At 69.3% G+C, this 114,165-nt stretch carries 104 protein-coding genes and 6 pseudogenes; 65 read left to right on the top strand and 45 right to left on the bottom strand.

The window, feature by feature from the left end; all coding sequences use genetic code 11:
* The first annotated feature begins 23 nt into the window (after positions 1–23).
* Both BN976_RS09110 and BN976_RS09105 read left to right on the top strand, forming a co-directional pair.
* On the top strand, positions 24–995 hold the full coding sequence (locus tag BN976_RS09110) for a pyridoxal phosphate-dependent aminotransferase (protein ID WP_235622032.1): 972 nt from the start codon (positions 24–26) through the stop codon (positions 993–995).
* An 8-nt stretch (positions 996–1,003) separates the two neighbouring features.
* The gene (locus BN976_RS09105; RefSeq protein ID WP_011778619.1) at positions 1,004–1,501 is read left to right on the top strand and encodes a MarR family transcriptional regulator; all 498 of its coding nucleotides are present in this window, start codon (positions 1,004–1,006) and stop codon (positions 1,499–1,501) included.
* Between the two features lie 2 nt (positions 1,502–1,503).
* Here BN976_RS09105 and BN976_RS09100 read toward each other — a convergent pair whose 3' ends face one another.
* Together BN976_RS09100 and BN976_RS09095 are read right to left on the bottom strand one after the other, a co-directional pair.
* Complete coding sequence (locus tag BN976_RS09100) at positions 1,504–2,715, bottom strand: GAF domain-containing sensor histidine kinase (protein WP_011778620.1); 1,212 nt, start codon at positions 2,713–2,715, stop codon at positions 1,504–1,506.
* On the bottom strand, positions 2,712–3,374 hold the full coding sequence (locus BN976_RS09095) for a response regulator (protein WP_011778621.1): 663 nt from the start codon (positions 3,372–3,374) through the stop codon (positions 2,712–2,714). Before BN976_RS09095 ends, BN976_RS09100 begins: the two co-directional genes overlap by 4 nt.
* Before the next feature lie 104 nt (positions 3,375–3,478).
* On the opposite strand from BN976_RS09095, the gene BN976_RS09090 reads away from it, so the two are divergent.
* Positions 3,479–4,246, top strand: a complete 768-nt coding sequence (locus tag BN976_RS09090; protein ID WP_011778622.1) for an HAD family hydrolase — start codon at positions 3,479–3,481, stop codon at positions 4,244–4,246.
* Positions 4,247–4,323: 77 nt separating this feature from the next.
* Here the strand turns inward: BN976_RS09090 and mmsB are convergent, their stop codons facing one another.
* From mmsB to BN976_RS09075, 3 genes are read right to left on the bottom strand one after another with little or no spacing between them, the layout of a single operon-like run.
* Complete coding sequence (gene mmsB / locus BN976_RS09085; RefSeq protein WP_036370058.1) at positions 4,324–5,196, bottom strand: 3-hydroxyisobutyrate dehydrogenase; 873 nt, start codon at positions 5,194–5,196, stop codon at positions 4,324–4,326.
* Positions 5,197–5,244: 48 nt separating this feature from the next.
* Positions 5,245–6,408 carry an acyl-CoA dehydrogenase family protein gene (locus BN976_RS09080; protein WP_011778624.1) on the bottom strand — a complete coding sequence of 388 codons (1,164 nt, stop codon included), beginning with the start codon at positions 6,406–6,408 and terminating at the stop codon, positions 5,245–5,247.
* 8 nt (positions 6,409–6,416) lie between these two features.
* Entirely contained in the window at positions 6,417–7,937 is a 1,521-nt protein-coding gene (locus BN976_RS09075) for a CoA-acylating methylmalonate-semialdehyde dehydrogenase (protein ID WP_036370055.1), read from the bottom strand.
* 375 nt (positions 7,938–8,312) lie between these two features.
* Between BN976_RS09075 and BN976_RS09070 the strand changes: the two genes are divergently transcribed.
* A complete protein-coding gene (locus BN976_RS09070) occupies positions 8,313–9,629 on the top strand; it encodes a hypothetical protein (protein WP_133167817.1) in 1,317 nt (438 codons plus the stop codon).
* A 17-nt stretch (positions 9,630–9,646) separates the two neighbouring features.
* On the opposite strand, the gene BN976_RS09065 is transcribed toward BN976_RS09070, so the two are convergent.
* Entirely contained in the window at positions 9,647–10,270 is a 624-nt protein-coding gene (locus BN976_RS09065; protein ID WP_011778627.1) for a dTDP-4-dehydrorhamnose 3,5-epimerase family protein, read from the bottom strand.
* Positions 10,267–11,274: a dTDP-glucose 4,6-dehydratase gene (gene rfbB / locus BN976_RS09060; protein ID WP_011778628.1), complete on the bottom strand. Its 1,008-nt coding sequence runs from the start codon at positions 11,272–11,274 to the stop codon at positions 10,267–10,269. The genes BN976_RS09065 and rfbB overlap by 4 nt, the downstream gene beginning before the upstream one ends.
* Positions 11,275–11,365: 91 nt before the next feature.
* On the opposite strand from rfbB, the gene BN976_RS09055 reads away from it, so the two are divergent.
* Complete coding sequence (locus BN976_RS09055) at positions 11,366–12,082, top strand: LpqN/LpqT family lipoprotein (protein WP_011778629.1); 717 nt, start codon at positions 11,366–11,368, stop codon at positions 12,080–12,082.
* Here BN976_RS09055 and BN976_RS09050 read toward each other — a convergent pair.
* From BN976_RS09050 to BN976_RS09030, 5 genes are read right to left on the bottom strand one after another with little or no spacing between them, the layout of a single operon-like run.
* On the bottom strand, positions 12,072–12,929 hold the full coding sequence (locus BN976_RS09050) for an LLM class F420-dependent oxidoreductase (protein WP_011778630.1): 858 nt from the start codon (positions 12,927–12,929) through the stop codon (positions 12,072–12,074). The genes BN976_RS09055 and BN976_RS09050 overlap by 11 nt on opposite strands.
* A gap of 3 nt (positions 12,930–12,932) precedes the next feature.
* Entirely contained in the window at positions 12,933–13,778 is an 846-nt protein-coding gene (locus BN976_RS09045; RefSeq protein WP_011778631.1) for an LLM class F420-dependent oxidoreductase, read from the bottom strand.
* A gap of 29 nt (positions 13,779–13,807) precedes the next feature.
* Positions 13,808–15,259: an ATP-binding protein gene (locus tag BN976_RS09040; protein ID WP_011778632.1), complete on the bottom strand. Its 1,452-nt coding sequence runs from the start codon at positions 15,257–15,259 to the stop codon at positions 13,808–13,810.
* A gap of 12 nt (positions 15,260–15,271) precedes the next feature.
* Positions 15,272–16,720: an ATP-binding protein gene (locus BN976_RS09035; protein WP_011778633.1), complete on the bottom strand. Its 1,449-nt coding sequence runs from the start codon at positions 16,718–16,720 to the stop codon at positions 15,272–15,274.
* An 8-nt stretch (positions 16,721–16,728) separates the two neighbouring features.
* Positions 16,729–18,393 carry an NAD(P)/FAD-dependent oxidoreductase gene (locus BN976_RS09030; protein ID WP_036370051.1) on the bottom strand — a complete coding sequence of 555 codons (1,665 nt, stop codon included), beginning with the start codon at positions 18,391–18,393 and terminating at the stop codon, positions 16,729–16,731.
* A 158-nt stretch (positions 18,394–18,551) separates the two neighbouring features.
* Here BN976_RS09030 and BN976_RS09025 point away from each other — a divergent pair, with 158 nt between their 5' ends.
* Positions 18,552–19,403, top strand: a complete 852-nt coding sequence (locus tag BN976_RS09025) for a universal stress protein (RefSeq protein ID WP_036370048.1) — start codon at positions 18,552–18,554, stop codon at positions 19,401–19,403.
* Here BN976_RS09025 and BN976_RS09020 read toward each other — a convergent pair.
* Positions 19,404–20,050, bottom strand: a pseudogene (locus BN976_RS09020) (hypothetical protein).
* A 106-nt stretch (positions 20,051–20,156) separates the two neighbouring features.
* Entirely contained in the window at positions 20,157–20,588 is a 432-nt protein-coding gene (locus BN976_RS09015; protein ID WP_011778637.1) for an Hsp20/alpha crystallin family protein, read from the bottom strand.
* A gap of 144 nt (positions 20,589–20,732) precedes the next feature.
* Between BN976_RS09015 and BN976_RS09010 the strand changes: the two genes are divergently transcribed.
* The 6 genes and pseudogenes from BN976_RS09010 to BN976_RS33180 form a co-directional block, all read left to right on the top strand.
* Entirely contained in the window at positions 20,733–23,333 is a 2,601-nt protein-coding gene (locus tag BN976_RS09010; RefSeq protein ID WP_036370046.1) for a cation-translocating P-type ATPase, read from the top strand.
* Between the two features lie 33 nt (positions 23,334–23,366).
* Positions 23,367–23,996, top strand: a complete 630-nt coding sequence (locus tag BN976_RS09005; protein ID WP_011778639.1) for an SRPBCC family protein — start codon at positions 23,367–23,369, stop codon at positions 23,994–23,996.
* Positions 23,997–24,075: 79 nt separating this feature from the next.
* Complete coding sequence (locus BN976_RS09000; protein ID WP_036370042.1) at positions 24,076–24,870, top strand: ribosome hibernation promotion factor; 795 nt, start codon at positions 24,076–24,078, stop codon at positions 24,868–24,870.
* A 17-nt stretch (positions 24,871–24,887) separates the two neighbouring features.
* Positions 24,888–25,781, top strand: coding sequence for a universal stress protein (locus BN976_RS08995; RefSeq protein ID WP_036370039.1), 894 nt, complete (start codon positions 24,888–24,890; stop codon positions 25,779–25,781).
* 18 nt (positions 25,782–25,799) lie between these two features.
* Positions 25,800–26,390, top strand: a complete 591-nt coding sequence (locus BN976_RS08990; RefSeq protein ID WP_036370037.1) for an Rv1733c family protein — start codon at positions 25,800–25,802, stop codon at positions 26,388–26,390.
* A gap of 22 nt (positions 26,391–26,412) precedes the next feature.
* A pseudogene (locus BN976_RS33180) lies at positions 26,413–26,553 on the top strand (alcohol dehydrogenase); the annotation flags it as partial.
* A gap of 11 nt (positions 26,554–26,564) precedes the next feature.
* Here BN976_RS33180 and BN976_RS08985 read toward each other — a convergent pair.
* Positions 26,565–27,930: pseudogene (locus tag BN976_RS08985) on the bottom strand (ISL3 family transposase).
* 78 nt (positions 27,931–28,008) lie between these two features.
* On the opposite strand from BN976_RS08985, the pseudogene BN976_RS08980 reads away from it, so the two are divergent.
* Together BN976_RS08980 and BN976_RS08975 are read left to right on the top strand one after the other, a co-directional pair.
* Positions 28,009–28,923, top strand: a pseudogene (locus BN976_RS08980) (zinc-binding dehydrogenase); the annotation flags it as partial.
* Positions 28,923–29,660: a universal stress protein gene (locus BN976_RS08975; protein ID WP_036370034.1), complete on the top strand. Its 738-nt coding sequence runs from the start codon at positions 28,923–28,925 to the stop codon at positions 29,658–29,660. The pseudogene BN976_RS08980 and the gene BN976_RS08975, both read left to right, overlap by 1 nt.
* Positions 29,661–29,671: 11 nt before the next feature.
* On the opposite strand, the gene BN976_RS08970 is transcribed toward BN976_RS08975, so the two are convergent.
* Positions 29,672–30,514 carry a universal stress protein gene (locus BN976_RS08970; RefSeq protein WP_036370031.1) on the bottom strand — a complete coding sequence of 281 codons (843 nt, stop codon included), beginning with the start codon at positions 30,512–30,514 and terminating at the stop codon, positions 29,672–29,674.
* A 4-nt stretch (positions 30,515–30,518) separates the two neighbouring features.
* Positions 30,519–31,502: an Acg family FMN-binding oxidoreductase gene (locus BN976_RS08965; protein WP_036370027.1), complete on the bottom strand. Its 984-nt coding sequence runs from the start codon at positions 31,500–31,502 to the stop codon at positions 30,519–30,521.
* Positions 31,503–31,629: 127 nt separating this feature from the next.
* On the opposite strand from BN976_RS08965, the gene BN976_RS08960 reads away from it, so the two are divergent.
* The gene (locus BN976_RS08960; RefSeq protein WP_036370024.1) at positions 31,630–33,102 is read left to right on the top strand and encodes a bifunctional aminoglycoside phosphotransferase/ATP-binding protein; all 1,473 of its coding nucleotides are present in this window, start codon (positions 31,630–31,632) and stop codon (positions 33,100–33,102) included.
* Here the strand turns inward: BN976_RS08960 and BN976_RS08955 are convergent.
* The 8 genes from BN976_RS08955 to arcD form a co-directional block, all read right to left on the bottom strand.
* A complete protein-coding gene (locus BN976_RS08955; protein WP_036370021.1) occupies positions 33,099–35,426 on the bottom strand; it encodes a heavy metal translocating P-type ATPase in 2,328 nt (775 codons plus the stop codon). The genes BN976_RS08960 and BN976_RS08955 overlap by 4 nt on opposite strands.
* Positions 35,426–36,307, bottom strand: coding sequence for a universal stress protein (locus BN976_RS08950; RefSeq protein WP_011778649.1), 882 nt, complete (start codon positions 36,305–36,307; stop codon positions 35,426–35,428). Before BN976_RS08950 ends, BN976_RS08955 begins: the two co-directional genes overlap by 1 nt.
* Positions 36,308–36,334: 27 nt before the next feature.
* On the bottom strand, positions 36,335–37,135 hold the full coding sequence (locus BN976_RS08945; protein ID WP_036370019.1) for a universal stress protein: 801 nt from the start codon (positions 37,133–37,135) through the stop codon (positions 36,335–36,337).
* Between the two features lie 74 nt (positions 37,136–37,209).
* A complete protein-coding gene (mgtA, locus tag BN976_RS08940) occupies positions 37,210–39,804 on the bottom strand; it encodes a magnesium-translocating P-type ATPase (protein WP_036370017.1) in 2,595 nt (864 codons plus the stop codon).
* Positions 39,805–39,877: 73 nt separating this feature from the next.
* Positions 39,878–40,822: a carbamate kinase gene (gene arcC, locus BN976_RS08935; RefSeq protein WP_036370014.1), complete on the bottom strand. Its 945-nt coding sequence runs from the start codon at positions 40,820–40,822 to the stop codon at positions 39,878–39,880.
* Between the two features lie 5 nt (positions 40,823–40,827).
* On the bottom strand, positions 40,828–41,832 hold the full coding sequence (locus tag BN976_RS08930) for an ornithine carbamoyltransferase (protein ID WP_011778653.1): 1,005 nt from the start codon (positions 41,830–41,832) through the stop codon (positions 40,828–40,830).
* Positions 41,833–41,846: 14 nt separating this feature from the next.
* Positions 41,847–43,100, bottom strand: a complete 1,254-nt coding sequence (locus BN976_RS08925) for an arginine deiminase (RefSeq protein ID WP_036370011.1) — start codon at positions 43,098–43,100, stop codon at positions 41,847–41,849.
* Positions 43,100–44,590, bottom strand: coding sequence for an arginine-ornithine antiporter (gene arcD / locus BN976_RS08920; RefSeq protein ID WP_199558919.1), 1,491 nt, complete (start codon positions 44,588–44,590; stop codon positions 43,100–43,102). The genes BN976_RS08925 and arcD overlap by 1 nt, the downstream gene beginning before the upstream one ends.
* Positions 44,591–44,944: 354 nt before the next feature.
* Here arcD and BN976_RS08915 point away from each other — a divergent pair, with 354 nt between their 5' ends.
* From BN976_RS08915 to BN976_RS08905, 3 genes are all read left to right on the top strand, one after another.
* On the top strand, positions 44,945–46,990 hold the full coding sequence (locus tag BN976_RS08915; protein WP_051558371.1) for an erythromycin esterase family protein: 2,046 nt from the start codon (positions 44,945–44,947) through the stop codon (positions 46,988–46,990).
* Positions 46,987–47,931, top strand: a complete 945-nt coding sequence (locus tag BN976_RS08910; RefSeq protein WP_105387717.1) for a 1-phosphofructokinase family hexose kinase — start codon at positions 46,987–46,989, stop codon at positions 47,929–47,931. Before BN976_RS08915 ends, BN976_RS08910 begins: the two co-directional genes overlap by 4 nt.
* 93 nt (positions 47,932–48,024) lie before the next feature.
* Complete coding sequence (locus BN976_RS08905) at positions 48,025–49,704, top strand: sensor histidine kinase (protein ID WP_084182272.1); 1,680 nt, start codon at positions 48,025–48,027, stop codon at positions 49,702–49,704.
* On the opposite strand, the gene BN976_RS08900 is transcribed toward BN976_RS08905, so the two are convergent.
* Positions 49,614–50,351, bottom strand: coding sequence for a TetR/AcrR family transcriptional regulator (locus BN976_RS08900; RefSeq protein WP_235622011.1), 738 nt, complete (start codon positions 50,349–50,351; stop codon positions 49,614–49,616). The two genes, BN976_RS08905 and BN976_RS08900, sit on opposite strands and share 91 nt — an antisense overlap.
* Before the next feature lie 136 nt (positions 50,352–50,487).
* The gene (locus BN976_RS08895) at positions 50,488–50,745 is read right to left on the bottom strand and encodes an Rv2628 protein family (protein WP_011778660.1); all 258 of its coding nucleotides are present in this window, start codon (positions 50,743–50,745) and stop codon (positions 50,488–50,490) included.
* A gap of 176 nt (positions 50,746–50,921) precedes the next feature.
* On the opposite strand from BN976_RS08895, the gene BN976_RS08890 reads away from it, so the two are divergent.
* Positions 50,922–53,027 carry an adenosylcobalamin-dependent ribonucleoside-diphosphate reductase gene (locus BN976_RS08890; protein ID WP_036370004.1) on the top strand — a complete coding sequence of 702 codons (2,106 nt, stop codon included), beginning with the start codon at positions 50,922–50,924 and terminating at the stop codon, positions 53,025–53,027.
* 9 nt (positions 53,028–53,036) lie between these two features.
* Here the strand turns inward: BN976_RS08890 and BN976_RS08885 are convergent.
* The 3 genes and pseudogenes from BN976_RS08885 to BN976_RS08875 form a co-directional block, all read right to left on the bottom strand.
* Positions 53,037–53,636: pseudogene (locus BN976_RS08885) on the bottom strand (dienelactone hydrolase family protein); the annotation flags it as partial.
* Positions 53,637–53,689: 53 nt separating this feature from the next.
* Positions 53,690–54,145 carry a DUF5709 domain-containing protein gene (locus tag BN976_RS08880; RefSeq protein ID WP_011778663.1) on the bottom strand — a complete coding sequence of 152 codons (456 nt, stop codon included), beginning with the start codon at positions 54,143–54,145 and terminating at the stop codon, positions 53,690–53,692.
* Positions 54,142–54,570 carry a CBS domain-containing protein gene (locus BN976_RS08875; RefSeq protein WP_036370003.1) on the bottom strand — a complete coding sequence of 143 codons (429 nt, stop codon included), beginning with the start codon at positions 54,568–54,570 and terminating at the stop codon, positions 54,142–54,144. Before BN976_RS08875 ends, BN976_RS08880 begins: the two co-directional genes overlap by 4 nt.
* Before the next feature lie 180 nt (positions 54,571–54,750).
* On the opposite strand from BN976_RS08875, the gene BN976_RS08870 reads away from it, so the two are divergent.
* A complete protein-coding gene (locus BN976_RS08870; RefSeq protein WP_036370002.1) occupies positions 54,751–55,578 on the top strand; it encodes a universal stress protein in 828 nt (275 codons plus the stop codon).
* Between the two features lie 103 nt (positions 55,579–55,681).
* Entirely contained in the window at positions 55,682–56,107 is a 426-nt protein-coding gene (locus tag BN976_RS08865) for a DUF2267 domain-containing protein (RefSeq protein WP_036370001.1), read from the top strand.
* Here the strand turns inward: BN976_RS08865 and BN976_RS08860 are convergent.
* Complete coding sequence (locus BN976_RS08860; protein WP_036369999.1) at positions 56,094–57,200, bottom strand: Rv2629 family ribosome hibernation factor; 1,107 nt, start codon at positions 57,198–57,200, stop codon at positions 56,094–56,096. The two genes, BN976_RS08865 and BN976_RS08860, sit on opposite strands and share 14 nt — an antisense overlap.
* A complete protein-coding gene (locus BN976_RS08855; RefSeq protein ID WP_036369997.1) occupies positions 57,190–57,621 on the bottom strand; it encodes a nitroreductase/quinone reductase family protein in 432 nt (143 codons plus the stop codon). Before BN976_RS08855 ends, BN976_RS08860 begins: the two co-directional genes overlap by 11 nt.
* 160 nt (positions 57,622–57,781) lie before the next feature.
* Here BN976_RS08855 and BN976_RS08850 point away from each other — a divergent pair, with 160 nt between their 5' ends.
* From BN976_RS08850 to BN976_RS08800, 12 genes are all read left to right on the top strand, one after another.
* Positions 57,782–58,054, top strand: coding sequence for a hypothetical protein (locus BN976_RS08850; RefSeq protein ID WP_036369994.1), 273 nt, complete (start codon positions 57,782–57,784; stop codon positions 58,052–58,054).
* Positions 58,051–59,847 (top strand): acetate--CoA ligase, encoded by a 1,797-nt coding sequence (gene acsA, locus BN976_RS08845; protein WP_036369992.1) that lies wholly within the window; start codon positions 58,051–58,053, stop codon positions 59,845–59,847. Before BN976_RS08850 ends, acsA begins: the two co-directional genes overlap by 4 nt.
* Positions 59,847–60,818 (top strand): pyruvate dehydrogenase (acetyl-transferring) E1 component subunit alpha, encoded by a 972-nt coding sequence (pdhA, locus tag BN976_RS08840; RefSeq protein ID WP_036369989.1) that lies wholly within the window; start codon positions 59,847–59,849, stop codon positions 60,816–60,818. Before acsA ends, pdhA begins: the two co-directional genes overlap by 1 nt.
* On the top strand, positions 60,815–61,792 hold the full coding sequence (locus tag BN976_RS08835) for an alpha-ketoacid dehydrogenase subunit beta (RefSeq protein ID WP_036369987.1): 978 nt from the start codon (positions 60,815–60,817) through the stop codon (positions 61,790–61,792). The genes pdhA and BN976_RS08835 overlap by 4 nt, the downstream gene beginning before the upstream one ends.
* Positions 61,789–63,084, top strand: coding sequence for a dihydrolipoamide acetyltransferase family protein (locus BN976_RS08830; RefSeq protein WP_036369984.1), 1,296 nt, complete (start codon positions 61,789–61,791; stop codon positions 63,082–63,084). Before BN976_RS08835 ends, BN976_RS08830 begins: the two co-directional genes overlap by 4 nt.
* Positions 63,085–63,089: 5 nt before the next feature.
* Positions 63,090–63,344 carry an acyl carrier protein gene (locus tag BN976_RS08825; protein ID WP_011778674.1) on the top strand — a complete coding sequence of 85 codons (255 nt, stop codon included), beginning with the start codon at positions 63,090–63,092 and terminating at the stop codon, positions 63,342–63,344.
* 14 nt (positions 63,345–63,358) lie between these two features.
* Positions 63,359–64,510 (top strand): site-2 protease family protein, encoded by a 1,152-nt coding sequence (locus BN976_RS08820; RefSeq protein WP_105388441.1) that lies wholly within the window; start codon positions 63,359–63,361, stop codon positions 64,508–64,510.
* A gap of 194 nt (positions 64,511–64,704) precedes the next feature.
* Positions 64,705–66,312, top strand: a complete 1,608-nt coding sequence (locus BN976_RS08815) for a GAF domain-containing sensor histidine kinase (RefSeq protein WP_235622031.1) — start codon at positions 64,705–64,707, stop codon at positions 66,310–66,312.
* A gap of 159 nt (positions 66,313–66,471) precedes the next feature.
* Entirely contained in the window at positions 66,472–66,651 is a 180-nt protein-coding gene (locus tag BN976_RS33555; protein ID WP_133167775.1) for a hypothetical protein, read from the top strand.
* Complete coding sequence (locus BN976_RS08810) at positions 66,632–66,910, top strand: DUF1876 domain-containing protein (RefSeq protein ID WP_011778677.1); 279 nt, start codon at positions 66,632–66,634, stop codon at positions 66,908–66,910. Before BN976_RS33555 ends, BN976_RS08810 begins: the two co-directional genes overlap by 20 nt.
* Before the next feature lie 204 nt (positions 66,911–67,114).
* Positions 67,115–68,002 carry a universal stress protein gene (locus BN976_RS08805; protein ID WP_036369982.1) on the top strand — a complete coding sequence of 296 codons (888 nt, stop codon included), beginning with the start codon at positions 67,115–67,117 and terminating at the stop codon, positions 68,000–68,002.
* Complete coding sequence (locus BN976_RS08800; protein ID WP_011778679.1) at positions 67,999–68,517, top strand: hypothetical protein; 519 nt, start codon at positions 67,999–68,001, stop codon at positions 68,515–68,517. The genes BN976_RS08805 and BN976_RS08800 overlap by 4 nt, the downstream gene beginning before the upstream one ends.
* Here the strand turns inward: BN976_RS08800 and BN976_RS08795 are convergent.
* Complete coding sequence (locus BN976_RS08795) at positions 68,492–69,457, bottom strand: alpha/beta hydrolase (protein ID WP_036369980.1); 966 nt, start codon at positions 69,455–69,457, stop codon at positions 68,492–68,494. The genes BN976_RS08800 and BN976_RS08795 overlap by 26 nt on opposite strands.
* A 95-nt stretch (positions 69,458–69,552) precedes the next feature.
* Between BN976_RS08795 and BN976_RS08790 the strand changes: the two genes are divergently transcribed.
* The 6 genes from BN976_RS08790 (at position 69,553) to BN976_RS08765 (ending at position 76,773) form a co-directional block, all read left to right on the top strand.
* The gene (locus BN976_RS08790; protein ID WP_036369978.1) at positions 69,553–70,752 is read left to right on the top strand and encodes an alpha/beta hydrolase family protein; all 1,200 of its coding nucleotides are present in this window, start codon (positions 69,553–69,555) and stop codon (positions 70,750–70,752) included.
* 8 nt (positions 70,753–70,760) lie between these two features.
* Positions 70,761–71,495 carry a ZIP family metal transporter gene (locus BN976_RS08785; RefSeq protein ID WP_235622010.1) on the top strand — a complete coding sequence of 245 codons (735 nt, stop codon included), beginning with the start codon at positions 70,761–70,763 and terminating at the stop codon, positions 71,493–71,495.
* A 52-nt stretch (positions 71,496–71,547) separates the two neighbouring features.
* Positions 71,548–72,270 carry a peroxiredoxin gene (locus tag BN976_RS08780; protein ID WP_011778683.1) on the top strand — a complete coding sequence of 241 codons (723 nt, stop codon included), beginning with the start codon at positions 71,548–71,550 and terminating at the stop codon, positions 72,268–72,270.
* 111 nt (positions 72,271–72,381) lie between these two features.
* Positions 72,382–73,836 (top strand): sensor histidine kinase, encoded by a 1,455-nt coding sequence (locus BN976_RS08775; protein WP_036370471.1) that lies wholly within the window; start codon positions 72,382–72,384, stop codon positions 73,834–73,836.
* A gap of 3 nt (positions 73,837–73,839) precedes the next feature.
* Positions 73,840–75,111, top strand: coding sequence for a hemolysin family protein (locus BN976_RS08770; protein WP_011778685.1), 1,272 nt, complete (start codon positions 73,840–73,842; stop codon positions 75,109–75,111).
* Between the two features lie 9 nt (positions 75,112–75,120).
* A complete protein-coding gene (locus BN976_RS08765; protein ID WP_036369975.1) occupies positions 75,121–76,773 on the top strand; it encodes an HAD hydrolase family protein in 1,653 nt (550 codons plus the stop codon).
* On the opposite strand, the gene BN976_RS08760 is transcribed toward BN976_RS08765, so the two are convergent.
* The 3 genes from BN976_RS08760 to BN976_RS08750 form a co-directional block, all read right to left on the bottom strand.
* Positions 76,752–78,452, bottom strand: coding sequence for a cation:proton antiporter (locus BN976_RS08760; RefSeq protein WP_011778687.1), 1,701 nt, complete (start codon positions 78,450–78,452; stop codon positions 76,752–76,754). The genes BN976_RS08765 and BN976_RS08760 overlap by 22 nt on opposite strands.
* A gap of 48 nt (positions 78,453–78,500) precedes the next feature.
* Positions 78,501–79,394 (bottom strand): universal stress protein, encoded by an 894-nt coding sequence (locus BN976_RS08755; protein WP_011778688.1) that lies wholly within the window; start codon positions 79,392–79,394, stop codon positions 78,501–78,503.
* Between the two features lie 161 nt (positions 79,395–79,555).
* Positions 79,556–80,557 carry a magnesium transporter gene (locus BN976_RS08750; RefSeq protein ID WP_011778689.1) on the bottom strand — a complete coding sequence of 334 codons (1,002 nt, stop codon included), beginning with the start codon at positions 80,555–80,557 and terminating at the stop codon, positions 79,556–79,558.
* A gap of 183 nt (positions 80,558–80,740) precedes the next feature.
* Between BN976_RS08750 and dosR the strand changes: the two genes are divergently transcribed.
* Positions 80,741–81,379 (top strand): hypoxia response regulator transcription factor DosR/DevR, encoded by a 639-nt coding sequence (gene dosR, locus BN976_RS08745; protein ID WP_011778690.1) that lies wholly within the window; start codon positions 80,741–80,743, stop codon positions 81,377–81,379.
* Here dosR and BN976_RS08740 read toward each other — a convergent pair.
* A complete protein-coding gene (locus BN976_RS08740; protein ID WP_011778691.1) occupies positions 81,376–82,809 on the bottom strand; it encodes a flotillin family protein in 1,434 nt (477 codons plus the stop codon). The two genes, dosR and BN976_RS08740, sit on opposite strands and share 4 nt — an antisense overlap.
* 4 nt (positions 82,810–82,813) lie before the next feature.
* The gene (locus tag BN976_RS08735) at positions 82,814–83,356 is read right to left on the bottom strand and encodes a hypothetical protein (protein WP_036369973.1); all 543 of its coding nucleotides are present in this window, start codon (positions 83,354–83,356) and stop codon (positions 82,814–82,816) included.
* A 74-nt stretch (positions 83,357–83,430) separates the two neighbouring features.
* Between BN976_RS08735 and BN976_RS08730 the strand changes: the two genes are divergently transcribed.
* The 10 genes from BN976_RS08730 (at position 83,431) to BN976_RS08685 (ending at position 91,590) form a co-directional block, all read left to right on the top strand.
* Entirely contained in the window at positions 83,431–85,131 is a 1,701-nt protein-coding gene (locus BN976_RS08730) for a SulP family inorganic anion transporter (protein ID WP_036369970.1), read from the top strand.
* Positions 85,132–85,341: 210 nt separating this feature from the next.
* Positions 85,342–85,563 (top strand): translation initiation factor IF-1, encoded by a 222-nt coding sequence (gene infA / locus BN976_RS08725; RefSeq protein ID WP_003418601.1) that lies wholly within the window; start codon positions 85,342–85,344, stop codon positions 85,561–85,563.
* Positions 85,564–85,609: 46 nt separating this feature from the next.
* Positions 85,610–85,723 carry a 50S ribosomal protein L36 gene (rpmJ, locus tag BN976_RS08720; RefSeq protein ID WP_003879483.1) on the top strand — a complete coding sequence of 38 codons (114 nt, stop codon included), beginning with the start codon at positions 85,610–85,612 and terminating at the stop codon, positions 85,721–85,723.
* Between the two features lie 182 nt (positions 85,724–85,905).
* Positions 85,906–86,280, top strand: coding sequence for a 30S ribosomal protein S13 (gene rpsM, locus BN976_RS08715; RefSeq protein ID WP_003929501.1), 375 nt, complete (start codon positions 85,906–85,908; stop codon positions 86,278–86,280).
* Between the two features lie 6 nt (positions 86,281–86,286).
* Positions 86,287–86,700, top strand: coding sequence for a 30S ribosomal protein S11 (gene rpsK, locus BN976_RS08710; RefSeq protein WP_011778694.1), 414 nt, complete (start codon positions 86,287–86,289; stop codon positions 86,698–86,700).
* 18 nt (positions 86,701–86,718) lie between these two features.
* Positions 86,719–87,324: a 30S ribosomal protein S4 gene (gene rpsD / locus BN976_RS08705; RefSeq protein WP_011778695.1), complete on the top strand. Its 606-nt coding sequence runs from the start codon at positions 86,719–86,721 to the stop codon at positions 87,322–87,324.
* Positions 87,325–87,407: 83 nt separating this feature from the next.
* Positions 87,408–88,460: a DNA-directed RNA polymerase subunit alpha gene (locus BN976_RS08700; protein WP_011778696.1), complete on the top strand. Its 1,053-nt coding sequence runs from the start codon at positions 87,408–87,410 to the stop codon at positions 88,458–88,460.
* A gap of 86 nt (positions 88,461–88,546) precedes the next feature.
* Positions 88,547–89,155: a 50S ribosomal protein L17 gene (rplQ, locus tag BN976_RS08695; protein WP_036369967.1), complete on the top strand. Its 609-nt coding sequence runs from the start codon at positions 88,547–88,549 to the stop codon at positions 89,153–89,155.
* A 7-nt stretch (positions 89,156–89,162) separates the two neighbouring features.
* Positions 89,163–90,062 (top strand): tRNA pseudouridine(38-40) synthase TruA, encoded by a 900-nt coding sequence (truA, locus tag BN976_RS08690; RefSeq protein WP_036369964.1) that lies wholly within the window; start codon positions 89,163–89,165, stop codon positions 90,060–90,062.
* Between the two features lie 121 nt (positions 90,063–90,183).
* On the top strand, positions 90,184–91,590 hold the full coding sequence (locus BN976_RS08685; RefSeq protein WP_036368218.1) for an IS1380 family transposase: 1,407 nt from the start codon (positions 90,184–90,186) through the stop codon (positions 91,588–91,590).
* Positions 91,591–91,762: 172 nt separating this feature from the next.
* Here BN976_RS08685 and BN976_RS08680 read toward each other — a convergent pair whose 3' ends face one another.
* The 4 genes from BN976_RS08680 to BN976_RS08665 are packed head-to-tail and all read right to left on the bottom strand — an operon-like array spanning position 91,763 to position 94,866.
* The gene (locus BN976_RS08680) at positions 91,763–92,425 is read right to left on the bottom strand and encodes a cutinase family protein (RefSeq protein WP_036369961.1); all 663 of its coding nucleotides are present in this window, start codon (positions 92,423–92,425) and stop codon (positions 91,763–91,765) included.
* Positions 92,426–92,453: 28 nt separating this feature from the next.
* Positions 92,454–93,122, bottom strand: coding sequence for a cutinase family protein (locus BN976_RS08675; protein WP_199558918.1), 669 nt, complete (start codon positions 93,120–93,122; stop codon positions 92,454–92,456).
* Between the two features lie 24 nt (positions 93,123–93,146).
* Complete coding sequence (locus BN976_RS08670) at positions 93,147–93,812, bottom strand: cutinase family protein (RefSeq protein WP_051558369.1); 666 nt, start codon at positions 93,810–93,812, stop codon at positions 93,147–93,149.
* A gap of 25 nt (positions 93,813–93,837) precedes the next feature.
* Complete coding sequence (locus BN976_RS08665; protein ID WP_036369959.1) at positions 93,838–94,866, bottom strand: EamA family transporter; 1,029 nt, start codon at positions 94,864–94,866, stop codon at positions 93,838–93,840.
* Positions 94,867–94,954: 88 nt separating this feature from the next.
* Here BN976_RS08665 and BN976_RS08660 point away from each other — a divergent pair, with 88 nt between their 5' ends.
* Both BN976_RS08660 and eccB read left to right on the top strand, forming a co-directional pair.
* Complete coding sequence (locus BN976_RS08660; protein WP_036369956.1) at positions 94,955–95,506, top strand: CGNR zinc finger domain-containing protein; 552 nt, start codon at positions 94,955–94,957, stop codon at positions 95,504–95,506.
* A gap of 45 nt (positions 95,507–95,551) precedes the next feature.
* Entirely contained in the window at positions 95,552–96,937 is a 1,386-nt protein-coding gene (gene eccB / locus BN976_RS08655) for a type VII secretion protein EccB (protein WP_036369953.1), read from the top strand.
* On the opposite strand, the gene mycP is transcribed toward eccB, so the two are convergent.
* Positions 96,905–98,239, bottom strand: a complete 1,335-nt coding sequence (gene mycP / locus BN976_RS08650; RefSeq protein ID WP_011778705.1) for a type VII secretion-associated serine protease mycosin — start codon at positions 98,237–98,239, stop codon at positions 96,905–96,907. The genes eccB and mycP overlap by 33 nt on opposite strands.
* Positions 98,236–99,510, bottom strand: coding sequence for a type VII secretion integral membrane protein EccD (gene eccD / locus BN976_RS08645; protein ID WP_036369950.1), 1,275 nt, complete (start codon positions 99,508–99,510; stop codon positions 98,236–98,238). The genes mycP and eccD overlap by 4 nt, the downstream gene beginning before the upstream one ends.
* A gap of 94 nt (positions 99,511–99,604) precedes the next feature.
* Between eccD and BN976_RS08640 the strand changes: the two genes are divergently transcribed.
* The 6 genes from BN976_RS08640 (at position 99,605) to BN976_RS08615 (ending at position 107,364) form a co-directional block, all read left to right on the top strand.
* Entirely contained in the window at positions 99,605–103,111 is a 3,507-nt protein-coding gene (locus BN976_RS08640) for a type VII secretion protein EccC (RefSeq protein ID WP_036369947.1), read from the top strand.
* Positions 103,108–104,217, top strand: coding sequence for a type VII secretion-associated protein (locus tag BN976_RS08635; protein ID WP_036370463.1), 1,110 nt, complete (start codon positions 103,108–103,110; stop codon positions 104,215–104,217). Before BN976_RS08640 ends, BN976_RS08635 begins: the two co-directional genes overlap by 4 nt.
* Before the next feature lie 80 nt (positions 104,218–104,297).
* Positions 104,298–104,630, top strand: a complete 333-nt coding sequence (locus BN976_RS08630; protein ID WP_036369945.1) for a WXG100 family type VII secretion target — start codon at positions 104,298–104,300, stop codon at positions 104,628–104,630.
* A 12-nt stretch (positions 104,631–104,642) separates the two neighbouring features.
* Positions 104,643–104,939 (top strand): WXG100 family type VII secretion target, encoded by a 297-nt coding sequence (locus tag BN976_RS08625; RefSeq protein ID WP_011778723.1) that lies wholly within the window; start codon positions 104,643–104,645, stop codon positions 104,937–104,939.
* Positions 104,940–105,039: 100 nt separating this feature from the next.
* On the top strand, positions 105,040–106,365 hold the full coding sequence (locus tag BN976_RS08620; protein WP_199558917.1) for a helix-turn-helix domain-containing protein: 1,326 nt from the start codon (positions 105,040–105,042) through the stop codon (positions 106,363–106,365).
* An 87-nt stretch (positions 106,366–106,452) separates the two neighbouring features.
* Entirely contained in the window at positions 106,453–107,364 is a 912-nt protein-coding gene (locus BN976_RS08615; RefSeq protein ID WP_036369942.1) for an alpha/beta hydrolase, read from the top strand.
* Here the strand turns inward: BN976_RS08615 and BN976_RS08610 are convergent.
* The gene (locus tag BN976_RS08610; RefSeq protein WP_084182253.1) at positions 107,330–107,884 is read right to left on the bottom strand and encodes a TetR/AcrR family transcriptional regulator; all 555 of its coding nucleotides are present in this window, start codon (positions 107,882–107,884) and stop codon (positions 107,330–107,332) included. The two genes, BN976_RS08615 and BN976_RS08610, sit on opposite strands and share 35 nt — an antisense overlap.
* Before the next feature lie 137 nt (positions 107,885–108,021).
* Here BN976_RS08610 and adh point away from each other — a divergent pair, with 137 nt between their 5' ends.
* From adh to BN976_RS08575, 7 genes and pseudogenes are all read left to right on the top strand, one after another.
* Entirely contained in the window at positions 108,022–109,545 is a 1,524-nt protein-coding gene (gene adh, locus BN976_RS08605) for an aldehyde dehydrogenase (protein WP_011778726.1), read from the top strand.
* Between the two features lie 313 nt (positions 109,546–109,858).
* On the top strand, positions 109,859–110,302 hold the full coding sequence (gene rplM, locus BN976_RS08600; protein ID WP_011778727.1) for a 50S ribosomal protein L13: 444 nt from the start codon (positions 109,859–109,861) through the stop codon (positions 110,300–110,302).
* The gene (rpsI, locus tag BN976_RS08595) at positions 110,299–110,808 is read left to right on the top strand and encodes a 30S ribosomal protein S9 (protein WP_051558367.1); all 510 of its coding nucleotides are present in this window, start codon (positions 110,299–110,301) and stop codon (positions 110,806–110,808) included. Before rplM ends, rpsI begins: the two co-directional genes overlap by 4 nt.
* Positions 110,809–111,086: 278 nt before the next feature.
* Positions 111,087–111,566 (top strand): hypothetical protein, encoded by a 480-nt coding sequence (locus BN976_RS08590; RefSeq protein ID WP_011778729.1) that lies wholly within the window; start codon positions 111,087–111,089, stop codon positions 111,564–111,566.
* 138 nt (positions 111,567–111,704) lie between these two features.
* A complete protein-coding gene (glmM, locus tag BN976_RS08585; RefSeq protein ID WP_036369935.1) occupies positions 111,705–113,042 on the top strand; it encodes a phosphoglucosamine mutase in 1,338 nt (445 codons plus the stop codon).
* 42 nt (positions 113,043–113,084) lie between these two features.
* The gene (locus tag BN976_RS08580; protein ID WP_011778731.1) at positions 113,085–113,390 is read left to right on the top strand and encodes a type VII secretion target; all 306 of its coding nucleotides are present in this window, start codon (positions 113,085–113,087) and stop codon (positions 113,388–113,390) included.
* A 58-nt stretch (positions 113,391–113,448) separates the two neighbouring features.
* Positions 113,449–114,165 (top strand): annotated as a pseudogene (locus tag BN976_RS08575) (hypothetical protein); the annotation flags it as partial.

Raw genomic sequence — 114,165 nt, 5'->3', positions numbered from 1 at the left:
CGCTGCCCCGGGCCGTCGACCCGATGGCGTTGTCCCTCAACGAATTCCCCTTCCCGCCGCTGCCCGCGGTCCGGACGGCGCTGGCGGCCTCGCTGGACTGTCTCAACCGCTATCCCGAGTTCCTGCCGCACCGGCTGCGGTCGCTGATCGCCGGCAGGCTCGGTGCGGACCCCGAACAGGTGGTGATCGGCGCCGGTGCCACCGGGGTGCTCATGCAGGTGCTCGGCGCGGTGACCAGCCCGGGGGACACCATCGTGATGTCGTCGCCCACCTTCGACGGCTATCCGATCCTCGCCGACATGGCGCGGCTGCGGCCGGTGGCGGTCCCGCTCGACGCCCACGGCCAGCACGACCTGGACGCGATGGCCGATGCGGCCGCACAGGCGCGGGTGGTGGTGGTGTGCCGGCCGCACAATCCGACCGGAACCGTGGAGAGCGTCGCCGACGTCGAACGCTTCCTGACCCGGGTGGGCCGCGACACGGTGGTGCTGCTCGACGAGGCGTACGTGGAGTTCCTGGCCCCCGAGTACCGGATCGACGCGAACGCGCTGGTGCGGCGGTTCGGCAACGTGGTGGTGGTGCGGACGTTCTCCAAGGCCTACGGGCTGGCCGGACTCCGGGTGGGTTACGGCTTCTGCGCCCCTGCGCTGGGCCGCACGCTGTGGACCATGCAGCTGCCGTTCGGGACCTCGCTGGCCGCGCTGGTCGCCGTCGCCGCTTCGTTCGACGCCGACAGCCAGCTGCGGCAGCGCGTGCGATCCATCAGCGCCGAACGGCGGCGCCTGCAGATGCGGTTGCGGGCCCTCGGCGCCTACACCACCGATGCGCACGCCAACTTCGTCTATCTCCCGAGCGGTGTGACGTCGTGGCCGGAGGTGTTCGACGGCACCGGACTGCAGGTGCGCCACTACGCCGGTGGCGGCGTCCGGATCACCGTCGGATCGCGGGCATCCACGCGTGCGGTGGTCCACGCGGTGGCAGCGGCGATGGGGTAAGAAGAGGCGTGTCATCCGAACGGCGCGACCCGATCGCCACCGCCCGCGCGAACTGGGAACGCTCCGGATGGGGTGACGTCGCCGACGGCATGGTCGCGGTGACCTCGGTGATGCGGGCCCACCAGATCCTGCTTGCCCGCGTCGAGACCGCGTTGCGTCCCTACGACCTGAGCTTCTCGCGCTACGAACTGCTGCGGCTGCTGGCGTTCAGCCGCAGCGGTGCGCTGCCGATCACGAAAGCCTCCGACCGGCTGCAGGTGCACGTCACCAGCGTCACGCACGCGATCCGGCGGCTGGAGGCCGACGGGCTGGTGGAACGTATTCCGCACCCCACCGACGGGCGCACCACGCTGGTGCGGATCACCGACCTGGGCCGGTCGACGGTCGAGGACGCGACGGTCACGCTGAACAACGACGTGTTCGCCGACATCGGCATCTCGGCCGGACAGTCGCGCGCGCTGGCGGAGGCCATCCAGACGTTGCGCCGCAGCGCAGGCGATTTCTGACGTCACTCCCGGTTGGCCGGCAGCGGGATCGTCGCGGTGACGGTGGTGCCGGCACCGGGCCGGGACCGGATGTTGAGCCGGCCGCCGACGATCTCGGCGCGCTCGGCCATGGACAGCAGGCCGTAGCCGCCCATCTCGTCGCCGCCCAGCGGATGCTCCAGCGTGTCGAAACCGATTCCGTCGTCGGCGATTTCGAGTCGGGCGAGGTCGCCGTGGTCACCGCGGTCCAGTGCGAACGTCAGCCGGGCCCTGGACGCCCTGGCGTGCTTGACGACGTTCTGCAGGCATTCCTGCGCGATCCGGTACAGCGCCAGCTCGATGTGGTCGGGCAGCCGGGTGTCGACCAGATCGACGTCGATGGTGACCTGGGGGATGGTGCGCGCCAGGCTGGCCAGCCCGCCGGACAGCCCGAGGTCGTCGAGCACCGGCGGCCGCAGCCCGCTGATCGCTGCGCGCGCCTCCTGCAGCGTCAGTTCGGCCAGTTCGCGGGCCCGGTCGAGTTGTTCATGGAGGGCGTCGGGGTCGCCGGGGGATGTCGCGGCCTGCGCCGCGGCGTCGAGCCGGTAGGACAGCGTGACCAGGCGCTGCGAGATGCCGTCGTGGATGTCGCCTGCCAGCCTGCGGCGCTCCAGTTCCTGGGCCTCGATGACCTGCTCGACGAAGTGCTCGTGGGCGCGCTCGCGGGCCACCAGCTGCCGGTGCAGGCGGGCCTGGTGCATGGCGCCCGCGATCAGCCGGCCGATCACCAGCAGCAGCCCGACGTCGCGGTCGCCGAAGTCGCGCTCGGCCACGGTGTGCACGTTGAGCACCCCGACCAGGCCGCCCGGGTCGGTCTCCATCGGCACCGACACCATCGAGGTGAAATCCCGTCCGCGCAGCGACCGGAACGGCAGGTAGCGCGGGTCGGACTCCTTGTCCCTTCTGATCACCACAGGCTCCCGGTTGCTGGCCACCCAGCCGGAAATCCCCTGGCCCAGAGGGAGTCTGATCTTCCCGACCTCGGAGTCGAACGGCGGGGTGGCGCCGGCCAGCGTCAGCGAGCGCTCGGTGTCGTCGAGGACGTGCACGAAACAGACGTCGGAGTCGGTGGCCGCGGTGATCATCCGGGCCGCGGCGGCGGCAAGGGGTTCGACGCCGGGCCCGCTGGACGCGGCCTGGATCAGCTCGCGCAGCAGCGCCAGCTCACGGTCTGCGGTCAGCAGCGGCCGGCTCACTGGTAGATGCCTTCCCGCAGCGCGGTGGCCGCCGCGGCGGTACGGTCACTGACCCCGAGCTTGCGGTAGATCGAGCTGAGGTGGGTCTTGACGGTCTCGTCGCCGATGATCAGCTTGGCGGCGATCGCGCGGTTGGACAGCCCGTTGACCACCAGCGCCAGGATCTCGCTCTCCCGTTGGGTGAGGCCGCGGCGGGCGCCCGGCCAGAACTCGTCGCGCTGCATCCTGGCCGCGGTGTCGGCGGCCCTGGCCGCCATGCTCGGGTCGATCGCCGTCTGGCCGCCGTGCACCGACTCCAGCTGCTTGACCAGCTCCTCGCTGCTGATGCTCTTGAGCAGGTAACCCGACGCGCCGACCCGCAGCGCCTGGAACAGATACTGCTCGTCGTCGTAGACCGACAGCATCACGACCTTGCGGTCGGGGTCGCGTTCGCGCAACTGTTGGCACACGTCCAGCCCGCTGGAGCCCTGCATCCGCACATCGCACAGCACGATGTCGGGATCCAGCTCGGTGACCACGCCCAGCACGCGGTCGGCGCCCACCGCCTGGCCCACGACGGTGACCCGGCTGCCGAACGCGGCGAGCATGGCCTTGAGCCCCTCGATGACCATCTCGTGGTCGTCGACCAGCACGATTCGCACCGGCGAGGCTGTCTCCATGGCACCACCCTATGGCCGCGGCGCCTGGCCCCTGATCAACTTGGCTCCACGAATCCCCCGCATGGGGGAAGCGGACCGGGTGTGACGTAGGACACCATTTCACTGTGCAGCCCACACAGCAGAAAGCATGGCGTGCCGGTCGGTTCTGGTGGGACTGGCCGGCCCAGACGTCTGAGTCCAGCGAGGCCGAGGTGCGTCGCCTGACGCCCCTGAGCGCGGTGATCTTCGATCTCGACGCGCTCGCCGACATCGACAGCGCAGGTCACCGGCTTGCCTTCAATGCCGCGTTCGCCGAGCTCGGACTGGACATCGAGTGGTCGGCGGCGCGCTACCGCCAGCTGCAGGCGCTCACCGACGAACGCCGCCGCGTCGCCGCCGAGCTGCGCAAGCGCGGTGTCTGCACCGAATGCGACGTCCTCGCCGAACTGCTGGTCGACGAGATCTGCGCGACGAAGGCGATGATCCTCGGTGAGACGATCCTCGACGCCGACATCACCGCGCGACCCGGGATGGTGGAGCTCGTCGCCGAGGCCTACGGTGCGGGGATCGGGGTGGGGCTGGTCAGCACCGGGAACCACTCGTGGGTCGAGCCGTTGGTGCGTCAGCTGGTCGGCGAGGGCATGGTGCGCACGATCGTCACCGCCGACGAGGTCCCCCTCGGGGAGCTGTACCGGACCGCGCTGGCCGAGCTCGGCGCCCCGGCTTACGACTCACTTGCGTTCGCGGGGTCGCAGGCGAGCCGGCGGGCGGCCGTCGCCAGCGGAGTGGCGACGGTATACGTCGAGGGCGATGGCGCCCCGCTGCGGGTGGCCGACTGTCAGCGGATGCACGATTCCTGGCACGAGACGCACCACAGGCCGACGGCGGCCTAGGGCTTCGTCCACCGAAACTGAACTTCTGGTCGACTCTGCGACGAGATCTCGCCATCAAGTTCAGGTTCGAACGGCCGTCAGCCGCGCAGGGCCTCGATGATCGCGCTGAAATCCTTGTCGGCGTGCTCCTTGTTGAACTCGGCGTAGATCTCGGCCGCATGGGTGCCCAGCGGTGCCGACGACCCGGTCGAGCTCACCGCCGCCATCGCCAGCCCGAGATCCTTGTTCATCAGCGCGGTCGCGAAGCCGGGCTTGAAATCGTTGTTCGCCGGTGACGTCGGAACCGGTCCGGGCACCGGACAATTGGTGTGCACGGCCCAGCAGTTGCCGGTCGCGCCGGTGATCACGTCGAACAACGACTGGGCGGGCAGGCCGAGCTTCTCGGCGAGCACGAAGGCCTCGCCGATCGCGATCTGCTGCACCGCCAGCACCATGTTGTTGCACAGCTTGGCGGCCTGCCCGGCACCCGAGGCGCCGCAGTGGATGATCTTGCCCGCCATGGGCTCCAGCACCGGCTTGGCGCGTTCGAACGCTTCGTCCTCGCCGCCGACCATGAACGCCAGCGTGCCGGCGGTCGCGCCCTTGATGCCACCGGACACCGGCGCGTCGATCTGGGCCAGCCCCTTCTCGGTCGCCTGGGCGTGGATGGCGCGGGCGTCGTCGACGGAGATCGTGGAGGTGTCGATCAGCAGCGCACCCGCCTTGGCGGCGGGCACCACCTCGTCGTAGACGGCTTTGACGATGTTGCCGTTGGGCAGCGAGGTGATCACCACGTCGGCGTCGGCGACGGCGGCGGCACCGCTGTCGAACACCTTCGCGCCCTTGGCCTTCGCCGCCTCTTTCAGCTCGGTCACCAGGTCGAAGGCATGCACCGTCTGGCCGGCCGCAACCAGGTTCGCGGCCATCGGGCCGCCCATGTTGCCCAACCCCAGGAACGCGATCGTCGTCATTTGTCTTCTTCCCGTCGCTTCGCTCGCCCCATCGACTGATCTCTCTTGTCAGGATGCGCGGGCCCGGGCTGCGGCCGCGCGCCCGATGACCACCCGCATGATTTCGTTGCTGCCTTCCAGGATCCGATGCACCCGCAGATCGCGGACGATCTTCTCCAGCCCGTACTCGCGCAGGTAGCCGTATCCGCCGTGCAACTGCAGGGCCTGATCGGCGACCTCGAAGCAGGCGTCGGTCACATAACGCTTGGCCATCGCGCACAGCTCGACGCGGTCCGGGTGGTCGTTGTCCAAAGCCGTTGCCGCACGCCACAACAGCACCCGCGACGTCTCCAGCGCGGTGGCCATGTCGGCCAGCGTGAAGCGGATGGTCGGCTCGTCGAGCAGCGCCCCGCCGAACGCCTGCCGGTCGGCCAGGTAGGCCGCCGACTTGTCGTAGGCGGTCTGCGCGCCGCCCAGCGAGCAGGCCGCGATGTTGATGCGGCCGCCGTTGAGGCCCTTCATCGCGATGCCGAACCCGGTACCCTCGCCGTCCGGTCCGCCGAGCAGCGCATCGGCGGGCACCCGGGCACCCTCGAAGATGACCTGCTTGGTGGGCTGGGCGTTCCACCCCATCTTCTGTTCGTCGGTGCCGAAACTCAGCCCCGGGGTGTCCTTCGGGACGACGAATGCCGAGATGCCCTTGGGTCCGTCGCTACCGGTCCTGGCCATCACGACGTAGACGTCGGACGAGCCCGCGCCGGAGATGAACTGCTTCACCCCGTCCAGCACGTAGTCGTCACCGGATCGAACGGCCTTGGTGCGCAATGCACTGGCGTCCGATCCTGCTCCCGGTTCGGTCAGGCAGTAGCTGGCGATCGCGTCCATGGACGCCAGCCGTGGCACCCACTCCTTGCGCTGCTCCTCGGTACCGAAGCTGTCGACCATCCACGCGCACATGTTGTGGATCGACAGGAACGCGGCCACGGTCGGATCGGCGGTGGCGAGCTTCTCGAAGATCCGCACCGCGTCGATGCGACGTAGGCCGCTGCCGCCGACGTCGTCACGGCAGTAGATCGCCGCCATCCCGAGCTCGGCCGCCTCCCGCAGCACATCGGCGGGAAAGTGGTGCGTCTCGTCCCACTCCAGCGCGTAGGGGGCCAACCGCTTCTCGGCGAACGCGGCGGCCGTCTCGGCGATGACGCGTTCGTCCTCGTCCAGGCCGAAATAGTCCATCTGCGAGGCTATTTCATCGTGGGGATGACGAACTCCGCGCCATCCTTGATGCCCGAGGGCCACCGCTCGGTGACGGTCTTGACCTTCGTGTAGAACTGGATCGACGCCGGGCCGTGCTGATTGAGATCGCCGAAACCGGAGCGCTTCCAGCCGCCGAAGGTGTGGTAGGCCACCGGAACCGGGATCGGCACGTTGACGCCGACCATGCCGACCTGCACCTTGGAGACGAAGTCGCGCGCGGCGTCGCCGTCGCGGGTGAAGATCGCGACGCCGTTGCCGTACTCGTGCTTGCTGGGCAGGCTCAGGGCTTCGTCGTAATCCTTTGCCCTGACGATGCACAGCACCGGCCCGAAGATCTCGTCGGTGTAGATCGACATGTCGGTGGTGACGTGATCGAACAGGGTGGGCCCGATGAAGAAGCCCTTCGACAGATCCTGGTCGTCGAAACTCAGTTCGTCGGTGGTGCGTTCGCGGCCGTCGACGACCAGCTCGGCGCCGGCGTCGACGCCCTGGCCGATGTAGTCGCGCACCCGCTCCAGCGCGGCGCCGGTGACCAGCGGGCCGTAATCGGCCTTCGGGTCGAGGCTGTGGCCGACGCGGAGCTGATTGACGCGCTCCACCAGGCGGTTTCGGAGGCGGTTCGCGGTTTCCTCGCCCACCGGCACCGCGACGCTGATCGCCATGCAGCGCTCGCCGGCGCTGCCGTAGCCCGCGCCGATCAGTGCGTCGACGGCCTGGTCGAGGTCGGCGTCGGGCATGATGATCATGTGGTTCTTCGCGCCGCCGAAGCACTGTGAGCGCTTGCCGTTGGCGGCGGCGGTCGAGTAGATGTACTGCGCGATGTCGGAGCTGCCGACGAATCCGACGGCCTGGATGTCGGGGTGGGTCAGGATCGCGTCGACGGCTTCCTTGTCGCCATGGACGACCTGGAAGACACCCGCGGGCAGTCCCGCCTCCAGGAAGAGCTCGGCAAGCCGCACCGGCACCGACGGGTCCCGCTCGGAAGGCTTGAGAATGAACGCGTTTCCGCATGCCAGCGCGGGCCCGGCCTTCCACAGCGGGATCATCGCGGGGAAGTTGAACGGGGTGATGCCTGCGACGACGCCCAGCGGTTGGCGGATCGAGTAGACGTCGATCCCGGAGCCGGCGCCCTCGGTGAACTCACCCTTGAGCAGATGCGGGATGCCGATGGCGAACTCGATGACCTCGATGCCGCGCTGGATGTCGCCCTTGGCATCGGGGACGGTCTTGCCGTGTTCGATGGACAGCAGTTCGGCCAGCTCGTCGATGTTGGCGTTGACCAGCTCGATGAACTTCATCATCACCCGGGCGCGACGCTGCGGGTTCCAGGCGGCCCACTCTTTCTGGGCCTCGACCGCGGAGGCGACCGCGGTGTCGACGTCGGCGGCGCTGGCGAGCAGGACCTCGGCCTGCACCGCGCCGGTGCTCGGGTTCAGAACGTCGGCCGTGCGGGTGGACGAGAGGTCGCTGCGCTTGCCGTCGATGAAGTGCGGAATGCGTGTGGTCATGAGTGAGCCTTCCAGGGGTGGATACTTGGATATCCTAGTAATGCGTACCCGGCCTTGGCAAGGGGCCCGTGTGGTGTGCGTCATGAGGCCCGCCGACTGTGCGGTCAGTGACAAAGAGTGGTGCCCGCCGAGGGCGGCGGCTTACGCTCTGCCCATTCGATTCGCATGTTTTGTCGAATGGCAGATTTTGCTGCGCGAATAGAACTGGTTCTTCTGCGTTTTTGCTATCGGCTCAACTTCTGCCCATCTGAAGTGCAGCTATTTACCGATGCTAGTTGTGAGTTCCTAATCACACCACGCTGATATGCCAAATAATTGACGTTGCCATAACCTCGCCTCATCGTTTTCTTTGTCTGTTGTCGAGGGGCAGTAATCATGGCAATTCGAGCATCCTTGTCGGCCGGCGTCGCTGCGGTCACCGCGAGTGCTGTGGTGGCAGTCCCGGCGATCGCACCCACCATGTCCACCCGGGACGTGGCCGTCGTGTCTGCGACGGCGATCCGGCTCAGCGCGGCACAGGTCGACAATTCGCCGTGGTCGGTGTCGGGACCGCTCGACACCGGCGCGCTGACGGAGGGTCTGCGGCTGATCAGTGCGGTCTCCGACGGGTCCGGCGCAGCCGATCAGGCCGCGTCCGTCGATGCGCAGACCTTCGCCCGAATCGAACAGAGTCTTGCTGCCGACGACGGAACCGAGTTCCTCGACGGACTGGTGGCGGTGTTCCTCGAATCGGGGCCGGTCGGGGCGCTGGGCTATCTGGCCGTGGCGGCGAGCGACTCGGCGTTCGGCGAAGGCTCCGTGCCGTCCGGTCTGGTCGAAGCCATCTTCGCCGACGGCCCGCTGGGTGCGGTGGCGTATGCCTCGCTGCTCGTCAGCGACGCGGTGTTCGGCGCGGATTCCGTCCCGTCGCAACTGATCGACGCGTACTTCGCCGACGGCCCGCTCGGTGCGGTGGCGTACGCGTCGCTGCTTGTCAGCGACGGGGTTTTCGGCGCGGACTCCTTCCCGTCGGAGGTGATCGGAGAGTTCTTCGACGGTGGACCCGTTGCGGTGGTCGCGATCGCCTCACTGGCGCTCAGCGATGCGGTGTTCGGCGAGAACTCGTTCCCCTCGGGTGCGATCGAGTCGTTCTTCGACGGCTATCCCGCCGGCGGCACCACCGGCATCTTCGGCGTCACCCGGTACGTGTTCGACGTCATCACCGGAACGGTCGTCCCGGGCGGCGAGCAGGACGCCGAGGAGGACGCGGAGGAGGACGCCGAGGTCCTGGCGGTGCGGGCGGCGGCGGTGCCGGGCGGCACGGAGGAAGCGACGGAGCCCGAGGTGGAGGTTGCGGCCGACACGTCCGTCCCCGAGGGGGACGCCGAGATCGAGCAGGACGCGGCTTCCCCGGACTCCGCCGCCGAGGGGTTCGCGGAGCCGGAGGAGACCACGGAGTCGGAGTCGAACGAGGCCACGGAACCGGAGGAGGCTTCGGAGCCGGAGCCGGAGCCGGCCGAGACGACGGAGGCGGAGGAGGCTTCCGCGACGGCAGACGAGGCCGAGACCACGGAGGCGGAGGCGGCTTCGGAGTCGGAGTCGGACGAGGCCGAAACCTCAGACACAGCGGAGAAGTCAGACACAGCGGAGAAGTCAGACACGGCGGAGAAGTCGGACAATGCCGGCACCTCGGACAAGGCCGCAGCGGAGTAGGGGAGCGCAGGCCGGCCCTAACGGCCCGTCCGTAGCCCGTCGACGAACTTCTTGGTCTGCTCCCACGTCGGGAGCAGGCCGGAGGTGCGCGCCTGCTCGAGCGAAGGAGCAGCGCGGTCGCGGTCGGACAGGATCAGCTCGCCGTCAGCCGCCCGCGACGGCCAGGCGTTCCAGTCGATTTCGAGCGCAGGGTCGAGCGGATCGATGGTGTGCTCGCGAGCCGGGTCGTAGCCGGCCGAGCACAGATACGTCACCACGGAATCATCGTGCAGGGCCAGAAACGCGTGCCCGAGTCCCTCGGACAGATACACCGACCGATGCGTCTCGTCGTCGAGGACGACAGCGTCCCAGCGGCCGAAGGTGGGTGAGCCCACCCGGATGTCGACCACGACATCGACCACGGCGCCGCGGACGCACGACACGTACTTGGCCTGACTCGGCGGCAGTTGGGCGAAGTGCACGCCGCGGAGAACCCCGGCGCGCGACACCGAGCAGTTGGCCTGCCGCAGATCCAGCCGATGGCCGGTGATCGCGGTGAAACCGGCGTCGGTGAACCACTCGAAGAACGCGCCGCGCGCATCGGTGTGCACCACGGGCGTGATCTCCCACGCGCCGGGGATGGTGAGCTCGCGCACGTTCACCGGCGCCGCCGCTGGTATGTCGCCTCTACTGCGTCTTTCAGTGGGCCCCACCATGATTCGTTGTCCCGGTACCAGTCGATGGTGTCGCGCAGCCCGCTCTCGAAGTCGGTGTGCTCGGGCCGCCAGCCGAGCTCGTCGCGAAGCGGGGTGGGGTCGATGGCGTAGCGCAGGTCGTGGCCGACCCGGTCGGTGACGTGGTCGAAGTCCTCGGGGGAGCGGCCCATCAGGCGCAGGATCGTCCGCATCACCGACAGGTTGTCGCGTTCACCGTCGGCGCCGATGAGGTAGGTGCGACCGACCGTGCCGTCGTGCAGGATTCGCCACACGGCGCTGTTGTGGTCGTCGACGTGGATCCAGTCGCGCACGTTGGCGCCGGTGCCGTACAGCTCGGGTCGCCTGCCGGTCAGCACGTTGGTGATCTGGCGCGGGATGAACTTCTCCACATGCTGGTAGGGCCCGTAGTTGTTGGAGCAGTTCGAGATGGTCGCGGCCACCCGATAGGAGCGCACCCACGCCCGCACCAGCATGTCGGCGGCCGCCTTGGTCGACGAATAGGGGCTCGAAGGGTTGTAGGGCGTTGCGTCGGTGAACCGCGCCGGATCGTCGAGCTCCAGATCGCCGTACACTTCATCGGTCGAGATATGGTGCAGCCGTACGGGTTTCGTGACAGAGGCGTGTCGGACCGCCTCCAGCACGGTGAAGGTGCCCAGCACGTTGGAGTGGACGAACGGCTCGGGGTCGGCCAGGGCGTTGTCGACGTGCGTCTCGGCGGCGAAATGCACGACCGCGTCGGAGTCGGCCACCAGCTTGCCGACGAGCTCGGCGTCGGTGATGTCGCCTTCGACGAGCCGGATCTGCGAATCGACGCCGCGCAGCGACTCCCGGCTACCGGCATAGGTCAGCGAATCGAGCACCGTCACCTGCACGTCGGGGCGCTGCTGCACGGTGGTGCGCACGAAGTTGGCCCCGATGAAACCCGCTCCGCCGGTCACCAGCAATCGCATGACCACGCAGCCTATCTATCCGCGGATGACCTTGGATCCGGCCTCCCCCTGTGTTCTGCTAGGACCGAACCGGCAACGAAGGGGAGGTCACATGCGATCATCGGCGACGATCAGCGCGCTGGCGGCGGCGGCGGCGGCCGTCGGCATCGCCGTCACGGGCTGCGGGTCCGGCGCAGACAGCGGGGACACCTCTGCACAGACGTCTGCGGAGAGCACGGCGGCCACCTCCGAGGCGGGCACCGAGACCGGCACCGAGACCAGCGCCGCCGCCCCCGCCGACGGCCAGACCGTCGGCGAGTACCTGACCGCCAACGGCGTCACGCAGACCATCGTGAAAGCCGGCGAGCAAGGGGTGCCGACGGTGGATCTGCCGATGCCCGACGGCTGGGAACCGATCACCGAAGCCGCCGACGTGCCGCCGGACGTATACGGGGCGATCTATCTGTCCGCCGCGAAGGGAACCCCGAATCCGCCCGCGATCCTGGTCCGGATGGCGCGGCTGGAGGGCGGCACCTTCGACGTGGCCAAGATCATGGAGCTGGCGCCCAACGCGGTCACCAAGCTTCCCGGCTGGGACGGCCCCACGACGGGCACTCCGAGCGAGCTCGGCGGCTTCCAGGCGTCACAGATCGCCGGGCAGGCCGACGTCGAGGGCACTCCGAACTTCATCGCCCGCAAGACGGTGGTGATTCCGGCGCCGGAACACACCTATCTGCTCGCCCTCGACGCCCAGGGGCCGCTCGATCAGCGGCAGGCGCTGATCGCCGCGATGAACGTCATCGACGAGGGCACCACGATCACGCCGTGAGGCCCAGCGGGCCGGCCAGCTCCTCCAATGTCGACAACAGCTCGTCGCTGCCGCCGAGGACCTGGATCGCGACGTGGTCCGCGCCGGCGGCCAGGTGTTCGGTCAGCCGGGCCGCGATCTCGTCCGGCGAGCCGTGTGCGACCACCGCGTCGATGAAGCGGTCGCTGCCGGGTCGGGTCAGATCCTCGTCGGTGAAGCCCAGCCGCTTCCAGTTGTTCAGGTAGTTGGACAGCCCGAGGTAGAAGTCCACGGTGCCGCGGCCGATCTCGCGGGCCTTGTCCGCGTCGTTGGTGAGCACCACCTTGTGCTCGGGCGCGATCAGCACCGTTGGGCCGAGTAGTTCGCGGGCCTGGCCGGTGTGCACTGGGGTGGTCAGATACGGGTGCGCGCCTGCGCTGCGTTGCGCGGCCAGTTGCAGCACCTTCGGACCCAGCGCCGCCACCACCCGCCGGCTGGTCGGCACCTTCGCCGCGTCCAGCTTGTCGAGGTAGTCGACGAGCGCCTGGTACGGCTTGACGTACTCCTGGGTGTGTTCGGGATGGCCGACGCCGATCCCGAGCAGGAACCGGCCGGGGAACGCCTTCTCGATGCGGTGGTAGGACTCGGACACCTCTGCGGCGTCCGCGGTCCAGATGTTCACGATGCCCGTCGCCACCTGCAGCGACCGGGTCTTTTCCAGGATCGGCTCGACGAACGCCAGATCCGCGGCGGGGGAGGCGCCGACCCACACCGTGCCGTACCCCAGCTTCTCGATCTCGACGGCCTGGTCGGGTGAGACCGGCGCACCGGTCCAGACCCCGAAGCGGCCGAGGGCGGGCTTCAGCGACGGGCCCTCACTCGCGGTCATGAACTACCCCTTTCGTTGCAGTCCCAGCGGACCGGCCAACTCGGCCAGCGCAGGCACCAACTTCTCGGACCCGGTCAGAACCTGCACCGGCACATGGTCGGCGCCGGCGTCCAGGTGCTCGGTGAGCCGGGCCGCGATGGCGTCGACGGTGCCGTAGGCCACGACGGCGTCCACCAGACGGTCACTACCCGGTTTCGCCACGTCTTGATCACCGAATCCGAGACGTTTCCAGTTGTTGAGGTAGTTGGCCAGGTTCAGGTAGATGTCCAGGGCCTTGCGGCCCACCTCGCGGGCCTGCTTCGCGTCCGTGGTGAGCACCACCTTGTGCTCCGGGGCCAGCAGCGCCTCCGGCCCGATCAGCTCCCGCGCGCGGGCGGTGTGCTCCGGGGTGGTCAGGTACGGGTGCGCCCCGGCGGCCCGCGTCGCCGACAGTTGCAGCACCTTCGGGCCCAGTGCGGCCACCACGCGTCGCCCTCGCGGCACGCCGTACTCATCGAGCTTGTCGAGGTAGTCGGTGAGCGCGTCGAGCGGTTTGACGTACTCCTGATGCGCCTCGGGATGGCCGACGCCGATACCGAGCAGGAACCGTCCGGGATGGGCGGCCTCGATCCGGTGGAACGACTCGGCGACCGGGCCCGCCGCCGCGGTCCAGATGTTCACGATGCCGGTGGCCACCTGAAGCGTCGTGGTGGCGTCCAGAAGGGGCTCGACCCAGTCGAGCTCGGCGGGCGGAGAACCGCCCACCCACACGGCGCCGTAACCGAGCGCCTCGATGTCTTTGGCCTGTTGCGGGGTCACGCCACGGCCGAACGATCCGAACCTGCCCAGATCGGGCTTCGTGTCAGTCACCTCGGCTGCAACCCGTCGAGCGGCGGCCGCTATTCCGGGGCAGGCGCCTGCCACGGCAGCGACACGATGAACCGGGTGTTGCCGGGGACGGACTCCACCGTCAGGTGGCCGTGGTGCTTCTCGACGACGATGCGCCACGCGAGGTCGAGGCCGAGACCGGTGCCTTCGCCGAACGGCTTGGTGGTGAAGAACGGGGTGAAGATCCGGTCGATGACGTCCTCGGGGATACCCGGCCCGTCGTCGCAGATCTCGACGACGACGCCGGCGTCGCCGCTCTGGCGGCGGGTGCGGATGGTCAGCGTGCCGTGGCCGTCCATCGCCTGAATGGCGTTGTCGATGATGTTGGTCCACACCTGGTTGAGATCGCCTGGGTAGCACTGCAATTCGGGTAGTGACGGGTCCTTCTCCCACACCAGCTTGATCGGGTTGTCCTTGCCCACCTTGTCCCCGAAGATCGTCTTGATCGTGCTGTAGATCAACTCGTGCACGTTCGCGCTCTGATACTCGGCGCGGTCCATCTGCGAGTACTGTTTGGCGCCTGCCAGCAGCGCCGAGATCCGCTTGCTCGCCTCGGCGATCTGATTCATCAGCAGCTCGTTGTCGATCGTGTACTTCAGCCAGCCGATCGCACCGGGCAGCGTCGCCGAGCAGTCCACGTCCGCGACCGACGCCTCCACCCGTTCCAGCCAGTCCACGTCGAGACCCGCCTCCACGAACGTCGGCGCGTAATCCCACGCCGCGGAGATGCCGTGGTCTTCGAGCCAGTCGCCGATCTGGTCCTCGCGGTCGGAGATCTCCAGCGCCGACAGCTCCTGCGACTTCGACTTCGCGACCTGCTCGGCCACCTCGTCCTGGATGCTGACCAGAACCTTCAGCGCCGCGGGGGTGAACTCGCCGTCGGCGAGCATCGCGAGCTTGTGCCGCATCTTGCCGACACCCTCGCGCAGGTCGGCCACCGCGCGCGCGGTCGCGCCCGCGGGGTTGTTGAGCTGATGGGTCAGGCCGGCCGACAGCTGCCCGAGCGCCAGCAGCTTCTCCCGCTGGCCGAGGATCTGGCGCTGCCGCAGCCCGCCGACCATGTGACCCTCCAGCAGATGGACCGCCATCGGGAATTCCTTCTGCATGAACTCCGCGAACGCCGTGGCGTCGAGCACGAAGAACCGCGACGGGCGCGTCACCCGCACCGTCGCCTGGTAGACGTGCTCCTCACCGGGAATGTAGGCCGACCAGGCGCCGCAGTAGACGCCGCGCTGCGAGGTCCTGTTGGTCTCGATGTCGACGCCGCCCGAGCGCTTCGACATCACCAACTCCCCGTCGATCAGCACGTAGAAGCAGGTCGCCGGGTCGCCCTCGACGTGGATCGGCCCCGGCTCGAACGTCGCGATGTGGCCGTTCTCGCACAGGGTCGCCAGTTGTTCGTCGGTCAGCGCCTCGAACAGGAACAGGGTGCGCAGTTCGTCGGGCAGACACTTCTCACCCATACGTGGTCCTTCCTATGGCCTTGCGGGCTCGACCGTTAAGGGCAGTGACGTAATGAAACGCGTATCGCCCGGTGTTGATTCCGCCCACAGGCTGCCCCGGTGCCGGTCGACGATGCGGGCGGCGATGTCGAGGCCGAGTCCGGTGCCCTCGCCGAACGGTTTGGTGGTGAAGAACGGGTCGAACACCCTGGTCAGCAGGTCGTCGGGGATGCCGCCGCCGGTGTCGCACACCTCGACGCGCGCCATGTGCTGCTCGTGGCGGGTGCGGATCGTCAGCACTCCGGCGGGCTGGCCGGCCAGCGCGTCGAGGGCGTTGGCGATCAGATGCGTCCACACCTGGTTCAGCTCGGCGGCATAACACGGCAGGTCGGGCAGCCCGAGGTCGTAGTCGCGGACCACGGTCACGGCGTCGCCGAGTCGGTGGGAGAACATGGTCAAAGTCGAGTCGAGGAGTTCGTGAACATCGGCGACGTCGAACGGTGCGCGGTCGAGCTGGGAGTACCGCTTGGCCTGGTCGACGAGCGTCGAGATGCGCTTGGTGGCATCGGTGATCTCGGTCAGCAGCAGCTCGGTCTCGGCGGTGCCGGCCAGCCAGCGGATCACCGCGCTCAGCGACGTCGGGCCGTCGCAGCACCGCGACGCCGAGATCCGTTCCATCCAGTCGATGTCGAGGCCCGCTTCGGCGAACGTCGCGGCGTGCTCCCAGGCGTCGTCGACTCCGCGGGCTTCCAGCCACCGACCGAGCGCCTCTTCCAGGTCGGACTTCTCCACCGACGTCAGGTCCTTCGGCTTGCCCGCCGCCTCGGCGACCCGGTCCTGCAGCTCCACCAGCGAGCTCATCGCCTCCGGCGGCAGCGCGTTCTCGGGCAACTCGGCGCGGCGGTGCCGCATGGCGGCGATCTGGGTCCGCAGACCGTGGGCGGCGCGGACGGCGGCGGCGGCCGGGTTGTTCAGCTCATGGGTCAGTCCCGCCGTGAGCTGCCCCAGCGCGACCAGCCGATCGTGGGGGCCCAGGATCCGGTGCGCGTGGAACCGGCCGTGCGAATGGCCGACCAGCAGATGCGAAGCCATCGGGAACTCGGTCACCAGGAAGTCGCCCAGCGTCATCGCGTCGAGCACCAGCAGTCGCGACGGCCGGGTCACGGTCGCGCTGTTCTCGTAAGTCAGGTCCGGATCGCGCAGGAATGCCGACCACGCACCGCAGTACACGCCCGGCTCGGCCGCCCGCCAGATGTCGACGTCGCGGTCGCCGGACCGTTTCGACAGCGCGATCTCGCCGTCGAGGAGCACGTAGAAGTACCTCGCGGGGTCACCTTCGCGGCACAGTTGACCCGCCGGAAACGTCTGCACCCAGCCGTCGGCGCACAGCGCCGTCAGTTGCGCATCGGTGAGACCGTCGAAGAGGAACAGCCCGCGCAGCTCATCGATGACGCACGCGGACCGTTCGCCCTGCTCCGTCACGGCGCGGCCTACGTCTCGGCCAGATAGCGGTGCACCAGCATCACCGCCATCGACCCTTCCCCGACGGCCGCGGCGACCCGCTTGGCGGATTCGGCGCGGACGTCGCCGGCGACGAACACCCCCGGAACGCTGGACTCCAGGTGGTGTGGGGGACGATCCAGCGTCCAGCCGCTGACGTCGCGCAGGTCCGGGCCGGCCAGGATGAAGCCGTGGTCGTCACGGACGACGACGCCGTCGAGCCACTCGGTGCGCGGCTCGGCGCCGATGAAGATGAACATCCGTCCGCACCGGAACTCCTCGCGCTCGCCGGTTCGGGTGTTCTCCAGGCAGACGCCTTCGAGGTGACCGTCACCCTTGACCGCGTGCACGACGGTGTTGGGCATCTCGGTGATGTTGTCCTGCGCCCGGATCTGCTGGATGAGGTAATGCGACATCGAGTCCTCGAGCGTGCGCCGACTGACGATGGTCACCGATTTCGCGGTGCGGGACAAGAACATCGCGGCCTGCCCGGCCGAGTTCGCGCCGCCGATGACGTACACCTCGTCGTCGTCACAGTCGGCGGCCACCGACGCCGTCGCGCCGTAGTAGACGCCCGCGCCGGTCAGATCGGCGCAGCCCTCGGCGGGCAGCTGACGGTACTCGACGCCCATCGCGAGGATCACCGCGCGGGTGCCGATCGTCCGCCCGTCGGAAAGGTGCACGGTGCGGGCGTTGCCGTCGACCTCGAGCCGGACCACCTCGGCGGCGGTGATCAGCTCGGCCTCGAACTTCTCGGCCTGCCTGCGGGCCCGCTCGGCCAGCTGCGCACCCGACAGCCCGTCGGGAAAGCCCAGGTAATTCTCGATGCGTGAACTCTGCCCGGCCTGTCCGCCGGTCGCGGTGCGCTCGATGAGGACGGTCTTGAGTCCCTCGGAGGCGCCGTACACGGCGGCGGCCAGGCCCGCGGGGCCACCGCCGATGACGACGAGGTCGTAGAAGTCGTCGGACGGCGTGGTGGTCAGCCCCAGCGTGGCGGCCAGCTCGCTGTCGGTGGGGTCGACGAGCGTCTCACCCTGCTCGGTGATCACCACCGGCAGCGTCATCCCGTCCTCGCCCGCCGCCTCCAGCAGCTGCGCGCCCCGTGGCTCGTCGGACCGGAACCAGGTGTAGTACAAGCGATTCCGGGCCAGGAACTCCCGCACTTCCGAGGATCGTGCGCTCCACGGATGCCCGATGATCTTGGTGTGCGGGATGGCGCGGTCGCCGGTGGAGCGCCACGCGTCGAGCAGCGCGTCGATCACCGGGTACAGCTTCTCCTCCGGCGGATCCCAGGGCTTGAGCAGGTAGTGGTCGAGGTCGACGACGTTGATCGCGTCGATCGCCGCGTGGGTGTCGGCGTACGCGGTCAGCAGCACCCGGCGGGCCATCGGGAAGATGTCCATCGCCGCTTCCAGGAACTCGATGCCGCTCATCTGAGGCATCCGGTAGTCGGCGACGAACACCGCCACCGTCTCGCCGCGCAGTTTCAGTTCGTTGAGGGTCTCGAGCGCGTCGGGACCCGACTCGGCCCGCACGATGCGGAACTTCTCGCCGTAGTGCCTGCGAAGGTCGCGGGCCACGGCGCGCGACACCGCGGGGTCGTCGTCGACGGTCAAGATCACGGGTTTTCGGGGCTGGTGCTCGGGTCCAGTCATCGCATTCAGTATGCCTCCGCTGTCCAGCGGAAATCCGGTCCGGGCGGCCGGATGGACGTAGGACCCTACTGGCGGATCGGGCACTGACCTACTGTCGACGGCAGGGCGCCGACGGCCGCCCGGTACGACGCAACTGGACCCGAATGGATAGAGGACGGATGCCGACGAATCTGATAGTCGGGTACGACGGTTCGCCTGCGGCGAACGCCGCCATCAACGCCGGCGCGCAGCTGTTCCCGAGCGCGCACGCCTGGATCGCCCATATCTGGACGCCGCCGTTCACCAGCAAGCGACTGCGCAGGCGACTGCGCGCGGCCGCAGAGTCGGCCGACGATCTGGCGGAGCTGATCGAGCGGGAAGGGGCGCGCGAGGCGGACAACATCGTCGGCGCGGGGGTCGCGCTGGCCAAGGCCGCGGAGTGGGACGCCGAACCGGTGGTGAAGCGCACGGTCGGTTCCGACGGACTGCGGCTGGCGCAGCTGGCGGAGCGGCTGCACACCGACGTCGTCGTGGTCGGCGATCGTGGGCTCGGCCGCACCGAGGCCGTCATCGGCAGCGTGTCCGACATGGTGGTGCACTACTCCACCGTGCCGGTGCTGGTGGTGCCGAACCCGCTGCTGACCGAGGAGTACGCCGCGCTGGCCCACGGGCCCGTCGTGGTCGGCTATGACGGCTCGGCCGCGGCCGAGGCGGCCACCGACACGGCGCGACGGCTGTTCCCGGACCGCAAGGTGATCCTGGCGGCCGTGCGCGATGACGACCGGGACGTGGTGGCGGGGCCCGCGACCGAGGGCCTGGAGATGCTGACGGTCGACGAGACGAACTGGTTCGGCAGGGCCCGGGACCGCGCGATCGCCGACGAACTCATCGCGGTCGGCGACCGCAGCGACGCCGCCGTGCTGGTGGTCGGGTCGCGTGGCCGGTCACCGGCGCGGGAGGTGCTGCTGGGCAGCGTCGCGGTGGCGACGGTGCACCGGTCGCACCGGCCGGTGCTCGTCGTGCACAGCTGATCAGGTGACCTGGGCGGTCTTCGCGGGGTGACCGGCCCGCAGGGTCGCCGGGTGCCGGGCGATGCTCGCGGCGATCTCCTGCGTGCGGGTTTTCTGCGCGCGCGCCGCGATGCCGCGCAACATCTTCTGTTCCATCACGAAGTGCGGGATGTCGAACCAGAACCGACCGGCCGCCCCGCCGCAGCCCCGCGCCAGCAGCCGCGTCCGGCCCACCTCCCGGCGGAGTATGAACGACCAACTGCCGGAGGCCTTTTCACCGCGTCTCAGTCGCTCGTAGTCGGCCGGGGAGACCAGCACCAGATGTGATCTCGGCTTCACCGCCGCCACGATCTGCCGCGCCTGGGGACCGTACCTGTGGGCCAGCCACACCGTGTCTCCGACCTGCAGCTGCTGCCACTCCGGGTGGATGACGTCGGCGTTGTGCACGTCGGCGCCCACCCCGCGTTCCAGCAGGGAGTAGCTGTAAAAGCCCGCCCGGTCGTCCGAGTCCCCCCGGGTTCGGTCAACTCGTCGCCCGGAAGCGTCGCGGCGACCTCGTCCGGGCGGGCGCCCCAGGTGTATATCCAGGGGCGCACATGGGCCCGGTAGAGCGCCGCGACACCGACCGCGGCGACCAGGTCCGCCAGCGCTGGTCGGTACTTTCCCATGATCAGACGGTAGGCCGCGCGGGCCCGGTGCCGTTAGAGCCGAAAGTCATGCCGCAAGAGGACCGTTGGCCCGGGAGACCCCTCGCCACCCCGGGACCGCCGGCCCTCAGTTCGCGGCCTCGACCGCGATGTGCTTCTCGGGCGCCTCGGATTCCTTGAGCGGCACCGAGACGCTGAGGATGCCCTTGTCGTAGCTGGCCTTGATGCCGTCCTCGTCCGCTCCGGCGGGCAACGTCACAGCCCGGGTGAACGAGCCGTAGGAGAATTCGGAGCGGCCGTTGGACTCCTTCTTCTCGCTACGCTCGGCCTTGATGGTCAGCACGCCGTCGCGGACGGTGATGTCGACGTCCTTTTCCGGATCCACACCCGGAATCTCGGCCTGCAGTTCGTACTTGCCGTCCTTGATGTCGTCTTCGACCTTGATCAGGTGCCCACCGAACATCGGTCGCAGGTTGGCCCACGACGGGAACCCCGCGAAGAAGTCGGCGACCTCCGGCCAGGCCGACCGGCGAGGCTGCTGTACGGCAACGTTGTTCATGATTACTCCTCGGCGATAATGGGTGGTGTTGCTCCCATCACAATCCGACCACTGGGCGCGTGCGGTCACTAGGGACTGAAGTCCTCCCGATGGGGGTCGTTCGTCCGCCCGGACCCGCCCCGATGGTGGCTTACGCTGTTCGGCGTGGTAGGCGCCGATGTACTCGGGTTGACCTCGGCGCAAGCCGCCCGCCTGCTGGCGGAGAACGGACCCAACCGGCTTCCGGTGCAGCGGTCCAGGCCGTGGTGGCGGGTGCTGGCCGCCGAGATGGTCCATTTCTTCGCGGTGTTGTTCTGGGCGGCAGGAGTTTTGGCCTTCGTCGCCGGGATGCCGCAGCTGGGTGTGGCGATCTTCGTGGTGGTCGTGCTCAACGGCGTCTTCGCGTTCGCGCAGGAGGAGCGGGCGCAGCACGCCGCCGAGAGGCTACGGCAGATGCTGCCCCGGCGGGTGACGGTGCTCCGGGACGGCAGGCGCACCGAGATCTCCGCCGACGACCTGGTGGTCGGCGACGTGATGCTGCTTGCCGAAGGCGACCGGATCTCCGCCGACGGTCAGGTCCTGCGGGCCGCCGGGTTGGCGGTGGACACGTCGTCGATGACCGGGGAGAGCGTTCCAGAGCGCCCGGCGGTCGCGGACGTGGTCAATGCCGGGTGTTTCGTCGTCGAAGGCGAGGCGCAGGTCACGGTCACCGCCACCGGCGCCCGGACCAGGCTCGCCGGAATCGCCGGGCTCACGGCCGGGCAGGGGGAGATGCCCACACCGCTGCGCCGCGAACTGACCCGGGCGTCCCGCGCCATCGCCGGCGTGGCCATGGCGGTCGGGGCGGTGTTCTTCACCGCCGCCGTCCTCATCGGTATGCCCCCCACGGAAGGGTTCCTGTTCGCGGTCGGGGTCACGGTGGCCGTCGTGCCGGAGGGTCTTCTGCCCACCGTGACACTGTCGCTGGCCATGGGCGCGCAGCGGATGGCGCGGCGGCACGCGCTGGTCCGCCACCTGGAGGCGGTCCAGACCCTGGGCTCGACGACGTATATCTGCACGGACAAGACCGGCACGCTGACCCAGAACCAGATGTCGGTGGTGCAGGCGTGGACGCCACCCGGCACGGCCACCGTGACCGGCATCGGGTACGAGCCGACTGCCGAGGTCACCGTGACGCCGGAGGCTGCGACCGCGGTGCGGCTGCTCGCATCGGTGGCACGCCGCTGTTCGTCGGGGCGCATCGAAGCCTCCGAAAATGGCTGGCAGCCACGGGGAGATCCGATGGAAGCGGCGCTGGACGCCTTCGCGCGGCGGGTGGGGGCCGGCGACCCGGACTCCGACCGCGGCACCGAGCTGGCCAGGTTTCCGTTCGACACCCGTCGGCGCCGGATGGCGGTGGTCGTCGACGGACGGGTTCTCGTCAAGGGGGCACCCGATGCGGTGCTGCCGCTGTGTTCGTCCGCCCCGGGCGCCGCCGAGGCGCTGCACGCCATGGCCACCCGCGGGCTGCGGGTATTGGCCGTCGCCGCAGGCGATCTCGCCTCCGACGCAGAAATCCCGGCGTCCGCGCAGGAGGCTGAACGGGACCTGCACCTTCTCGGTCTGGTGGCGCTGGAGGATCCGCCCCGGCCGTCGGTGGCCGCGGTGCTGCGGACGTGCAGGCACGCGGGCATCCGGGTGGCGATGGTGACCGGTGACCACCCCGAGACCGCGGTGGCCGTGGCGCGCGAGATCGGACTGGCCCGCACCGGCGACGACGGGCAGGTCCTTCTCGGCGGGGATCTGCCCGAAGACCTCGAGGAGCTCGGTGAGCTTCTCGACCGCGACGGCATGGTGATCGCCCGCGTCGGCCCGGAGACCAAGCTGCGGATCGCACGGGCACTGCAGCGGCGCGGGCATGTGGTGGCGATGACCGGCGACGGCGTCAACGACGCCCCGGCCCTGCAGGAGGCCGCGATCGGAGTGGCGATGGGCCGCGGCGGGACGGATGTCGCACGCGAGGCAGCCGACGTGGTGCTGCTCGACGACAATTTCGCGACCATCGTGACCGCCATCGAAGAAGGCCGCTCGACGTTCTTCAACATCCGCCGCTTCCTCACCTACCACCTGTCCGACAACGTGGCCGAACTCGCGCCGTTCATCGTCTGGGCCCTCAGTGCGGGCCACTTTCCGCTGGCCATCGGTGTGCTGCAGGTCCTGGCCCTCGACATCGGCACGGACGTGTTCCCGGCGTTGGCGCTGGGAGCCGAACCACCGGACCGGCGCACACTCGACGGGCCGCCCGTGCGGGGTCACCTCCTCGACCGTGCGGTGATGTTCCGGGCCTTCGCGGTCCTCGGCCTCGCCGAAGCCGCCGTCGCGCTGTCGGCCTTCACGGCATCGTTTCTGGCGGCAGGCTGGCGGCCCGGAGAACCCTTCCCGGGTGGCGCGGTGATGTGGTCGGCGTCGGGCGCCGCGTTCACCGCAATCGTGCTCGGTCAGGCGGCCAACGCGTTCGCCTGCCGCAGCGCCGACATGCCCGTGTGGCGGGTGTCCGTGCGCACGAACTGGCTGCTGGTCGTCGCGGTGGTCATCGAGCTCGCGCTGCTGCTGATGCTGCTCTACGTGCCGCCCGTCGCGGCGTTGCTGACCCACGCCGCACCGTCGCCGGCGGGGTTCCTCGTCGCCACGCTGTCGATTCCGGCCGTCGTGCTGGTCGACGCGGCCTACAAGTGGTTCCGTCGCCGTCACCGTCGACACCACGGCGGTGAGGACCACCGGCCCTAGCGCGTACGTCAGCGTCCGGGTCAAGGTGACACCATGGCGAATCGAACCGTGAAGATCCTCGCATCGGCCGGGTTGATGTATGCGGCCAGGCGCTACTTCCGCGACTGGGGCACCACCAAGGACGAGTCGGGCGGCACCCTCCCCGGTGACGAGCTGCTCTCGCCGCCGGTGTTGCAGGCCACCGAGGGGGTGACGATCGATGCGCCCGCCGAACTAGTGTGGCCGTGGTTGGTCCAGATGGGACAGGACCGGGGCGGCCTGTACAGCTTCGAATTCATGGAGAACGCACTGGGATTGCGCTACCGCAATGCCGACCGCATCCACCCCGAGTGGCAGCATCTCGATGTCGGCGACACGGTCAGACTGGTGCCCCCGGGCTGGCTGGGGCTGCCCCGGGGCGTCGTGATGACCGTCTCGGAGATCGCCGCCCCGAGCTTGATCGTGTTGCGCGCGGCCCCGCCCGGGTTGCCCTGGGAGATGGTGTGGTCGTTCCACCTGCTGCCGCACTGGGAGGACCGCTGCCGGCTGTTGATCCGGTCGCGCCTGGGGCTGCGGCATCCCGGGGAGTTCGTGCTGGCTGAAATCGTGGGCCCCGCCCGGGCTTTCGTCACCCGCGGCATGCTGCTCGGCATCAAGCGACGCGCGCAGGGTCCGACGACCTGATCCGATGAACCGATCCGATGACCGAGCCGATGACCTTAGGCCCTAACGATTCCGACCGTGCAGGGCGTACCAAGAACCCATGAGCAATGGAGCGGAAGCATCGCCCGTCGTCGACGTTGAGGTCACCACCCACGGGGACTTCCCGGGTATCGCCGAGTACGCGCGCACGAAGATCGGGGGACTGGCCCGGATCGTGCACCGTCCGATATTGCGCGCCAGGGTCAGGCTGACGCGCAGCCACGATCCGGCCGTCGAGCGCCCGGTGGTCGCGCAGGGCAACCTCGACGTGCAGGGCAGGCCGGTGCGCGCCCAGGTGGAGGCTGACACCGCCCAGGAGGCGATCGACAAGCTGGAATCGCGGTTACGGCGCCGACTGGAGCATCTGGCCGAACGATGGGAGGCGCCAAGGGGTCCCGAGGCCGCGCCGCCGTGGCGAAACGGGGAGGAACCCGCCCGTGCGCCGCGGTCGGTGACACGTTCCACCGGTGAGCCGCGCATCATCCGCCGCAAATCCTTCGCCATGGCGCCGTGCACCATCGACGACGCGGTGGCCGAAATGGAGTTGCTCGACTACGACTTCCACCTGTTCACCGAGAGTGGTTCGCAGACTGCAGGAGTCGTGTACCGGGGTGGCCCCACCGGATATCGGGTAGCGCTGGTGGCGCCCGCCGTCGCCGACGAGGTGGCGCCGTATCAGGACTCCGTCACCATCAGCCCGCAGCCGGCGCCGTGCCTGCGGGAGCAGGACGCTCTCGAGCGGATGGCGCTTCTGGGCCTGCCGTTCCTGTTCTTCATCGACGCCGCGCAGGGTCGGGCCAGCCTGCTGTACCGGCGCTATGACGGCGCCTACGGGTTGATCACGCCGGCCGGATAGCCTGAACGGAGCACAGAATGACGTCACTACCATCACCCAAGCCACACGGAATCGTGGCCGCAGTCGACGGCTCGGCGACTTCACAGCTGGCGGCGGTGTGGGCCGCCAGGGAGGCATCGCTGCGCGATGTCCCGGTCACCGTGGTTCACGTGCAGCCGACGGACGAGTTCAGCCCGTGGCTGGACGTGCCGATCACCGCGGAGTCGACGGTCGCCCGCGATCGTCGGGCCGCCGAGATCGTCGCCGAAGCGGTGCATGCCGTGACCGGTGCGCTTCAGGGCAGGCGTGAGGTTCCCGTCCGGGAACTGCTCCTGGCCGACCCGTTGATGCCGGCGTTGATCGACGTGTCGAAGGACGCCGACATGATCGTCGTCGGGTGCCGCGGGCTGGGCGCGGTGGGGCGCCTGCTGCTGGGGTCCACCACCTCGGCGCTGGTGCACCACGCGCGCTGCCCGGTCGTGGTGATCCACGACGAGGATCGGGTTGTCAGCCGGGAAGCTTCGGCGCCTGTGGTCGTCGGTGTCGACGCCTCACCGGCCTCGGAACTGGCGGTCGCCATCGCGTTCGACGAGGCGTCGCGGCGGGGGGTCGAGCTCGTCGCGGTCCACACCTGGACGAACAGCGCCGACTTCTATGTCGACGTGGCGGTCGAGGCCCTGGCGGAGCAGGCCGACGAGGAGCTCGCCCAGCGCCTCGCGGGCTTCGGCGAGCAGTACCCGGATGTCGTGGTCCGCCGGGTCGTCGGTCAGGACAACCCCGCGCACCGGCTGGTCGAGGAATCGCATCGGGCGCAGCTGTTGGTGGTCGGCAGTCACGGCCGCGGAGGCTTCGCAGGCCTGCTGCTCGGATCGGTCGGCTGGGCTGTGGCCCAGGCGGCGCGGGTGCCGGTCATCGTGGCCCGCCAGTCCTGAGGTCGACAGGGGTCCGACATGCAGACCAACACGTTCGGCCTCGGCGTCTGGGCGCGGCGCCTGGTGGCGCGCAGCCCGATCGTGCGCGGCACGGACCGCGTCGAGGCGGCGGCCCTTCTGTTGGTCGCCGCGCTGAGCATCCTCACCGTCCCGATCGCCGGCGCGGTGGGAACCGCGGAATACGACCGTCTGGTGCACACCTTCGCCGAGCAACGGCTGGTCAAGCACGAGGTGGACGCGACCGCGGTGCGCGACAGTCGGGGAGCGGCCCAGCCCTACGAGAAGCCGTACCTCACCGAGGTTTCGTGGGATCACGCGGGCACCACCCACACCGCCGAGATCCGGACCAGGCAGATGAGCGCCGGTGACCGGGTGCGGATATGGGTCGATGACGCCGGGAACCGCACGGTGATGGTCCCGTCGGACCAGGACGCGGCCGCCGAGGCGGTCATCGCTGCGCTCGCCCTGTGGTCGGTGGCGTCGGGCACGGGCCTGGCCGGATGGTTGCTGTTGCGAATGAGGTTGAACCGGATGCGGTTTCAGGCTTGGGACCGTGAACTCGACGATCTCGCGGACAACGGGGGGCGTACCAACAACAACACGCCGTAGCACACCGGGGAGAGGGGCCGACATGTTGGCAATGGTGTACGACGGGCCTGGACGACGGTCGTGGCGGTCGGTGCCGGAGCCGGTGATCCAGCAGGGCACCGACGCCATCGTCCGCGTCGACGCGGTGACCATCTGCGGAACCGACCTGCACATCCTCAAAGGGGCTCTTCGCAGTTAGCAGTGGCATTGGTGCCGGCTGGGTGTGACTCGCCGCGATCGGCGGGTGCAGGCCCACCGTACGCGGCGGCGTTGGTTGTCGGGGTTGCGGAATCCGAAGGCGATGCGCCCGACGTGCTTGACGATGCGGTTGTAGCCCTCGCTGCGAGCGTTGGTCAGCCCGGTTTGCAGGGCGGCGATGATCGGGGCCTGCCAGGTCTCGATGGTGCGGGCGAATCGGATGACCTCGGGCACCTTGCAGGCCGCGCAGAAGCGGTAGAACCGGTCTAGCGCGGCGGCGATGTCGTAGCGCAGCCCTCCTCGGTCGGCACAGGAAAGCAGTTCGCGCAGCAGTTCTTTGGCGATCCACGCCGCAGCGATGTCCTCGTTCGGATCAGCGCTCAGCAGCTTGGCGAACAGGTTGCTGCGCTGGTCTGCGGTGAGCCGCTCAGCACCGCGCAGCAGCCGGCGGCGGTTGATCCACTCGACGTCGGCCTTGCGACCGCGTCGGCCCCGCTGGGCCCAGGTGACCCGGCGGCGCACCGCGTCGAGCATGTCGTTGGCCTTCTTGACCAAATGGAACCGGTCGGCGATCACGATCGCCTGCGGCAACGCCTCGCGGGCGACCCGGGCGTAGGCGGGTGAGAGATCGATGGCCACGTGGGTGATCTGCGCCTTCCAGGTGGGGTCCTGGGTCGCCAGCCAGTCGATCACCGCCCCGGAGTTTCTGCCGTTGACCTGGGTCAGCAGGCCCTGATCGCCGGTGACGTCGACCAGGCCGGTGTCCCAGCGATCCACCCACACCCTCCGGCCGAGCGCCGGGTCGTGCTCCCATTTGGCTTTGCCGCGGCGGGTCTCGTCGATGCCGAGCACCGCAACCGGCTCCAGCTCGACCTCCAAGGCCTCCTCGGCGACGGTGATGACGTGGTCATGCACGGTGTGCCAGCCGCAGCCGTACTGCCCGGCTACCGCAGCCACGGAGCGGTCCTCGTCGAGCACCGCGCTGGCCATCGACGCCTTGGCCCGCGGGGTAACCCGCGCTCGCGCCGGAACGCCAGGCACCGACTCGGTGAACACCTTGCGCTCGCAGACCATGCTGGGGCACAACCACTTTCGCTTACGCCAGCGCAGCACCGGACGATCCGGGCCGACCTGCACATCACGCGGGCCGGTGTACACCCAGCCCTTCGACCTGCTGGAGCGCTCCCCACACGCGGGGCAGATCCCAACCCACTCCGGGGCGGTCAGTACATGCACCAACCGGGTACCGTCCTCGAGGCGCTGCACCGACTCGACGACCACACCGTCGAGATCGAGCAGCAATGAACTACCGTCAACCATGCCCGCGTTCCTTGTCCTGGATGCCTGAGAACACCCAGCTCACAGGGGCGCGGGCCCCTAATCAATCACCGACACGACACGATGTCGGACAACACCAGACCCCTATCAAGTGCGAAGAGCCCTCAAAGGTGATGTGCCGGAAGTGGAACCGGGTCGGGTGTTGGGTCACGAGGCGGTCGGCACCGTCACCGAGGTGGGGCCGGCCGTGCAGACCTTGTCGGTGGGTGACCGGGTGTTGGTCTCCTGCATCAGTGCGTGCGGTGCCTGCCGGTACTGCAGGCAGGGTCAGTACGGGCAGTGCCTGGGCGGTGGCGGATGGATCCTGGGCCATCTCATCGACGGAACCCAGGCCGAGTACGTCCGGGTGCCGTTCGCGGACAACTCCACCCACAAGGTGCCGGAGGGTGTCAGCGATGAGCAGATGATCGTGTTGGCCGACATCCTCCCGACCTCGTACGAAGTCGGGGTCCTCGCCGGTGCCGTCTCTCCGGGTGACGTGGTGGCGATCGTCGGTGCCGGACCGATCGGGCTGGCCGCCGTACTCACCGCGAAGCTCTACAGCCCCAGCCATATCGTGGTGATCGACGTCGCCGATGCCCGACTGGACGCCGCGCGCAGGTTCGGCGCCGACACCGTCGTCAACTCCAGCACCCGCAGCGCGCGGGACGTCATCGACGAGCTGACCGGTGGCCTCGGCGCCGACGTGGCCATGGAGGCGGTCGGTCTTCCCGAGACCTTCGAGGAGTCGGTCGCACTGGTGCGTCCCGGCGGACACGTCGCGAACATCGGCGTGCACGGTGCCCCCGCGACATTGCACCTCGAGCAGATCTGGATCAAGAACCTGACCATCACCACCGGCCTGGTCGACACCCACTCCACACCCACGTTGATCAGGTTGGTCGCCAACCATCAGCTGGACACCGCCGCGATGATCACCCACCGGTTCCCGATGGACGAATTCGACACGGCCTATGACGTTTTCGGTGATGCCGCCCATTCCGGTGCGCTGAAGGTCCTGCTGACGGCGAGCCCGTGATGACGCCGCCGTGGCTTGGCGACGGGCCGATCGTGGTGGGGGTCGACGGCTCGCAGGCGGCGCTCAACGCGGTACGGTGGGCCGCCGCCGAGGCGCTCGCCCTGGACGCGTCGCTGCGCCTCGTGCACGCGGTGGCCGCCGCCGTCCCGACCGGATCCGACGTGGTTCTCGACCATGCGGAGAAGGCGGCCAAGGCGATCCGCACCTCGCTTCGCGTCGAGGCGGCCGCGACAGTGGGGGCGCCCGGCGCGGTCCTGCTTCGCGAGTCTGCGCGCGCGGCGATGGTGTGCATCGGGTCCCGGCCGGCTCAGGGGCCGCCGATCGGGTGCATCGCGAAAGTCCTTGCCGAGGGTGCGGGTTGCCCGGTGGCGATCATCCGGACCCGGGCGGACGGCGCTCCGCAGACCGACGGTGTGGTGTCGGTGGTGCTGTCCGACGACGACGACACCGACGCCGTGCTGCATCTGGCGATGCATGAGGGCCGGCTCCGGCACGCCACCGTCCGGCAGATCGACCAACGCACCGACAGCTGGGTGCGGCGCTATCCCGACGTTCACGTCGAACTCGTCGCGGCCGGAACCGGACGGCAGTACCACCGCAATGACGCGCGGGACACCGGAGTCGGTCTGGCCGTGGTGGGACGCCGGGACGCCGCGGACCTTGTGGCGCTCACGGTGCCCGGCTGCCATCCCATCCTCGGCTATCCGGACTGCTCGGTGCTGCTCGTGCGGTCCTGACCGGCCCGTGTTCAGGGGGCGTTGTCCGGCTCGCAGATCAACACGTCGAAGCAGCCGTCGCGCAACGGGTCGCGACCGCGCGGCGCGAGCAGCTCGGCGACACCCGCCGCACGTTCGTGCGGGACGATCGCCAGGCCGATCGGATCACGATGCCGGGCAAGGTAATTGAGGATGCTCCCGGGCGTGGCGACGGCGTGCACCTCCAGCTCCGGGTGGCGCAGGCGCCACGGGGCGAGCCGGCGCTCCCACTGCGCCTTGACCGAGCGGTTCTTGTTGGCCACGGCACCGTCGTCGTGGATGTCGGGGTACCGGGAGGGCCAGGTGGCCACCACGCGCAGCGCCGCGCCGCGCAGCAGTGCCTCCTCGACCCCTGTCCGCAGCACGAGTTCGCCGGCCGGCGAGTCGTTCACCTCGACCACCACCCAGCCGGGTTTCGAGTTCGTGCCTGCTGAATGGATGATCGCCACCGGACAACTCGCCGTCAACGCCACCGCCGCAGCGGTGCGGTCCACCGGGCCGCTCCCGCCGTGGGTGAGCCCTGACGAACCCACGCACAGCATGGACGCGTCGCGCGACTGCGACCGCAACACGTGCGCGGCCCTGCCTGGCGTGATCTGGGTTTCGACTTTGACGGGCTTGCCGTTCGCCTCGACCGCGGCCACCGCCGACTGCACCACGCGTCCGGCGCGGGCCAGGTCGTCGGCGTCGAGGTGAGCGCCGTCCGTCGGTGTCACGGCGTGGACGAGCCGCAACGGGATGTCGCGGCTGGCTGCCTCGTCGATCGCCCAGATGGCGGCGGCAGTCGCGAAGCGGGACCCGTCGATCCCCACCACCACCGCCGGCGACGTCTGCACGGGCTCAGCCTCTGATCTCCAGCACGTCCGCGACGGGACGGCGCGGAGTCGGCGATCCGATGGCGTCGCCTGAAGGCGCCGACCCCACCCTCACCACCACCTGGGGTACGGCCTGCGACCCCGTCAGCGACTCGACGATCCTGCGGCTCTCGGGCACCTCCGTGAGGTGCGACAGAACGCACGTCGCAAGGCCGGCCATGGTGGCGTCGAGCAACAGCGACGACAGCATCTCGCCGCACCGCACGAAGCCGTCGCGGGTCTCGTCCACGGTCGACAGCACCACCACCTTGGCGTGGTCCTGCGCGATCTCGCCGCGGCGGTCGCGGTGGCCGGCCGCGGGGAAGTCCCGGCCGATGTCCACGCGGTCGCTCTCCGCCTCGGAGAGCAGGGTGCCTGTCGGTATCCCTTCGCCGACCGCGACATCCGCTGTCCAGCCGATGAGTTCGGCGTGATACTTCGAGTCGTAGCGGCGAGCGGATCTTGTCAGCTCCGAAGCCTTGACGAGCTCGGGCCGTGAGCCGTCGGCGATGGTGTGCAGTGACACCGAGCCCTGAGCGGTCCCGCTGGAAAGCTGCGCGATGAAGGACTCCCAGTCCGGCGGTGCCGCGAACGGCAGCCGGTCCGTGCGCCGCCGCGCGATGGCCTCCGCGCGCTGGCGATGGGCGTCGGTGACGAAATCCATGGCGCTGAAGTCGATTGACGCCAGGTGGTCCCGGTTGTTGGGGTTGGGGAACCGGTCGACGTTGCACTTCCAGCCGGCCGCCGCCATCGCCACCCGGAAATGGTCGAGCACAATCCCGCAACTGATCACGAGTTCCCGGCCGGTGGTGTCGGTGTACCGGGGCGCCCGGGCGTCGTCGAGGAACAGGGAGACGACCGCGCCCTCGCTGACCCACCGCCAGGGCTGGCTGTTGAACAGGGACGGCGCGCGGCAGGCCAGCGCCAGGGCTTCGGTGATGACCTCGATGTCCACGGCCACGTCACGCATATCTCACACCTCGATTCGGTGTCTCCACGATGCCGTGACCGTGCACGGCAGGCCAGGGCCAATGGTCCTCAACGAAAAATCCGGGAGACCCTGTCGGCCGGCGACGCGGTGGACGAGAGTCGCGGGTATGAGTGGCGGATCCTGGCTGACCACGGGCAACCTCGGTGCCGAGGTTCACGAAACACACACCGGGCTGGTGGCACTGGTCGGCGACCGGGCGTTCAAGATCAAGAAACCGGTGGTCACGGACTTCCTCGACTTCAGCACCGCGCAGAAGCGCGAAACCGCGTGCCGTCGGGAGATCGAGCTCAACAGGCGGTTGGCGTCCTCGAGCTATCTCGGGGTGGGCCACTTTCAGCCACCCTCCGGGGACGCGGAACCGGTCATCGTGATGCGCAGGTATCCCGACACCGAGCGGCTCGCCGAGCTGGTCCGCAGCGGCGCCCCGGTCGAGACCTGGCTCACGGCGATCGCCGACCTGCTGGCCCGGTTCCACAGCCGCGCCGAGCGCGGGGACGCCATCGACCGGGAAGCGACGGCCCGGGTGCTGTCGGACCGGTGGCAACAGAATCTGACCGAACTGCGGCGCCATGCAGGCACGGTGGTCGACGACGGGCAGATCGCCGAGGTCGAGCGGCTGGCGAGCGCCTATCTCGCCGGCCGGGAACCGTTGTACCAGGCGCGGATCGCCGCCCATCGTGTTGTCGATGGCCACGGCGACCTGCTCAGCCAGGACATCTTCTGTACCGCGGAGGGGCCGATGCTGCTGGACTGCCTGGAGTTCGACGACAGGCTCCGGTATGTCGACGGCATCGACGACGCCGGCTTCCTGGCCATGGATCTGGAGTTCCTCGGCCGCCGCGACCTCGCCGATTTCTTCCTCGACGAGTACTGCCGCCGGGCCGACGACCCTGCGGCGCACTCGTTGCGGCACTTCTGCATCGCTTACCGCGCCGTCGTGCGCGCCAAGGTCGACTGTGTGCGGGTGGACCAGGGGCACGCCGAGGCCATACCCGATGCGCAGCGTCATCTCGCGATCGCGTTGGCACACCTGAGGTCCGGCCGCGTGCAACTGGTCGTCGTCGGCGGCGGGCCGGGCACCGGCAAGACCACCCTTGCCCGCGCGCTGGCGCAATGTGTTGACGCACAGTTGATCTCCACGGACGAGGTGCGACGCGAGCTGGTCGGCAGCGGGGTGGTGCACGGCCGTGCGGGGGAACTGAACACCGGCCTGTACACGCCGGAGAACGTGTCGGCGGTCTACGACGAGGTGCTCAGCCGCGCCCGCGCCTGGCTCGGGGCCGGGCATTCGGTGATCGTGGATGGGACGTGGCGCGACGCAGGGCACCGGCAACGCGCACACGCGGTGGCCGCCCAGACCTACTCGTCGATCGTCGAATTGCGTTGCACGCTACCGGTTGCCGAGGCGGAACGGCGGATCGCCGGCAGAGGTGCGACGGCGTCGGACGCGACACCCGCGATGGCGGCAGAGTTGAGCAGATGGGAGTCGGACTGGCCGGATGCGCACCCGATCGACACCGCGGGCCCGCTGGCGGACTCGGTGGCGGCGGCGCGTCAGGTGTGCCTGGACACGGTCTAATCGTCCTGCGCCAGCGTGAAGTAGTTCTCCTCCTCCTGCACGAAGTGCAGACGCAGCAACGCGTACAGGCCGTACAGACACGCCAGCAGATCGTCGACCTGGTACGGCTGGATGCTCCCGGCCGACTCGGCCAACTGCACATGGGTGCCGATGCGGTCGGAGAGCCGCTGAATCTCGGCGTGGGTGCGGCTCATGGTGGCGGTGGCCTCGCTGCTCTGCAGCGGTGCGGCCAGCGCCGGATACAGCTGGGCCTCCTCGGCGCGCTCGTGGGGCAGTATCCGGTCGGTGAGCAGCGCGTAGGACTGTTGTACGGAGCGCAGCGCGGTGGCGTCGGCGTTCTCGACCAACCTGTCCGCGCTGTCGCGGATCTGCCCGAGGGCGTCGCGCAACTCGTCGTGCTCGGCCGAGAACTCGAGCAGCATCGTCTCGGTCCCTGCCGCCAGGTCCACCTCGGTCTGCGGATTGCCGTGCAGGGCGCGCAGCGCGTTGAGGATGACCGCCACGTCGATGGCCTCCTGCAACAGCGCTCCCGCCGCGGGAGGCAGCCAGCCCAGCGCGGCGGCGGCCATCGCCAGCAGTGACAGGCCCATGCCGACCCCGGCGCTCTGCACGGCGATGCGCCGCGACCAGCGCGCGATGTCCATGGCGTCGGCGAGCCGGTCGAGCCGGTCGGTGGTCAACACGATGTCGGCGGCCTCCGACGATGCGGTGGCGCCCCGAGCCCCCATCGCGACACCCACCGTGGCGGCCGCCAGCGCGGGTGCGTCGTTGATGCCGTCGCCGACCATCACCGTGACGGCGCGTTCCTGCTCGGTGCGTACCGCCGCGACCTTGTCGGCCGGCGTCTGCTGTGCGTACACCTCGTCCAGACCGAGCACCGTGGCGACCTCGCGCGCGGGCTCGGCCCGGTCGCCGGTGAGCATCACCAGGCGGTCGAAACCGGCCTTGCGCAACCGCCGCATCGTGCGGGGAGCCTGCCGGCGCAGCGGATCCCGAAGCAGCACCGCGCCGACCGGAGCCGAGTCGATGCACACCCAGGCCAGTGCCGCGCTGTCCAGCCGGGCCCTGTTCACCGCGGTCTGCGTCCAGGCCGACGTCGCCATGTCGTCGCTGAGCTTGCCGACCGTCACGCGCCGCCCGTCCAGGCTCGCGGTGACGCCTCGGCCGGCTTCCTCGACGGCGTCGGCCGGCAGCGAAAGACGCAGACCGCGAGCCAGCGCCTCGGTGACGATCGCCTCGCCCAGCACGTGCTGCGACAGCTGATCCACCGACGCCGCCAGCCGCAGCACCTCGCCGGCGTCGATGCCCGGGGCGGCGACGACGTCGACGACCTTGGGCTGTCCCATGGTCAGCGTGCCGGTCTTGTCCATCACCAAAGTCGTTGCGTGGCCCAGGTTTTCCAGAGCGCCACCGCTGCGGATGACCACGCCGGCCCGAGAGGCCCGGGACAGTCCGGACACGATGGCCACCGGTGCGGCCAGCAGCAGCGGGCACGGGGTGGCGACCACGAGCACCGCCACCGCCCGCACGGCCGACCCGCTGGCCAGCCACGCCGAACCCGCCATCAACAGCGCCAGCGGCAGGAAGTAGGCCGCATAACGGTCGGCGAGCCGCACCACGGGCGCGCTCTCGGCGCCGGCCTGCCGCGCGAGCCGCACGATGCCGGCATAGGTGCTGTCCTCTGCCGTCGCGGTGGCGCGGATCTCGAAGACGCCGCCCGCGTTGACCACCCCGCTGCGGACCGTGTCCCCGGCGCAACGTTCCACCTGGAGGGACTCGCCCGTCAGCGCCGACTCGTCGAGCACCGCCGTCGCCCCGGCGACGCGACCGTCCACCGGCACGATGTCACCGGGAGCGACGACGAGCACGTCTTCCACCCCGACGTCGGAGAGGGCGACCATGGTGACCTCGCTGCCCACCCGGCGGCGCGCGAAGCGCGGTGCCCGCTCGAGCAGCGCCTTGAGGTCGCGGGAGGCGCGGCGGGTGGCCGCGGCGTCCAGCGCGCGTCCGCCCGAGAGCATCACCGCGATGAGTGCGCCCGCGAGATACTCACCGACGAGCAGGGTTCCGACCAGCGAGAGCACCGCGATCAGGTCCACCCCGAGCCGTCCGCTGCGCAGCGCGACCAGGACCCACAGCACCGCCGGCACGACCGCGACCACGGTGCCTGCCACCCAGCAGAGGTCGGCGACACGCGACGCGCCGAGCAACCAGGCGACACCGCCGGCGCCGAGCGCGCCGAAAGTGAGCACCACCAGGGCGGGTTCCAGGTAGGGCCGCCACCGCGCGAAACCGCGGCCGCGCCCGGACCCGCTGCCCGACACTAGCCGCGGACGACCGCGACCGGTGCGAGCGCCGATTCGGCGACCGCGGTGCTCACGGAACCGAGCAGCATGCTGGAGATCCCGCCGCGTCCGCGGCTGCCGACCACCACCAGCTGGGCCTGCCTCGATTCGTCGATCAGCCAGCGCGCCGGCTTGTCGCAGACGATCCGGCGACGGATCGCGACGTCCGGGTAGCGCTCCTGCCATCCGGCCAGACGCTCGCCGAGTACCTCGTGTCCCTGTTGTTCGTACTGATGCCAGTCCATTCCGAGAATCGGGAACACGGCGACATCGCTCCAGGCGTGCAGCACGACCAGTTCGACCCCGCGGCGCGACGCCTCGTCGAAGGCGAACGCCGTCGCGTTCTCCGACGCCGGCGAGCCGTCGATGCCCAGCAGCACGGGCAGCGTGTCGTGAGGCTTACCGACCACGCCCTCCCTGGTGACCACCACCGGACACTTCGCGTGGTGCAGCAGGGCCCGGCTGACCGATCCCAGCACCGCCCCGCCGACCGGGCCCAGTCCGCGACTGCCGACCACCATCAGGTCGGCGTGCGCGGATGCGTCGGCGAACTCGGTCACGGCGCCGCCGTGGCGCACCTCGACACGCACCTCCGGTGGTGGCGCGCCCGCCGTGGCGGCGGCCACGGTCTCCTGGGACTGCTCGATCACGCTCTTGGCGTTGTCTTCCTGCCACTCGTAGAAGCTCGTCACCACCGCCTCGATCGGCCAGGTGACCACGACCGGCGCCACGACGTGCATCAGGGTGATCGGACGGTGCCGCAGCGCGGCCTCCTGAACCGCCCACCGCACCGCGGAGTGTGCCTCCGGTGATCCGTCGACGCCGACGAGAATCCCGAACTCGCTTGACGATTCGGACATGGGTGTCTCCTTGTCTTGGGGGACGAGCTAGGACCGCACCACGAGCGCCGAGGAGGTGCCGCGTCGGAGCAGGGAGTGACCGTGCCCGATGATCTTCGCGACTTCACCGGCCTCGTCGCTGCCGATCACCGTCAGCATCACCGGTTCGTCGTGCTTCTTGAGGAAGTGGGTGACGTCTGCACTGCCGGCGATGGGATAGATGTGCACGTCGGGGTAACGCTCGCGCCATGACCGGAGGCGGCGCTCGAGTGCATCGGCCGAATCCTCGGTGCGACCGTCGCCGAGTGCCAGCACGGGAACGTGCCGGAGTGCGGCTTCCCGCAACGCATGCTCGACGACTTCAGCGTTCTGCGGTTGTTCGGTGACCGCGACGACGATCCAGTGGAATCCGTGCTCGCCTGCGTGCGGGTGAGGACGGATCACCGCGACGGGGCAGTGGGCCCGCTCGGCCACCTCGGCCGCCGTGGAGCCGAGGATCGACCTGGCGTAGCGGCCGATACCGACGGAGCCGACGCACACCATCTGAGCCTGCTCCGAGAGCGAGATCAGTGCCTGCGCGGCCGGTCCGTCCACCACCGTGGTCTCGACCGTCACCGGCTTGCCGGTGGCTTCGACGGCGCTGCGCGCCTCGTGCAGACACTCGTGGCCGCGGCGCACGTCCTCGGCGTACTCGGCGGCGTGGCGATCGGTCGGCTTGGTCGTGTAGACCAGGTGGACCGGGGCGCCCCGGCCGGCCGCCTCGTCGACCGCCCACAGTGCGGCGGCGAGCGCCGTGGCCGACCCGTCGATTCCGGCGATCACGGGCGAGGAGGTGCCTGCCGTTGCCATCGTGTGCTCTCCGTTCAGAATCGGTGCTGTTCAAACGGTATTGAGCGGCGCCGCTCCGGGCCTAGGGCCATTGGTCATCGCCCGGGGTGGCTGAACCGGGCGGCCCGCCGGTGCACCCGGTGGGCATGGCCGCGGGTGCGTTGAGGCGGGCCGGCCGGGTGCATCGGCTCGGCGTAGAACATCGTCTTGGTCACGTCGACCAGTACCAGGTAGCCGATCGTCAACGCCACCAGCGCCGCGAAGAACTGCCAGGGCAGCGGGGTGAAACCGAGGTGGCCGGCGACGGGGGAGACCGTGAGCACGATGCCGGTCACGATCACGGCCCCGGTGGCCAGCACCAGTGCCGCCGCCGGCCTGCTGCGCAGGAACGGCACCTTCCTGGTCCGGATGGCGAAGATGATCAACGTCTGGGTGGCCAGGGATTCGATGAACCAGCCGGTGCGGAACTCGGCAGGGCCGGCGTGCAGGACACCGAGCATCAGGCCGAACGTCAGGAAGTCGAACAGTGAACTGACCGGACCGAACGTCAGCATGAACCGCCGGATGAACGCGATGTTCCAGTGCGCGGGCGCGTGCATCTGCTCGTCGTCCACCCGGTCGGCCGGAATCGCCAACTGGGAGGTGTCGTAGAGCAGGTTGTTCAACAGGATCTGCCCGGGCAGCATCGGCAGGAACGGCAGCACCGCCGACGCAGCCGCCGCACTGAACATGTTGCCGAAGTTGCTCGACGTCCCCATCAGCACGTACTTGACCGTGTTGGCGAAGATCCGCCTGCCCTCGGCGACGCCGGTGGCGAGCACACCGAGATCCTTCTCCAGCAGCACCACATCCGCGGCGTCCTTGGCGACATCGGTTGCGGTGTCGACGGATATCCCGACGTCGGCGGCATGCAGCGCCAGCGCGTCGTTGACGCCGTCACCGAGGAAGCCCACCGCGCGGCCGGTGCGCCGCAGCGAGGACACGATCCGCTCCTTCTGCGTCGGTGAGATGCGGGCGAAGATCGTGTGGTCCCGGGTGGCCTGCTCCAGCGCGCTGTCGTCGATCTGGTCCAGCTCGGCCCCGGTCAACGTGCCCTTCGACGCCAATCCCAGTTCGGTGCAGACTCTTTCGGCGACCCGCGGATTGTCGCCGGTGGCGACCTTGACCTCGATCCCGAGGGCGGCCAGTCGCGTCAGCGAGTCACGCGCGGCCGCCTTCGGGTTGTCGGCGAACACGAGGAACCCCTGCAGGGTCAGATCGACCTCGTCGGCGACGGTCACGGTTGCCATGCCGTCGGCCGGTCTGGTCGCCACCGCCACGACCCGCCTGCCGCCGGCGAACAGGGCCGCCAGGGTGCGGTGCGCCTCGGCGCCGGCCCCGGTGGACCGCGCGATCACCTGTTCCGGCGCACCCTTGACCACCAGGATCCGGTGTTCGCCGTCGTCGACGAGCGCCGAGCTGGCCCGCCGGGTGTGGTCGAACGGCAGGTACGCCGCCCGGTTCACGCCCGCCGTGGGCGCGCGCCCCCTCCACAGCGCCGCGTCCAGGTCGTTGGCGCTGACGCCGCCGACGGCGGGGTCGAGGTCGGTGGCCATCAGCCCGAAACGCAGCACCTCGTCCGATGTCTGACCCGACGGGGCGACGGCGTCGACGAAGTCCACCCGCCCGTCGGTCAGGGTTCCGGTCTTGTCGGTGACCAGGATGTCGATGTCGCCGAGATCCTCGATGCAGACCAGCCGTTTGACCAGCACCTTGGCCCGCGCCAGCCTGCGCGATCCGGTCGCCAGGCTGGTGCTGACGATCGCGGGAAGCAGCTGGGGGGTGATCCCGACGGCGATGGCCAGTCCGAACAGGGCCGACTCGATGAGCGGACGTCCCAACAGCAGGTTGGTCACCACGATCACCACGGTCAGCGTCAGTGCCACCCTCAGCAGCAGATACGAGAAGCGGCGCAGCCCGGTCTGGAACATGGTTTCGGGCTGGCGTTCCCCCAGACCGACGGCGATCCTGCCGAATTCGGCGTCGGCTCCGGTGGCGAACACCACCGCGGTCGCGTCGCCGGCACTGACCACCGTCCCCATGAAACCCAGGTTGGCGTTGTCGGCGAGCGAGCTGCCGGCCGGGATGGCCGCGCAGCACTTCTCCGACACCGTCGACTCGCCGGTCAGGATGCTCTCGTCGCATTCCAGCCCGTTGACCTCGATCAGGCGGACATCGGCGGGGATCAACTCGCCGATCTCGAGTCGGATCACGTCACCGGGAACCAGACCGCTGACGTCGACGCGCTCGAACCGTCCGTCCCGGCGCACCACCGCGCTGTGGCGTACCGCCGAATGCAGTGCCGCCGAGGCTCTTTCGGCACGGTATTCGTTGACGAAGCCGAGCCCGACGCTGACGGCGAGAATGGCCCCGATGATCACCGCCTGGGTGTCGTCGCCGAGGAAGAACGACAGCGCCGCGGTTACGGCCAGCAGCCCCAGCACCGCGTTGGAGAGCTGTCGGCGAAGCACCGCGAGCGCGCTGACCTTGTGGGTGCGCACCACGTTGGGGCCCGTGCGCGCCGTCCGGGCGCGGGCTTCGGCGCTCGAGAGCCCCTCGGCGGAGGTGCCGAGCAGGCGCAGGGCCTCCTCGGGCTCCACCACGGCAATACGGCCGCGGTCGACGACGGGCCGCGACCCTACGGCCGTCATCGGGCGGCTTCGAGCAGCGCTCGCCGCGAGGACGTGACGCCGAACTTGTCGGCAGTCCCGATGATCCGTCGGGTCACGTGCAGCAGCGCTCCTCTGGGGGTGACCCCTCGGAGGACTGTGCCACACGCGTGCCCGCCTGGCCGGCGGCGATGCGCGCGATGTCGCCGAGCGCGCCGATGGACGCCGGCCTGCCGGTGTTGCGGACGAAACGGCAGGCGGCCTCCACCTTGGGGCCCATCGAGCCCGCGGCGAAGTGCATCGTCTCGAGTTCGTCGGGGGTGATCCGGGACAGCCGTCTCTGGTCCGGGGTTCCCCAGCCGGTGTACACCCCGTCGACGTCGGTGGCGATCACCAGCATGTCGGCGTGCAGCTGCTCGGCAAGCAGAGCCGACGCCAGGTCCTTGTCGATCACCGCCTCGACACCCTGCAGTCTGCCCTGCCCGTCGTACACCGTCGGGATTCCGCCGCCCCCGGCGCAGATGACCATGGTGCCGTGCTCGACCAGGGTGCGGATCGGGCCGATCTCGAAGATGCGCTTGGGTTTCGGGCTGGCGATCACCCGCCGGAAGTGCTCGCCGTCGGGGGCGAAGGTCCATCCGCTGGCCGCGTGCATCGCGTCGGCGGTCTGCCGGTCGTAGACCGGGCCGATCGGCTTTGTCGGGTTGGCGAACGCCGGATCGGCGGGGTCGACCTCGATCATCGTCAGAACGGTCGCCAGCGGCTGCTCCGGCGGCAGCACGTTGCCCAGTTCCTGCTCGATGACGTAGCCGATCATCGCCTCGGTCTGGGCGCCGAGCACATCGAGCGGGTACGGAGCGACGTCGTGGTAGGACGCCGCCTGCAGCGCCAGCAGACCGACCTGCGGTCCGTTGCCGTGCGCGATGACCAGCTGGTTGCCCTCGGCGACGGTGGCGATGGATTGTGCGGCCGAGCGGATGTTCTCCCGCTGGTTGTCGGCGGTCATGGGCTGGCCGCGGCGCAGAATCGCGTTGCCCCCCAGGGCGATGACGATCCGCATCGCCGTCAGGACAGCGCCGACACGAGGACGGCCTTGATGGTGTGCATCCGGTTCTCGGCCTGTTCGAAGGCGATGTTTGCCGGGCTCTCGAACACCGCGTCGGTGACCTCGATCCCGCCCGCCAGATGCGGGTATTGTGCTGCGATCTGCGCCCCGACCTTGGTCTCGCAGTTGTGGAACGCCGGAAGGCAGTGCATGAACTTGACCCGGGGATTGCCCGCGGCGGCCATCAGCGTGTCGTTGACCTGGAACGGCAGCAGTTCGTCGATGCGTTCGCCCCACGTCTCCACCGGTTCGCCCATGGACACCCACACGTCGGTGTAGATGAAGTCCACACCGTGCACGGCCTTGGCCGGCTCGTCGGTGATCAGGAGGCGTGCCCCGGAGGCGGCCGCGAACTCCTCACACATCGACACGTGATCTTCGTGCGGCCACAGGTCCGGCGGCGCCCCGATCCGCACGTCCATGCCCAGCTTCGCGGCGACCAGCAGCAGCGAATTGGCCACGTTGTTCCTGCCATCGCCGACGAACGCGAAAGCGATGTCGGTCAACGGTTTCGGGCAGTGCTCGGTCATGGTGAGGACGTCGGCGAGCATCTGGGTGGGGTGGAACTCGTCGGTGAGCCCGTTGAAGACCGGCACCCCGGCGTAGGCCGCCAGCTCCTCGACGGTCGACTGGCTGGCACCGCGGTACTCGATCGCGTCGTACATGCGGCCCAGCACACGTGCGGTGTCCTTCATCGACTCCTTGTGCCCGATCTGCGACGACGCCGGGTCGATGTAGGTGACGTGTGCGCCTTCGTCGTGGGCGGCCACCTCGAACGCGCAGCGGGTGCGGGTGGAGGTCTTCTCGAAGATCAATGCGATGTTCTTGCCGGCCAGGCTCTGCCTGCCCAGGCCGGAGTACTTGGCCCGCTTCAGATCCCGCGACAGGTCGAGCAGATAGTGCAGGTCGCGCTCGGTGTGGTGAACGAGGCTGAGCAGGCTGCGGTTTCGGTTGTTGAACGCCACGGGCTGTCCCTTTCTCAGGTGTAGAGCGGATCGCGCAGGATCGGGCAGGTCATGCAGCGGCCGCCGCCGCGGCCACGGCCGAGCTCACTGGCGTCGATGGTGACCACCTCGACACCGGCCTTGCGCAGCGCGGTGTTGGTGAGGATGTTGCGGTCGTAGCCGATCACCACACCGGGCTCCAGAGCGACGACGTTGTTGCCGTCGTCCCACTGTTCGCGCTGCACGCCGTAGACGTCACCGGCGGTGGTGACCACCCGGAAGGTGACGCCGAGCGCGTCACCGAGGGTGGGGATCAACGCCTTCGGCTCCCGCCGGATGTCCAGCCCCGACGGCGTCCGGTCGTCCGGGCGCAGGCTGAACGGCACGATCCCGTCGACGACGGGCGCGTAGGCGGTCACCAGATCGTGATCGCAGAACGTGAACACGGTGTCCAGATGCATGGCCGCGCGGCTCTTCGGCAGGCTCGCGATGATCACCCGCTCGGCCGCGCCTGCCGCGAACAGGTTGCGGGCCACCTGGGTGATCGCCTGGTGCGACGAGCGCTCGCCCATCCCGATGACCACGATGCCCCGGCCCAGCGGCATCACGTCGCCGCCCTCCAGCGTTGCCGAACCATGTTCTGAGACAGCACCTTCGGTGCCTCCCAGCCAGACGTCGAACTTCTCCTCGGCGAACGCGGGGTGGAACTTGTACACCGCGGTCGTCAGCAGCGTCTCCTGACGGCGGGCCGGCCAGTACATCGGGTTCAGCGTGACGCCGCCGAAGATCCACGACGAGTTGTCGCGCATGAACTGGGTATTGGGCAGCGGCCGCAGCACGAACCCGGTCGGGTCGAGTTCGCGAAACGCGGTCAGGAAATTGCCGCCGACCTCGTCGGGCACATCCTGGTAGGAGACACCGCCGATCAGGAACTCCGCCAGCCGGTCCGCGGGAAGCTCGGCCAGCCAGGTGCGGATCGCGTGCCGCAGACCGAGGCCGACGTGATCGTCGGTGACCTTGCGGTCCAGCACCCACTCCCGCCCCTGCGGGGTCGCCACCACCTCGGCGAGCAGGTCGCCCAACTCCAGCACCTCGACGCCGTGATCCTCCATCTTCGCGACGAAGTCGAAGTGGTCGCGGCGGGCCTGCTGCAGCCAGATCACGTCGTCGAACAACAGCTCGTTGCAGTTCTGCGGGGTCAGCCGCTGGTGGGCCAGGCCGGGCGCGCACACCATGACCCGGCGCAGTTTGCCTGCCTCCGACCACACCCCCAGACGTGAACCGGGCATCACAGCACCGCCAGATTCCCGGTGGCCAGCAACGCGATCGCGGCGACCGACGTCACGACCACCACCGCGAACACCACCAGTTCACCCTTGGTGAAGGCCGGCAGCCCGCTCTCCCTGCGCGCCCACACGTACAGTGCGGTGCCGACCAGATAGAAGACCGCCGCCATCAACAGGTACTGCCAGCCACCGGCATAGAGCAGCCACACCGCGTAGACCAGCGCCACCACGCCGACGAGCAGGTCCTTCGTCCTGCCGTGACCGGACTCGTAGGTCTCCCCGCGCACCGCCAGCAGCACCTGGTAGGCCGCCGACCACAGGTAGGGCAGCAGGATCAGCGATGTCGCCAGGTAGATCAGGTTCGTGTAGGTGCTCTCGTTGGCCAGCGTCCACAACAGAAGCGCCTGCACACACAGGTTGGTCAGCCACAGGGCGGTGGCAGGCGAACCGTGCGCGTTCTCCTTGGCCAGCGCCTTGGGCATCACGTTCTCCAGCGCGGGCAGCCGCAGGATCTCCACGCACAGCAGCACCCAGGCGATCAGCGCACCGAGAAGGGAGATGATCAACCCGATCGAGATGAAGGCCGCGCCCCAGCTGCCGACCTCGTTCTCCAGCAGCCCGGCCATCGACGGATCCGGGATGCCGGCCAGTTCGGCCTGGGCCACCAGACCGTAGGACAGCAGGTTGACCAGAAGCAGCAGGGCCAGCACCGCCGCGAACCCGAGCACGGTGGCACGGCCCACGTCGGCGCGTCGGGCGGCGCGCTGCGAGTAGACCGCGGCGCCCTCGATGCCGATGAAAACCCACACCGTCACCAGCATCATGTTCTTGACCTGGGTCATGGTGTCGCCGAGCGGGGCGCCGTCGATTTCGGTGGTGCGACCCCAGAAGTCGGCGGTGAACAGGCCCGCCTTGAATCCGACCGCGGCCAGCGCGATGAACACCACGATCGGCACCACCTTGGCGATCGTCACCACGACGTTGACCAACGCGGCGGTCTGCACGCCGCGCAACGTCATCGCGTGCACGATCCACAGCACCACCGACGCGCCGATGATGGCGGGCACGGTCGCGCCGCCCTCGAAGCTCGGGAAGAAATACCCCAACGTCGAGAACAGCAGAACGAGGTAGGCCACGTTGCCCACCCAGGCCGACATCCAGTAGCCGAACGCCGAGGTGAAACCGATGTAGTTGCCGAAACCCGCTCGGGCATAACCGTATACGCCGCCGTCGACATCGGGTTTGCGGGTGGCCAGGGTCTGGAACACGAAGGCGAGCATCAACATGCCGACGCCGGTGACCACCCAGCCGATCAGCAGCGGACCGGGCGCCGCGCTGCCCGCCATCTGCGACGGCAGGGCGAAGATGCCGCTGCCGATCATCGAGCCGACGACCAGTGCCGTCAGGGCGGCCAGACCGAGACCGGCCCTGGCGCCGGTGGGACGCGCCTCGGCGGGCCTCGGTGGGGGCGCAGGCATGACTGAGTGTGACATCGTCTCTCCCCGATTCAGAGGTACGAGGCGACGGAAGCCACCTCGTTGGACTGAGGCTACGAAGGATCCTCGCGTCTCTGAGGGGTCTTTGGTCCTCGATCGGCGGTTTTAGGTCCTCACTGCGATCACCTACGCCGTCAACGACGTTCGACCGTGAGCGTGAGGAAATGGGTCACACCCGAGATGCACGGGTCGTGGTGGCGGATCGACCATGGTGGGCGATATCGGCCGCCGGTGCCGAACGGATCACCAAAAGAAGTGACTTTGTGCCACTGATCCCGGCTCGGCCCGGCGGATACCGTCGTGTCATGACCGAGCGCCGGTGAGTGCTCGCTGCCGAAGGAGGTGGGTGAAATGGCCACTGCGCGAAGGACGATCAGCGATCAACCCAGGCGGGTGTTCCGTGACCGCCGCGAGGCGGGGCGCGTCCTGGCCGGCCTGCTCGGCGGATACCGCGGCAGGGAGGGTCTCGTCGTGCTCGGCCTCGCGCGTGGCGGGATCCCGGTCGCGTGGGAGGTGGCCGCGGCACTGGGAGCCCCGCTGGACGCCTTCATCGTGCGTAAGCTCGGCGCTCCCGGGCATGAAGAGTTCGCGATGGGGGCGCTGGCCAGCGGCGGACGCGTCGTGGTCAACGACGATGTGGTGCGCGCATTGCGGGTGTCGCCGCAGCAGCTGCGCGATGTGGCCGAACGTGAGGGCCGGGAACTGCACCGGCGCGAGGCGGCCTACCGGGGCGGACGGCCGCCGCTTGAGTTGGCCGGCAAGACGGTGATTCTCGTCGACGACGGGCTGGCCACCGGGTCGAGCATGATGGCCGCCGTCCAGGCGCTGCGCGAGCTGGACCCGGCCGAGATCGTCGTCGCGGTACCCGCGGCGCCGGAGTCGACCGTGCGCGAGTTCGGCGGACTCGTCGACGACGTGGTGTGTGCGTCGATGCCCACCCCGTTCCGCGCCGTCGGGGAGTCGTTCTGGGATTTCACCCAGGTCAGTGACGACGACGTGCACGAGCTGCTCACGACACCGACGGTCGGGATCGCCACCGCCCGGATCCGGCTTGCCGAGACACCCGCCGACGTCATCACCCGCTGCGCCGTCGACGCGCCGTCGGGTGTGCCGCCGTACGAGGCGCTCGAGGAAGTCATCGGCGATGCGCGCATCGTGCTGATCGGCGAGAGCTCACACGGCACGCACGAGTTCTACGAGGCGCGTGCGGAGATCACCAAGTGGTTGATCGAGGAGAAGGGCTTCTGCGCGGTGGCGGCCGAGGCCGACTGGCCCGACGCCTACCGGGTGAACCGCTACGTTCGCGGTCAGGGCCGGGACGCGTCGGCAGACGAAGCGCTGAGCGGATTCGAGCGTTTCCCGGCGTGGATGTGGCGCAACACCGTGGTCCGGGATTTCGTCGACTGGCTGCACGCCCGCAACAGCCGGTGCCGGGCCGACGGCCGCCGGGAGGCGGGTTTCTACGGACTGGACCTCTACAGCCTGCACCGGTCGATGCGCGAGGTCATCGGGTACCTGGAGAACATCGACCCCGCCGCGGCGCAGCGGGCGGCGAACCGGTACGCCTGCTTCGACCACACCTCGGCCGACGACGGTCAGGCCTACGGCTTCGCCGCCGCGTTCGGGGCCGGGTTGTCCTGCGAGCAGCAGGCCGTCGAACAGCTCGTCGAGCTGCACCGCAACGCGATGGAGTATGCCCGCCGGGACGGGTTCGTCGCCGAGGACGAGCTGTTCTACGCACAGCAGAACGCCCAGACCGTCCGCGACGCGGAGGTGTACTACCGCTCGATGTTCGCCGGGCGGGTCAGCTCGTGGAACCTGCGTGACAGGCACATGGCCCAGACCATGGAGGCCCTTCTGGCGCACCTGGATCGCCACAGCGGATCCGAACCGGCGCGAATCGTGGTGTGGGCGCACAACTCCCACGTCGGTGACGCGAGAGCGACCGAGGTCGGCGCCGACGGCCAGCTCACCCTCGGGCAGCTGGCCCGCGAGAAGTTCGGTGAAGACGCGCGGCTGATCGGGTTCACCACCTACTCGGGAACCGTGACCGCCGCGAGCACGTGGGGCGGGGTGGCCGAACGCAAGGCGGTCCGGCCCGGCCTCAACGGCAGCGTCGAGGAGCTGTTCCACGAGGTCGAACGGCCCGAGTTCCTGGTGTCGCCGATGATCAGCAAGGCCGCCGCGGAACCGCTGGACGCGGTCCGCCTCGCGCGCGCCATCGGGGTCATCTACCTGCCCGCGACGGAACGGCAGAGCCACTACTACCACGTCCGTCCCGGTGACCAGTACGACGCGCTCATCCACATCGACACCACGACAGCGCTGGAACCGCTGGAAACCACCAGCGTGTGGGTCGCCGGTGAGACACCCGAGACCTATCCCACGGGCCTGTGACTCCTCTGTCGATCGTCACGCTGACGATGAACACCGCACTCGACGTCGCCGCCGACGCCGACGAAGTCGTTCCCACCGAGAAGGTCCGCTGCCGCGCGGTGAGATACGACGCAGGCGGCGGCGGCGTCAACGTGGCGCGGTTCGCCCGGGTGCTGGGAGCGACGGTGTCGGCGGTGTTCACCGCGGGCGGGTCGACCGGCTCACGGGTGATCGACATGGTCGAGGCAGCGGGAGTGCCCGGTGTCCCCGTTCCCATCGAAGGGGCGACCCGCGAGAGCTTCACCGTCAACGAGCGTGCCACCGGAAAGCAGTACCGGTTCGTGCTGCCCGGCCCCGTCCTGAGTCCCGGTGAAGAGGCGCGCTGTCTCGAAGCGCTGCGGCAGGCCGCTTACTCGGCGCAGTTCGTGGTGGCCAGCGGCAGCCTGCCGCCGGGGGTGCCGCTCGATTTCTACCAGCGGGTGGCCGACATGTGCCGGGAGGCGGGCGCGCTGCTGATCCTGGACACCTCGGGAGGCGGGCTGAGCCACATCACGTCCGGTGTCTACGTGCTCAAGCCGAGCGTCCGTGAGCTGCGCGAGTGCGTCGGACGCCCGCTGCCGACGGAGGCAGAGCAGCTGGCGGCGGCGCACGAGCTCATCGACCGGGGGATCGCCCGGATCGTCGTCGTGTCGCTGGGTGCGCAGGGCGCGCTGCTGGCGGCGTCATCGCACAGCGAACGGTTTCCGGCGCTGCCCGTCGCCGCGGTCAGTGGCATCGGCGCCGGAGACGCGATGGTCGCCGGCATCACGGTCGGGCTGGCCGAGGGCTGGACCCTGGACCGGGCGGTGCGCTACGGCATCGCCGCCGCCACCGCGAAGCTGCAGACGCCGGCCACCTCGGTGTTCGACCGCGCCGACGTCGAGCACCACTTCGCCGAGCAGCTGGCACCGTCGGGCACCTGACCGCGCAGTTTTGCCGCTACGTTCGTATTTCCGTTCCGGCGATGGCACCATGGACGCGTGACCGACAAGGTCAGACCGGACGTCGACAACAGCATGCGCCCATTGCGGGACACGTTGTCTCAGCTTAGGCTTCGCGAACTTCTCAACGAAGTGCAGGATCGGGTCGAACAGATCGTCGAAGGCCGTGACCGGCTGGACGGGCTGCTCGACGCGATGCTCGTCGTCACGTCGGGCCTGGAACTCGACGAGACGCTGCGCACGATCGTGCGGACCGCCATCGACCTGGTCGACGCTCAGTACGGGGCGCTCGGTGTGCGCGGGCACGACCACGAACTGGTCGAATTCATCTACCAGGGGATCGACGAGCAGTCCAAGGAGCTGATCGGCCACCTGCCCGAGGGACGGGGCGTCCTGGGGGTTCTGATCGACGATCCGAAGCCGATCCGGTTGGACAGGATTTCCCAGCACCCGGCCTCGGTGGGCTTTCCGCCCAACCATCCGCCCATGCGGACCTTCCTCGGGGTGCCGGTGCGGATCCGCGACGAGGTGTTCGGCAACCTCTATCTGACCGAGAAGGCGGACGGGCAACCGTTCAGCGAGGACGACGAGGTGCTGGTCCAGGCGCTGGCCGCGGCGGCCGGCATCGCCATCGAGAACGCCCGGCTCTACCAGCAGTCCAAGACCAGGCGATCCTGGATCGAGGCCACCCGCGACATCGGCACGGAGATGCTCTCGGGTGCCGATCCGTCCAAGGTGTTCCGGTTGGTGGCCGACCAGTCGCGCCTCCTCAGCGGTGCACAGTCGACACTGGTCGCGGTGCGCTCCGATCTCGACGAGCTCGACGGGCGGGTCGATGAACTGGTGGTGGTCGCCACCGCCGGTGACGGCCCGGGGGTTTCCCCGAGCGCCATCCCCACCCACGGCAGCGCGATCGGTGAGGTCTTCTCCACCAAGACGCCGGTACGCTTCGACACCCTCGAGCTGGAGCCCCGGCACCTGGCACCGGGGCCTGCGCTGGTGCTGCCGCTGCGCGCGACCGACACGGTGGCCGGGGTGTTGGTGGCGCTGCGGCCGGAGGGGGCGCCGCCCTTCAACGCCGAGGAACTCGACATGATGGCGGCCTTCGTCGATCAGGCGGCGCTGGCCTGGCAGCTGGCCACCACGCAGCGACAGTTGCGCGAGCTCGACGTGCTCACCGATCGCGACCGCATCGCCCGCGACCTGCACGATCATGTGATCCAGCGGCTGTTCGCGGTGGGCCTGGCCCTGCAGGGCACGATTCCGCGGGCCCGCGCGCCGGAGGTCCGGGAGCGGCTCACCGACTGCGTCGACGACCTGCAGCAGGTGATCCAGGAGATCCGGACCGCGATCTTCGACCTGCACGGTGGGCACGGGGGCAGCAACCGGCTGCGGCAGCGGCTCGACGAGGCCATCGCCCAGTTCACCGCCTCCGACGTGCACACCACCGTCCAGTTCTCCGGTCCGCTGTCGGTCGTCGACCCGGCGCTGTCCGACCACGCCGAAGCTGTGGTCCGCGAAGCGGTCAGCAACGCGATCCGGCACTCCGGTGCGACCACGCTGGACGTCAGTGTCACCGCCGCCGACGAGCTGATCATCGAGGTGGCCGACGACGGCTGCGGTATGCCCGCCGACGTCACCGAGAGCGGGTTGACCAACCTGCGTCAGCGGGCCGGCGACGTCGGTGGCACGTTCACCGTCGAGTCGGGTGACGCCGGGGGCACCAGGCTGCGGTGGTGCGCCCCGTTGCGCTGACGCGCAAGGGGTTCGGCGAGCGCATCGAGCATCGTGGTGTCGGCCATCAGGCCCGAGCTGTAGAGCTCCAAGGCGGGCTCGATCATGTCGGCGGCGTAGTCGCGCAGCACGGCGGCCATGTCGCGCGGGGTGGGGTGACGGTGCCGGTAGAGCAGGAACCCGCCTGCGTTGCTGAGCGCCAGGAACTTCGCCCGTGCCCGCGGGTTGCGGCTCGGCTTGACGGTCCCGGCACGGACTCCGTCGTCGAGATAGTCGATGACGTTCTCGATCATCCTGTCGAGCAGGCCGTCTGCCAGACTCTGGCCGTCTTCGATGCTGCGGACCAGATACGCCATCAGCGGGGCATACGATTCGATTCCGGCGAGGGCCGCCCGCCAGGTGGCGGGGTCGTGAGATTGCAGTGCCTGGCTTTTCGAGGTCCGGATGGTTTCGACGACGTGGTCGTCGCAGGCCTTTAGAAGGTTGCGCTTCGAACCGTAGAGGTCGATGACCACGTCCGCGCTCAGGCCCGCCGCCGCGGCGATGGCCCGGATCGGTGTCCGGAATCCCTGGGCGCCGATCTTCGCGATGGCGGCGTCGCGGATCTGGGCGCGCAGCTGCTCCTCGGCGGCGTGAACGGCGATCACTTCCTGGTCCAGGGCTGTCATGGTCATCTCCTTGCTCCGCGTCCGGGATCCGGTACGGGTCTTTCCTGGACAGGATCCTTGTCCGGGCAATCACGGGGATAGGGTCGTTGGCCGTCCTCGGGGGAGACGAAAGTCCCTCACGCGCAGGCCGAGCAGGTCACGCCGTGACCGCGACATCGACCGACAGTGCCTCGGCGAGCGCGTGGGCGCCGGCCCAATCGCCTTCCCGGACGGTGCGGGCGAAGTCGTCGGCCAAGGCGCTGTGCACGCCCAGTTGTTCCAGCCAACTCGACACGGTGACGGTGATCTCGTCCGCCGTGACGCGGACCGAGCGTTCTCGATGCAGGCGGTCGGTGAGCACGTAGGTGGCGGGACCCGGTCCGGTGCGGCGTATCAGGCAGCTCAGCGTCTTCATCGTGGCTCCTCGGCGAATCGTGTGTCTCGAGCACACCACCCGCGGGCGCTCGGCGCTAAGGCCGATGTGCGGTGATTCATAGGTGCTTTGGTCCCATGACGGGCGGGTGGGACTTTCGGCCCTTCTCCTCGACGGGCCGCGCGGCAAGCATCGGTGCTCAGGCGAAAGGTTCTCTCATGACGGCCGTGAAGCAGAAGACACCCGCGTCGCCGTCGAAGTGGCCCACGCAGGTCAGGCGGCGCGACGGCACCCTGGTCCCTTTCGACATCGGACGGATCGAAGCTGCCGTCAGCCGGGCCGCGTGTGAGGTGGCCTGTGCGGATCCCGACATGCCGGGGACCGTGGCGGTGACGGTGGCCGATGCGCTCGGGTCGGCGATCGCGCCCGTCGAGAAGATCCAGGACTACGTCGAGGCCCGGCTGGGGGAGGCCGGCCTCGACGACGTCGCCCGCGCCTACATCATCTACCGGAACCGGCACGCCGAATTACGTTCGGCGAAGGCGCTTCTCGGGGTCCGCGACGAGTTGAAGCTCAGTCTGGCCGCAGTGACCGTGCTGCGGGAGAGATATCTGCAGCACGACGAGCGCGGTCACCCGACCGAGTCGACGGGCGAGATGATGGACCGGGCCGCCCGTTACGTCGCGACCGCCGAGGACCGGTATCTGCCGGGATCGTCGGCGCGGTGGGCCGATCAGTTCGCCGCGTCGCTGCGCCGCCTGGAGTTCCTGCCGAACTCGCCGACCCTGATGAACGCGGGCAGCGATCTCGGGCTGCTCTCGGGCTGTGTGGTGCTGCCCGTCGACGACTCGCTGCGTTCCATCTTCTCGACGCTGGGACACGCCGCGGAGGTGCAGCGCTGTGGCGGTGGTACGGGATTCGCGTTCAGCCGCCTGCGGCCCGCCGGTGACCGGATCGCCAGCACCGGCGGCCGAGCCAGCGGGCCGGTCTCGTTCCTGGAACTCTTCGACACCGCGGCCAGGGTCGTTTCCCTTGGCGGCCGGCGGCGCGGCGCATGTATGGGCGTGCTCGACGTGTCACACCCCGACATTGAGGACTTTGTCACCGCGAAAACCGAGTCGCCGGAACGACTGTCGCATTTCAACCTGTCGGTGGGAGTCAGCGACTCGTTCATGCGCGCGGTGGAGCGCGGTGATGTGCATCGACTCGTCAATCCCCGCACCGGGCGCACCGTCGCCAAGGTCTCCGCGGTCGAGCTGTTCGATGTCATCTGCGAGTCCGCACGTGCCTGCGGCGATCCCGGGCTGGTGTTCCTCGACACCGTCAACCGCGCCAACCCGGTACCGCGGCTCGGCCGGATCGAGGCGACCAACCCGTGTGGTGAGGTGCCGCTGCTACCCAACGAGTCGTGCAACCTCGGCTCGCTCAACCTTGCCCGGATGGTCACCGACGGCCGCATCGACTGGAGCCGGCTGCGCGACGTCACTGCACTGGCCGTGCGTTTCCTCGACGACGTCATCGACGTCAGCCGGTATCCGTTCGATGAGCTCGACGCGGCCGGCCGCGCTACCCGCAAGATCGGTCTCGGCGTGATGGGACTGGCCGAAGTCCTTGCCTCGCTGGGCATCCCGTACGACAGTGACGACGCGGTACGGCTGGCGGGCCGGATCATGGGCCGCGTGCAGCGGGTGGCGCACGAGACCTCGGAGCAGCTCGCCGCGGAGCGGGGCCCGTTCCCCGCGTACCCCGACAGTCGCCTCACCCGGCCGCGGCGCAACGCCCAGCTCACGTCGGTGGCGCCGACCGGCACGATCTCGTTGATCGCGGGCACCACCGCCGGCATCGAGCCGATGTTCGCGATCGCGTACACCCGCGCCGTGGTCGGCAGGCATCTGCTGGAGGTCAATCCGTGTTTCGACCGGATGGCGCGGCGCCGGGGGTTCTACACCGACGAGCTGATCACCGAGATCGCGCACAGCGGGGGAGTGCGGGGTTACCGCGGTGACCTGCCCGCGGACGTGCGCGCGGCGTTCCCGACCGCCGCCGAGATCTCCCCCGAATGGCATCTGCGCATGCAGGCCGCAGTGCAGCGGCACGTCGACGCCGCCGTGTCGAAGACGGTGAACCTGCCCGAGGCGGCGACGGCCGACGACGTCCGCGCGATCTACCTGAGCGCGTGGAAGGCGAAAGTCAAGGGCATCACCGTGTACCGCTACGGCAGTCGGCAAGGTCAGGTGCTGTCCTACGCCGCTCCGCCGCCGCAGGTGCCCCACGCCGACCTGGAGTTCAGTGGCGGATGTGTGGGCCGGTCCTGCGAGATGTGAGCCGCGTGCTCACCCACCCGGGGTTCCCAGGTGACGGACGAACCAGTCCCGCGCGAGCGCCGCGGCCTGCTCGAGGGTGCCGGGCTCCTCGAAGAGATGGGTCGCACCGGGCACCACGGCGACCGTGCATTCGGCCGACATCGCCGCCTGCGCACGCTGATTCAGCTCGAGTACCACCTCGTCGCGCGAGCCGACGATCAGCAACGTCGGCGCGGTGACGGCTCCCAGGTGGACGCCGGCCAGATCGGGCCGTCCACCCCGTGACACCACGGCGGCGATGTCGACGCGTCTGTCGGCGGCCGCGGTCAAGGCCGCGCCCGCACCGGTACTTGCGCCGAAATAGCCGACGGGCAGCACAGCGAGATCGGGCCTGCCCGCGAGCCACAACGTGACGTCGACGAGTCGGCCCGCCAGCAGGTCGATGTCGAACACGTTGGCACGGTCGGCTTCCTCGGCGGGCGTGAGCAGGTCGAACAGCAGGGTCGCAAGACCGGCCTCGTTGAGCACCTTGGCCACGTAGCGGTTACGGATGCTGTGTCGGCTGCTGCCGCTGCCGTGCGCGAAGACGACCACGCCGGCGGCGTTCTCGGGAACGGTGAGATGACCGTCCAAGTCCGCCGCGGCGGTCGACACCCGCACCGGGGCGTCCTCGAGCAACCGCGTCACCGGTCGTCTTCGATGATGTGGACCGCGGCCTCCTCTGCCGACGCTGCGCCCCCGCTGATGCCCACGTCGTCCGCGACGAGTTCGTCCTCGGTGTCCTCCCCGAACCCCAGATCCGGGGCGACGAGCCGACCCGCACGAGCGTTGCCGACCTCGCGCCGCCAGGGGAACTCGGCGTCACGCTCCGCTTCGTCCGACCGCTGTCGCCCGGCGTCGTCGAACGATGAATCGAGCTGTGCCGCCGGGTCGGGCTCCTCCTCGGAGAGAAGCTGGTCCATGCTCTCGTCGGGTCCGAATGCGCCACGCCCGTAGGGCCTTTCGGGAGGTGAGTACCCCTCGTCGAGTACGTCTTCGACGCCACGGTCGATGAGGGTGTCCTCCTGCTGGAGTTGGTTCTCGGGGTCGGTGCTGTACTCACCCGCCGCCGGGCCGGTGCCGAAGTTCGATGTGCTCATGCGATCGCCTGCTGAGCGCAGATCGCCTTGACGAACTGTGCGACAGCGTATTCGGGCAGGTGACGGGCGACGTCGGCTTCGGAGACGATCCCGACGAGCCGGTGGTCGTCGATCACCGGCAATCTGCGGACCTGGTGCTCCTCCATCAGGGTGAGCATCTGCTGCGCGTCGGCGTCGGCGTCCACGTGATAGACGCTGCCCTGCGCCAGTTCGCCGACGGTGACGGCGGCGGGATCATGTCCCGCGGCAATGCACTTGATGACGATGTCGCGGTCGGTGACCATACCGTGCAGCCGGTCGTCGTCCCCGCAGACAGGCAACGCCCCGATGCCCAGCTCCGCCATGCGGCGTGCGGCCTCGGCCAGCGTCTCGTGCTCACCGACACACGTCACCCCGGTGTGCATGATCTCCCGTGCAGTTGTCATGGTGTGTCCTCCTCCAACAGGTGAGCCGGGTCATCCCCTGGCCTGTATGAATTGTGAGCCCATTCGGCTTCCGTCCCCAGAGGTCTTTTGGCATCAGATTCACAACCAAGGCCTCCAGCTTCGGGAGCTGTCCGGACTAGCGTCACCTACCGAGGCGTCGCGCTGCCGAGAGGAGCGGATATGCCTGAACGGGGGAGCCCCCACGGAGTCGTCGTCGGGGTGGACGGGTCGGATTGCTCGCTGGCGGCGGTCCGGTGGGCCGCCCGCGAGGCGCACTTCCGCCACGCTCGGCTCGCCATCGTCCACGTCGTCACCGAGGGCGGGGACGAGGAGGCCGACGCGGTGCTCGCCGAGGCGATGGCGCAGGGCCGTGACGCCGCCGGCGGCGGCGGATCCGAGATCGAGACCAGGCGGGTGCACGGCAGACCGGTACAGGCACTGGTCGACCTGTCCGGTACAGCGCAGATGATCGTCGTCGGCCGCCGCGGCCGCACGGGAAGGCGGCCACCGGGGGTCGGCAGTGTCGGCGCGGGCCAACTGCACCACGCCCACTGTCCGGTGGCGATCGTCCACGACGACACCGACCAGCAGCAACCGAGGCCCGTCCTGGTCGGTGTCGACGGGTCGAAGCCCTCGCTTGCCGCGGCGGCAATCGCCTTCGATGAGGCGTCATGGCGTGGGGCCGACCTGTTGGCCCTGCACGTGTGCAAGGACGCGGACGCGCCGGCCTCTCACGACGCGCAGACCTCGGTGCTCGAACAGGACGCCGAGGATTTCCTGACCGCGTCGCTTGCCGACCTGCGTCAGCAGTATCCGGAGGTCGTCGTGCATCGGCTGGTGCGCTTCGGGAAACCGGCCCGTCAGCTGTTGGCGCAGGCGGAACGGGCGCAGCTCGTCGTCGTCGGCAGCCACGGCCGCGGCGGATTCGCGGGCAAGCTGCTCGGCTCGGTCAGCGCCGCCGTGGCAGACGAAGCCCGCGTTCCGGTGATCGTCGCCCGGCAGCCCTAGCCCGGCGCGGTGACCTTCGACCCTGCCGGGCGACACCTCGGTGCGGTGTGCTTGATCGGACAGGACTTTGGAGAGGACTCGAAGAGGACACGGAGGTTCCGACATGCGTGACACTTCGAAGGTCGCGGCACTCGACCACGCCATGCACGCCGCGCACACGTGGGTCAACGAGATCGCGCGTGAGTTCGACACCGACGACCGGGAATTCGCCTATGGGGTGCTGAGAGGTTGGCTGCACACCCTGCGGGACCGTCTCACCATGGAGGCGGCGGCGCACTTTGCCGCGCAGCTTCCCGACCTCGTCAGGGGCGTGTTCTATGCAGGCTGGGATCCGGCCGCCGTGCCGATCAAGTTCGATGCGAAGGCCTACACGGTGCGGTTCGCCAAAGAGGCGAACATCGCCGTCCACGACGTCGCGAAGGCCTCCGCGGCCGTCACGGCCGTGCTCATGCGGTTACTCCCACCTGCCCAGGTCACCAAGGTGCTCGACCAGCTGCCCGACGACATCAAGACGCTCATGCAACCCTGAGCGGATAACGCAGCACCGCCGCGATCCCGTCGGTGAGCTGCGCCCCGTCGCCGGCCCGCACCACCGTGGCATCGGTCGAGATCGCCAGGAACGGCACGGCTTCGTCGGCCAGCACGACGCCGCTCGGCGCTTCACCGAGTTCGGACAACGTGTCGGCGTCGGGCGCGATCGTGGTGCGGCGCTGGCCACAGACGACCGTGGCACTCCCCATGTCGCCGACGATCAGCGCGCCCACGGAGCCGGCCCGCAGCGCCGTGCAGACGTCGGGAAGGCCTTCGACGGCCAATCCGGAGTTGCGCGCGGACTCGGCCTTGAACCGCGCCAGGGCGGCGTTCGCCCCGTCGCGTTGGCGGCGCGCGAATTCGGCGTCGATCTCGCCGGCCAGCTCGCGTTCGGTGGCCCGGCCGCCGCGGGCGCCGGCCGGGAGCGTGACGACGCGGTCGGCGATGCGTTGCGGCAGAGCGGCCACGACATCGGTACGGGCCCGGACTTCGCCCGACAGGAACACGAGTTCGCCGCCACCGCGGTCGACGAGGTCGGTGATGCGGTCGGCGACCGCGCGGGCATTCATCCGAACGGCCTCCTCGGCCGAGCGCTCATGATCGTCGTATCCCTGCCATCCGGCGGAGACCGGCTTGTGCACCGGATAACCGTGTCCGTCGACCGTTTCGCGGTGCACCAGTCCGTTGCGGTGCCCGGTGAGGTCGGCGCCCAGATGGTCGACGGCGGCGAACACGTACGGGGGATTGCTGGTCGTGAGGTCGAGCAGGGGCAGGACGTACGGGTATTCCGAGACCCGCAGCACCGTGATCGACGGCGGCGCACCGAGGTGCTCGTTGAGCAGGACGCCCTCGCGCCCTGCGATCACCGCACGGCCGCCGCGTCCCACGCCCGGCTGACTGTGCAGCAGCGCACGTTCGACGGCGCCGATCATGTGCTCGGCGGCGCCGCTGTCTTCGAGGTTCCGCCGAATCGCCTGCCACCGGATGGTGGCCCGCTTCTCGGCGTCGGGATTGTCCCTTGTGTCGTCGACGTAGAGCGACACGAACGGGCCGGACGCATCGGCGAAGGAACGGAGACGGTCAATGGGCATGGTCTTCCCCGCTGGTATCGGTCGCCAAGTCGAACTTGACGAAGTGCTGGATACCGAAGCGCTCGAACGCGCGCCTGCGGCGTGCCGACAGCTGCCCGGCGGCCGTTGCGGCGTCGATGATCTGAGGATCGACCACGTCGAAAGAGCTTCCGTCGACGGTGATCGTCGCCGTTCCCGTGGCCTGCACGTTGCGCAGCCAGTCGACGCCGGTGCCGTAGGGCAATGGGGTGATGAATCCATCTGACACCCGTTCCGCGACGACAGGTGTGGTGCGGATCCTGCCGGTGCGGCGACCGGTGTGCCGCAGCGCTGCGGCGTACCAGTGCCTGCGACCGGCCAGAAGCAGCATCACGGGATTGAGCACATGTTTGTTGAACGTCCGCACCGCATCCCGGGCCGAAATCGTGGATTGTCTGGCCATACCCCGATGGTCACCGGCGGGCGTCCGGGGCGGCAGAGTCAGCGGACCCCCGTTGCAGGGACCTAAGCCACCATTTCGGTGATGGGTGACTTTCGTCTCTATTCCGGGGGAGCGGTCACGGAAAACGATGAGGTCGATTCACCGTTCAAAGGGAGCGACCATGCCTATGACGTCGACTGACCGTCCTGCCCCGACCCAGCGCCAGCTCGACGACATCGCCTGGCAATTCCTGCGCTCCGAGTTCACCGGGGAAATCTACGCGCAGTGGCCGATCGACCGTCGGCTCGACGCCTTCCTGCTGCACCGCGGACACCGCAGGCTGCACGACGACGGGTCGGCCTACGGGGCGCTGCTGGAACGCGTCATGGCAAACCTCGGGGATGCCGTGCGGACCGGGGTGCTGGGGTCGCCGAACGCCGGTGGGGTGTCGTGACCGTCATCCACAAGACCGCCCAGGACTGGCGCGTCACCCCGAATCTTGTTGACTATGAAAAGACTTGCGCCACCTTCGACTGGGCGGCCGCCCCGAACCTGTGCGCGGAGATGGGTCCCGGGCTGTGCAACATCGCCTACGCGGCCGTGGACCGGCATGCCCACGGTCCGACGGCCTCGCGCACCGCGCTGCGGTTCGTATCCGAATCCGACGGCGACACCGGCCTGAGCGTCCGCGGCCTGAGTTACGGCGAGCTGGGGCTGCTCGCGCGCAAGTTCACCGACGTGCTGCGATCACTCGACGTCCACAAAGGTGACCGGGTCTTCACCCTGCTCGGTCGCTGTCCCGAGCTCTACGTCGCGATACTCGGCGCGCTGCGCAACGGCAGCGTGGTGTCGCCGCTGTTCTCCGCGTTCGGTCCCGAGCCCGTCGCGACCAGGCTGAGTATCGGCGAAGCCGACGTACTGATCACCACAAAAGCGCAGTACCGCAAGAAGATCGCGGGCATCCGGGACCAATTGCCCTCGCTGCGGCACGTGTTCGTCATCGACGACCACGACGACGACTCCGGAGCCCAGACGATGGGGTTCTGGCCCCGCATGGACGCGGCCGGTGACGATGCGCCGATCGAGCCGACCACGGCCGACGATCCCGCCCTGCTGCACTTCACCAGCGGGACCACCGGAACCCCCAAGGGCGCGTTGCACGTCCACGGTGCGGTCACCATGCACTACGTCACCGGGCGCTACGCCCTCGACCTTCACGAGGACGACGTCTACTGGTGCACAGCCGATCCCGGCTGGGTCACCGGCATGTCCTACGGGGTGATCGCGCCTCTGCTGCACGGCGTCACGTCGATCGTCGACGAAGGCGACTTCGACGCCGAACGCTGGTACCGCATCCTGGAAAGCCAGGGTGTCACGGTGTGGTACACCGCCCCCACCGCCATCCGGATGCTGATCAAGGCAGGAGCAGAACTGGCGGCGGGCTCCCGGTTCCCACGGCTGCGGTTCGTCGCCAGCGTCGGGGAACCGCTCAACGCGGAAGCCGTGTGGTGGGGGAAACGCGTTCTGGGACTGCCCATTCACGACAACTGGTGGCAGACCGAGACCGGCGGCATCATGATCGCCAACACTCCCGCGTTCGACATCAAGCCGGGCTCGATGGGTCGGCCGCTGCCCGGGGTGCACGCCACGATCGTCCATCGCCGGGACGACGGTGCGGTGGAGGTGATCGACACCCCCGGGGTGGAGGGGGAGCTTGCGCTGAAGCCGGGTTGGCCGTCGATGTTCCGCGGCTACCTGCACCAGGAGGAGCGCTACCGCAAAACCTTCGCCGACGGGCTCTACCTGACCGGGGACATGGCCAAGCGCGACGACGACGGCTACTTCTGGTTCGTGGGCCGCGCGGACGACGTCATCAAGTCCGCCGGGCATCTGATCGGCCCCTTCGAGGTGGAGAACGCGCTCACCGACCATCCGGCCGTCGCCGAGGCCGCGGTCATCGGCGTGCCCGACCCCACGGTCGGCGAGGTGGTGAAGGCGTTCGTCACGCTCAAGGACGGATATCAACCCGACGACGCGTTGCAGCGCGACCTCATGGCGCACGCCCGCAAGCGGTTGGGAGCCGCCGTGGCCCCGAAGACGATCGCGTTCGCCGACTCGTTGCCGCACACCCGCAGCGGGAAGATCATGCGCCGGCTGCTGAAAGCCCGCGAGCTCGGCCTTCCGGAGGGGGACACCTCGACCATCGAGACCACCGGCAGTGCGAGTGCGACGGCGGTGACGCGCTGATGGACAGCGGGCAGGCGCGCGACCTCCTGACGGACATGATCCGGGTCCGGCGGATGGAGGAGAAATGTGCAGAGCTCTACAGCGAGAGCAAGATCCGCGGCTTCCTGCACCTCTACGTCGGTGAGGAGGCGGTGGCCGCCGGCTCACTGCGGGCGCTGGGCCCCGACGACGCGGTGGTTGCCACGTATCGGGAGCACGCACACGCGCTGCTGCGAGGGGTGCCGATGACCTCCATCATGGCCGAGATGTTCGGCAAGGTGCAGGGCTGCTCCCGCGGCCGCGGCGGGTCCATGCACCTGTTCGACGCGGACAGACGGTTCTACGGGGGGAACGCGATCGTCTCCGGCGGGTTGCCGCTGGCGGCCGGTCTCGCGCTGGCCGACGCCCACCAGGGCCGCAACCGGGTCACTGCCTGCTACTTCGGCGAGGGCGCGGTGGCCGAGGGAGCCTTCCACGAGTCACTGAACATGGCGGTGCTGTGGCGTCTGCCCGTGCTGTTCTGCTGCGAGAACAACCTCTACGCAATGGGCACCGCCCTGCGACGCGAGCTGTCGCAGACCGATCTCACCGTGAAGGCCGCGGCCTACAACGTGCCCACCCTGGCGGTCGACGGAATGGATGTCGCGGCTTGCCAATTCGCTGCCCAGGAGGCCGTCGAGCACGTCCGTCGCGGCGGCGGACCGTTCTTCGTGGAGTTCCGCACCTACCGCTTCCGCGCGCACTCGATGTTCGACCCCGAGCTGTACCGGGACAAGGCCGAGGTGGAGCAGTGGCGCCAGCGGGATCCGATCGCGATGTTCACCGACCGCTGTACCGGTGAAGGTCTACTGGCGCCCGAGGACGTGGCCGCGATCGAAGAAGCCGTCGGCGTCGAACTCAGCGACGCGGTGGCCTACGCGGAGGCCGGGACATGGGAAGACGTCGAGGATCTCGAACGCGATGTGTTGACACCGGCGGGGGGACAACGATGAAGACCAGCTACCGCACGGCCGTGCACGACGCGATCGCCGATGCGCTGCGCGACGACCCGCGAGTGCTGTTGATGGGCGAGGACGTCGGTCGTTATGGAGGCACGTATGCCGTGTCCAAGGGTCTGCTCGAGGAGTTCGGGCCCGACCGGGTGCGGGACACCCCACTGTCGGAGCTGGGGTTCGTCGGCATCGGAATCGGCGCTGCGCTAGGGGGATTGCGGCCGATCGTCGAGATCATGACGGTGAACTTCAGCCTGCTGGCGCTCGATCAGATCGTCAACACCGCTGCCGCGCTGCGCCATATGTCCGGCGGACAGTTCTCGGTGCCGCTGGTGGTCAGGATGGCGACCGGGGCGGGCCGCCAGTTGGCCGCCCAGCACTCGCACAGCCTGGAGGGCTGGTACGCCCACATCCCGGGTATCAAAGTGGTTGCCCCGGCGACGGTGGAGGACGCCTACGGGATGCTGTCCACGGCTCTGCAGGACCCCGATCCGGTGATCATGTTCGAGCATGTGCAGCTCTACAACACCTCAGCCGACGTGGCGGAGCTTGGCGCGCAGGATATTTCGCGGGCAGCGATCCGGCGGCAGGGCTCCGATGTCTCGCTGATCACCTACGGCGGCAGTCTGCCCAAGGTGCTCGACGCCGCCGACCAGCTTGCGCTGGCCGGCATCGACTGCGAGGTGATCGACCTGCGGGTGCTGCGGCCGCTGGACACCGAGACGTTCGTCGGCTCGGTGCGCAAGACGCATCGCGCGGTCATCGTCGACGAAGGCTGGCGCACAGGCAGCCTCGCGGCCGAGATCAGCACACAGATCACCGAGCAGGCCTTCTTCGACCTCGACGCCCCGGTCGCCCGGGTGTGCAGCGCCGAGGTTCCGATCCCCTACGCCCGTCATCTCGAACAAGCGGCCCTGCCGCAGCGGGACACGATCGTCGCCGCGGCCCAGGGACTTTTCGGAGGCCAACCGTGATCGAGTTCGCGATGCCGGCCCTGGGCTCCGACATGGACGAGGGCATGCTCAACGAATGGCTTGTGAAGCCGGGTGACACCGTCAGCCGCGGGCAGGTCGTCGCGGTGGTCGAGACCACCAAGGCCGCCGTCGAGATCGAGTGCTGGCACGACGGTACGGTCCACGAACTGCTGGTGCCCGTCGGGCAGACCGTTTCGGTGGGCACCCCGTTGGCGACGCTGCTGGAAAGTGGCGAGGTTGCTGCCGAGCACCCGGCCGTATCCCCAAAGCAGCCCGCCGTGGCGCCGTCCGAGCAGCCCGCCGTAGCGCCACCCGAGCAGCCCGCCGCCGTGTCGTCTGGGCGGCCCGCCGCGGTGTCGTCTGGGCGGCCCGCCGCCGTGTCGTCTGGGCGGCCCGCCGCCGTGCCGTCCGGGCACCGGCGGTGGGTCTCGCCCGCCGCGCGCCGCCTGGCCTCGTCACTGCACGTCGACCTCGACGCCGTCACCGGCACCGGGCCCCAGGGCGCGGTCACCATCACCGACGTGGAACATGCCGCCGCGGAAGCCGCCGGATCTGCGGCCGAAACCGCCCGGCCTGCGGCAGAGACCGCCGGGCCTGCGGCCGCGAAGCCCGCCGAGTCCCGCGGCGCCATGATGCGCCGGTCCATCGCCGCGGCGATGGGCCGGTCCAAACGCGAGATCCCGCACTACTACCTCGCCAACGAGATCCTGCTGGACGCGTCGTCGCAGTGGCTGGCCGAACGCAACGCCCAGCGATCGATCACCGAGCGGGTGCTGCCCGCCGCGCTGTTGCTCAAGGCCGTGGGCGTTGCGGCGCAACGCTTTCAGGAGCTCAACGGATTCTGGCGGGACGACGGGTTCGTCCCCGCGGACGCGGTGCACGTCGGTGTCGGGATCTCGCTGCGCGGCGGCGGGCTGGTGGCGCCCGCCATCCACGACGTCCCCGGCAAGAAACTCGACGAGGTGATGTCGGAGCTGACCGATCTGGTGGCGCGCGCCCGTGCGGGCTCGCTCCGCAGCTCGGAGATGTCCGACCCCACGATCACCGTAACCAACCTCGGGGATCAAGGCGTGGACACGGTTTTCGGCATCATCTATCCGCCACAGGTGGCACTGGTCGGCTTCGGCAAACCGGCCCAGCGGGTGTGCGCCGTCGACGGCGGAATCCGCATCGCCACCACGGTGCACGCCACGCTGGCCGCCGACCACCGGGCCAGTGACGGGCATCGCGGCGCGATGTTCCTGGCCGCGATCGACCAACTCCTCCAACAACCCGACCAATTCGAGAAGTGACCGCCATGAGAACAGAGCAGGACATCCGCGGCGACATCCTCGCGGTGCTGACCGCGATCGCCCCCGAGGTGGAACCCGACGACATCGACGACCACGAGCTGCTGCGCGACCAGGTGGATCTGGACTCGATGGACTGGCTGAACTTCCTGGTCGGGATCCACAAGCGGCTTCACGTCGACATCCCGGAGGCCGACTACAAGAAGCTGCGCACGCTCGCCGACGTCGTCGGATACGTCGAGCAGCACGCCACGGGACCGTGACGGAGGATCGCGGCGTGGAGCACGGAGTAGCCCTGGGCCGGATGCGCGGTCTGACCGTGACTGTCCACTGGAGTGTGGTGGTCATCGTCTGGCTCTTCGCCTGGAGTCTTGCCAGCACACTCCCGGGGTCCGCCCCCGGCTACCCGGATGCGGTGTACTGGGTCGCCGGCTTCTGCGGCGCGGCGCTGTTCGCGGCCGGCCTCCTCGCTCACGAACTGGCGCACGCCGTGGTGGCAAGGCGCTCAGGGATCCCCGTACCGGAAGTCACCCTGTGGTTGTTCGGCGGGGTGGCCCGGCTGGCAGGGGAGGCCAAGACACCGCGGGACGAATTCCGGATGGCGGCAGCCGGTCCCGCGTTGAGCCTGGCCCTTTCCGCCGTGTTCGCCGCGGTCGCGGCGGGCCTGGCCGGCACCGGGATCTCCCCGCTGGCCACCGAGGTGGCGGCGTGGCTGGCCGCGGCCAACGCGGTGCTCGCCGTCTTCAACCTGCTGCCCGGTGCACCGTTGGACGGGGGACGGATCCTGCGTGCCTACCTCTGGCACCGGCACGGAGATCCCGTGCGCGCGGCCATCGGCGCGGCCCGCGCCGGGCGCGTCGTCGCCTACCTGCTGATCGGGCTCGGATTGGTGGAGTTTCTGCTCGGCTCGCTCATCGGAGGCGCATGGCTGGCCTTCATCGGCTGGTTCCTGCTCACCGCAGCACGTGACGAGAACGCCGCCGTCCGGGCCCGCGCGTCGCTGGCCGGGGTCCGGGTCGCCGCCGTCATGACGCCCAACCCCCGCACCGTCCCGGAGTCACTCTCGGTGCAGCGCTTCATCGACGATCACCTGCTCGGCGACCGCCACTCGGCCTATCCGGTGACCCACCCCGACGGCACGTGCACCGGACTCGTCACCCTCGCGCAGGTACGGGTCGTACCACCTGTCGAGCGCGACACCACGCGGCTCGCCGACATCGCCATCCCACGGAACCGAATGGCCACCGCCGATCCGGGCGAACCGCTCGTCGAGGTGGTGCAGCGGCTCGACCGCAGCACCGGAAATCGCATCGTCGTGATGGCCGCCGACCGGGCGATTGGCGTGGTGACCGCCGCAGATGTCGCCAGAATGATCGATGTGCGCAACCTCGCCGCAGTCGGTCAGCCCGCGGGACCGGGCAACGGGTAGCCGCGCCACCTGCAGCCGTGCAGCCGAAGTGCTCAAACGGTGTCCCTCGGCGGTCCCGACTGCCACAATTGATCCCGGCAGTACGGGGGATCAGCGTGAGCAACCGACAACAGCGGGCCTTCGGCCGTCGGCACCCAGCCGATCTGCGGCGGATCCACGAACAACTCGACGAGTTGGCGGCCGACCGTGACCAGATGGGCCAATTGCTGCAGGTAGCGGTCGAGATCGGCTCCGATCTCGAACTGAACGCGACCCTGCAGCGCATCGTGCGTGCCGCCAGGGGCATGACCGCGGCCCGGTACGGTGCGATCGGCGTGTGGGGAACCGACGACCTGTTGTCCGACTTCGTCCACGACGGAATGGACGAGGGTACGGTGCAGGCCGTCGGCCATCCGCCGGTCGGCAAGGGGCTGTTGGGCTTCCTGCGGCAGGGTACCGACCCCGTTCGGCTGGACAACGCCGCCGAACACCCCTCGGCGGTCGGGTTCCCGCAGCACCACCCCGGCATGCGGGCGTTCATCGGCGTGCCGATCGTGATTCGCGGCGAGCCCTTCGGGAGCCTGTACCTGGCCGATGACCGACCCGATTTCGCCTTTGCCGAGGCGGACGAGATGACAGTCAGGGCACTGGCATCGATCGCGGCCGTGGCGATCGACAACGCCCGGCTACTCGACCACGCCCGGGCCACCGTGCGCTGGACCGACGCCGGCCGGGAGATCACGGCGGCGGTGCTCGGCGGCGACGATCCGTACCTGCGGCCGCTTCAACTCATCGTGGGCCGTGCCTGCGAGCTCACCGGCGCCGAGCAGGGAATCGTGCTGGTGGCCTCCGATCCGGAGCAGCCGGTCGACGAGGTCGACACCCTGGTGGTGTCCACCGCCGCCGGCCGCTACGCCGATGACGTTCTGGGGCAACGTGTTCCGGTGCACGGATCGACCACCGGCGCGGTGTTCCAGTCGGGCCGACCGGTCATCACCGAGGCGTTCGGTCACTCGATCCCGTTCTTCACCGACGTCGGCGAGCGACCGGTGGTCGTGGTGCCACTGCGCTCGGAGCGGCAGAATCTGGGGGTACTGGCGTTGGCGCGCAACGCCTCCGCGCCACGGTTCCAGGCCGGCGACCTCGACCTCGTCCGCGACTACGCCTACCACACGGCGATCGCCATCGTCATCGCCAGGGCCCGCGGCACCGCGAACGAGCTTGCGATGTTCACAGACCGGGAGCGCATCGCCCACGATCTGCACGATCAGGTGATCCAGCGGGTTTTCGCCGTCGGCATGGACCTGCAGGGCGTCGTCGCCCGAGTGCGATCCCCTGCCCTCAATGAGCGGCTGTCGAATTCGGTCGACGAACTGCAGGCGGTGATCACCGAGATCCGGTCGACGATCTTCAATCTGCAGAAGCCGGCCGAGGCGCATGGTGCTTTCGCCAAACGCATCAGGCATGCGTTCCAGCGTCTGACCGAGGACCGTGAGATGGCCGCGACGCTGACGGTGTCCGGTCCGATGGAAGTCGTCGCGCCGTCGCTCGTCGACGACGCCGAAGCCGTCGTGTTGGAGGGACTCAGCAACGCCGTCCGCCACTCGGGTGCCGCCGCCGTCGCCGTCGAGATCGCCGTCGGTGACGACCTCGTCGTGGAGGTCTGCGACGACGGTCAGGGCATCCCGGCCGAGAGTCGGCGACGCAGCGGCCTGGCCAACCTTGCCGCCAGGGCCCGGGCTGCCGGCGGCGAACTCGTGATCGATACCCCACCGTCCGGTGGCACCCGGCTGATCTGGAGCGTGCCGCTCGCCCGGACGTGAGCCCGCACCTCGCCGAGGGACCAAGGGCCCTCGCTCCCTGGACCAAAGCCTTTAGATCGGTGCTCAGACCCGTCCTAGCGTCGTGGTATGCGGCGACATCGGTTCTGCTGTTCGTCGTACCGGACCACTCGGAAGTGCTTGCAGGACAAGGAGTAACGAATGCCTCACCGCGTTTCGCCGGGCTTCCCGTCCACCCACACGATGTGGTCCATTCTTCGTCATCCGGGCACGGTGTGGGCGCTGCGGGCAGCCAACGAGCGGCTGGTCACCGCGCAGGACCTTCCTGACCTGCGTGCCGATTCCAACGAAGGAGGGCAGCATGACCGACTCACCCCGTAAACCGAAGGAGTGGACCGTCGGCGTAGCCGTCGACGAGCATGAAGATCAGACCCGCGCCACCGCCTGGCTGGTGTGGGATGAACGGGACGTCACGGGCGTCGGGTTGGCCCGGCGGAATCCGAAGGACGAGGACGTACCCGTCATCGGAGACGAGCTGGCCGTGGCTCGGGCGCTGTCCGACCTGGCACGTCAGCTGTTGGCCGTCACGGCCAGGGACATCGAGGGCGTGACCCACGAGCACGTCGCGTCATTGGAGTGAATGAACGGGACCAACGGCCCTAATGCCGTCGCATCCCCGGTCATAACGTGGACTGCGACAGCGTGCATCGCACGAGGCAATTCGTCAGAGGAGAGTGCCATGGACTGGCCGACAGCCGCCGTTCTCATCGCCATCGTCATCGCGATCATGGCCGTGGCGACCACCTATCTGGCGGGCCGTTCCTCGAAGTGATCGGTCACCGACATGCCTGGTGAGACGACGCGGTACGGAATTGTCGTCGGGGTCGACGGTTCCCCGGAGTCCTCCGCGGCGCTGCGATGGGCCGGCGGCGAGGCACTGCTGTTCCGGGAGCCTGTCACCCTGATCTACGCGGTGGCGCCGACGGTCGTCAGCTGGCCCATGGCGCCGCTGCAGGACACGGTCGTCGAGTGCGAACGCCAGAACGCGGAGGAAGCTCTCCAGTACGCCCGGAATGCGGTGGCCTCGGTGGCCGAATCGTGCGGACAGGACATCGACATCCGCACCGAAGTCCGGTACGGGCCCCCGGTTCAGGTACTCGTCGACGCCTCGAGGCAGGCGCGGATGGTCGTCGTCGGCAACAGGGGCAGAGGGGCTCTCGGCCGGCTGGCGTTGGGCTCCGTCAGCGACGGGTTGATCCACCACGCCCACGGCGCCGTCACCGTCGTGCACACCCGCCGCGGGCACCTTCCCGATCCGGCTGCATCGGTCCTGCTGGGCGTCGACGGCTCACCGGCATCCGAGGACGCCACCGCGCTGGCCTTCGAGGAAGCCGAGCGACGCGGCGTCGACCTGGTGGCAGTCCACGTGTGGGGTGACGTGGGCGGGCTCCCCCTGCAGGGCGACGAATGGCGCGGCCACAGACAGCAGGCCGAAGAGGTTCTCGCCGAGCGCCTGGCCGGGTGGCAGGAGCGTCACCCCGACGTCCGGGTCAGTCGCCACGTCGAATTCGACGATCCGGCCCACCATCTCGTCGACAGGGCGCGGACGGCCCAGTTGGTCGTCCTCGGCAGCCACGGCCGCGGCGGGTTCGCCGGTATGCTCCTCGGTTCTGTCAGCTCCACGGTGGCCCGGTCGGTCGACATACCGGTGACGGTGGCGCGACCACGATGACCGGACCACCGCTGCCACGCCGTCGCTGGTACCGCACGTTCCCCGCCGTCGTCGGGTTCGTGGCCGTCGCCGTCGTGATCATCGCCTCGGGGATCGTTGCGATCGCGCTGTCCGGCGGCCAGCGGTCCCAGGGCGGAATCGCGCCGTCACAGCGCGCCGAACTGGCCGAATGGTGGTCGACCGCACAGCCGCACGTCACCGATCTGCAAAAGGCCCTTGATGATTCGCTTGAGGCGCTGCGAAGTATGGACGGTCCCGCCCTGGGTGCGGCATGCCAGCGGATGCACGATTCCGCGGGAGTCGACGTCGCCGCGCATGTGCCCGCCCCGGATCGGGATCTCACCGCAGAATTGGAGGCCGCCGCGCAGGACGCGCATGACGCGGCGCACATGTGCCTGGCCGTGCTCGAGCTCACCCCCAACAATTACGACGCCGAATTCGTCTCCGACATCGACCAGGCCGACCGGCATCTGAAGGCCGCCGTGGCGATCATCGACCGCAGCCTGACGAGTTAGGCGCCCGGTTCGGGCCGCGCAGCAGGTGGCGAACCAGGAAATCGCGTTGATCCCGGGCTATCTCGTCGCGCACCGGGCCGTGGTAGACATCGAAGTGCGCGACCGGGTACTCCATGATCTCGACGTCAGCGGCGTGCCCGAGTCTGCGTCTGACGTAGGGCGACGAGACCTCGGCATCGTCACGGGCGAGGGTGACCAGGACCGGGCACCGGATGCGCTCGACCGTGCCGTCGCGGTATCTCGGAGCGTGGAACAGGAATCGCGGGGTCACTTCGTTTCGCCACGTCGGGGAGTTGGACTCGACGTGCCGAAACCGTTCTGCCAGAGCGGGGTCGCTGAACACGGCATGGCCGAGCGGCCCGTACACGGGCAGGTAGTACGGTCTGAGGCCGCACCGCCCGCGTATCGCATCCAGCGCCGCCGCGCCCACCAACCTGAGGGTGGCGATGACGGTGCGGGCAGGGCCCGGGCGGAAGGTGGCCGGCCGGTGGCGCCCTCGCAGACCGACGAACATGTCCAGGGCGGGGACGGTGGCCACCACCGCTGCGATGCGCGGGTCGGCGGAGGCGACGTTGATGACGTGGCTGCCGCCGAGCGAGGTACCCCACAGCCCGATTCGGCGGGCGTCGATCGCCTCGTGGGCCCGGGCGTAGGCCAGCGCAGCCCTGATGTCCTCGAGCTGGCGGCCGGTGTCCACCAGCTGCCGGGGCTGTCCCTCGCTCGACCCGAAATGGCGGTAGTCGAAAAGCAGGACCGCGAGACCGCCTGCGGCGAAGACGCTCGCGAAATCGGGCAGGATCCAATCCATCGTTCCCGAGAAGCCGTGGGCGAACACCACCGCCGGGTACGGCCCGGGACCGGCCGGCAGGTAGAGCTCGGCGGCGATCCGCGAACCGCCACTGGAGAACGACACCTGCCGTGTGGTGAAGCCGACACCCATGCCTCGACGCTACCGGCCACAATGCGGACCTTTTCCCCTTCTTCGGTGACCAAGGGCCCTGCGTGGAAAAATGCTGCGGCGCTAGCTTCGAGAGCGTGGCACCCTCACTGCGCGACACGTTCCGGCCGCTGGCCAAGACCGGAATCTATTACGCGCGCTCGTGGCGCGAGTATCTCGCGGGCGAGACGCCGCAGTTGCCGATCGCCCGGCCGACCGTGGCGCTGGCCGCCGAGGCGCTCCGTGACGAGGTGGTGCTGCTCGGGCTGCGGGCCCGCCGGCCCTTGAGTGACCCCGAGGCCTTCGCGCGGATTCACGACGAGGTCGTTGCGGCCCTGAAGTTCTACGGCCGTCGGGGGTGGCTCGACGACCCGGAGGGCTTCTTCCGCCCGCCGGCGCCGCTGACCGACGTCGAGGTGACCCCGGTGCGGCGTCGCAACCACACCTATGCCCGGCTGCGGTGGGAGAGCGGCTATCGCCCACTGCGCGGCGAGCCGGGCGGCGACCGCTGGGCGACATACACCGCGAACCGCCGGGGCTACGGACTGCTGTTGCGCCACCCGGAGCCGCGGCCCTGGCTGGTGTGCATCCATGGAACCGAGATGGGCCGCGCGGCACTGGACCTGGCGTTGTTCCGGGCGTGGTACCTGCACGAGGAGCTGGGCCTCAACGTGGTGCTCCCGGTGATGCCCATGCACGGCCCGAGGGGCAGGCAGCTACCGAAAGGCGCGGTGTTCCCCGGCGAGGACATGCTCGACGACATCCATGCGACCGGCCAGGCGGTCTGGGACATCCGTGCCCTCCTCGGCTGGATCCGCGCAGAGCAACCCGGCGCCGCGATCGGTGTGTACGGTTTGTCCCTTGGCGGATTCATCGCCGCGCTGGTGGCCAGCCTTGACGACGAGTTGGTCTGCGCGGTGCTGGGGGTGCCCGTCGCCGATCTCGTCGATCTGCTGAGCCGCCATTCCGGCATGGCCCGTGACGATCCGAGGCGGCGCACGATCGAGCTGGCAGGCCCGCTCGGCCAGATGATCTCGCCGCTGTCGCTGACGCCTCGTGTTCCGTTGTCGGGCCGATTCATCTACGCAGGCCTCGCCGACCAGGTGGTGCACCCCCGCGAGCAGGTCGCCCGGCTGTGGGAGCACTGGGGCCGGCCGAACATCGCGTGGTACCGCGGCGGGCACACCGGGTTCTTCCAATCCCGACCGGTGAACCGGTTCATCGCCGACGCGCTGGCCCGGTCCGGGCTACTCGCCGGGATCGACCGGCCGGGTATGCCGGACGCGACGACGGGCTGAGATGCGCAATGCCCGTGCTGCTGTGGATCTTCGTGGCGGGACTGGCGATGAGCGCCCTGGCGCTGGTGGGCAGTGTCACCCTGCTGATCCCCGAGCGTCTGTTCACGCGGATAGTCCTGCCGCTGGTGGCGCTTGCGGCAGGCGCGCTGCTCGGCGGCGCGCTGTTCCACATGCTGCCCGAAGCGATCGCACTGGACAGCGGCAGCAGGACCGTGTTCGCCTGGTGCGCCGCGGGCATCGTCAGCTTCCATGTCCTGGAACAGTTCCTGCACTGGCACCACTGTCACCGGCCGGTGAGTCAGCACCGCCCGCTGGGCTACCTGATCCTGGCGGCCGACGGCCTGCACAATCTGATCGGCGGTCTGGCGGTCGGAAGTGCCTTCATCGTCGACATCAAGCTGGGTGTGGTCACCTGGCTCGTCGCGGCGGCTCACGAAATCCCGCAAGAGTTAGGAGATTTCGGGATCCTCGTACACAGCGGATGGCCCGCCTCGCGCGCCCTGGTCTACAACGTCGTGTCCGCACTGACCTTCCTCGTCGGCGCGCTGCTCGCCTACGCATTCGCCGGCAGAGTCGACGTGACGGTCCTCGTTCCGTTCGCGGCGGGCAATTTCATCTACATCGCGCTGACCGACCTGCTGCCCGAGATCACCACCTCGCCGGTGCTCCGCGACAAGGCGCTCTACACCACGACGTTCGTGGCCGGAATCGTGCTGCTCTGGGCGGTGGCCCAGTTGGCATGAGCCGGCACAGGTTACGAAAGCACAAGAGAGAAAACGAGAAAGGAAACATGAGATGACTGTCAACGAGATGCCGACCCCGGTCGTCACGATGCCGCGGATCGGGGACCCGGCGCCGTCGTTCACCGCTGCCACCACCCAGGGTGACATCAACTTCCCCGCCGACTACCTCGGCAGGTGGGTCATCCTGTTCTCCCACCCGGCCGACTTCACGCCGGTGTGCACCAGCGAGTTCATCACGTTCGCGTCGATGCAGGACGAATTCGCCGCCTACAACACCGATCTGGTCGGGCTCTCGGTCGACGGCCTCTACAGCCACATCGCCTGGTTGCGGACCATCAAGGAGAAGATCTCGTACAAGGGGATGCGCGATGTCGAGGTCACCTTCCCGCTCATCGACGATGTCACGATGGAGGTCGCGCGCAAGTACGGCATGATCATGCCCGGCGAAGACACGACGAAGGCGGTCCGCGCGGTCTTCGTGATCGACCCCGAGGGCGTGGTCCGGACGATCATCTACTACCCACTGAGCACGGGCCGCAACTTCGACGAGCTTCTGCGCGTGGTGAAAGCGCTGCAGACGGCCGACGCGTTCGATGTCGCCACGCCGGCGGACTGGCGTCCCGGGGACGCGGTGATCGTTCCCCCCGCGGGGTCGTGCGGCACCGCCCAGAGCCGGATGTCGGGTGACGTCGTGGGTGTCGAATGCCAGGACTGGTTCTTCTGCACCAGAGAGCTTCCCGCCGACGAGGTCGAGGCCCGCATCCGCCGTCGGTGAGGAGTCCGATGCCCTGACGGGCCGGGGTCGAAGTGCCCTTGTGACGGCGGCGGCCGTCCAGCAGTCTCGACTGTGAGTCCGTATTTTCACCAGGTTTGGGACAGCGAGATCATGGCCGATGGCACGACATTGCAGCGACTTTCGCTCAGACAGCTCATCTGGGCGTGTCTGGGCGTCATGGCCGCCGCTTTCGTCGTCGTCTCGGCGGCCGCTGTCGCCGGGCAGGTCGGCGTGGCACGTGCTGTCGACGAGCTGAGCAACGAGGTGGTGCCGATCCAGGGCGAGGTCGAAGTGCTCCGGCGTACCTTCACCGACCGCGAGGCGGGCCAACGGAGTTACCTGCTCACCGGCAACCCCGCCTCGCTGGAACCCTTCGATGCGGGCGCCGTCACCGCCGACAGGATGCTCACGCACCTGCGCGAGGAGTTGGCCGGCGATCCGACGGGCAGCGCACTGCTCGACCGCATCGCCGCCGCGGCCGCCGCCTGGACGACGGACGCAGCCGAACCGCAGATCGCCGCCCGCCGCAGTGGGCCCGTCCCTGCCGACGAACAGGCGAGCATGACCTTGGAGAGTGGCCGCGTCTTCGATCGGTTGCGCACGGAACTGCGTGCCCTGGCGGCCCACACGGACGCCATGGCAGAAGCGCAGCTGATGCAGATCCAGTCCGTGCAGCGAACGGCGAACATCGTCCAGGCCGTCGGCGCGGTGATGCTGGTGCTGTCCGTGATCGGTGCCGTCATCGCGGTGCGGTGCCTGCTGACCCGTCCCGTCGGGATGTTGGTGGACCGGGTGAAGAGGGTGGCCGACGGCGACTACGACCGGCCCATCATCCGTCCGGGTCTGCGGGAGACGGCCGAGATCGCCGACGCTGTCGAGCAGATGCGCCTCAGCCTGAGGGCGAGCACCGACCGGCTCATCGACAGTGAACTGCGCGACGAGCAGGCGCGGATCGCCGCAGAGCTCAATGATCGCGTGATCCAGCGGGTCTTCGGTCTCGGACTGGGCCTCACCGCTGCGAGTGCACGTCGGGATCCCGATCTGCAGCCCTTCATCGACGAGACCGACGTCATCATCCGGGACCTTCGCGAGGTGATCTTCAACCTCGATCACGCGGTGTCTCCGCTGGGGCGGCCGTCCCGGATCCGCTCGGCCATCATCGACGTCGTCGAGGGAAGTGTGTCGGCGCTGGGCTTCACCCCGACGCTTGAGATCGCCGGTCCCGTCGACGACACCCCGATCCCGCCGGAACTGCACGCGGCTGTCCTCGCCGTCGTGCGGGAGTCCTTGAGCAACGTCGTCCGTCACTCCCGCGCGACCGCCGCCGGTGTGACCATCGAAGTGACTGGTGACAAGCTGCGAATCACGGTGCGGGACAACGGTGTCGGACTAGCCTCGGACAACATGATGGGCCGCGGCCGGCGCAACATCGCCTCGCAGGCAGAGCAGTTCGGCGGAACGGCCACGGTGTCCACCGCCGACTCGGGCACGGGTGCCGTCGTCGAATGGGCCGTTCCACTGCAGCCGGTGGGCCACCTCGATGCCGTGACGACTTCCGCGCGGTAGTCCATGACCGGGTACTGGCTCGACCTGGCGCTGGTGGGAGTGCTCGTACTGGTCAACGGCCTGCTGTCGGGCAGCGAGGCGGCGTTCATCTCGCTGGGGGAGGGACAGCTGCGGGAGATGGAACGCCGCGGCGGCCGCAGCGACCGCATCGTGGTGCGTCTCGCGCGGGAGCCGAACCGGTTTCTGGCGACCATCCAGCTCGGCATCACACTGGCCGGATTCCTCGCTTCGGCCACCGCGGCGGTGTCCCTCGCCCAACCCCTGGAGTCCCGGCTGCAATTCCTCGGCGGCGCTGCGGCACCCGTCAGCATCGCCGCGGTGACCATCCTCGTCACCGCATCCACGCTGGTCGTCGGCGAACTCGCACCCAAGCGCCTCGGCATGCAGTACGCACGGCGCTGGGCGGCGCTGGTGGCACCTGTGCTGAGAGCGTTGGCGATCGCCGCCACCCCCGTCGTCTGGGCCCTCGGGCAGGCGACCGACATCGTCGTGAGGCTGCTGGGCGGGGACCCGGACGTCGGCAAGGGGGAAATGACATTTGGTGAGCTGAGGGAGTTGATCGCCGGTCACAGCGAGCTGAATCCCGAACAGCGCAAGATCATCTCCGGCGCCCTCGAGATCCACGAGCGCGCGCTCCGCGAGGTCGTCGTGCCACGACCACGGGTGTTCCGGTTGCGCGCGGATCTGCCCGTGCCCCAAGCACTCACGGCGCTGGCGGCGTCAGGGCACACCAGGGCGCCCGTCGTGCCGTCGGGGGAACTGGACGACGCGATCGGCGTGGTGCACCTGCGTGATCTGCTGGGGTCCACCGGAACCGTGGCCGACGTCGCGCGCCCGGCGCTGCTGCTGCCCGACAGTCTGCGGGTCACCGCCGCGATGTCCCGTCTGATGGATGAGCGTGAACAGTTCGCCCTGGTCATCGGTGAGCGCGGCGGCGTCACCGGAATAGTGGCCCTGGAGGACCTGCTGGAAGAGGTCGTCGGCGAGATCTACGACGAGCAGGACAAGGACGTCAGAGCGGTGCGGGTGCTCCCGGACGGCAGCCGAATCCTGCCGGGGTCGTTCCCGATTCACGACCTGGTCGACGTGGGCGTCGACGCGTCGAGCCTGCCCAGCGGGGACTACACCACGGTTGCGGGTCTGATGCTGAGCATCCTCGGACGCATACCGAGCGGTCCCGGCGACCACGTCCAGATCGCCGGCTACCGGTTCGACGTCACGGCGGTGGACAGGCACGCCATCGCCGAGGTGCGGCTGTGGCCACAGCAGCAGTAGGTTGGTGACGTGTTCTTCCAAGTCGTCGCGGCCGACATCGACGGCACGCTGACCTCGTCCGGAGAACTTTCGGTCGACGCGTTGCGCGCCATCCGGCGAGCCAGGGACGGCGGCGTCTGCGTCGTGTTCGTGACCGGACGCATCGCGGCCGAACTCCACGCAGAATTTCCCGGAATCGCCGAGCACGCCGACGCGCTGGTGCTGGAGAACGGCGCCGTGGCGGTGGTCGACGGGCAGGACATCCTGCTGGCCGCGCCGGTGGAATCTGCTTTGGACGCCGAATTGACGCGGCGCCACATCCCTTTTCGTCGGGGTGCGGCGTTGATCGCCACCGACGGCCACCACGTGGCAGGGGTGGTCGAGGCGATCGGGGTCCTCGGCCTGGACTGCCAGATCATCCGCAACCGTGAAGCGCTGATGGTGTTGCCGGCCGGGGTGACCAAAGGTAGCGGGCTGCGCAGCCTGCTCTCCCGGATCAACCGGTCCCCGCACAACACGATCGCGATCGGTGACGCCGAGAACGACCTGTCGATGATGGCGGCAGCCGAACTGGGTGTCGCGGTGGCGAACGCCGTCGCCTCGGTCAAGGCGCACGCCGACCTGGTGATGGACGACCGGGACGGAAAGGGAGTCGCCGGGCTGCTCGACGGCCCGATCCTCAGCGGCGCGCGTCGATGGTGCCCGCCCCGGCGTTGGGTCGACATCGGCGTCTTCGACGATCACACGCCTGCGCAGTTGCCGGGCAGCCAGGGGCGCATCGTCGTCACCGGGCCGCCGGGCTCGGGCAAGAGTCACCTCATCGGACTGATGGCCGAGCAGTGGATCCTGGCGGGCTACGGCGTGCTGGTCGTGGATCCCGAAGGGGACCACGCCGAGCTCAGGGAACTCGACAACGTGGTGCTGGTCGACAGCCGGCACAATCTTGTCGAACCTCCCGATTTGGTCGAGATGCTGCACCCCGCAACAAGTCTCGTCGTAGACCTGTCCGCTCTGGATGCCGAAGCCAAGAGTGGGTACGCGCATCGGCTGCGTTCCGTCGTCGAGGCCCACCGCGAACGGCACGGCTTTCCGCACTGGGTGATCTGGGACGAGGCCCATCTGCTCGGGCGTCAGCGGGAAGAGCGCTGGGTCCGTCGGGGCGGGTACGTGCTGTCGTCGTTCGCGCCGGCGACGCTTCCGGCCGACGAGGTCGACGCCAGCGACGTCGTGGTGGAGGCGATCCGACCCGACCGCGCCGAATCCGTCGCGAATCCGGTGCAGTGGGCCACTATTCGCTACGGCACCGACGCGTCGAGGCCCTTCACGGTCGCCCGGCGCCGGACGGCCCATATCCGGCACCGACACAAGTACGTCGATGTCGCGCTTCCGCGGGAGCGCCGGTTCTACTTCCAGGCTGAAGACGGCCAGCCGGTCACGCCTGCGGCGACGATGCGCGACTTCGGTCAGGCCATCCTGCAGCTGACACCCGAGAGCCTACAGTTCCATCTCGAGCGCGGTGACTTCTCCCGCTGGCTCGGACACACCATCGCCGACACCGAACTGGCGGCCGAAGTGGCTTGCTGGGAAGACGAAGTCGCCGCGCACCGAGCCGCCGAGATCGAACGGGTCCGCAGACAGATCGCCGACGCGGTGCGCACACGCTACCTCGAGGGGCGCGGCTGAGCACCGCCCTCGTCGTCGCTGTATCCCTCGTCGTCGGTGTCTTCGAACTCAGTGGTCAACAGGTCGTGCAGGGTGTTCGACGTCGTGTGGGCCGCAGAAGAAAACGGCTCGATGACGATCTCCACCCCGGTGGCCCGCAGCCGCTCCGCATCGTGGCGGGTGTGCGCTGTCAGCGCGACCGCACCCGAGAACTGGTGCTGCCGTAGCCCGTGCAGCAGTGCGAGATTCGTCTGCAGAACCGGGATCGCACTGATGACGTACTTGGCCCGGTCCAGTGGCAGTGCCTCCAGCAGGTCGAGATCCTCGGCGCTTCCGAACGTCGTCGTCACACCGTCGCGGCGGTGTGCCCTGACCCCGTGCGGATCGAAGTCGACACCGAGGACGCGATGGCCGGCACCGGACAGCCGATCGGCGAGATGACTGCCGAATCGGCCCAGGCCGAACAGGATGATGTCGAAGTCGCCGTCGGAGAGGCCGGCCACCTCGTGGTCTCTCTGGTGCTTTCTCTCCAGATGGGACAGCCACCGCTGCGAACGCGCGAAGATGCCGTCCGAATACATCGTCATGTACGTCGATGCGGCGATGGTGATGAGGCCGACCACGGTGATCAGGCTGACGGTGGCGTTGCTGATATGTCCCAGGCTGAGCCCCAACGCCGCAAGGATCAGCGAGAATTCGGAGATCTGGGCGAGCGGCAGCCCGACGAGAAACCCGACGCGTACCGGGTAGCGCATCACCGACATGATCGCGATGACGATCGCGGGCTTGGCCACCAACACGAAGACCGACAGGATGATGGCCGCGGTGATCTGTCCCGCCGCTTCGCTGAAGTCCAGGCCCGCGCCCAGGTTCAGGAAGAAGAAGAACAGCAGGAAATCCCGCAGACTGACCAACCGGGCCCCGAGCGCGTCACGGAACTGGGTGCCGGCCAACGAGACTCCGGCGAGGAAGGCTCCGACCTCGGAGCTGAATCCCAGCCACTCGGAAAACGATGCGACCGACACGGCGTACGCGACTCCGAACAGAACCAGCAACTCCTGGGACCGCGCGATCTGCGGCATCAGCCAGGGCAGGACGAACCGCATCAGCACCCAGAGGGTGGCGAGCAGGCCGATGCCCTTGAGGGCGACGGCCGCGATACCCGCCCCCACGCTGCCCTCGCCACCTCGCCCGGAAGCGGTGAGGGCGATCATCACCACGACGACGACGATGTCCTGGACGATGAGGATGCCGAGCGCTATCCGTCCGTGCAGCTGCTCCAATTCCCGTTTGTCCGACAACAGCTTGACGATGATGATCGTCGACGAGAAGGTCAGCGCCACAGCGACATAGAGCGCCGTCACGTTGTCCATCCCCAGCGCGAGCGCGATGAGCAGGCCGAGTGCGAACGTGACGAGCACCTGGCCGAGCCCGGTGATCACCGCGACGGGTCCGGTGTTGCGGATCATATGCAGATCCAGCCTGAGTCCGACCAGGAACAACAGGACGGCGAGGCCCAGCCTGGCCAACAACTCCATGGTGCTGTCGGCCGATACCCAACCGGCACCGACCGGACCCACCGCGACGCCGACCATGATGAACGCCACGATGAGCGGCTGACGCAGCCTGGTGGCCACTACGCCTGCAGCGGTGGCGAGCGCCAGGATGATCGCGATGGTCGGAAAAAGGTGGCCGTCCATGTCGGGATCAGACTATCCGGCGTGCGCGCAGCAGATTCTGGCCGACCCTCACGGGGTTCGCGGGCGGACCACCATGACGGGCACCCGTGCCGCCTGCACCACGGCGCCGCTGACCGACCCGAGCAGCGCGCCCGTCACCGCGCCGTACCCGTGACTGCCCACGATGAGCAACTGAGCCGACTCGGACCGCTCGACGAGCCGGCGGGCCGGCTCGTCGGACACCACGACACGTTCGACTGCCACCCCGGGATAACGCTTCTGCCAGGGCGCGAGCTGTCGAGCGGCTTCCTGTTCCACCTCGGGGCGAATCTCCTCCCAGTCGAAGCCCGGCATCTCGAAGGCGCCCGGCGACCACCACGAGTGCAGCGCGACAAGCCCCACACCCCGGCGCGAGGCCTCCTGAAACGCGATCTCGACAGCGGCTTCGGACCCGGGGGAGCCGTCGAACCCCAGCACCACCGGCGCCCCTCCGGGCGGCGCCGGCTCCTCGTCGTGCACCACGACGACCGGGCAGTGTGCGCGGTGGATCACCCCCATGCTGGTGCTTCCGAGCACCTTGCGCAGCAGGCCACCCTGCCCCCGGGAACCGACGACCACCATTCCCGCCGTGTGCGACGCCTCCACCAGTGCGGCGGTCGGGGTCGCGACGGCGAACTCGGCGGTCACCGGAACGGCGCCCCCGGTGAGTTCCTTGGCGATCTGACCGGCGTCCTTCAGGATGTCCTGGCCGATCTGCCGCTGCCAGTCCAGGAAGCCGGTCGGGACCGGAACGACCGGCCACGCCCCGATGGGCAGCGTGGTCGCATACAGGATGACGAGCGGTATGTTCCGCAGCTTCGCCTCCGCGGCGGCCCACTCCAGCGCCGGCTGTGACGAGGGCGAATCGTCGACGCCGACAACTACATTCCCGATCTCATTTCCGAACTCCGCGGCCGCGGCCATCGTGTGCTCCTCATCTCGACTGGCGCGGCAGGCGGGTTCGACTCCAGGCCGCACCTGACACGTTATGGGGTGGCGGGCCCGGTCTCTAGAGGCCTTCGGCCCCGAACCCTCCGCAGGCCGAGGACCTGTGCCACCTTCGGCCCACCGGGCAGCGCAAGAGGCTAGCCGAGCAGCGCGGTGACCGCGGCGAAATAGAACAGGATCGACAGCAGATCCTGGACCACCGTCGCCAGCGGGCCGGATCCGAACGCCGGATCCCTCCCGAGGCGGTGCAGCAACCACGGCAGGCACAGGGCCACCACCGTGGACGCGCTGCTGGCGCCGATCACGGTGAGCGAAACGGCCAGTGCCAGAGCAAAGTTGGCGGTCATCATCGCGACAAGCGGCCACATGACCGCTGCCAGCAGGATTCCCATCGACAGCCCGGTGAGCGCTTCGCGGACGACGATCCGGCGGATGCCGACACCCACCGACAGCCCGCGGATCGCCAGTGTCTCGGTCTGTGTGCCCACGGCGTCGGCCAGGTACACGATGCCGGGAACGAAGTACGCGACGGCCAGGTCGGCGTTGAGTTGCGCGTCGAAGGCCGTCATCAGGACCGCCGAAACCATCGCGCCGAGCAGGCCGACGACGAGCCACGGCACCCTGTGCCACAGCCGATTCCGCACCGACTCGACGCTGGTGGTCCGCACGGACTCCACATCACGCATGAAGCCGCCGAGCCGAGCCAGGTCTTCGTCATGTTCCTGCAGCAGAACGCCGAGCAGCCGCTGCGGTGAGATCAGCCCGAGGAAGCGTCCGTCCCCGTCGACGACGGCGAGGTAGGGCTCCGCGCGGTGCACCGCCTGCCAGGCCGCATGCTCCTGATCGGTGTCCGGAGCGACCGCGGGCGGTGCGGAATCCATCACGTCGCGCACGCGCTGCCCCGGGTCGGCGGCCAACATCGCCTCGATCGTCGCGATACCCCGCAACCGCTGCCGGGCGTCGATCACCGCGACCGCCGCGGCACTGTCGAATCGCTTGCCGCGCATGGCGGCGAGCGCATCCTCGACCAACGTGTCGGCGGTGGAGGTGGGGACGTTGCGCGAGGCGTGGTGCAGCGCCTGATCAGTGGGCCCGAGGAACTTCTCCGTAGTGGGCGCAACCTCCGCCGACGACGTCATCCGCGGGACTCGCCGGTCGGCCGCGGGTTGAGCGTCACGTCGAAGGCCACGCCACGAATAATCGGCCTCGACGCCGCACCGGTGGCAGAGTCCGAGGTCCTTCGCAGCCGGGGACCTGCGGCCCTACCTCGGGGACACCGCAGCGCCGACGATCTGAAACCGGGGCTGGCGAAAGGTTGTCCGATGGTGCGCGTGTTTCTGGTCGATGATCACGAAGTGGTCAGGCGGGGCCTTATCGATCTGCTCAGCACTGATCCGGAGTTGGACGTGGTCGGTGAGGCGGGTTCGGTGTCCGAGGCGCTGACCCGGATCCCCGCCGTCGCGCCGGAAGTCGCGGTGCTCGATGTCCGGTTACCGGACGGCAACGGCATCGAATTGTGCCGGGATCTGCTGTCCCGGGTGCCGGGGCTGCGGTGCCTGATGCTGACGTCGTTCACGTCGGACGAGGCCATGCTCGATGCGATCCTGGCCGGCGCGAGTGGCTACGTCATCAAAGACATCAAGGGTATGGAGCTCGCCGAAGCGATCAAAGACGTGGGTGCGGGGCGGTCTCTGCTGGACAATCGCGCCGCGGCGGCGCTGATGTCGAGGTTGCGCGACACCGCCGAGCGCGCAGACCCGCTGCTGGGTCTGAGCAGCCAGGAGCGGGTGCTGCTTGACCTGCTCGGCGAAGGGCTGACCAACAAGCAGATCGCGGACCGGATGTTCCTGGCCGAGAAGACCGTGAAAAACTACGTCTCCCGGCTGTTGGCCAAACTCGGTATGGAGCGCCGCACCCAGGCGGCCGTGTTCGTGTCCAGGCTGGATCGGGCCGGCCGTTAGAGCGGCTGGGCGGCGCCCTCACCGTTGGCCTCGGCCGGAGCGATCGGCGGTTCCGGTGACGGGTTCAGCATGGCGGCGACGTCGATACCCGAGGATTTGAGGGTCTCGACGATCTTGGCCACCGCCAACGGGCTGACGCCGAGCAGGCCGCCGACCGCGTCCTGCGCGTCCGAGGCGCCGCCGATGATGGACAGCCGCTCGATCTCCGACAGCGGCATGGCCGCGGCCTCGGTGGCTTTGACCACCGACTGCAGTACGTCGGGCAGTGTCTGCAGCCGCGCCGCCTCGGGGGAGTAGGTGTTCAGCGCGGCGGCGATCTCCTTCTTGCCGGCGGCCTCGGCCACCAGCCTGGCCTTGATGCCGTCGGCCTCGGCCTGCCGCTCCACCCGCAGCGCATCCGCGGCGGCCTTGCGGGCGTCGGCTTCGGCCTGACCCGCGAGGATCGTGGCCTGGCGTTGCCCCTCGGCGCGGGCGATGTCGGCCGCGCGCTGGGCTTCGGCCGGCGCGATGACGTCGGCCTGCAGCGCGGCCTGGGACTGCTCGGCGCGGCGCTGCTCGACCTCGATCCGGGCCTGCACCCGGGCGGCCTCGGCCTGCTCGATGGCGATGCCGACGTCCTTCTGGGCGCGCGCGTTGGCCAGCGGTCCGGCCTGGTCGGCCTGGGCGTTCTCGGCCTCGGTCTGGGCGCGCAGCCGCGCGAGCTCGACGTCGCGCTTCTGGTTGGCCGTCGCGATCGCGGTGTCGGCCTCGGCCTGCGCGACCGCTCCCGCCTGCCGCGCCTTCGCGGACTGGATCTGCGCGTCCCGTTCGGCTTCGGCGGTGCCGACGGCGGCATCACGCTTGACCTCGGCGATGCGGCGCTGCCCCAGCGACTCGAGGTAGCCGTTGCGGTCGGAGATACCGGCGATCTTGAGGACGTCGACCTCCATGCCGATGCGGGCCAGGTCGCCGCCGGCCTCGTCGACCACGCTGCGGGCCAGGGTGTCGCGGTTGGAGTTGAGGTCTTCGACGGTCATCGTCGCGGTGATGCCGCGCAGGCTGCCCGCGAGGATCTCGTTGATCTGGCGCTGCAACTCGTTGAGGTCGGAGGTCAGGAAGCGCTGCACCGCGGTCTGCACGGCCTCGTCGGCGGAGCCGATCCGGACCAGGCCGACCGCCTCGACGTTGACCGGGACGCCGTTGTTGGACAACGCGTTCTGCAGGTTGATGCTGACGTTGAACGGCTCCAGGCTCATGATGTCGACGCGTTCGATGCCGGGCACCCGGAACCGTGCGCCGCCGCGGACCACCTTCGGCTGGCCGCGCCCGGTGAACACCGCGACCTCGTTGGGTGGCACCTTGATGTAGTTCTTCACGTACACGATCGGCAGCGCGACGAACAGCAACAGCGCGGCGATCCCGGCGATCACGGTGATCAACAGGACGGACATCGGCTCAGTTCCTCTCGATGGTGGGCACGTCGGGCACGGCGCCGGTGATGGCCACCACGTGGATGAACTCGGCGTCGACGTCTGCGATATAGACCGGGGTGGATTTGGTCAGGGTGTCCGGCTCGGCGGTGACGGCGCGGGCGCGGACCCGGTTGCCGTCGGCGTCGACGAACGCCACCTCGCCCCAGCCGTCGGCGGGCACGTCCAGGGTGACGGTGCCGAGCAGCCCGACATAGGAGGCGCGGCCACGCTGGGAGTTGGACTGCTGGCGGCGCAGGAAGGGCAGGACAACGCCCTGCAGCGCACCGATGAGAATGACGCCGCTGACGAGGGCGACGATCGCCGCGCTCAGGGTGCCGAGCCCGAGCCAGGTTGCGATCAGGCCGCCGGTGCCTGCGCCGAGCAGGCCCGCCGACATGCTGGTGAGGCTCAGGAAGGGCAGGCCGTCGGGGCCGAACCCGTTTCCGAGGTCGAAGTCGGTGAGCACCAGTGCCGTCAGGACGGCGATACCGCCGACGCCGAAGGCTGCCAGATACACCCCCGTCACGACGCGATCCTCTCATCCGGCCGGTGTCGACGCCGCGCTACGGCAAGTATCTTTCAAGCGAACGTTGGGGGGCAGTGTTGACACGGTGGGCGCCGGGGCTGGCCGGGCTGCGGGAAGGTCGGGGCGCACCGCTGCGCGTCGACCTGCTCGCCGGGCTCAGTGTCTCGGCGTATCTGATCCCGCAGGCGCTGGCCTATGCGGCGCTGGCCGGACTGAGCCCCATCGTCGGGTTGTGGGCGGCGCTGCCGCCGCTGCTGATCTACGCGATCCTCGGTTCGTCGCGGCAGTTGTCCGTCGGTCCGGAGTCGACGACGTCGCTGATGACCGCCGCGGTGCTGGTCCCGTTGGTCGGCGGCAACGACCCGGTCCGCTATGCGACGTACGCCGCGATCCTGGCGATCCTGGTCGGGGTGTTGTGCCTGGCGGCCGGGATCATCGGGCTCGGCTACCTGGCGAACCTGCTGTCCAAGCCCGTCCTGGTGGGCTACCTCTTCGGCATCGCCATCGCGATGGTCACCGGTCAGTTGGAGCGGATCTCCGGGGTGCCGGTCTCCGGCGAATCCGTGGTGGAGCAGGTGCGCGCGTTCGCGTCGGGCATCGGTCAGGTGCACTGGCCCACCTTGATGATGGCGGCCGCGGTGCTGCTGTGTGTGGTCGCCGTGGAGCGCGCGGCGCCCCGCCTGCCCGGCCCGTTGATCGCCGTCCTCGGCGCGGCGGCCGTGGTGGCCGTGTGGTCGCTGACGCGGTACGGCATCGACGTCGTCGGTGCGATACCCGCCGGCGCGCCGAGCCCCGCCGTGCCGGCGCTGGCGGATGTGCCGGTGCGGGAACTTCTCATGGCCGCGGTGGGGATCGCGGTGGTCGCGTTCTCGGACAACATCCTGACTGCGCGTGCGTTCGCGGCGCGGGTCGGTGAGACCGTCGACGCGAACGCCGAACTCCGCGCCCTCGGCGTCAGCAACATCGCGGTCGGGTTCCTGCGCGGCTTTCCGGTCAGCTCCAGTGGCAGCCGCACGGCGTTGGCGGCCGCGGCCGGAGCCCGGACGCAGAGGTACTCCCTGGTGGTGCTGGTCGTGGTGTCGGTGGTGGTGCTGTTCGGTGGGAGTGTGGTGTCGACCATCCCGGCCGCCGCGCTGGGAGGCCTGATCGTCTACGCCGCGGCCAAGCTGGTCGACGTCGCCGGTTTCAAGGCACTCGCCCGCTTCCGCCGCAGCGAGCTGGTGCTCGCGCTGCTGACCACCTTCGCCGTGGCGGTCTTCGGGGTGCTCTACGGCGTGCTCGTCGCGATCGGGCTGACGGTCCTCGACCTGCTCCGGCGCCTGTCGCACGCCCACGACAGCGTCCTGGGGCTGGTGCCCGGGGTGGCCGGGATGCACGACGTCGACGACTACCCGGACGCGGCGCTGATCCCGGGCCTGCTGGTGTACCGCTACGACGCGCCGCTGTGCTTCGCCAACGCCGAGGACTTCCGTCGCCGCGCCCTCGAGGCCGTTGACCACATGGACCAGGCCAGCCCGCCCGTGCGTTGGTTCCTGCTCAACGCGGAGGCCAACGTCGAGGTCGACATGACCGCCATCGAGGCGCTGGACCAGCTGCGGGAGGAGTGTGGACGCCGTGGCATCGTCTTCGCGATGGCCCGGGTCAAGCAGGACCTCAGGGATGCCCTGACGGCCGCCGGGGTGATCGACAAGATCGGGGAAGATCGCCTGTACATGACGCTGCCGACGGCCGTCGAGGCCTATCGGGCCTGGGCGGCCTCCCGGGGCGCGGACTGACCTGCGCACGGATTTTGGGCCTGGCCCGACTGCGAGTACCATGGATCAACGGTGCGGCTTCCGCGCCGACTTCTCGCGTGCCTTGCTCTGGAGCCCCCGACGTCAGCGGGGAATTCTCCCGATCCGGCCCACGTTTTCAAGTCGGATCGAAGGCTGCGCCGAAGAGGCCAGCAAGCCGATACGAAACGAAAGCAAGGACCGTTACACAGTATGGCCAAAAAAGACGGTGCCATAGAGGTTGAGGGTCGTGTCGTCGAACCTCTGCCCAATGCGATGTTCCGCATTGAGCTGGAGAACGGACACAAGGTCCTCGCCCACATCAGCGGAAAGATGCGGCAGCACTACATCCGTATCCTCCCCGAGGACCGCGTCGTGGTGGAGCTTTCTCCCTACGACCTGTCCCGCGGCCGCATCGTGTACCGCTACAAGTAAGTCCAGAAGCCCTAGAAGAACCACGAGAAGAAGGATCGACACAGCCGTGAAGGTGAACCCGAGCGTCAAGCCGATCTGCGACAAGTGCAGGGTGATCCGCCGGCACGGGCGGGTCATGGTGATCTGCTCCGATCCCCGTCACAAGCAGCGGCAGGGCTGAGCGCTTGCGCGAAGACCAGACAGCAGAGCTGAGTCTTCCGCAGATTCACAACTGAATGATGACCTCCCAGCGCCACTGAGCGGATACGCCGCTCGCACACGTCCGGAACGGAGGCCGGACCCCGGGGCAGACCCGGGAACGGACTGGGATCAGACCTCCGCAGAACACGAGGAATGGCATACATGGCCCGACTTATGGGCGTTGACCTCCCGCGCGACAAGCGCATGGAGATCGCATTGACGTACATCTACGGCATCGGTCGTACCCGCTCCCAGGAGATCCTGGAAGCCACCGGCATCAGCCGGGACATGCGCACCAAGGACCTGACGGACGATCAGGTGACGCAGCTGCGCGACTACATCGAGGGCAACCTCAAGGTGGAGGGTGATCTGCGCCGTGAGGTGCAGGCCGACATCCGCCGCAAGATCGAGATCGGCTGCTACCAGGGTCTGCGGCACCGCCGCGGCCTGCCGGTGCGCGGCCAGCGGACCAAGACCAATGCGCGCACCCGCAAGGGCCCCAAGCGCACCATCGCCGGCAAGAAGAAGGCCAGGTAACCCCGGATGGCACAGGCAAAAAAGGGTGGCGCCCCCAAGAAGGGGCAGAAGACCCGTCGCAGGGAAAAGAAGAACGTCCCGCACGGCGCCGCTCACATCAAGAGCACGTTCAACAACACCATCGTGTCCATCACCGATCCGCAGGGCAACGTCATCGCCTGGGCGTCGTCGGGACATGTCGGCTTCAAGGGGTCGCGTAAGTCCACCCCGTTCGCCGCGCAGCTGGCCGCCGAGAACGCCGCCCGCAAGGCGCAGGAGCACGGCGTCAAGAAGGTCGACGTCTTCGTGAAGGGCCCGGGCTCGGGTCGTGAGACCGCCATCCGTTCGCTGCAGGCCGCAGGCCTCGAGGTCGGCGCGATCTCCGACGTCACACCGCAGCCGCACAACGGTTGCCGTCCGCCCAAGCGGCGCCGGGTCTAGGGGAGAGGGAACTAGAAAATGGCTCGTTATACCGGACCCGTCACCCGCAAGTCGCGTCGCCTCGGCGTCGACCTGGTCGGCGGAGATCAGTCCTTCGAGAAGCGCCCCTACCCGCCCGGCCAGCACGGCCGTGCGCGGATCAAGGAGAGCGAATACCGCACCCAGCTGCAGGAGAAGCAGAAGGCCCGCTTCACCTACGGCGTCATGGAGAAGCAGTTCCGCCGCTACTACGAGGAGGCCAACCGCCTTCCCGGTAAGACCGGCGACAACCTGCTGCGCATCCTGGAGAGCCGGCTGGACAACGTCGTGTACCGCGCAGGCCTGGCCCGCACCCGCCGGATGGCGCGTCAGCTGGTCAGCCACGGCCACTTCACCGTCAACGGAGTGAAGGTCGACGTGCCCAGCTACCGGGTGTCGCAGTACGACATCATCGACGTCAAGGACAAGTCGATCAACACCCTGCCCTTCGAGGTGGCCCGGCAGACCGCCGGCGAGCGCCCGATCCCGGGCTGGCTGCAGGTCGTCGGCGAGCGTCAGCGCATCCTCGTGCACCAGCTGCCCGAGCGCGCGCAGATCGACGTTCCGCTCACCGAGCAGCTGATCGTCGAGCTCTACTCGAAGTAGTAACCCTGACCCCGGAATCCACCGGGGCTCAGGCCACCTAACGGCATCAAATAGCGGTTGCCGAGAAGGAGAAAAGAAACACCATGCTGATTTCACAGCGCCCCACCCTCAGCGAAGATGTGCTGGCCGAGAACCGGTCCCAGTTCGTCATCGAGCCGCTGGAGCCCGGATTCGGTTACACCCTCGGGAACTCGCTGCGCCGCACGCTGCTGTCGTCCATCCCGGGCGCGGCCGTCACCAGCATCCGCATCGACGGTGTGCTGCACGAGTTCACCACCGTGCCCGGGGTCAAGGAAGACGTCACCGACATCATCCTGAACCTCAAGGGTCTGGTCGTGTCCTCCGAGGAGGACGAGCCGGTCACCATGTACCTGCGCAAGCAGGGACCGGGTGAGGTCACCGCGGGTGACATCGTGCCGCCGGCCGGCGTCACGGTGCACAACCCCGACATGCACATCGCCACCCTGAACGACAAGGGCAAGCTCGAGGTCGAGCTGGTCGTCGAGCGCGGCCGCGGCTACGTGCCTGCCGTGCAGAACAAGGCCTCCGGCGCCGAGATCGGCCGCATCCCGGTCGATTCGATCTACTCGCCGGTGCTCAAGGTCACCTACAAGGTGGAGGCCACCCGTGTCGAGCAGCGCACCGACTTCGACAAGCTGATCCTCGACGTCGAGACCAAGAACTCGATCACCCCGCGTGACGCGCTGGCTTCGGCCGGTAAGACGCTGGTCGAATTGTTCGGTCTGGCACGGGAACTCAACGTCGAGGCCGAGGGCATCGAGATCGGCCCGTCGCCGGCGGAGGCCGATCAGGCCGCGCACTTCGCGCTGCCGATCGACGATCTGGACCTGACGGTGCGGTCGTACAACTGCCTCAAGCGCGAGGGTGTGCACACCGTGGGCGAGCTCGTGGCCCGCACGGAGTCCGATCTGCTGGACATCCGTAACTTCGGCCAGAAGTCCATCGACGAGGTGAAGATCAAGCTGCACCAGTTGGGTCTGTCGCTCAAGGACAGCCCGGCCAGCTTCGATCCGTCCGAGGTGGCCGGCTACGACGTCGCCACCGGCACGTGGAACAGCGACGCCGGCTACGACCTGGAGGACAACCAGGACTATGCCGAAACCGAACAGCTCTAGGCGCGAAACCGAACAGCTCTAAAGCCCTGTAGTTCCGTCCCGGTCCTACCTGATACGGGGACCGGCCCCATTAGGAGATAGTCGCAATGCCCAAACCCACAAAGGGTCCTCGCCTCGGCGGGTCGTCCTCGCACCAGAAGGCGCTCCTGGCCAACCTGGCCACGTCGCTGTTCGAGCACGGCCGCATCAAGACGACCGAGCCGAAGGCGCGGGCGCTGCGGCCGTACGCGGAGAAGCTCATCACCCACGCCAAGAAGGGCACGCTGCACAACCGGCGTGAGGTGATGAAGAAGATCCGCGACAAGGACGTCGTGCACGTCTTGTTCGCCGAGATCGGGCCGTTCTTCGCCGACCGCAACGGCGGCTACACCCGCATCATCAAGGTCGAGAACCGCAAGGGCGACAACGCCCCGATGGCGGTCATCGAACTGGTGCGGGAGAAGACCGTGACGTCGGAGGCCAACCGTGCGCGTCGCGCGGACGCGGCGCAGAAGGCGGCGAGCGCGGGCGCTCAAGAGGTCGCCGCTGCCGCGGCACCGCAAGCAGCGGTTGAGCCGGAGGCTGTCGAGACCGAGGCTTCTGCCGAGACCGCCGAGGCTGAGGTCGAGGCCGCCGAGGTCGAGGCCGTCGACGAGGCTTCGGCTGAGGAAGCCGACGAGGCAACCGAGGTCGAGAAGGCTGACGACGACAAGTAGTCACCCAGTGAACGAGCCCGCCACCGATTCCGGTGGCGGGCTTGTTTTCATTTCCTCGCGGCCGGGAGTTCGTCTGCGCCTCGACATCGCCTACGACGGCACGGACTTCGCCGGCTGGGCGACTCAGGCCGGGCAGCGCACCGTGGCCGGGGCGATCGACGACGCGCTCTCGACGGTGTTCCGGACCCCGGTGGTGACCCGCGCCGCGGGCCGCACCGACTCCGGCGTTCATGCCACCGGGCAGGTCGCCCACGTCGACGTCCCCGCCGACGCGCTGCCGTATGCCTACCCGCGCACCACCCGTCCCGGTGAGGCCGAGTTCGGGCCTCTGGTCCGCCGTCTCGGCCGGATGCTGCCCGAGGACGTCCGGGTCCGTGAGATCACCCGCGCCGCACCGGGATTCGACGCGCGGTTCTCGGCGCTGCGGCGGCACTACCTCTACCGGCTGAGCACCGCCCCGTACGGCGTCGAGCCCGCCGAGGCCCGGTTCGTCACACCGTGGCCGCGTCCGCTCGACGTGGCGGCGATGGCCACCGCGGCCCGCGAGTTGGTGGGGCTGCACGACTTCGCGGCGTTCTGCCGGCACCGCGACGGCGCGACGACGATCCGGGAGTTACAGCGGTTGGACTGCGTGCGCGACGGCGACCGGGTCGAGGTGCACGTCAGCGCCGACGCGTTCTGCTGGAACATGGTGCGCTCACTGGTCGGCGCGCTGCTCGCCGTCGGCGAGCATCGCCGCGACGCGGCATGGTGTGCGGCGCTGCTGGACGCGACGGGTCGCTCCAGCGACTTCGCCGCGGCTCCGGCGCGCGGACTGACGTTGGTCGGTGTGGACTACCCGCCCGACGCGCAGCTGGAGGCCCGCAACCTGGTGACTCGCGATCTGCGTACCGCCGACGAGCTCTAGCCCGGATTTTTCGTGGTTTGTTGCTGGTGAGGGTGTGTAGATAAGCGAAAGTGCCTGTCCTGCAAGGAATAATCGGACTTGTCTAAGGTTCGGATCGTTCCAGCGGAAAGGCACCTCGCAGGTGAAGAATATCGCGACCACATCACGGGTGAAAGTGTCCGCCGACGGCCATGGCGTCGTGTCGCATGCCGGGATGGCCATGCTGCGCGAACTCGCCGACTGGACCGGGCTATCGACGCAGGTGACCGCCGCGTTGGCCGACACCTACCGCGGCCCGTGGGTGTATGCGCCCGGGGAGGTGTTCGCCGACCTGGCGGCCGCGGTCGCCGACGGCGCCGATTGCATCGACGCCGTCGGCCAGTTGTGCGGGGATCGTGAGCACGCCTTCGGCGCGAAAGCCTCCACCACCACGATGTGGCGACTGGTCGATGAGCGCATCGACGCCGCCCACCTACCCGCAGTGCGAGCAGCGCGCGCCGCGGCGCGCGCGGCGGCCTGGGCCGCCGGAGCCGCACCCACCGGCGATGACTGGCTGCACATCGACATCGATGCCACCCTGGTCATCGATCACTCCGACAACAAGCACGGCGCGGCCCCGACCTGGAAGAAAACGTTCGGCCTGCACCCGCTGCTGGCGTTTCTGGACCGCCCCGAGATCGCCGGCGGGGAAGCTCTGGCCGGGCTGCTGCGCACCGGTAACGCCGGCTCCAACACCGCCAGTGATCACATCATCGTCCTGGCCCAGGCACTGGCCGCCCTTGCGCCGGTGTGTCGGCCCGACCCCGCCACTCCCGACAACCCTGAAGCACCCAAGGTGTTGGTGCGCTGCGACACCGCCGGAGCCACCCACAAGTTCGCCGACGCCTGCCGCGAACAGGGGGTGGGGTTCTCCTTCGGCTACCCCGTCGATGCCCGCGTGCAGGACGCGGTGGACACCCTCAACCTCGGCCAATGCTGGTACCCGGCGATCGACACCGACGGTGGTATCCGTGACGGCGCCTGGATCGCTGAGGCCACCGACCTGGTCAACCTGGACTCCTGGCCACCGGGCACCCGACTGATCCTGCGCAAAGAACGCCCCCACCCCGGCGCCCAATTGCGGTTCACCGACGCCGACGGGATGCGGGTCACCGCCTTCATCACCGACACACCACCCGGTGTCGTGGCCGGCCAAGTCGCCGGCCTGGAACTGCGCCACCGCCAGCACGCCCGCGTCGAAGACCGCATCCGCGAACTCAAAGCCACCGGCCTGCGTAACCTGCCGTGCCACTCGTTCTGGGCCAACGCCGCCTGGCTGGAAATCGTCCTTGCCGCCGCCGACCTGGTCACCTGGACACGACTGATCGGCTTCCGCACCGAGACCGGCCTGGCCCGCGCCGAAATCACCACCTTCCGCTACCGGGTCCTGCACGTGGCGGCCCGCATCACCCGCAGCGCCCGACAACTACGGCTACGCATCGATGCCACCTGGCGATGGGCGCACGCGATCGCCACCGCCTGGCAGACCATCCGCACCGCCTTCAGATAGAACTCCGGCCCACCCGACCCACCGACCACGAAAGACCAGGCCTTCGGGAAAGCCCGCCCCACCCGGCGACACGGGACGATCAACCACTCCACTACGCCGAAACCGCCACCCCGCAACACAATTCAGCAGCCGAACCGCACCCACATCAACTTCGATGCAAAATCCGGGCTAGCTACAGTCGGCCCACGATGAAGTCGGCGGCCTGGTTCACCATGCCCGCACCGATGTAGGCGGGGGCCAGATGCGCGGGCCAGTAGTCCTGCCAGTTCTCGGGAGCGGTCGGATTGCAGATCGGATCGTCGCCGTGGCACAGCTCGATGATCCGGTCGCGCAGCGCGGGGTTGGTGAAGTTCGCGATCGGCCCGACCCACTGGCTGCCATTGCCGAACAGCGCGACGGCGGCGATGTGCCGATCGACACCGTCGGGCAGCGGGCTCTTGAAACCGAACGCGGCGATCGGGACCGCGACCACCACGTCGGTGACTGCCGCGCCCAGTGAATAGCCGCCCAGCACCAGCCGGGTGTCGGGGCAGTTGCCGGCCATGTACTGGATGCGCTGGCTCATGTCGTTGGCGCCGAGGTCGACCTCGGTGTCGGCGGGGTACTTCACCGCGTACAGGTCGACGCTCTTACCGGTCTTCGAGCGCAGCGCGCTGACCAGCGCGTTGCCGATCTGCCCGGCGCCGGGGGATTCGATCCGGCCGCGGGCGAAGATCAGCTCCACCTCGGGGCACGCCTGAGCCGAGGCGAGCGGCGGCGCGACCAGTGCGGCCGCGGTGAACAGCAGCGCAGCAAGGGCCGAGAGGACCGGAAATTTTCTCAGCTGACGAATCACTTAGCCGATCATAATTGGCTGTGGCCGTTCAGACCCGGCCTGCGGCAAATCCGGCGGCTTGACCGATGAAAGGGGAACGTTCGTAGCTGGTGTGCGCAAACGGGTTGCGGCCGTCGGAGCAAATCGGATCACCGTCGGCACACAGGTCGATCGCTTTGCCGGCGAACGTGCCTCTGGCCGACACCGGGCTGCCGAACTTGGCCGACGGGTTGCCGAATACGGCCACGGCGGCGACGTTTCCGGTCAGCCCGCCCGGCAGCGGCGGTGCCGAACCGATGCTTCCGATGCGGTCCCCGAGCGGCGGCACGCCGGCGAGCATGGCGACCACGGCGGCGCCCTGCGAGTAGCCGCCGAGCACGATGCGGGTGTTGGGGCACTCGGCCGCCATGTACGCGATGCGTCCGGTGGCGTCGGTGGCCCCGCTGGCGGTATTGAGGAAGTCGTAGCTGGCGGGGTAGTTCACGCCGTAGGTCCCGACCGTGCGGCCGCCCAGCTGGTTGCGCAGCGTGTCTGCCAGCGCCTGACCGACGCGTCCGACGCCGGGCGGCTCGCTGGTTCCGCGGGCGAACACCACCTCGACATCCGGGCACGGCTGCGCGGAGGCAGGGGCGGCGGGAAGGACGGCGACGGCGGCCACCGACGCCGTCACGGCGGCTGCGGCCGAAAGGATCCGGCGGATCAGTCGATCGGAAAGCACAAGACACCGTAACTCATAGCTGGGTCACAGACGCCCGGCGACGAATGCCGCGGCCTGATCGGTGAACATGCCGGGACCGTAGTTGCTGTGGGCGGCGATGTCGTCGCCGCCCGAGCACACCGGGTCGAGGCCGTTGCACAGATCGATGGAGCGCGAACCCCACACCGGGCTGGCGGTGATCGGGATGCCCAGTTTGGTCGACGGGTTGCCGAACACCGCGATCGCGGCGACGAAGTCGGGTGTGTTGGGCGGCAACGGCGCGTTGAACCCGACGGCCGGGATCGGGACGGCGGCGATGACGTCGATCACCGCGGCACCCTGTGAGTAGCCGCCCAGTACCAGTCGGGTCCGGGGACAGTTGGCCATCATGTACTGGATGTGCAGGCTGGCGTCGTTGGCGCCGGCCGCGGCGGCCAGGAAATCGAAGCTCGCCGGGTAGTTGACGGCGTAGGTGCCGACGGACCGGCCGCCGACGCGCCCGCGCAGCGAATCGACGAATGCCGCACCCACCCGGCCGAGGCCGGGTGGTTCGTCGGTGCCGCGGGCGAAGACCACCTCGATGTCGGGGCAGCCCTGGGCGTGCGCGGCCGGGATCTGGACCGGTGCTGCGACGAGGGTCGCGGCCGCGACGAGTATCGCCGCGAGCACCCCCGTCACCCTGCGCGCGGGGGCGTCAAGATCGATCATCATCCCGCAAGGTTAGCCGCTCTAGCTGCTATGGCGCCGGAGCATCCGGCCAGGTCACCGTGCCGGCCTCGTCGAGCTCGCTGCGATCACCCTGGCGGGCGAGCGCCAGACCGGCCAGCACCACCGCGCCGCCGACCGCCTGGGTGACGGTCATGGCCTCGCCCAGCAGCACCCAGGCGGCGAGCACGGCGAACATCACCTCGGACAGTCCGACCAGCGAGGCGAACCGGGGCCGCAGCCGGGCGACGCCGACGATGCCGAGTGTGTACGCGATCGCCGTCGGGATCAGCGCCAGCGCGACGACGGGCACGATCCATGAAGTGGTCCAGCCGGCGATCACGGTGTCGTTCGCGGTGAAGGTCAGCGGCATCACGCCCGTGGCGCCCAGCGCGGCGACGGTGGCGGCGCCGACGATCAGACCGCCGGCTGCCAATGTGATCGGATGCAGCGGGCCCTGATCGCCCGTGCTCTCGGCGCCGGCCTTGTCCGACATCAGGAAGTAGCAGGCCGCGCAGACGGCTGCGGCCAGCCCCCAGCCGACGCCGGTGAGATTGATGTGGGCGCCCGCCAGCCCGCCGGGGCCCACGATCCCCAGCACGAGCATGATCCCGGCGACCGCGAGTGTGACGCCGACCAGCGTCATGGTGGTGGGGCGCCGGCGCGTGGTGGCCCAGAGCCAGCCCACCACGAGGATCGGGGCGGTGTATTCGAGCAGCAGGGCGACGCCCACCGACAGGTGGGACACGGCGTTGAAGTAGAAGAGTTGCGCGCCGGCGATCGGCACCAGGCCGTAGAGCGCGACCGTGCGGGCGTGCCTGCGCGCCTCGCGCAGCCAGCCCGGGTACATGATCGTCGCGAACACGGCCATGGCCAGTGCGCCGCCCGCGAGCCGGGCGGTCACCGCGGCGGTCGGGGTCCAGCCGGCCTCCATCAGCGATTTGGCGAACGGCCCCGATGACCCGAACGCGAACGCGGAACCGATCGCGAACAGCAGGCCCGTGCGGAAGAGGTGCGTGTGGTCGGCTCGTGCCTGCCGGCTGGTGTCGAGCGCGGCCATCGGTGAAACCTCCGTGGGCTGAAAAGAGATGACATGAGTAAAATCAACTTTGGTCATGACGCTACCGCTGAAAGGAGTCATGAGTCAAATGCTTTTCACTTATGACACCGAGCTCACACTGCGTGCTGCGGGTGTCCTGATCAACAGCGACCGGGTGGACGGCGACCAGCTGTCCGACCTCGCCGCGCTCGACGAGTATCTGGACCACTTCGGCTGGACGGGCAGGCGCGACCACGACGCCGCCGAGTTGGAGTCGGTGCGCCGGCTGCGGACCCGCCTGGCCCGGATCTGGGAGTCCGCCGACGACGAGGCCCGCGCCGTCGGACACGTCAACGCGCTGCTCGCCGACACCAAGGCGTCGCCGTGGCTGACCCGCCACCCCGAGATGCCCGAGTGGCACCTGCACCTCGCCTCGATCCACGATCCGCTGTGGCAGCGGATGGGTGCCGAGATGGCGATGGCGCTGGCCGACCTGATCCGCGCGGGGGAGTTGCGCAGGCTCAAGATCTGCGCCGCCCCGGACTGTCACGCGGTGCTGGTGGACCTGTCGCGAAACCGGTCGGGCAAGTTCTGCGACACCGGCAACTGCGGCAACCGCCAGCACGTCGCCGCCTACCGGGAACGCCGCTCCAACAAGTGATCTGCCCCCGTCGGCCGCGCCGTTAGGCTGACCGAGGGGGAAGTGATGCGGCAACCGACGACACGCCTGCAGGTCAGCGGCCACCGGTTCCTGATGCGCAGGATGGAACACGCTCTGGTGCGCGGTGACGCTCGCATGCTCGACGATCCTCTTCGCGGACAATCACTTTCGATGACCGCCGGTGCGGTTCTCGCGGCGATCGCGGTCGCGGTGTGCGCCGTGCTGGCGTTCATCCGGCCCGGAGGCGAACTGGGTGACGCGCCGCTGGTCGTGGTCCGCGAATCCGGGGCGATGTACGTCAGGATCGACGACACCATGCACCCGGTGTTCAACCTCGCATCGGCGCGGCTGATCCTCGGCACCGCCGCCGAACCGCGCATGGTCGCCCAGCGGGCGGTCGACCGCGCCGAGATCGGTCCGCAGGTGGGGATTCCCGGCGCCCCGGGGCAGATCTCGCCGCCGCTGCAGGCCGCCGAATCCGGTTGGACCGTCTGCGACGAACGCTCCGGCACCACGGTCACCGCCGGCCCGGTCGCCGGGTCCGCGATGACCCCGGGCGCCAGTGTGCTGGTGACCCCGCGTGGTGGCAGCGCCGCGCTGAGCTATCTTCTGCACGGCAGATGGCGGTCCAGGGTGGATCTGCGCCACCCCGCCGTCGTCCGGGCGCTGCGGCTCGACGGTGTTGTGCCGCAGCCGGTGTCACCCGCACTGCTGGCCGCCGTCCCGGAGGCGCCCGCCATCAGTCCGCCTCACATCCCTGCGCTCGGCTCACCGGGGCCCTCGACGCTGCGCGAACACCCTGTGGGCACCGTGGTCCGGGAGTCGGGGACACATGCGACGACCGAGTACTTCGTGGTGCTCGCCGAAGGCCTGCAGCGCATCGGCGAGGTCGCCGCCGATCTGATCCGCTACACCGACCGCCGCCCCGGCGCCGAGATTCCCACCGTGTCCGCCGATGCCGTCGGGGCGGTGCCCGTCGTCACCACGCTGCCCGTCACGACGTTCCCGGACCGCGGCGGCGTCACCGCGGCGCCGGTCATCTGTGCGCACTGGAACCAGAAGAACGGTGAAACCACCTCGCACACCTCAGTTCTCGTGGCGGATTCGGCTCCGCGCCGCACCCGGCCCGTCACCCTGGTGCAGACCGACGGCGACGGCCCTGCCGTGGATGCCGTGTCCGTGCCGGCCGGGCGCAGCGTGTACGTGCGGTCCGTGTCGCTCACCGGCGCCGGGCACGGCACGGGGTCACTGTTCCTGGTCACCGATGCCGGTGTGCTGTTCGGAGTCCGGGACGACGAGAGCGCCGCGGCCCTCGGGCTCACCGCGCCTGCGGTGCCCGCGCCGTGGCCGGTGCTGGCCACCCTGCCGCGCGGGCCCGAACTCGGCCGTGACGACGCTTCAGTCCTGCGCGACGGAACCGGGGCGCCCTGACCGCCGCACGGCCGTCGACACCACCGCCACGCAGGCGGTCAGTGCCAGGCAGCCGAGCGCCGCGTGCAATGCCGTTCTGCCCGAGACGGATTCAGATGGGCGGGGCGGGACCGGGCCGACCGGTGCCACGCCGGCCGACACCGGATCGGCAGATCCGGTCGCCGTGACCGCCGCGAGCGCGTCGACCACGCCGTGCCCGACCACCGGATCCCACCCCGACGGCGGAGGGTGCGCGGTGTCCTCGATCACCCGCATGACCTGCCGGGCGGTCAGACCCGGTGACCGGGCGCGGACGAGCGCGGCGATCGCCGAAACGACCGGGACCGCATAGCTGGTGCCCGAGATCGGAAGCCCGGACGGCGCAACGTCCACCAAGCCGTCGCCGGCGGGTGCCAGCGACACCACCGACTCCCCGGGAGCCGCGACGTCGACCCACGGCCCGGCGAGGCTGAACTCCGAGGCGATCCCGTCGGAGCCGATCGAGCCGACGGTGAGCACGTAGTCGTCATACCAGGCGGGGCTCGCCACCATGGTCACCGCACCGGCGTCGGCCGGCCTGCGCGGGTTGTGTTGCGTGCACTGGCCGGCGCCACCCACATTGCCCGCCGCCGTCACCACCACGACGTTCTTGACGTCGACGGCGTAGGCCAGCGCGGCGCCGAGCGCCCGGTCGTCGAGCCCGGCGTCGACCGGTAGGCAGGCCACCGTGGAGATGTTGAGGACCGTCGCCCCCAGATCGGCGGCCGTGCGCACTGCCGTCGCCAGCGTCTCGACGTCACCGACCCCGGTCCCGCCGGGGTCGTCGACGGCGCGAAACCTGTTGCTGGACTGCCTGATCGACAGCAGGGACACGTCGGGCGCGATGCCGGCGAAGCCGCCGGTGTCCGCCGGGTCGGCGCTGGCGCCGATGATGCCGGCCACGATGGTGCCGTGGCCGTCGCAGTCTGAGGTGCCGTCCTGTCCGGACACGTAGTCCCCGCCCGCGATCAGGTGCGGCAGCCTCCGGTGCCGGGCCACCCCGGTGTCGATCACCGCGACGGTCTGCCCCGCACCGCGGGTCAGCGCCCACACGCTGGGCAGGTCGATGCCGTGCGGTCGGCCCGGTACGTCGACCGGCGACGTCGGGGCGGTGACGCACTCGTCGTGCTGGACCGTGGGATGCGCCGGGGCGACCGGGCCCGGGGCCGGCAGCAGCCTCTCGTCGACCGCGGGCGGACCCACCGCATCGGCAGACGGCGCGGTGTACACCAGCAGCAGCGCGACCACGATCAGCACCCGCCACGGCCGCGCCGGCCCGGTCATGCCAGGCTCAGCTGACGGACCAGGCCGTAGATCCCGCTCACCCAGAACGCCAGCGGCACCAGGGCCACCAGGGCGGCGTACTCGGTGACCTGGATCATCCTGTGCGCGAGCGGGTTCGGAGACGCCGGCGACCCGGCTCCGCGCACTGCGAGCACACAGAGCACCGCGGCGCAGGCGCAGAGCCACGGCGCATGCACCGGTGCTGCGACCACGGTGACGGTGAACGCGGCGAGCAGCGACACCGACCCGGCCGCACCCAGCGCGATGCGCCGGTGCACCACGACGTGGGACCGTTTCCGCAGGACCAGCAGCACCCCGAGATCCGCGGCGAACAGCGCGGCCAGGATCGTCGAGGACTCCGCGGGGCCCGCGACGGCGGCGACCATGACACCCCCGGCCGCCGCCGTCGCAGACCACCCCGCCACCAAGCCGGTCAACGTGGAATGCGCCGCGGCAGGTTCCGGGCCTGCGGTCACCACTGCGAGTTTCGGTGCCACGGAGAGTGCGGCCGTCGACAGCGCGGCCAGCGCGGCCCCAGCCGTCACCGGACTTGCCGCGAGATTCGCCAACCCCGCCGCGGCGGTGGCAGCCCCGCCGGCCGCGGTGAACGCCGTCAGCAGTGCGCGGTCGGCCACCAACCGCAGCAGAAGCACCGACATGCAGAACCCGGCGCTGGAGGCGAGCAGCACGGTGGCGGGCCACGGCGCCGAACGAACGGCGAGAAGCCCTGCCGCAGTGGCGAACACCACCGCAGCCGTGCTCAGCAGAGCGGTGAGTTCAGGCTCCGCGCGGGCGGCCGCCACCGCCCCGACCGCCGCCGACCCCGACAGCGCCGCCGCACACCACAGATGCCAGTGCGTGGGCGCCGCGGTGCCCGACCACACCAGGGCGACGGCGCAGGCCACGATGCCGGCCGCGCCGGCCGCGCGGTTGACCCCACGGCCGGGTGTCCCCTTCTCCGCTGCGCCCGCCACCACGGCGCAGGGGTCGGTGGGCAGCAGGCGTGGCGGCGGCACCCGCACGGCTGTCAGCACGATGACGTCTCCGTCCTCGACGACGTTGTCCCGCAGCGACATCGACGAGTCCAGCGGAACTCCTGCGGGCGTGGCCAGCTGCCACTGTCGCGGCCCGACCGGACCTCCGAAGACGGTGTCGACGATCGACGGCACCAGCTCGGCCAGCGGCTGCCCGGCGGGAAGGACGAGGTCGGCCGCGGCCGCCTCCCGCGGACCCAGCGCGTGGACGGCCACCCTGCGCAACGTATCCGGCACGAAATCAACGTAACTCGGCCCGGGCGGGCCGCGCTGCAGCACTTTCCCGGGCTGTGGATGGAACGGCACGGGGCCGCCGTGCGTCTATTCACACATGGACACCGGTCGGCTCGTGGTCGACGCCCCGCCCGATCCGCCGACCCCTGCGCCGGTGAACCCGCTGGCCCGACTGATGCCGGTCGCCATGCTGGCGGCAATGGGCGGCATGACCGCGATGTACCTGACCTCAACGGACTCGCCGCGCAACCCGATGTTCCTGTTCTTCCCGGCCATGATGCTGGTGTCGTCGATCGGAACCCTGGCCTACGGTGCCGGCGGGCCCGGCCGCACCGCAGAACTCAATGACCAGCGCGCCGCCTACCTGCGCTATCTCGACACCCTCGACGAAGTCCTCGCGGCCGCGGCCGAGGAACAGATCCGCGTCCTGCACCACGACCATCCCGAACCTGCGGCGCTGTGGACGCTCGCCGGTGGCGAGCGGATGTGGGAACGCGCCGACGACCATCCCGACTTCTGCGTGGTGCGCATCGGTGTGGGAGAACAACCGGCGGCGACCACCGTGGTCGCACCGGAATTGGGAGCCGACGATGAGGCCGACCCCGTCACCGCCGGCGCACTGCGCCGCCTGGTCCGGCACCGCTCGGTCGTCGCAGGTGTGCCCGTCGGGGTTCCGTTGCGCTCCACCGCGGTGGTCACCGTCAGCGGTGACCCGGAGGCGGTGCGTTCCGCGGTGCGGGCACTGGTGTGCCAGCTGGCCGTGCTGCACGATCCGCGACAGGTCACGGTAGGTGTGGCCTCGCCGGCCCCGCACTGGGACTGGCTGAAATGGCTGCCGCACCGTTGCGACACACCCTCGGCGCGGCACCACGTGGTCGTCGTCGACGGTGCCCGACCGCCGGAACCCGCCGAGGACGTCACCTGCATCGTGCTGCAGCCCGACGACCGGACCGAGGTCACCGTGCACCTCGACGGGCAGGTGAAAGCCGTGTCGTGCGACCAGCTCTCGCCAGCGGACGCGGTGGCCTGTGCCCGGCGGCTGGCGCGGTACCGGCCCGGGGCGGGCGCCCGCCGACCGGGCGGGCCGGACTGGTTGTCGCTGATGGGAATCGACGATCCCGAGCAGATCGACGTCGGCATGCGGTGGCTGCGGCGGAGCGCGCCGGACCTGCTCCGGGTCCCGATCGGGGTTGCGCCGGACGGCGCCGTCGTCGAACTCGACATCAAGGAGTCGGCCGCCGCGGGGCTGGGACCGCACGGGTTGTGCGTCGGTGCAACGGGTTCCGGAAAGTCGGAGTTTCTGCGCACCCTGGTGCTCGGCATGATCACCGCCCATCCGCCCGAGCTGCTCAACCTCGTGCTCGTCGACTTCAAGGGCGGCGCCACGTTCCTCGGGCTGGAGAACGCGAACCACGTGTCGGCGGTGATCACCAACCTCGCCGACTCGGCGCCGCTGGTGTCCAGGATGCGTGAGGCGCTGTCCGGGGAGATCAACCGCAGGCAGGAGCTGCTGCGGGCGGCGGGCAACCTCACCGACATCGCCGAGTACCGCCGGGCGCGGCAGCGCGACAGCACGCTGGCCCCGTTGCCCGCGCTGCTCATCATCGTCGACGAGTTCTCCGAATTGCTCAGCCAGCATCCAGATTTCGCCGAGTTGTTCGTCGCGATAGGCCGTCTCGGCCGCTCCCTCGGCATGCATCTGCTGCTGGCCAGCCAGCGCCTCGACGAGGGCAGGCTGCGCGGGCTGGAGACCCACCTGTCCTATCGGGTCTGTCTGAAGACGTTCTCGGCGAGCGAGTCGCGGGCGGTGCTCGGCGTCCCCGATGCGTATCACCTTCCGGCGCAGCCCGGCGCGGCCTACCTGAGCACCGCCGCCGGGACGTTGACGCCGTTTCAGACCGCGTTCGTCTCCGGACGGTATCCGCAACGGGTGCGGCGGCGCGACGAACGCCCCGCGGTGCGCCGCTTCACGCTCGCCGGCGACGGCCCGCCCGCCGGTCCGGTGGTGGTGTCGTCACAGCGCCCCCTGCTGGAGACGGTGCTCGGGCAGCTGGGCGGGCGCGGCGTTGCCGCCCACCGGGTCTGGTTGGCGCCGCTGGGGCGCTCACCGCGGCTGGACGAGGTGCTCTCCGACGCGCCGGCGCACCGGCTGCGGGTGCCGATCGGCGCGGTGGACTGCCCGTTCGAGCAGCGCCGGGATCCACTGGTCGTCGACTTGACGGGGGCGGCAGGCAATGTCGCGGTGGTCGGAGCGCCCCGATCGGGGAAGTCGACGGCGCTGCGCACCATCATGGCCGCGCTGGCCGCCACGCACGGCGCCGGTGCGGTGCAGTTCTACTGCCTGGACTTCGGCGGCGGCGCGCTGGCCGGGATGCGGGAGCTGCCGCACGTCGGGGCGGTGGCCGGGCGGGGCGACACCGAGCTGTGCCGGCGCATCGTCGCTCAGGTGGAGTCGGTGCTGCGGTCCCGCGAGGCCGGACCCGTTCCCGACGACCCGTACGGTGAGGTGGTTCTCGTCGTCGACGGGTGGGCCACGCTGCGGCAGGAATTCGACGGGTTGGAAGCCTCGATCACCGCGCTGGCGGCGCAGGGGTTGTCGTACGGCGTGCACGTGATGCTCGCCGCGTCCCGCTGGGCCGACCTGCGGCCGGCGCTCAAAGATCAGATCGCTACGCGCATCGAACTGCGGCTCGGCGATCCGATGGAGTCCGAGATGGACCGCAGGCGGGCCAGGGAGCTCGCGGACCGTCCGCCCGGCCGCGGCATCACCCGCGACGGCCGCGAGATGGTGATCGCACTACCCGATGCCGACTGGTTGCGCACCGCGATCATCGAGGACGGCCGCACCGCCCCGCCGGTCGAACTGCTGCCGGCACGGGTCGGCCGCGAAGCGATCCGGGTCGACGAGCGGCGACGGGGCCGGGTGGTGCTGGGACTCGGAGAACGCGACCTGGCGCCGGTCGTCCTGGACCTCGCCGAGCACCCGCACCTGTTGGTGTTCGGTGACAGCGAATGCGGCAAGACCTCACTGCTGCGTCTGCTGTGCACCGACCTCGCCGTGGCCGCCGATCAGCCCCACCTGGAGATCGTCGACTTCCGGCGCACCCTGCTCGGTGTCGTCGACAGCGGGCCCAGCGCCGGATACGCGGTGTCGGGTATCGCGGTGGCGTCGCGGCTGGCGGCGCTGACCGAACGGCTGAACGCCAGGATGCCCGACGAGTTCGTCACCCAGCGGCAGCTTCGGGACCGGTCGTGGTGGCACGGACCCGACATCTACGTCGTCGTGGACGACTACGACCTGGTGGCGGGCGCCACCGGTAATCCGCTCACCCCGCTGGCCGACTTCCTGCCGCACGCCAAGGATCTCGGTCTGCACGTGATCGTCGCCCGCCGATCCGGTGGCGCGGCGCGGGCGATGTTCGATCCCGTGCTGGCCCGCATGCGCGACATGGGTTGCGCCGGTCTGATGATGAGCGCCGCACCCGACGAGGGAGTGTTGCTGGGCAGCGCCAGACCGACCCCGCTACCGCCGGGACGGGCCACCCTGATCGTGCGCGGCAGGCCCGACGAACTGGTCCAGCTCGCGTGGGTGGATCCGCCGTGACCACCGTCGTCGAGCTCGGGCCGTGCACCGTGCGCGGGACGGAAGCCGCACCCCCGGAATGGGTTTCGGTGGCGCTGGACTGTATCGACGATCCACTCGCCCTCCTCGACGAGCGACCCGTCGAGGTGTCCGGGCTGTGGCGCGATGTGCTCGCTGTGGTGGCGGGCGGACACGACGGCGCGCTGGTGTTGGTCGTGCCGACGTGGTGGCCGTCGGGTCGCGCCGACGTGGTCGCCGCGGCCGGCCGCGCGATGACGCCCGAGGTTGTTGTGCTGCAGCGCAGTTCGCTGTCGGGTGACGACGGCGCGGGCACGCTGGTCGAACTGTCCGCCGACTTCGCGGTGGTGCGGTCACCGGGAACGGGGTGCCTCGTCGTCCCTCGCGACGACATCGGGCCGCTTCTGGAAACCGCGACGTCGGTGCTGATCGACGTCCCCGCCGGGGTGGCGCCACTGCCGCCCGCGGTATGTGCGCGGTTGCGGCAACTCGGGACACCGGTCAGCCACCGCGACCACACCGGCGTCCGTGACGCCGCGTTGGCGGCGCTGCCCCGGCCGGGCCGCAGACCCGGCAGGCCGCGGCCGGGTGGTGGCGCGATTGCGGTCCTGGCGGGCGCCGCGGTGACGGCCGTCGCCGCCGGGGGCGGATGGGCGGCGCAGAACCTGTCGCCGCGACCGCCCGCGGATCCGGCGACCAGGCTGCTGGTCGAGGGCCGGGTTGCGGTCGCGGTGCCGGCGCAGTGGACGGACGAACGTGTCACGACCGGGCCGGGATCGGCGCGCGTCCGGGTCTCCGCCGCAGGCGGCTCGCCCGCCCTGCACATCACCCAGTCGGTGGGGTCCACCGCGGACGTGGCCGAATCGCTGCGCCGCGCAATAGGATCCGAGCCGGTCGGGGTGTTCGTCGACTTCGACCCGTCGGGTGAACGCGGCGGCAGACCGGCGGTCACCTATGTCGAGCGGCGCGCCGGCAGCGAGACCCGGTGGAGCGTGGTGACCGACGGCGACCTGCGCATCGCCATCGGATGCCAGAGCACGCCCGGGCTCGACGCCGCCGTCGAGGACGTCTGTGCCGAAGCCGTGCGCACCGCGCACGCCGTCAGCTGAGCGGCGGATCGGTGGAACCGTATCCGGTGCCGGTGCGTCCAATCTGTATACCGCTTGCGAAGGCTACGAAAGGATTTCACATGCCGACACCGTCAGGAACCGCCGGCCCGGCGCTGACCACCGACTTCGACCTCATGGTGTCGGTGGCCGGAAAGACCGACGCGCGCAACGAGGAGATCCGGGCGATGCTGCAGTCGTTCATCGGCGCGATGAGCAGTGTGCCGCCGTCGGTGTGGGGCGGTGCCGCGGCCACCCGGTTCCGCGAGGTGGTCGAGCGCTGGAACGCCGAATCGCTGCGACTGCACGCAGCGCTGCAACGCATCGCCGAGACGATCCGGGACAACGAGCGCATCCTGCGCGAGGTGGCCGACGGTCACTCGCAGCGCATCGCCTCCGTCGCGGCGAACCTGTAAGGCGGGCGGCAGATGAACCACACACTGGCCTACGACTTCGGTGAGATCGAGTACACGGTTCGCCAGGAGATCCACTCCACGTCGGCCCGATTCAACGGCGCGCTCGAAGATCTGCGCGCCCAGATCGCTCCGTTACAGGCGAGCTGGACCCGCGAGTCCGCCGAGGCGTACCGCGTCGAGCAGGCCCGCTGGGAGCAGGCCGCGGCGGCGCTCAACGAGATCCTCGTCAGCCTCGGCAACGCCGTGCGCGACGGGTCGGACGACGTCGCTGCCACCGACCGCAGGGCCGCCCACGCCTGGGGCACCTGAACCCCACCCCAGCCTGTGCGGCCCCCGAAAGGAGGGGAGCCGATCGGGGGCCGCACAGTACTCCGGGCGCGCACACTGGGATAAGGTGACACTGAGTGTGATGGCGGACACAAAGGAACCCCGGGTGGCAGCTCCTGAGACATCAGCCGGACGGGGAGCGGCCCGTCCGACGTCGTCGCGGCTGCGGGCTGTCCACGAGCTGTTCGTCGCCGGCGAGGTCGACGAAACCTTCCTGAACTCGCACGCGGTGCGCCCCGTCGTCGCGCAGAGCTGGAAACGCAGCCTGGCCGGCGGGGTCGATCCGGACCTCGACGGCGCGCGGGCCGCTGTCGCCGCGATCGAGAGACTGCGCGAGACCCACCCGCTGGCACCGGCGCTGCCGGTGATCCGCCGGCTCCTCGTCGACGACGCGATGGACTCGGGCGTCGTGGTCGCCGTCAGCGCCGCCGACGGCACCCTGCTCTGGGTTGAGGGTGATCCGAACGCGTGCCGCAGGGCCGAGGCGATGAACTTCGTCCCCGGCGCAGACTGGAGCGAGCGCAGCGCGGGCACCAACGCCCCCGGCACCGCGCTGGCGTTGGACCGCGAGCTGCAGATCCGCGGGTCCGAACACTTCTCCCGCGTCGTCCAGCCGTGGAGTTGCACCGCCGCTCCCGTCCATGACCCCACCACCGGCGCGTTGCTCGGTGCGATCGACCTGACCGGCGGCGCCCAGGTCGCGTCGGCGCAGACCCTGGCCCTGGTGCGGGCCACCGCGGTGGCCGTCGAAAACCACCTGGCCCTGCTGCGGGTGTCCGGCGTGGCCGCCGAACCCGCCGCCCGCAGGCCGCACCTGGTGGTGCTCGGCGCCGACCGGCCGCGTTGGGTCACCACTGACCGGTATGGTCACCTTCAAGCCACCTACCTGACGGGCCGGCATGCCGACATCCTCGTGCTGCTCAGCCGTCACCCCGAGGGGTTGTCGGCCGACCACCTGGCCGTGCTCCTCGACGAAAAGGACCTCGACGTCGTCACCGTCCGCGCCGAGATGTCCCGGCTGCGTAAGGTCATCGGCGCCGACACCCTCGAATCCCGGCCGTACCGGCTGTCGACGGCGATCACCAGCGACATCGGCGAGGTGTTCGAGGCCCTCGACGCCGGCGACGTCGAATCCGCACTTGCGCGGTATCCCGGTCCGCTGCTCACCCAGTCGGTGTCCCCGGCGATCGCGCGGTTGCGCACGCAGCTGTCGACCACGCTGCGCGACGCCGTGCTCGCCGAGAGCAGGCAGGGCCGTACCGATCTGCTGCGCCGCTGGCTCGAGCTGCCCGAGGGGCGTGACGACCGTGACGGATGGCAGGCGTTGCGCGACAGCGCCGGACTCACCGCGGTCGCCCGGGCCCGGGCCCACGGCCACCTCGCCGGCCTGGACTTCGAGCTCGGCTGAAAACCTGAGCAGGACGACGATCTGCCTGGTCAACCCGCACGTGAAAGCGAGTTGTCAACGGCAGCTTGGTAATTCGATGATATCGAGATGAACTTCCAGGCCTACGCCGGGTTTGTCCCCGGCACCTACACGGACTCGCTTGCCCCGCCGGTCAGCACCTGGTGGCCGTGGCGGGGGCGCACCGTGCACGTCGCCCGCGCAGCCGTGCCGGCTGCGGAGGTGCGTGCGATGGTGGTTCACGGCGGCGGGGGATACAGCGGCGCCCTGTGGCCGGCCGCTGCGGTTGCGGCCGGTGACGGCGTCGATGTGCTCGCACCAGACCTCCCGCTCTACGGCGACACCGTCGAACCGGATCCGGCCGGCGTGCGCTACGACGCCTGGGTCGATCTGCTCTGCGACCTGGTGGCCGCCGAACGCGCCGCGGACCCGCGGCCGCTGATCCTGTTCGGCGCCAGCATGGGCGGCATGTTGGCCTACGAGGTCGCCGCCCGGACCCGGCAGGTGGCCGCGGTGGTGGCGACCTGCCTGCTGGACATGTCCGACCCCGCCGCCCGGGCCGCGGCCACGCGGTTCGCGTGGATGGGCCGGCCCGCACCGGCAGTGTTGCGTGCGGTCGTCCCCGTGTTCGGCCGGGTCCGGCTGCCGATCCGCTGGCTGGCCGACATGGCGGCCATGAGCACCGACCCGCGGTTGTCGCGGCTGTGCGCCGCCGACCCTCGCGGCGGCGGGGCCAGCGTCCCGCTCGCATTCCTGTCCAGCTGGATGAACTACCGCCACGCCGCACCGGAGCATTTCGACGCCGCCCCCGTCACGCTGGTGGCGCCCGCGGCCGACACGTGGACCGCGCCGGAGCTGAGTATCCGTTTCCTGCAACGCATCTCAGGTCCCACTGAGCTCGTCATGCTGGAGAACTGCGGCCACTTCCCGATCGAGGAACCCGGCCTCACGCAGCTGCGCGACGCATTCACCCGGGTGGCGGAGCGAGCCGCTCGACGGTGACCATGAGCGCGTCCCTGGCGTCCCCGATGTCGAACCGGTCGCGCGCCATGACCCGGTGCAGCTGCGCGTCGACCGCGTGTACGAGCATCCGCGCCGTCGTCTCCACATCGGCACCGCCGCGGTCGAAGCGCTTCAGGTGGAACGCCACCTCGTCACACAGGCGGTCTTCGAGATCGGTCAATGCGCCGAGTCGGTCGGGGATGGGCGTGACCACGCGGTGCAGCAGTGCGTGCAGCTTCGGCTGGCCGGCGTGCAGCCTCACGACGGCCTCGAGCAACGCACGCATCGTCGCGTCGAACGGGGGAGCGTCGGCACGCAGCGCGGCGAGCACGGCGCTCAGCTCACGGTCGGCGTCGCGGAGATGACGGTCGGCGATCGCTTGCAGCAGCGCGAACTTGTCCGGGAAGTACTGGTACAGCGTCCCGATCGACAACCCGGCGCGCTCGGCGATCCGATTGGTGGTCGCGGCGACGCCCTCGGTGGAAAACACCTGCGCGGCTGCCTCCACCAGCGTGTTCACCGTCTCTCGGGAGCGTTGCTGGCGGGGCTTTCGGCGGGGTTCGTTGATGCGGGCAAGTCTGCCCAACGATGCAACTGTGGTGCAACGGTTGCGCGCGTAGGTTCAGTGACGCACACCACACGAGCAGGAGATTCACCATGACTGTGTACGCCCGCCCCGGTGCTGACGGCTCCTTGATGTCGTTCAAGCCCCGCTACGACAACTTCATCGGCGGCCAGTGGGTGGCGCCGAATGCTGGACGGTACTTCGAGAACCCATCGCCGGTCACCGGGCAGCCGTTCACCGAGGTGGCCCGCTCCGACGAATCCGACATCGAGAAGGCCCTCGACGCCGCGCACGCCGCCGCGCCGGCCTGGGGCAAGACCTCGGCCGCCGAGCGTGCCGTGATCCTCAACAAGATCGCCGACCGCATCGAGGAGAACCTCGAGTCGATCGCGCTGGCCGAGTCGTGGGACAACGGCAAGCCGATCCGCGAGACGCTCAACGCCGACATCCCGCTGGCCGTGGATCACTTCCGGTATTTCGCCGGGGCGATCCGGGCGCAGGAGGGTTCGCTGTCCGAGATCGACGACGACACCGTGGCCTACCACTTCCATGAGCCGCTCGGTGTGGTCGGCCAGATCATCCCGTGGAACTTCCCGATTCTGATGGCGGTCTGGAAGCTGGCCCCCGCGCTGGCCGCGGGCAACGCGATCGTGCTGAAGCCCGCCGAGCAGACCCCGGCCTCGATCCTGTACCTGATGGAACTCATCGCGGATCTGCTGCCTGCGGGAGTGATCAACGTGGTCAACGGTTTCGGTGTCGAGGCGGGCAAGCCGCTGGCATCCAGCAACCGGATCGCCAAGATCGCGTTCACCGGTGAAACCACCACGGGCCGGCTGATCATGCAGTACGCGTCGCAGAACCTGATCCCGGTCACCCTTGAGCTCGGCGGCAAGAGCCCCAACATCTTCTTCAACGACGTGCTCGCCCAGGCCGACAACTACCAGGACAAGGCGCTCGAGGGCTTCACGATGTTCGCCCTCAACCAGGGCGAGGTGTGTACCTGCCCGTCGCGCTCGTTGATCCAGGCCGACATCTACGACGAGTTCCTGGCGCTGGCCGCGATCCGCACCAAGGCTGTGCGCCAGGGCGATCCGCTGGACACCGAGACGATGATCGGCGCGCAGGCCTCCAACGACCAGCTGGAGAAGATCCTGTCCTACATCGAGATCGGCAAGAGCGAGGGTGCGCAGGTGGTCACCGGCGGTGAACGCGCCGAGCTCGGCGGCGATCTCAACGGCGGCTACTACGTCGCCCCGACGATCTTCACCGGTCACAACAAGATGCGGATCTTCCAGGAGGAGATCTTCGGGCCCGTCGTCGCCGTCACGTCGTTCACCGACTACGACGACGCGATCTCCATCGCCAACGACACCCTCTACGGTCTCGGTGCCGGTGTGTGGAGCCGCGACGGCAACACCGCCTACCGCGCGGGTCGCGACATCAAGGCCGGCCGGGTGTGGACGAACTGCTACCACCAGTACCCCGCGCACGCCGCGTTCGGTGGCTACAAGCAGTCCGGCATCGGCCGCGAGAACCACAAGATGATGCTCGACCACTACCAGCAGACCAAGAACCTGTTGGTGAGCTACAGCGACAAGGCCCTCGGGTTCTTCTGATCCTTCTGTAGCGACAAGACGCGAACTCGCACGGATCCCCTCGGTCCGTGCGAGTTCGTGTCTTCTCGAGCTGGCGACGTGTTCGCCAAGATGGAGCAGGGCAAGATCGACGGCAGGGTGGTCCCTGACTGTCGCTGACCGCTGTCGAGGGGCGTTTTGACCTGCGCGGATATCCGCGGGTAGGCTGCCTCGTTGGCGTGCGCTGTCTTGCCGGAACCTCGGGTCACCGTCGGTCGCCGAGGCAGTCCGCAGCTCACGCTTGACCGGCACCCGGTTCACCGGGGCCCAACCCGAAGAAAAGAAGGTAAGCGCTGTGTCTACGTACACGCCGAAGGCGGGTGACACCACGCGTACGTGGTACGTCATCGACGCCACCGACGTGGTGCTCGGCCGGCTCGCCGTCGAAGCAGCCAAGCTGCTGCGCGGCAAGCACAAGCCGACATTCACGCCGAATGTCGACGGCGGTGACTTCGTCATCGTCATCAATGCCGACAAGATCGCCCTCAGCGGCGACAAGCTCAACAAGAAGTTCGCCTACCGACACTCGGGTTATCCCGGTGGCCTTCGTAAGCGTTCCATCGGCGAGCTGCTGCAGAAGCACCCGACCCGGGTCGTGGAGAACGCGATCGTCGGCATGCTCCCGCACAACAAGCTGTCGCGCCAGGTGCAGAAGAAGCTGAAGGTCTACGCCGGACCTGAGCATCCGCATAGCGCGCAGCAGCCGGTTCCGTTCGAGATCAAGCAGGTGGCCCAGTGACCGACAGCGAAATCACCGACGCCGTCGAAGGCGCGGAAGCCCCCGAGGTCGTCGAGACCGACGTCGTCGTCGACGTCGTCGCCGAGGCCGAGGCCGCTCCGCGTGAGCCCGTGATCATCGACCGTCCGATCCAGACCGTCGGCCGCCGCAAGGAGGCTGTGGTCCGGGTTCGTCTGGTCCCCGGCACCGGTCAGTTCAACCTCGACGGCCGCACGTTGGAGAATTACTTCCCCAACAAGGTGCACCAGCAGCTCATCAAGGCGCCGCTGGTGACCGTCGACCGGGTCGAGCAGTTCGACATCTACGCCCACCTCGACGGCGGCGGCCCGTCCGGCCAGGCAGGCGCGCTGCGCCTGGCGATCGCCCGGGCCCTGATCCTGGTCCAGCCTGAGGACCGCCCGGCGCTGAAGAAGGCCGGCTTCCTCACGCGTGACCCGCGTGCCATCGAGCGCAAGAAGTACGGACTCAAGAAGGCCCGCAAGGCGCCTCAGTACAGCAAGCGCTGATCGATCGACGACATGGCGCCCGGCCTGCTCGCATGCGAGCAGGCCGGGCGTCAGTCGTTGGCGGGCCTGTCGCCCCTGTGGGCTGTCACACACCGATAATTCAGGAAATGTCGATCACGCTATTTCCTGCTGTGACACGGAAATAGTTAATTAGGGAAACGCAAATTCCGGCGCTTTTCTCCGAATGGGATTTGAAATGCGCCGACCGGGTAGATAACCCTCGAAACCTGGAGCCAGGGCGCCTTGCCTGTGGCTCCGTGACTGCAAAGGAGTGATTGATGAACTTCGTCAAGAACGCCGCAGCGGGTGCTGTCCTCGGGGGATCGCTGCTTTTCACCGCCGGACTCGGGATGGCACAGGCACAGCCTGCGGAGACTCCCGACGGCCTGGTGAGCCTCTCGATCGGCGACGTCACGCTGCTGGAGAGCGCGACCGCTGACAAGGCGGCCGCCGCGGCCGCCGCCATCTGCGGCGCGGTGCCCGCGGACGTGAGCGCGCTGGTGGCGCAGGTCGACAGCGAGGGCGCCGAGCAGACCGTGTGTTCGGGCCTTCCCGGCGGTGATCTCGTCGTCGCCCAGAACGTGGCCGCCGCCGCGGAGACGCCTGCTGCGCAGACGCCGGCTCCGGCCGAGACACCGGCGCCGGCCGAGGGGGCCGCGCCCGAGGGTGAGTCCGGCACCGGCGCCGGTCTGGGCGCCCCCGAAGGCACCGGTGCGGCCGACGACGGTTCCGTGCCGCTGCCCAGCGACGAAGGGTAATTGGAGCCCTCTCACCGCCTGCATCCGCATTGGGTGCGGGCGGTGAGCCGTTTCATGAGCCATTTGCGGGTCGTTGGCATGGATAATCACCTGGGCGCAAATTGGCTCGGGGGCCCACAGGTGTGAGAGGTTGTCACGATGGCTCGACTGTTCGGCACCGACGGGGTGCGCGGCGTCGCCAACCGGGAACTGACCGCGGAATTGGCGATGGCCCTGGGTGCGGCGGCGGCTCGACGGCTCGGTAGAACCGGAGCGGCCCGCAGACGTGTCGCGGTGGTGGGGCGTGACCCCCGCGCCAGCGGAGAGATGCTCGAGGCCGCCGTCATCGCCGGAATCGCCAGCGAGGGCGTGGACACCCTGCGGGTCGGCGTGTTGCCGACACCGGCGGTGGCCTATCTGACCAGCGCCTATGACGCCGACTTCGGCGTGATGATCTCCGCGTCGCACAACCCGATGCCCGACAACGGCATCAAGATCTTCGGACCCGGCGGGCACAAACTGGACGACGCCACCGAGGACCGCATCGAGGAATTGGTGCACCAGGGGCCCGGTAGCCGGCCCACCGGGGCGGGCATCGGCCGCGTCGTCGACGCCGAGGACGCGCTGGAGCGCTACCTGCGCCACGTGGGCAAGGCCGCCACCACCCGGCTCGACGCACTGACCGTCGTCGTCGACTGCGCGCACGGGGCCGCCTCCCTGGCCGCGCCCCGCGCCTACCGCGCGGCCGGCGCCAACGTCATCCCGATCCACGCCGAGCCTGACGGCCTGAACATCAACGACAACTGCGGCTCCACCCACATGCGGGCGCTGAGTGCCGCGGTGGTCTCCTACGGCGCGGACCTCGGCCTGGCCCACGACGGTGACGCCGACCGCTGCCTGGCCGTCGACGCCCACGGGCGGGTCATCGACGGTGACGCGATCATGGTGGTGCTGGCCCTGGCGATGCAGGAAGCCGGGGAGCTGGCGTCGGACACCCTGGTCACCACCGTGATGAGCAACATGGGGTTGCACCTGGCGATGCGCTCGGCCGGCATCGAGGTGCGCACCACCGGGGTCGGCGACCGCTACGTCCTGGAAGAACTGCGCGCCGGCCTGTTCTCGCTGGGCGGCGAGCAGTCCGGGCACATCGTGTTGCCGAGCTTCGGCACCACCGGCGACGGCATCGTCACCGGTCTGCGGCTGATGGCGCGGATGGCCCAGACCGGCCGCAGCCTGGCCGGCCTGGCCGAGCCGATGCAGACCCTCCCGCAGGTGCTCATCAATGTCGAGGTCGCCGACAAGGCGACGGTCGCCGACGCCCAACCGGTGCGTGACGCAGTGGCGAAGGTGGAGGCCGAACTCGGCGATACCGGGCGAATCCTGTTGCGGCCCTCCGGAACTGAGCAGGTGGTCCGGGTCATGGTGGAGGCCGCCGACGAGGACACCGCCCGGCAGATGGCGGTGCGCGTCGCGGAATCGGTCAGCGCGCAACGCTGAACCCGTGGGAACCAGCCGGGCCTGCCCGGCGTCCAATCTCATATGGGAACGGCTGGCGCGGCCCGCGTCGACACAGTGGCGGTGCACGCGATCGCGCGGGAATACGAGACGGCGGCGTCGATTGTCGACGCCGCGCTGCGTACGCACCTGAGCGGTCTGGAGTTCGGGGGCGCGACGGCGGGGCGGGCGCATGTCGCGCACGGTGACGCAGTGCGCGACGCACTGTTCGGCGTCGCCTCGGCGCTGCGGCAGTGGTCGCGGGCGGCCACCGAGATCGCGGCGGCACTCCGGATGTCGGCCGACCGCTACCGAGACGCCGACGCCCGCGCCGGCGAGCGGGTGGGGTAGCTCGCCGATGTCCGAAAACTTCGATGCCGCTTCACGTTTGGCGCAGGGAAGGCCTGCCGTGGAGGAGCTGCAGCACTACGTCTGGGCCAGTCATCTGCTCGGCTATCAACATCCGGACCTGACGATGCACGCATCCCAGGTCCGCGACTGGTACGGCACCGAGGACGGGATGGATCTCGGCGCGCTGCAACGGGACTGCCTGGCACTCGACGCCGCGGTGCGTGCCTCCCAGGACGCGCTGGCCGTGCAGGAACGCCAGCTCGCCCAGCTGTCCGTGGTGTGGCACGGTTCCGGTGGGGAGGCTGCCCGGGACCTGCTGCGGCGCCACGGTGCGGCCTCAGCCGCGGTCGCCGCGGCGGTCCGCACCGCCGCCGAGGCGTTGACCGCGCTACGCGAGGACCTCTGGAAGGCGTTGGGCGCCAAGGCCGATGCCACCGTCGCGGGCGGCGAACGCGCAGGCGACTCCCGTGCACGGTGGCTCGCCGCGGCCACCACGGTCGTCACGGGAGCCGGGGACCGGGCGACCGCCAGCGAACTGGTCGAGCAGGAGGTGAAGCCGTTCGTGGCCGGCCCGGTCGCCACGGATTGGCTCACGGCGGTGCAGCAGGCCGTCGCGTCGGTCTCGACCGCCTACGAACGATCGGTGGCCGAGATCGCGGCCGAACAATCGCCGGTGTTCGACATCCCCGGTGACCTCGGGCCGGCGTGGACGCAGCCGCCGATGTCCACGTGCGACGAGCACGGAGCCGACGACGCGCAGCCCGGACCGCCGGCC

The organism is Mycolicibacterium austroafricanum, from assembly GCF_000612725.1.
Taxonomy (GTDB): domain Bacteria; phylum Actinomycetota; class Actinomycetes; order Mycobacteriales; family Mycobacteriaceae; genus Mycobacterium; species Mycobacterium austroafricanum.
The sequence above is the reverse complement of the archived record's forward strand: the minus strand, read 5'-3'. Positions and strand labels throughout refer to the sequence as shown.

What these genes read in the sequence shown, in the direction of transcription:
- BN976_RS09110 (WP_235622032.1), top strand. Translation starts at nt 24, where the DNA reads ATGGCGTTGTCCCTCAACGAATTCCCCTTCCCGCCGCTGCCCGCGGTC.
- BN976_RS09095 (WP_011778621.1), bottom strand. Translation starts at nt 3,374, where the DNA reads ATGGAGACAGCCTCGCCGGTGCGAATCGTGCTGGTCGACGACCACGAG.
- mmsB (WP_036370058.1), bottom strand. Translation starts at nt 5,196, where the DNA reads ATGACGACGATCGCGTTCCTGGGGTTGGGCAACATGGGCGGCCCGATG.
- BN976_RS09080 (WP_011778624.1), bottom strand. Translation starts at nt 6,408, where the DNA reads ATGGACTATTTCGGCCTGGACGAGGACGAACGCGTCATCGCCGAGACG.
- BN976_RS09075 (WP_036370055.1), bottom strand. Translation starts at nt 7,937, where the DNA reads ATGACCACACGCATTCCGCACTTCATCGACGGCAAGCGCAGCGACCTC.
- BN976_RS09070 (WP_133167817.1), top strand. Translation starts at nt 8,313, where the DNA reads ATGGCAATTCGAGCATCCTTGTCGGCCGGCGTCGCTGCGGTCACCGCG.
- rfbB (WP_011778628.1), bottom strand. Translation starts at nt 11,274, where the DNA reads ATGCGATTGCTGGTGACCGGCGGAGCGGGTTTCATCGGGGCCAACTTC.
- BN976_RS09055 (WP_011778629.1), top strand. Translation starts at nt 11,366, where the DNA reads ATGCGATCATCGGCGACGATCAGCGCGCTGGCGGCGGCGGCGGCGGCC.
- BN976_RS09050 (WP_011778630.1), bottom strand. Translation starts at nt 12,929, where the DNA reads ATGACCGCGAGTGAGGGCCCGTCGCTGAAGCCCGCCCTCGGCCGCTTC.
- BN976_RS09040 (WP_011778632.1), bottom strand. Translation starts at nt 15,259, where the DNA reads ATGGGTGAGAAGTGTCTGCCCGACGAACTGCGCACCCTGTTCCTGTTC.
- BN976_RS09030 (WP_036370051.1), bottom strand. Translation starts at nt 18,393, where the DNA reads ATGACTGGACCCGAGCACCAGCCCCGAAAACCCGTGATCTTGACCGTC.
- BN976_RS09025 (WP_036370048.1), top strand. Translation starts at nt 18,552, where the DNA reads ATGCCGACGAATCTGATAGTCGGGTACGACGGTTCGCCTGCGGCGAAC.
- BN976_RS09015 (WP_011778637.1), bottom strand. Translation starts at nt 20,588, where the DNA reads ATGAACAACGTTGCCGTACAGCAGCCTCGCCGGTCGGCCTGGCCGGAG.
- BN976_RS09005 (WP_011778639.1), top strand. Translation starts at nt 23,367, where the DNA reads ATGGCGAATCGAACCGTGAAGATCCTCGCATCGGCCGGGTTGATGTAT.
- BN976_RS09000 (WP_036370042.1), top strand. Translation starts at nt 24,076, where the DNA reads ATGAGCAATGGAGCGGAAGCATCGCCCGTCGTCGACGTTGAGGTCACC.
- BN976_RS08995 (WP_036370039.1), top strand. Translation starts at nt 24,888, where the DNA reads ATGACGTCACTACCATCACCCAAGCCACACGGAATCGTGGCCGCAGTC.
- BN976_RS08990 (WP_036370037.1), top strand. Translation starts at nt 25,800, where the DNA reads ATGCAGACCAACACGTTCGGCCTCGGCGTCTGGGCGCGGCGCCTGGTG.
- BN976_RS08975 (WP_036370034.1), top strand. Translation starts at nt 28,923, where the DNA reads ATGACGCCGCCGTGGCTTGGCGACGGGCCGATCGTGGTGGGGGTCGAC.
- BN976_RS08965 (WP_036370027.1), bottom strand. Translation starts at nt 31,502, where the DNA reads ATGCGTGACGTGGCCGTGGACATCGAGGTCATCACCGAAGCCCTGGCG.
- BN976_RS08960 (WP_036370024.1), top strand. Translation starts at nt 31,630, where the DNA reads ATGAGTGGCGGATCCTGGCTGACCACGGGCAACCTCGGTGCCGAGGTT.
- BN976_RS08950 (WP_011778649.1), bottom strand. Translation starts at nt 36,307, where the DNA reads ATGTCCGAATCGTCAAGCGAGTTCGGGATTCTCGTCGGCGTCGACGGA.
- BN976_RS08945 (WP_036370019.1), bottom strand. Translation starts at nt 37,135, where the DNA reads ATGGCAACGGCAGGCACCTCCTCGCCCGTGATCGCCGGAATCGACGGG.
- mgtA (WP_036370017.1), bottom strand. Translation starts at nt 39,804, where the DNA reads ATGACGGCCGTAGGGTCGCGGCCCGTCGTCGACCGCGGCCGTATTGCC.
- arcC (WP_036370014.1), bottom strand. Translation starts at nt 40,822, where the DNA reads ATGCGGATCGTCATCGCCCTGGGGGGCAACGCGATTCTGCGCCGCGGC.
- BN976_RS08925 (WP_036370011.1), bottom strand. Translation starts at nt 43,100, where the DNA reads ATGCCCGGTTCACGTCTGGGGGTGTGGTCGGAGGCAGGCAAACTGCGC.
- arcD (WP_199558919.1), bottom strand. Translation starts at nt 44,590, where the DNA reads ATGTCACACTCAGTCATGCCTGCGCCCCCACCGAGGCCCGCCGAGGCG.
- BN976_RS08915 (WP_051558371.1), top strand. Translation starts at nt 44,945, where the DNA reads ATGGCCACTGCGCGAAGGACGATCAGCGATCAACCCAGGCGGGTGTTC.
- BN976_RS08905 (WP_084182272.1), top strand. Translation starts at nt 48,025, where the DNA reads ATGCGCCCATTGCGGGACACGTTGTCTCAGCTTAGGCTTCGCGAACTT.
- BN976_RS08900 (WP_235622011.1), bottom strand. Translation starts at nt 50,351, where the DNA reads ATGACAGCCCTGGACCAGGAAGTGATCGCCGTTCACGCCGCCGAGGAG.
- BN976_RS08895 (WP_011778660.1), bottom strand. Translation starts at nt 50,745, where the DNA reads ATGAAGACGCTGAGCTGCCTGATACGCCGCACCGGACCGGGTCCCGCC.
- BN976_RS08890 (WP_036370004.1), top strand. Translation starts at nt 50,922, where the DNA reads ATGACGGCCGTGAAGCAGAAGACACCCGCGTCGCCGTCGAAGTGGCCC.
- BN976_RS08880 (WP_011778663.1), bottom strand. Translation starts at nt 54,145, where the DNA reads ATGAGCACATCGAACTTCGGCACCGGCCCGGCGGCGGGTGAGTACAGC.
- BN976_RS08875 (WP_036370003.1), bottom strand. Translation starts at nt 54,570, where the DNA reads ATGACAACTGCACGGGAGATCATGCACACCGGGGTGACGTGTGTCGGT.
- BN976_RS08870 (WP_036370002.1), top strand. Translation starts at nt 54,751, where the DNA reads ATGCCTGAACGGGGGAGCCCCCACGGAGTCGTCGTCGGGGTGGACGGG.
- BN976_RS08865 (WP_036370001.1), top strand. Translation starts at nt 55,682, where the DNA reads ATGCGTGACACTTCGAAGGTCGCGGCACTCGACCACGCCATGCACGCC.
- BN976_RS08860 (WP_036369999.1), bottom strand. Translation starts at nt 57,200, where the DNA reads ATGCCCATTGACCGTCTCCGTTCCTTCGCCGATGCGTCCGGCCCGTTC.
- BN976_RS08855 (WP_036369997.1), bottom strand. Translation starts at nt 57,621, where the DNA reads ATGGCCAGACAATCCACGATTTCGGCCCGGGATGCGGTGCGGACGTTC.
- BN976_RS08850 (WP_036369994.1), top strand. Translation starts at nt 57,782, where the DNA reads ATGCCTATGACGTCGACTGACCGTCCTGCCCCGACCCAGCGCCAGCTC.
- pdhA (WP_036369989.1), top strand. Translation starts at nt 59,847, where the DNA reads ATGGACAGCGGGCAGGCGCGCGACCTCCTGACGGACATGATCCGGGTC.
- BN976_RS08835 (WP_036369987.1), top strand. Translation starts at nt 60,815, where the DNA reads ATGAAGACCAGCTACCGCACGGCCGTGCACGACGCGATCGCCGATGCG.
- BN976_RS08825 (WP_011778674.1), top strand. Translation starts at nt 63,090, where the DNA reads ATGAGAACAGAGCAGGACATCCGCGGCGACATCCTCGCGGTGCTGACC.
- BN976_RS08815 (WP_235622031.1), top strand. Translation starts at nt 64,705, where the DNA reads ATGGGCCAATTGCTGCAGGTAGCGGTCGAGATCGGCTCCGATCTCGAA.
- BN976_RS33555 (WP_133167775.1), top strand. Translation starts at nt 66,472, where the DNA reads ATGCCTCACCGCGTTTCGCCGGGCTTCCCGTCCACCCACACGATGTGG.
- BN976_RS08810 (WP_011778677.1), top strand. Translation starts at nt 66,632, where the DNA reads ATGACCGACTCACCCCGTAAACCGAAGGAGTGGACCGTCGGCGTAGCC.
- BN976_RS08805 (WP_036369982.1), top strand. Translation starts at nt 67,115, where the DNA reads ATGCCTGGTGAGACGACGCGGTACGGAATTGTCGTCGGGGTCGACGGT.
- BN976_RS08800 (WP_011778679.1), top strand. Translation starts at nt 67,999, where the DNA reads ATGACCGGACCACCGCTGCCACGCCGTCGCTGGTACCGCACGTTCCCC.
- BN976_RS08795 (WP_036369980.1), bottom strand. Translation starts at nt 69,457, where the DNA reads ATGGGTGTCGGCTTCACCACACGGCAGGTGTCGTTCTCCAGTGGCGGT.
- BN976_RS08785 (WP_235622010.1), top strand. Translation starts at nt 70,761, where the DNA reads ATGCCCGTGCTGCTGTGGATCTTCGTGGCGGGACTGGCGATGAGCGCC.
- BN976_RS08780 (WP_011778683.1), top strand. Translation starts at nt 71,548, where the DNA reads ATGACTGTCAACGAGATGCCGACCCCGGTCGTCACGATGCCGCGGATC.
- BN976_RS08775 (WP_036370471.1), top strand. Translation starts at nt 72,382, where the DNA reads ATGGCCGATGGCACGACATTGCAGCGACTTTCGCTCAGACAGCTCATC.
- BN976_RS08770 (WP_011778685.1), top strand. Translation starts at nt 73,840, where the DNA reads ATGACCGGGTACTGGCTCGACCTGGCGCTGGTGGGAGTGCTCGTACTG.
- BN976_RS08760 (WP_011778687.1), bottom strand. Translation starts at nt 78,452, where the DNA reads ATGGACGGCCACCTTTTTCCGACCATCGCGATCATCCTGGCGCTCGCC.
- BN976_RS08755 (WP_011778688.1), bottom strand. Translation starts at nt 79,394, where the DNA reads ATGGCCGCGGCCGCGGAGTTCGGAAATGAGATCGGGAATGTAGTTGTC.
- BN976_RS08750 (WP_011778689.1), bottom strand. Translation starts at nt 80,557, where the DNA reads ATGACGTCGTCGGCGGAGGTTGCGCCCACTACGGAGAAGTTCCTCGGG.
- dosR (WP_011778690.1), top strand. Translation starts at nt 80,741, where the DNA reads ATGGTGCGCGTGTTTCTGGTCGATGATCACGAAGTGGTCAGGCGGGGC.
- BN976_RS08740 (WP_011778691.1), bottom strand. Translation starts at nt 82,809, where the DNA reads ATGTCCGTCCTGTTGATCACCGTGATCGCCGGGATCGCCGCGCTGTTG.
- infA (WP_003418601.1), top strand. Translation starts at nt 85,342, where the DNA reads ATGGCCAAAAAAGACGGTGCCATAGAGGTTGAGGGTCGTGTCGTCGAA.
- rpsM (WP_003929501.1), top strand. Translation starts at nt 85,906, where the DNA reads ATGGCCCGACTTATGGGCGTTGACCTCCCGCGCGACAAGCGCATGGAG.
- rpsK (WP_011778694.1), top strand. Translation starts at nt 86,287, where the DNA reads ATGGCACAGGCAAAAAAGGGTGGCGCCCCCAAGAAGGGGCAGAAGACC.
- rpsD (WP_011778695.1), top strand. Translation starts at nt 86,719, where the DNA reads ATGGCTCGTTATACCGGACCCGTCACCCGCAAGTCGCGTCGCCTCGGC.
- BN976_RS08700 (WP_011778696.1), top strand. Translation starts at nt 87,408, where the DNA reads ATGCTGATTTCACAGCGCCCCACCCTCAGCGAAGATGTGCTGGCCGAG.
- rplQ (WP_036369967.1), top strand. Translation starts at nt 88,547, where the DNA reads ATGCCCAAACCCACAAAGGGTCCTCGCCTCGGCGGGTCGTCCTCGCAC.
- BN976_RS08670 (WP_051558369.1), bottom strand. Translation starts at nt 93,812, where the DNA reads ATGATGATCGATCTTGACGCCCCCGCGCGCAGGGTGACGGGGGTGCTC.
- BN976_RS08665 (WP_036369959.1), bottom strand. Translation starts at nt 94,866, where the DNA reads ATGGCCGCGCTCGACACCAGCCGGCAGGCACGAGCCGACCACACGCAC.
- BN976_RS08660 (WP_036369956.1), top strand. Translation starts at nt 94,955, where the DNA reads ATGCTTTTCACTTATGACACCGAGCTCACACTGCGTGCTGCGGGTGTC.
- eccB (WP_036369953.1), top strand. Translation starts at nt 95,552, where the DNA reads ATGCGGCAACCGACGACACGCCTGCAGGTCAGCGGCCACCGGTTCCTG.
- mycP (WP_011778705.1), bottom strand. Translation starts at nt 98,239, where the DNA reads ATGACCGGGCCGGCGCGGCCGTGGCGGGTGCTGATCGTGGTCGCGCTG.
- BN976_RS08640 (WP_036369947.1), top strand. Translation starts at nt 99,605, where the DNA reads ATGGACACCGGTCGGCTCGTGGTCGACGCCCCGCCCGATCCGCCGACC.
- BN976_RS08630 (WP_036369945.1), top strand. Translation starts at nt 104,298, where the DNA reads ATGCCGACACCGTCAGGAACCGCCGGCCCGGCGCTGACCACCGACTTC.
- BN976_RS08625 (WP_011778723.1), top strand. Translation starts at nt 104,643, where the DNA reads ATGAACCACACACTGGCCTACGACTTCGGTGAGATCGAGTACACGGTT.
- BN976_RS08620 (WP_199558917.1), top strand. Translation starts at nt 105,040, where the DNA reads ATGGCGGACACAAAGGAACCCCGGGTGGCAGCTCCTGAGACATCAGCC.
- BN976_RS08615 (WP_036369942.1), top strand. Translation starts at nt 106,453, where the DNA reads ATGAACTTCCAGGCCTACGCCGGGTTTGTCCCCGGCACCTACACGGAC.
- adh (WP_011778726.1), top strand. Translation starts at nt 108,022, where the DNA reads ATGACTGTGTACGCCCGCCCCGGTGCTGACGGCTCCTTGATGTCGTTC.
- BN976_RS08590 (WP_011778729.1), top strand. Translation starts at nt 111,087, where the DNA reads ATGAACTTCGTCAAGAACGCCGCAGCGGGTGCTGTCCTCGGGGGATCG.
- glmM (WP_036369935.1), top strand. Translation starts at nt 111,705, where the DNA reads ATGGCTCGACTGTTCGGCACCGACGGGGTGCGCGGCGTCGCCAACCGG.
- BN976_RS08580 (WP_011778731.1), top strand. Translation starts at nt 113,085, where the DNA reads ATGGGAACGGCTGGCGCGGCCCGCGTCGACACAGTGGCGGTGCACGCG.